At 62.8% G+C, this 114177-nt stretch carries 100 protein-coding genes, 5 tRNA genes and 1 other RNA gene (1 of these 106 running past the window's edge); 48 read left to right on the top strand and 58 right to left on the bottom strand.

Annotated features, from left to right (window positions below):
* Nucleotides 1–239 precede the first annotated feature (239 nt).
* Nucleotides 240–701, bottom strand: a complete 462-nt coding sequence (locus tag J0X25_RS27535; protein WP_207290725.1) for a toxin-antitoxin system TumE family protein — start codon at nt 699–701, stop codon at nt 240–242.
* Nucleotides 702–705: 4 nt separating this feature from the next.
* Nucleotides 706–1302, bottom strand: a complete 597-nt coding sequence (locus J0X25_RS27530) for a winged helix-turn-helix domain-containing protein (protein ID WP_207290724.1) — start codon at nt 1300–1302, stop codon at nt 706–708.
* A gap of 199 nt (nt 1303–1501) precedes the next feature.
* On the opposite strand from J0X25_RS27530, the gene J0X25_RS27525 reads away from it, so the two are divergent.
* Nucleotides 1502–2134, top strand: a complete 633-nt coding sequence (locus J0X25_RS27525; RefSeq protein ID WP_207290723.1) for an HhH-GPD family protein — start codon at nt 1502–1504, stop codon at nt 2132–2134.
* A 69-nt stretch (nt 2135–2203) separates the two neighbouring features.
* On the opposite strand, the gene J0X25_RS27520 is transcribed toward J0X25_RS27525, so the two are convergent.
* Together J0X25_RS27520 and J0X25_RS27515 are read right to left on the bottom strand one after the other, a co-directional pair.
* Complete coding sequence (locus tag J0X25_RS27520) at nt 2204–3325, bottom strand: tyrosine-type recombinase/integrase (protein ID WP_207290722.1); 1122 nt, start codon at nt 3323–3325, stop codon at nt 2204–2206.
* A complete protein-coding gene (locus tag J0X25_RS27515; RefSeq protein WP_207290721.1) occupies nt 3322–3531 on the bottom strand; it encodes a ribbon-helix-helix domain-containing protein in 210 nt (69 codons plus the stop codon). The genes J0X25_RS27520 and J0X25_RS27515 overlap by 4 nt, the downstream gene beginning before the upstream one ends.
* 1149 nt (nt 3532–4680) lie before the next feature.
* Here J0X25_RS27515 and J0X25_RS27510 point away from each other — a divergent pair.
* From J0X25_RS27510 to J0X25_RS27495, 4 genes are all read left to right on the top strand, one after another.
* Nucleotides 4681–5709 carry a DUF7961 domain-containing protein gene (locus tag J0X25_RS27510; RefSeq protein WP_207290720.1) on the top strand — a complete coding sequence of 343 codons (1029 nt, stop codon included), beginning with the start codon at nt 4681–4683 and terminating at the stop codon, nt 5707–5709.
* Between the two features lie 91 nt (nt 5710–5800).
* Nucleotides 5801–7033, top strand: coding sequence for an AAA family ATPase (locus J0X25_RS27505; RefSeq protein WP_207290719.1), 1233 nt, complete (start codon nt 5801–5803; stop codon nt 7031–7033).
* Nucleotides 7033–8784 (top strand): 5-methylcytosine restriction system specificity protein McrC, encoded by a 1752-nt coding sequence (locus J0X25_RS27500; protein WP_207290718.1) that lies wholly within the window; start codon nt 7033–7035, stop codon nt 8782–8784. The genes J0X25_RS27505 and J0X25_RS27500 overlap by 1 nt, the downstream gene beginning before the upstream one ends.
* Before the next feature lie 25 nt (nt 8785–8809).
* Nucleotides 8810–9691: a DUF8172 family protein gene (locus J0X25_RS27495; protein ID WP_207290717.1), complete on the top strand. Its 882-nt coding sequence runs from the start codon at nt 8810–8812 to the stop codon at nt 9689–9691.
* Between the two features lie 429 nt (nt 9692–10120).
* Here J0X25_RS27495 and J0X25_RS27490 read toward each other — a convergent pair whose 3' ends face one another.
* A complete protein-coding gene (locus J0X25_RS27490) occupies nt 10121–10504 on the bottom strand; it encodes a DUF8076 family protein (protein ID WP_207290716.1) in 384 nt (127 codons plus the stop codon).
* 257 nt (nt 10505–10761) lie between these two features.
* Nucleotides 10762–13422, bottom strand: coding sequence for a DUF1156 domain-containing protein (locus J0X25_RS27485; RefSeq protein WP_207290715.1), 2661 nt, complete (start codon nt 13420–13422; stop codon nt 10762–10764).
* Nucleotides 13423–13522: 100 nt separating this feature from the next.
* On the opposite strand from J0X25_RS27485, the gene J0X25_RS27480 reads away from it, so the two are divergent.
* Nucleotides 13523–14947 carry a winged helix-turn-helix domain-containing protein gene (locus tag J0X25_RS27480; RefSeq protein WP_207290714.1) on the top strand — a complete coding sequence of 475 codons (1425 nt, stop codon included), beginning with the start codon at nt 13523–13525 and terminating at the stop codon, nt 14945–14947.
* Between the two features lie 122 nt (nt 14948–15069).
* On the top strand, nt 15070–16920 hold the full coding sequence (locus tag J0X25_RS27475) for a DUF262 domain-containing protein (RefSeq protein WP_207290713.1): 1851 nt from the start codon (nt 15070–15072) through the stop codon (nt 16918–16920).
* Nucleotides 16921–16970: 50 nt separating this feature from the next.
* Here J0X25_RS27475 and J0X25_RS27470 read toward each other — a convergent pair whose 3' ends face one another.
* Complete coding sequence (locus J0X25_RS27470; protein WP_207290712.1) at nt 16971–17273, bottom strand: hypothetical protein; 303 nt, start codon at nt 17271–17273, stop codon at nt 16971–16973.
* A gap of 78 nt (nt 17274–17351) precedes the next feature.
* Here J0X25_RS27470 and J0X25_RS27465 point away from each other — a divergent pair, with 78 nt between their 5' ends.
* Nucleotides 17352–18425: a DUF4238 domain-containing protein gene (locus J0X25_RS27465; RefSeq protein WP_207290711.1), complete on the top strand. Its 1074-nt coding sequence runs from the start codon at nt 17352–17354 to the stop codon at nt 18423–18425.
* A gap of 16 nt (nt 18426–18441) precedes the next feature.
* Here J0X25_RS27465 and J0X25_RS27460 read toward each other — a convergent pair whose 3' ends face one another.
* Nucleotides 18442–21636: a DUF499 family protein gene (locus J0X25_RS27460; protein WP_207290710.1), complete on the bottom strand. Its 3195-nt coding sequence runs from the start codon at nt 21634–21636 to the stop codon at nt 18442–18444.
* A 169-nt stretch (nt 21637–21805) separates the two neighbouring features.
* On the opposite strand from J0X25_RS27460, the gene J0X25_RS27455 reads away from it, so the two are divergent.
* Entirely contained in the window at nt 21806–23560 is a 1755-nt protein-coding gene (locus tag J0X25_RS27455) for a DEAD/DEAH box helicase (protein ID WP_207290709.1), read from the top strand.
* Nucleotides 23553–24731, top strand: coding sequence for a hypothetical protein (locus tag J0X25_RS27450; RefSeq protein WP_207290708.1), 1179 nt, complete (start codon nt 23553–23555; stop codon nt 24729–24731). Before J0X25_RS27455 ends, J0X25_RS27450 begins: the two co-directional genes overlap by 8 nt.
* Nucleotides 24732–24911: 180 nt before the next feature.
* Here the strand turns inward: J0X25_RS27450 and J0X25_RS27445 are convergent.
* The 5 genes from J0X25_RS27445 to J0X25_RS27430 all read right to left on the bottom strand — a co-directional run bounded on the left by J0X25_RS27445 (nt 24912) and on the right by J0X25_RS27430 (nt 27263).
* Nucleotides 24912–25018, bottom strand: a tRNA-Ile gene (locus tag J0X25_RS27445).
* A gap of 71 nt (nt 25019–25089) precedes the next feature.
* A complete protein-coding gene (locus J0X25_RS39800) occupies nt 25090–25218 on the bottom strand; it encodes a hypothetical protein (protein WP_284145200.1) in 129 nt (42 codons plus the stop codon).
* Between the two features lie 63 nt (nt 25219–25281).
* On the bottom strand, nt 25282–25869 hold the full coding sequence (locus tag J0X25_RS27440; protein ID WP_207290707.1) for a MogA/MoaB family molybdenum cofactor biosynthesis protein: 588 nt from the start codon (nt 25867–25869) through the stop codon (nt 25282–25284).
* Between the two features lie 94 nt (nt 25870–25963).
* Nucleotides 25964–26431 carry a group I intron-associated PD-(D/E)XK endonuclease gene (locus J0X25_RS27435; protein ID WP_207290706.1) on the bottom strand — a complete coding sequence of 156 codons (468 nt, stop codon included), beginning with the start codon at nt 26429–26431 and terminating at the stop codon, nt 25964–25966.
* 759 nt (nt 26432–27190) lie between these two features.
* Nucleotides 27191–27263: transfer RNA gene (locus J0X25_RS27430), tRNA-Asn, on the bottom strand.
* Between the two features lie 95 nt (nt 27264–27358).
* On the opposite strand from J0X25_RS27430, the gene cca reads away from it, so the two are divergent.
* Nucleotides 27359–28735: a CCA tRNA nucleotidyltransferase gene (cca, locus tag J0X25_RS27425; RefSeq protein ID WP_207290705.1), complete on the top strand. Its 1377-nt coding sequence runs from the start codon at nt 27359–27361 to the stop codon at nt 28733–28735.
* A 163-nt stretch (nt 28736–28898) separates the two neighbouring features.
* Here the strand turns inward: cca and J0X25_RS27420 are convergent, their stop codons facing one another.
* From J0X25_RS27420 to J0X25_RS27400, 5 genes are all read right to left on the bottom strand, one after another.
* Nucleotides 28899–29258 (bottom strand): DUF7344 domain-containing protein, encoded by a 360-nt coding sequence (locus J0X25_RS27420; RefSeq protein ID WP_207290704.1) that lies wholly within the window; start codon nt 29256–29258, stop codon nt 28899–28901.
* A 90-nt stretch (nt 29259–29348) separates the two neighbouring features.
* The gene (locus tag J0X25_RS27415; protein ID WP_207290703.1) at nt 29349–30017 is read right to left on the bottom strand and encodes a helix-turn-helix domain-containing protein; all 669 of its coding nucleotides are present in this window, start codon (nt 30015–30017) and stop codon (nt 29349–29351) included.
* Between the two features lie 108 nt (nt 30018–30125).
* The gene (locus J0X25_RS27410) at nt 30126–31154 is read right to left on the bottom strand and encodes a histone deacetylase family protein (protein WP_207290702.1); all 1029 of its coding nucleotides are present in this window, start codon (nt 31152–31154) and stop codon (nt 30126–30128) included.
* 1 nt (nt 31155) lies between these two features.
* The gene (locus J0X25_RS27405) at nt 31156–31587 is read right to left on the bottom strand and encodes a histone family protein (RefSeq protein ID WP_207290701.1); all 432 of its coding nucleotides are present in this window, start codon (nt 31585–31587) and stop codon (nt 31156–31158) included.
* 66 nt (nt 31588–31653) lie between these two features.
* The gene (locus J0X25_RS27400; protein WP_207290700.1) at nt 31654–33135 is read right to left on the bottom strand and encodes a single-stranded DNA binding protein; all 1482 of its coding nucleotides are present in this window, start codon (nt 33133–33135) and stop codon (nt 31654–31656) included.
* A gap of 330 nt (nt 33136–33465) precedes the next feature.
* On the opposite strand from J0X25_RS27400, the gene J0X25_RS27395 reads away from it, so the two are divergent.
* A tRNA-Arg gene (locus J0X25_RS27395) sits at nt 33466–33538 on the top strand.
* A 405-nt stretch (nt 33539–33943) separates the two neighbouring features.
* Here the strand turns inward: J0X25_RS27395 and rnpB are convergent.
* An RNA gene (gene rnpB, locus J0X25_RS27390) (RNase P RNA component) lies at nt 33944–34391 on the bottom strand.
* A gap of 247 nt (nt 34392–34638) precedes the next feature.
* On the opposite strand from rnpB, the gene J0X25_RS27385 reads away from it, so the two are divergent.
* On the top strand, nt 34639–35238 hold the full coding sequence (locus tag J0X25_RS27385; RefSeq protein ID WP_207290699.1) for a TIGR00296 family protein: 600 nt from the start codon (nt 34639–34641) through the stop codon (nt 35236–35238).
* Nucleotides 35239–35390: 152 nt separating this feature from the next.
* On the opposite strand, the gene J0X25_RS27380 is transcribed toward J0X25_RS27385, so the two are convergent.
* The 3 genes from J0X25_RS27380 to J0X25_RS27370 are packed head-to-tail and all read right to left on the bottom strand — an operon-like array spanning nt 35391 to nt 39788.
* The gene (locus J0X25_RS27380) at nt 35391–36551 is read right to left on the bottom strand and encodes a nicotinate phosphoribosyltransferase (RefSeq protein ID WP_207290698.1); all 1161 of its coding nucleotides are present in this window, start codon (nt 36549–36551) and stop codon (nt 35391–35393) included.
* Between the two features lie 30 nt (nt 36552–36581).
* Complete coding sequence (locus J0X25_RS27375; protein WP_207290697.1) at nt 36582–38057, bottom strand: Hvo_1808 family surface protein; 1476 nt, start codon at nt 38055–38057, stop codon at nt 36582–36584.
* A gap of 39 nt (nt 38058–38096) precedes the next feature.
* A complete protein-coding gene (locus J0X25_RS27370) occupies nt 38097–39788 on the bottom strand; it encodes an Hvo_1808 family surface protein (RefSeq protein WP_207290696.1) in 1692 nt (563 codons plus the stop codon).
* Between the two features lie 193 nt (nt 39789–39981).
* On the opposite strand from J0X25_RS27370, the gene J0X25_RS27365 reads away from it, so the two are divergent.
* Nucleotides 39982–40560: a cysteine hydrolase family protein gene (locus J0X25_RS27365; RefSeq protein ID WP_207290695.1), complete on the top strand. Its 579-nt coding sequence runs from the start codon at nt 39982–39984 to the stop codon at nt 40558–40560.
* A gap of 172 nt (nt 40561–40732) precedes the next feature.
* A complete protein-coding gene (locus J0X25_RS27360) occupies nt 40733–40894 on the top strand; it encodes a hypothetical protein (RefSeq protein WP_207290694.1) in 162 nt (53 codons plus the stop codon).
* A gap of 101 nt (nt 40895–40995) precedes the next feature.
* Here the strand turns inward: J0X25_RS27360 and J0X25_RS27355 are convergent, their stop codons facing one another.
* Nucleotides 40996–41481 carry a PaaI family thioesterase gene (locus tag J0X25_RS27355; protein WP_207290693.1) on the bottom strand — a complete coding sequence of 162 codons (486 nt, stop codon included), beginning with the start codon at nt 41479–41481 and terminating at the stop codon, nt 40996–40998.
* Between the two features lie 366 nt (nt 41482–41847).
* On the opposite strand from J0X25_RS27355, the gene J0X25_RS27350 reads away from it, so the two are divergent.
* Nucleotides 41848–43284: a serpin family protein gene (locus J0X25_RS27350; protein ID WP_207290692.1), complete on the top strand. Its 1437-nt coding sequence runs from the start codon at nt 41848–41850 to the stop codon at nt 43282–43284.
* Between the two features lie 258 nt (nt 43285–43542).
* Here J0X25_RS27350 and J0X25_RS27345 read toward each other — a convergent pair whose 3' ends face one another.
* Nucleotides 43543–44433, bottom strand: coding sequence for a DUF8155 domain-containing protein (locus tag J0X25_RS27345; RefSeq protein WP_207290691.1), 891 nt, complete (start codon nt 44431–44433; stop codon nt 43543–43545).
* Between the two features lie 62 nt (nt 44434–44495).
* Here J0X25_RS27345 and J0X25_RS27340 point away from each other — a divergent pair, with 62 nt between their 5' ends.
* Entirely contained in the window at nt 44496–45272 is a 777-nt protein-coding gene (locus J0X25_RS27340; protein WP_207290690.1) for a lipoate--protein ligase family protein, read from the top strand.
* Between the two features lie 64 nt (nt 45273–45336).
* Entirely contained in the window at nt 45337–45876 is a 540-nt protein-coding gene (locus J0X25_RS27335) for a DUF7529 family protein (protein ID WP_207290689.1), read from the top strand.
* A 39-nt stretch (nt 45877–45915) separates the two neighbouring features.
* Here J0X25_RS27335 and J0X25_RS27330 read toward each other — a convergent pair whose 3' ends face one another.
* Nucleotides 45916–46671: a DUF5806 family protein gene (locus J0X25_RS27330; RefSeq protein WP_207290688.1), complete on the bottom strand. Its 756-nt coding sequence runs from the start codon at nt 46669–46671 to the stop codon at nt 45916–45918.
* 146 nt (nt 46672–46817) lie between these two features.
* Between J0X25_RS27330 and J0X25_RS27325 the strand changes: the two genes are divergently transcribed.
* Together J0X25_RS27325 and J0X25_RS27320 are read left to right on the top strand one after the other, a co-directional pair.
* Entirely contained in the window at nt 46818–47954 is a 1137-nt protein-coding gene (locus J0X25_RS27325; RefSeq protein ID WP_207290687.1) for a thiolase family protein, read from the top strand.
* A 405-nt stretch (nt 47955–48359) separates the two neighbouring features.
* On the top strand, nt 48360–48737 hold the full coding sequence (locus J0X25_RS27320; protein WP_207290686.1) for a hypothetical protein: 378 nt from the start codon (nt 48360–48362) through the stop codon (nt 48735–48737).
* Between the two features lie 334 nt (nt 48738–49071).
* Here the strand turns inward: J0X25_RS27320 and J0X25_RS27315 are convergent, their stop codons facing one another.
* On the bottom strand, nt 49072–50763 hold the full coding sequence (locus J0X25_RS27315) for an aldehyde ferredoxin oxidoreductase family protein (RefSeq protein WP_207290685.1): 1692 nt from the start codon (nt 50761–50763) through the stop codon (nt 49072–49074).
* Between the two features lie 204 nt (nt 50764–50967).
* On the opposite strand from J0X25_RS27315, the gene J0X25_RS27310 reads away from it, so the two are divergent.
* Complete coding sequence (locus tag J0X25_RS27310) at nt 50968–51537, top strand: DUF2391 family protein (RefSeq protein WP_207290684.1); 570 nt, start codon at nt 50968–50970, stop codon at nt 51535–51537.
* Nucleotides 51538–51552: 15 nt separating this feature from the next.
* On the opposite strand, the gene J0X25_RS27305 is transcribed toward J0X25_RS27310, so the two are convergent.
* On the bottom strand, nt 51553–51822 hold the full coding sequence (locus J0X25_RS27305; RefSeq protein ID WP_207290683.1) for a hypothetical protein: 270 nt from the start codon (nt 51820–51822) through the stop codon (nt 51553–51555).
* A 250-nt stretch (nt 51823–52072) separates the two neighbouring features.
* On the opposite strand from J0X25_RS27305, the gene J0X25_RS27300 reads away from it, so the two are divergent.
* Nucleotides 52073–52645 (top strand): magnesium transporter, encoded by a 573-nt coding sequence (locus J0X25_RS27300; RefSeq protein WP_207290876.1) that lies wholly within the window; start codon nt 52073–52075, stop codon nt 52643–52645.
* The gene (locus J0X25_RS27295) at nt 52642–53271 is read left to right on the top strand and encodes a magnesium transporter (RefSeq protein WP_207290682.1); all 630 of its coding nucleotides are present in this window, start codon (nt 52642–52644) and stop codon (nt 53269–53271) included. The genes J0X25_RS27300 and J0X25_RS27295 overlap by 4 nt, the downstream gene beginning before the upstream one ends.
* 197 nt (nt 53272–53468) lie before the next feature.
* Here J0X25_RS27295 and J0X25_RS27290 read toward each other — a convergent pair whose 3' ends face one another.
* On the bottom strand, nt 53469–55427 hold the full coding sequence (locus J0X25_RS27290; protein ID WP_207290681.1) for an AMP-dependent synthetase/ligase: 1959 nt from the start codon (nt 55425–55427) through the stop codon (nt 53469–53471).
* A 352-nt stretch (nt 55428–55779) separates the two neighbouring features.
* Nucleotides 55780–56706 carry an MBL fold metallo-hydrolase gene (locus J0X25_RS27285; protein ID WP_207290680.1) on the bottom strand — a complete coding sequence of 309 codons (927 nt, stop codon included), beginning with the start codon at nt 56704–56706 and terminating at the stop codon, nt 55780–55782.
* A gap of 181 nt (nt 56707–56887) precedes the next feature.
* On the opposite strand from J0X25_RS27285, the gene J0X25_RS27280 reads away from it, so the two are divergent.
* Nucleotides 56888–58207: a sensor histidine kinase gene (locus tag J0X25_RS27280; protein ID WP_207290679.1), complete on the top strand. Its 1320-nt coding sequence runs from the start codon at nt 56888–56890 to the stop codon at nt 58205–58207.
* Here the strand turns inward: J0X25_RS27280 and J0X25_RS27275 are convergent.
* Nucleotides 58204–59112 (bottom strand): cation diffusion facilitator family transporter, encoded by a 909-nt coding sequence (locus J0X25_RS27275; RefSeq protein WP_207290678.1) that lies wholly within the window; start codon nt 59110–59112, stop codon nt 58204–58206. The two genes, J0X25_RS27280 and J0X25_RS27275, sit on opposite strands and share 4 nt — an antisense overlap.
* A gap of 238 nt (nt 59113–59350) precedes the next feature.
* Between J0X25_RS27275 and J0X25_RS27270 the strand changes: the two genes are divergently transcribed.
* Together J0X25_RS27270 and crcB are read left to right on the top strand one after the other, a co-directional pair.
* Nucleotides 59351–59764 (top strand): CrcB family protein, encoded by a 414-nt coding sequence (locus J0X25_RS27270; protein WP_207290875.1) that lies wholly within the window; start codon nt 59351–59353, stop codon nt 59762–59764.
* Nucleotides 59761–60129 carry a fluoride efflux transporter CrcB gene (gene crcB, locus J0X25_RS27265; RefSeq protein ID WP_207290677.1) on the top strand — a complete coding sequence of 123 codons (369 nt, stop codon included), beginning with the start codon at nt 59761–59763 and terminating at the stop codon, nt 60127–60129. The genes J0X25_RS27270 and crcB overlap by 4 nt, the downstream gene beginning before the upstream one ends.
* 55 nt (nt 60130–60184) lie before the next feature.
* Here the strand turns inward: crcB and J0X25_RS27260 are convergent, their stop codons facing one another.
* Nucleotides 60185–61276, bottom strand: coding sequence for an SDR family oxidoreductase (locus J0X25_RS27260; protein WP_207290676.1), 1092 nt, complete (start codon nt 61274–61276; stop codon nt 60185–60187).
* On the opposite strand from J0X25_RS27260, the gene J0X25_RS27255 reads away from it, so the two are divergent.
* Together J0X25_RS27255 and J0X25_RS27250 are read left to right on the top strand one after the other, a co-directional pair.
* On the top strand, nt 61275–61427 hold the full coding sequence (locus J0X25_RS27255; RefSeq protein WP_207290675.1) for a hypothetical protein: 153 nt from the start codon (nt 61275–61277) through the stop codon (nt 61425–61427). The genes J0X25_RS27260 and J0X25_RS27255 overlap by 2 nt on opposite strands.
* 232 nt (nt 61428–61659) lie before the next feature.
* Nucleotides 61660–61800 carry a hypothetical protein gene (locus tag J0X25_RS27250; protein ID WP_207290674.1) on the top strand — a complete coding sequence of 47 codons (141 nt, stop codon included), beginning with the start codon at nt 61660–61662 and terminating at the stop codon, nt 61798–61800.
* A gap of 97 nt (nt 61801–61897) precedes the next feature.
* Here the strand turns inward: J0X25_RS27250 and J0X25_RS27245 are convergent, their stop codons facing one another.
* Entirely contained in the window at nt 61898–63118 is a 1221-nt protein-coding gene (locus tag J0X25_RS27245; RefSeq protein ID WP_207290673.1) for a potassium channel family protein, read from the bottom strand.
* 166 nt (nt 63119–63284) lie between these two features.
* Between J0X25_RS27245 and serS the strand changes: the two genes are divergently transcribed.
* Nucleotides 63285–64664, top strand: a complete 1380-nt coding sequence (gene serS / locus J0X25_RS27240; protein ID WP_207290672.1) for a serine--tRNA ligase — start codon at nt 63285–63287, stop codon at nt 64662–64664.
* 53 nt (nt 64665–64717) lie between these two features.
* Here the strand turns inward: serS and J0X25_RS27235 are convergent, their stop codons facing one another.
* Together J0X25_RS27235 and J0X25_RS27230 are read right to left on the bottom strand one after the other, a co-directional pair.
* Complete coding sequence (locus tag J0X25_RS27235; RefSeq protein WP_207290671.1) at nt 64718–65374, bottom strand: lactate utilization protein; 657 nt, start codon at nt 65372–65374, stop codon at nt 64718–64720.
* Nucleotides 65375–65626: 252 nt separating this feature from the next.
* The gene (locus tag J0X25_RS27230) at nt 65627–67813 is read right to left on the bottom strand and encodes an elongation factor EF-2 (protein WP_207290670.1); all 2187 of its coding nucleotides are present in this window, start codon (nt 67811–67813) and stop codon (nt 65627–65629) included.
* A 478-nt stretch (nt 67814–68291) separates the two neighbouring features.
* Between J0X25_RS27230 and J0X25_RS27225 the strand changes: the two genes are divergently transcribed.
* The 3 genes from J0X25_RS27225 to J0X25_RS27215 all read left to right on the top strand — a co-directional run bounded on the left by J0X25_RS27225 (nt 68292) and on the right by J0X25_RS27215 (nt 72013).
* Nucleotides 68292–69047, top strand: a complete 756-nt coding sequence (locus J0X25_RS27225; RefSeq protein WP_207290669.1) for a DUF5781 family protein — start codon at nt 68292–68294, stop codon at nt 69045–69047.
* 89 nt (nt 69048–69136) lie between these two features.
* Entirely contained in the window at nt 69137–69868 is a 732-nt protein-coding gene (locus J0X25_RS27220) for a DUF7504 family protein (protein ID WP_207290668.1), read from the top strand.
* A 531-nt stretch (nt 69869–70399) separates the two neighbouring features.
* On the top strand, nt 70400–72013 hold the full coding sequence (locus tag J0X25_RS27215; RefSeq protein ID WP_345778476.1) for a hypothetical protein: 1614 nt from the start codon (nt 70400–70402) through the stop codon (nt 72011–72013).
* Here J0X25_RS27215 and J0X25_RS39995 read toward each other — a convergent pair.
* Nucleotides 72008–72136: a DUF7503 family protein gene (locus J0X25_RS39995; protein WP_425600932.1), complete on the bottom strand. Its 129-nt coding sequence runs from the start codon at nt 72134–72136 to the stop codon at nt 72008–72010. The genes J0X25_RS27215 and J0X25_RS39995 overlap by 6 nt on opposite strands.
* Nucleotides 72137–72283: 147 nt before the next feature.
* Nucleotides 72284–72850, bottom strand: coding sequence for a HalX domain-containing protein (locus tag J0X25_RS27210; RefSeq protein ID WP_225896750.1), 567 nt, complete (start codon nt 72848–72850; stop codon nt 72284–72286).
* Between the two features lie 178 nt (nt 72851–73028).
* Here J0X25_RS27210 and J0X25_RS27205 point away from each other — a divergent pair, with 178 nt between their 5' ends.
* Nucleotides 73029–75065 (top strand): hypothetical protein, encoded by a 2037-nt coding sequence (locus tag J0X25_RS27205; protein WP_207290666.1) that lies wholly within the window; start codon nt 73029–73031, stop codon nt 75063–75065.
* 71 nt (nt 75066–75136) lie between these two features.
* Here J0X25_RS27205 and J0X25_RS27200 read toward each other — a convergent pair whose 3' ends face one another.
* The 8 genes from J0X25_RS27200 to J0X25_RS27165 all read right to left on the bottom strand — a co-directional run bounded on the left by J0X25_RS27200 (nt 75137) and on the right by J0X25_RS27165 (nt 84608).
* Nucleotides 75137–75745, bottom strand: a complete 609-nt coding sequence (locus tag J0X25_RS27200) for a 30S ribosomal protein S7 (RefSeq protein WP_207290665.1) — start codon at nt 75743–75745, stop codon at nt 75137–75139.
* Between the two features lie 2 nt (nt 75746–75747).
* The gene (locus J0X25_RS27195) at nt 75748–76176 is read right to left on the bottom strand and encodes a 30S ribosomal protein S12 (protein WP_006671958.1); all 429 of its coding nucleotides are present in this window, start codon (nt 76174–76176) and stop codon (nt 75748–75750) included.
* 229 nt (nt 76177–76405) lie between these two features.
* Nucleotides 76406–76849 carry a NusA-like transcription termination signal-binding factor gene (locus tag J0X25_RS27190; protein WP_207290664.1) on the bottom strand — a complete coding sequence of 148 codons (444 nt, stop codon included), beginning with the start codon at nt 76847–76849 and terminating at the stop codon, nt 76406–76408.
* A 3-nt stretch (nt 76850–76852) separates the two neighbouring features.
* On the bottom strand, nt 76853–78046 hold the full coding sequence (gene rpoA2 / locus J0X25_RS27185) for a DNA-directed RNA polymerase subunit A'' (protein WP_207290663.1): 1194 nt from the start codon (nt 78044–78046) through the stop codon (nt 76853–76855).
* Nucleotides 78039–80966: a DNA-directed RNA polymerase subunit A' gene (locus J0X25_RS27180; protein WP_207290662.1), complete on the bottom strand. Its 2928-nt coding sequence runs from the start codon at nt 80964–80966 to the stop codon at nt 78039–78041. The genes rpoA2 and J0X25_RS27180 overlap by 8 nt, the downstream gene beginning before the upstream one ends.
* Nucleotides 80967–80969: 3 nt before the next feature.
* A complete protein-coding gene (gene rpoB / locus J0X25_RS27175; protein ID WP_207290661.1) occupies nt 80970–82799 on the bottom strand; it encodes a DNA-directed RNA polymerase subunit B in 1830 nt (609 codons plus the stop codon).
* A gap of 6 nt (nt 82800–82805) precedes the next feature.
* The gene (locus tag J0X25_RS27170; RefSeq protein WP_207290660.1) at nt 82806–84380 is read right to left on the bottom strand and encodes a DNA-directed RNA polymerase subunit B''; all 1575 of its coding nucleotides are present in this window, start codon (nt 84378–84380) and stop codon (nt 82806–82808) included.
* Nucleotides 84381–84608 carry a DNA-directed RNA polymerase subunit H gene (locus J0X25_RS27165; protein ID WP_207290659.1) on the bottom strand — a complete coding sequence of 76 codons (228 nt, stop codon included), beginning with the start codon at nt 84606–84608 and terminating at the stop codon, nt 84381–84383.
* 313 nt (nt 84609–84921) lie between these two features.
* Here J0X25_RS27165 and J0X25_RS27160 point away from each other — a divergent pair.
* The 4 genes from J0X25_RS27160 (at nt 84922) to J0X25_RS27145 (ending at nt 88230) form a co-directional block, all read left to right on the top strand.
* Nucleotides 84922–84994: transfer RNA gene (locus tag J0X25_RS27160), tRNA-Asp, on the top strand.
* Between the two features lie 313 nt (nt 84995–85307).
* Nucleotides 85308–85380, top strand: a tRNA-Asp gene (locus J0X25_RS27155).
* 259 nt (nt 85381–85639) lie between these two features.
* A complete protein-coding gene (locus J0X25_RS27150) occupies nt 85640–86017 on the top strand; it encodes a group I intron-associated PD-(D/E)XK endonuclease (protein WP_425600931.1) in 378 nt (125 codons plus the stop codon).
* Between the two features lie 107 nt (nt 86018–86124).
* Nucleotides 86125–88230, top strand: coding sequence for a bacterio-opsin activator domain-containing protein (locus J0X25_RS27145; RefSeq protein ID WP_207290658.1), 2106 nt, complete (start codon nt 86125–86127; stop codon nt 88228–88230).
* A gap of 588 nt (nt 88231–88818) precedes the next feature.
* Here J0X25_RS27145 and J0X25_RS27140 read toward each other — a convergent pair.
* The 7 genes from J0X25_RS27140 to J0X25_RS27110 all read right to left on the bottom strand — a co-directional run bounded on the left by J0X25_RS27140 (nt 88819) and on the right by J0X25_RS27110 (nt 97281).
* Nucleotides 88819–89580 carry a protein-L-isoaspartate O-methyltransferase family protein gene (locus J0X25_RS27140; protein WP_207290657.1) on the bottom strand — a complete coding sequence of 254 codons (762 nt, stop codon included), beginning with the start codon at nt 89578–89580 and terminating at the stop codon, nt 88819–88821.
* 97 nt (nt 89581–89677) lie between these two features.
* Nucleotides 89678–90346: a protein-L-isoaspartate(D-aspartate) O-methyltransferase gene (locus tag J0X25_RS27135; RefSeq protein ID WP_207290656.1), complete on the bottom strand. Its 669-nt coding sequence runs from the start codon at nt 90344–90346 to the stop codon at nt 89678–89680.
* A gap of 80 nt (nt 90347–90426) precedes the next feature.
* Nucleotides 90427–91086, bottom strand: coding sequence for an HVO_0476 family zinc finger protein (locus J0X25_RS27130; protein ID WP_207290655.1), 660 nt, complete (start codon nt 91084–91086; stop codon nt 90427–90429).
* 143 nt (nt 91087–91229) lie between these two features.
* Nucleotides 91230–92183, bottom strand: coding sequence for an aminopeptidase (locus J0X25_RS27125; RefSeq protein WP_207290654.1), 954 nt, complete (start codon nt 92181–92183; stop codon nt 91230–91232).
* A gap of 125 nt (nt 92184–92308) precedes the next feature.
* Nucleotides 92309–94561 (bottom strand): hypothetical protein, encoded by a 2253-nt coding sequence (locus J0X25_RS27120; RefSeq protein ID WP_207290653.1) that lies wholly within the window; start codon nt 94559–94561, stop codon nt 92309–92311.
* Between the two features lie 175 nt (nt 94562–94736).
* Entirely contained in the window at nt 94737–95966 is a 1230-nt protein-coding gene (locus tag J0X25_RS27115) for a DUF8167 domain-containing protein (RefSeq protein WP_207290652.1), read from the bottom strand.
* Nucleotide 95967: 1 nt separating this feature from the next.
* Nucleotides 95968–97281: a DUF8167 domain-containing protein gene (locus J0X25_RS27110; protein ID WP_207290651.1), complete on the bottom strand. Its 1314-nt coding sequence runs from the start codon at nt 97279–97281 to the stop codon at nt 95968–95970.
* A gap of 269 nt (nt 97282–97550) precedes the next feature.
* Here J0X25_RS27110 and J0X25_RS27105 point away from each other — a divergent pair, with 269 nt between their 5' ends.
* The 5 genes from J0X25_RS27105 to J0X25_RS27085 all read left to right on the top strand — a co-directional run bounded on the left by J0X25_RS27105 (nt 97551) and on the right by J0X25_RS27085 (nt 103557).
* Nucleotides 97551–98612 (top strand): ATP-binding protein, encoded by a 1062-nt coding sequence (locus J0X25_RS27105; protein ID WP_207290650.1) that lies wholly within the window; start codon nt 97551–97553, stop codon nt 98610–98612.
* Between the two features lie 90 nt (nt 98613–98702).
* Nucleotides 98703–99413 (top strand): DUF7310 family coiled-coil domain-containing protein, encoded by a 711-nt coding sequence (locus tag J0X25_RS27100; protein ID WP_207290649.1) that lies wholly within the window; start codon nt 98703–98705, stop codon nt 99411–99413.
* On the top strand, nt 99410–99874 hold the full coding sequence (locus J0X25_RS27095; RefSeq protein ID WP_207290648.1) for a DUF7311 family protein: 465 nt from the start codon (nt 99410–99412) through the stop codon (nt 99872–99874). The genes J0X25_RS27100 and J0X25_RS27095 overlap by 4 nt, the downstream gene beginning before the upstream one ends.
* Before the next feature lie 31 nt (nt 99875–99905).
* Nucleotides 99906–101831, top strand: coding sequence for a type II/IV secretion system ATPase subunit (locus tag J0X25_RS27090; protein WP_207290647.1), 1926 nt, complete (start codon nt 99906–99908; stop codon nt 101829–101831).
* 7 nt (nt 101832–101838) lie between these two features.
* Nucleotides 101839–103557, top strand: a complete 1719-nt coding sequence (locus J0X25_RS27085; protein WP_207290646.1) for a secretion system protein — start codon at nt 101839–101841, stop codon at nt 103555–103557.
* Nucleotides 103558–103763: 206 nt separating this feature from the next.
* Here the strand turns inward: J0X25_RS27085 and J0X25_RS27080 are convergent, their stop codons facing one another.
* The 3 genes from J0X25_RS27080 to J0X25_RS27070 are packed head-to-tail and all read right to left on the bottom strand — an operon-like array spanning nt 103764 to nt 105416.
* Nucleotides 103764–104462 carry a P-loop NTPase gene (locus J0X25_RS27080; RefSeq protein WP_207290645.1) on the bottom strand — a complete coding sequence of 233 codons (699 nt, stop codon included), beginning with the start codon at nt 104460–104462 and terminating at the stop codon, nt 103764–103766.
* A complete protein-coding gene (locus J0X25_RS27075) occupies nt 104459–104824 on the bottom strand; it encodes a DUF7857 domain-containing protein (protein ID WP_207290644.1) in 366 nt (121 codons plus the stop codon). Before J0X25_RS27075 ends, J0X25_RS27080 begins: the two co-directional genes overlap by 4 nt.
* A gap of 55 nt (nt 104825–104879) precedes the next feature.
* Nucleotides 104880–105416 carry a metallophosphoesterase gene (locus J0X25_RS27070; RefSeq protein ID WP_207290643.1) on the bottom strand — a complete coding sequence of 179 codons (537 nt, stop codon included), beginning with the start codon at nt 105414–105416 and terminating at the stop codon, nt 104880–104882.
* 151 nt (nt 105417–105567) lie between these two features.
* On the opposite strand from J0X25_RS27070, the gene J0X25_RS27065 reads away from it, so the two are divergent.
* A complete protein-coding gene (locus J0X25_RS27065; RefSeq protein ID WP_207290642.1) occupies nt 105568–106527 on the top strand; it encodes a cation diffusion facilitator family transporter in 960 nt (319 codons plus the stop codon).
* Here J0X25_RS27065 and J0X25_RS27060 read toward each other — a convergent pair.
* Nucleotides 106524–106934, bottom strand: coding sequence for a hypothetical protein (locus J0X25_RS27060; RefSeq protein ID WP_207290641.1), 411 nt, complete (start codon nt 106932–106934; stop codon nt 106524–106526). The genes J0X25_RS27065 and J0X25_RS27060 overlap by 4 nt on opposite strands.
* Nucleotides 106935–107160: 226 nt before the next feature.
* Between J0X25_RS27060 and J0X25_RS27055 the strand changes: the two genes are divergently transcribed.
* From J0X25_RS27055 to J0X25_RS27045, 3 genes are all read left to right on the top strand, one after another.
* Entirely contained in the window at nt 107161–109332 is a 2172-nt protein-coding gene (locus J0X25_RS27055; protein ID WP_207290640.1) for an ATP-dependent DNA helicase, read from the top strand.
* Nucleotides 109333–109432: 100 nt separating this feature from the next.
* Nucleotides 109433–109747: a toxin-antitoxin system TumE family protein gene (locus J0X25_RS27050; protein ID WP_207290639.1), complete on the top strand. Its 315-nt coding sequence runs from the start codon at nt 109433–109435 to the stop codon at nt 109745–109747.
* Nucleotides 109731–110150, top strand: coding sequence for an HVO_A0114 family putative DNA-binding protein (locus tag J0X25_RS27045; RefSeq protein ID WP_207290638.1), 420 nt, complete (start codon nt 109731–109733; stop codon nt 110148–110150). The genes J0X25_RS27050 and J0X25_RS27045 overlap by 17 nt, the downstream gene beginning before the upstream one ends.
* Before the next feature lie 117 nt (nt 110151–110267).
* On the opposite strand, the gene J0X25_RS27040 is transcribed toward J0X25_RS27045, so the two are convergent.
* The 3 genes from J0X25_RS27040 to J0X25_RS27030 all read right to left on the bottom strand — a co-directional run bounded on the left by J0X25_RS27040 (nt 110268) and on the right by J0X25_RS27030 (nt 111454).
* Nucleotides 110268–110567: a hypothetical protein gene (locus J0X25_RS27040; protein ID WP_226777001.1), complete on the bottom strand. Its 300-nt coding sequence runs from the start codon at nt 110565–110567 to the stop codon at nt 110268–110270.
* Between the two features lie 137 nt (nt 110568–110704).
* Nucleotides 110705–111205 carry a 2'-5' RNA ligase family protein gene (locus J0X25_RS27035; RefSeq protein ID WP_207290636.1) on the bottom strand — a complete coding sequence of 167 codons (501 nt, stop codon included), beginning with the start codon at nt 111203–111205 and terminating at the stop codon, nt 110705–110707.
* Between the two features lie 54 nt (nt 111206–111259).
* A complete protein-coding gene (locus J0X25_RS27030) occupies nt 111260–111454 on the bottom strand; it encodes a DUF7554 family protein (RefSeq protein ID WP_207290635.1) in 195 nt (64 codons plus the stop codon).
* A gap of 86 nt (nt 111455–111540) precedes the next feature.
* Between J0X25_RS27030 and J0X25_RS27025 the strand changes: the two genes are divergently transcribed.
* Both J0X25_RS27025 and J0X25_RS27020 read left to right on the top strand, forming a co-directional pair.
* Nucleotides 111541–112647 (top strand): DUF7343 domain-containing protein, encoded by a 1107-nt coding sequence (locus tag J0X25_RS27025; RefSeq protein WP_207290634.1) that lies wholly within the window; start codon nt 111541–111543, stop codon nt 112645–112647.
* Nucleotides 112648–113108: 461 nt separating this feature from the next.
* Nucleotides 113109–114177, top strand: the 5' portion of a protein-coding gene (locus tag J0X25_RS27020; RefSeq protein ID WP_207290633.1) for an argininosuccinate synthase. 221 nt of this gene lie beyond the right edge of the window; the window shows 1069 of its 1290 coding nt (coding positions 1–1069); its start codon is at nt 113109–113111; its stop codon lies off the right edge, out of view.

Here is a 114177-nt window from a genome sequence, read left to right as displayed (position 1 = left end):
GTTAATATGTTTTTTGATTAAGTACTAATATCTACTAGTAGATGCTGTCGTCTGGTGATGTTCATTCTACTTTTCTCGACTGGATAATACTGTCTTCATCCTCTGTATTCAGCACGCGGTTTTTGACAGGTGCCAAAGAGGTTAATTGTCGCTTTGTTATCTGCTTTACCTGTACATATCACAGAGGGTAGAAAGCACATATTTCTCCGAGGATTTCGATAGAGCCCCAAGATTCGCACTCATGGCGGATTCTCAGCCGTGTTAAGATGAGCCAACGATTCCGTCTCGTACGCCCGTCGCCAGAGTTTTAAAACGGCCAGCGCCACCAGCCGCGGCTCTTCGACGGTGATGCAGGACGGTTCCGCATCGTGCGCTCTCGCATCGGGCGGCGCGTGAAAGTGCTTCTCGGGGGAGTGCGGATTCGGGTGGCGGTCGAACCGCCAGTTCGCGTCCTCCGAATCCGTGTCATGGAACGAGTACGCGCCCGACGTGTACCAAGTGACGTCGATCCGGGCGCTATCCGCGTCGCCGATCCCGTCGTCCAACGTCAGTCGGATCTCGCGCGGGCTCAGTACGGAATCGAATTCGACCTCGGTGACGAGCGGGTCCCCGCGGAGAAACACGTCGCGGACGATCTCCATGCCGCCGACGTCCGGCGCGCCCACGTCGCCGGCCAGCTCCTCGCCTCGAATGCTACCCATGCGATCAGGCCGACGCGTCCAGCGTTTCGTCGGCGAACGAGCCGCGCTGGGTCGAATCGCTCCCGCCCTCCTCTCCGGAACCCGCGTCCGGATCGAAGTCGTACAGGGCGAGCGCCGCTTTCGCGACCTCGAGGTCGTTCTCCGCCGCCCGCCACTCCGAGACGGCCTCCCACCCCTCGTTCGCGTCGGATTCGAGCTGGAACGCGAGGTCGCCGGGGTCCGAGGCGTCGAACTCGTCCCGGAACTCGCGGATCTGCGCCCGGAGGTCCTTGATTCCCGCCGTCAGTTCTTCCCGGGAGAGCTCCCGATGGATGTCGCTGACCCGCTGCATCGCGACCGCCTGGCGGGAGCGCTTGTACCGTTTCCCGCGACCCGTGGCGACCGTCTCGGCGAATCCCGTCTCCGCGAGCGTCTCGAGGTGCTTTCGGGCGGTCGGTTCGCTCACGCGAGCCCGATTTGCTATCTCCTTCGCGTACTGCGGCGTCGTCGTGGAACGCAACACCCCGCGGACCCGCTCGAATTTCGTCGTGGATTCGAGCCACTCTTCGACGACCGACTCGTTCACGTCGCCCTCCCAGCCGACGGGGTCGTCATTGGTCATGATTCGTCGGTTGGGGCCACAGGCAGAAAATGCTTTCCTCGAAAAAACCATTCTTCGCTGTAATCAGCTAGGTCCATATCTTTGAACGGGCTGTCGTCAGCCGGTACGTCGAATGGATCGCCCGAATTCGCGGTACGGAGGATCGCCTTGCTGAGATCGCCACGAGACTCTAAGTACGAAAAGGCTGGCAAGGTGCGGTATGGCCGATGAAGGCGGCGAGTTCGTAGATGTTCTGCTCGAGTGGTACGCCGAAAACGGACGACACGACTTACCCTGGCGCGATCCGAGCGCCTCGCCGTTCGAAATTTTCGTCGCCGAGCTCATGCTCCAGCAGACGTCGGCGGAGCAGGTCCGCGGCGTTTACGGCGAATTCGTAGAGCAATATCCGACGGCCGGCACCCTCCTCGCTGCTCCGGAGGAAGACGTCGCCAAGGCGATCGAGCCGCTGGGGCTGCGAAAACGGACGGCGTACTTCAGGCGCGCTTCCGCCCAACTCCTCGCGCGTCACGACGGTCGCGTGCCCGACTCGCGATCGGAACTCCTCAATTTGCACGGAGTTGGCGAGTACACCGCCGCCTCGGTGCTGGCCCACGCGTACGGACGGGACGCCTCGGCGGTGGACACGAACGTGGAGCGCGTACTGGCCCGGGTTTTCGGGAGCGAATCGGCGGAACCCGAATCGTCCGAAATGTGGGATCTCTCGGATCGATTGGCGCCCGCAGGTCGGTGCGACGATTTCCTCCACGCGCTCATCGACTTCGGCGCGGCGGTCTGCACGGCGAGGGATCCGAACTGCGAGTCGTGTCCCTTCGAGGCGACGTGCGAGTACTAACCTGAGCGGTCGACCGACGAGTGAGAACCGATCGGATACGGATCAGATACGGATCGATCGACGAATCGGTCAGCGGTCGCCCGAACCGTCGCGTAAAATCTCGTCGAGCACCTCCCGGCGCTGTCTCATCTTATCCTCCTCCGATCTGACGTCATAGTGCAGTTCGATGACCTTCGGCGAGACGTTACACCGGTCGCTGATCACGTCGACCGGCACACCGGCCTGCAACAGATAGGTGATGTACCCTCGTCGGATCGGATGGGGCGTCACGCTCGAGGGACAGCCGGACGCGTGATCAGGGTCCACGGCCGCTTCGCACTCGTCCGGATCTCGGTCGTGCGGGCACTCCCGACCGATGGTACACGGTCGAGACCGTTTGTAGACGTACCGCCGTATCGTCGACTTGGCTATGCGGCCTTGAACCGTCGCGAGCAACGGCTCTCGGCCGTAGTCGTCCGTTACGACCGGCCGCTGGTGCTCGAGGTAGTCGTCGACGACCGCACAGACGTCGTCAGAGATGCCGACTCGGCGCTCGCCCCTCGGCCCGTTCTTGATGGGAGTGTCAGTCTCCGGCCGGTGGACGACATCTAGGTGCGGCTTGTCGGCGTCCGGTCGGTAGTCTCCGACGTCGAGGGTGCGGGCCGCACCCATTCGCATGCCGGTCTCGGTCAGGAGCACCCAGGCGACGTGCTCGATCGACGCGTATTCGAACCGGCGGAGGTATTCGACGATTTCCTTCGCGTCGCTCACGTGTAGCGTCGTCTCCCTCGCGGCTTCCTCGTCGGGGATTGACGGCGACTTGATCTTCTTAAACAGGCCGCTCGGGACCGCGTCGATCGTCTCACACCACTCGACGAAGACCCGGAGAGTATCCATTTGCGTCTTCTCGGTGTTGACGCTGAGATCCTCGCGTCGCCAGACCCGATACTCGTGGAGGTCGCGCGCGGAGAGGTTGTTGAGATTGTCGATCCCCTGCTCGGCGCACCAATCGACGAAGAAGCCGAGTCGGGACCGGTGGGAAGCGACGGTCGACTTGCGGCACTCGCGCGCCTTGTCCTCGACGTAGAGCTCGAGCGCTTCTTCGGGCTCGGTCGGCTCGAGGGTTGCTTCCGTCGCCTGTTGAAGCTGTCTGAGAAGCTTCTCGGTGTCCGTCTCGTCGGCAATTTCGGGAACACGGTTGGTTCGACTCATTCGAATAGCTCCTCGACGAATGCGGCGAGCGAACCGTCCGGGTAGAACGCTCTAATTCGATCCGGATTTTCGTCGACATAGTACTCGACCGCACGAGCGACCAGCTTCGATTTCGTGAGATCGTTCTCGTCGGCGGCCCGATCGAGTCGCTCCGCGAGGTCGATCGGCACTCGGGCCGCGACCGGCTTTGATTGGTTTGGGACCATACTCCCGCCGTTCGACTACTGCCATATAACTGGACTATTTAATTGGCGGATGGGAGAAAACCGTCAGACTGCGTCCCGTTATTGGCGGCTGAATTGGTGAACGCGAAATTGGAGGAGGCGATGATCGCTATTTGTTTCCCCCCATTCAATCTCGTATAATCGTCTGGGAGGTAAGTCGGTAGCTCGCGCGCGATCGAGTGGGGCGATTTTAGGGTCCGAACCCCGAAATCGGTGAAATTCGGCCAATTAATTGGTCGAATTCGTGGGTTCGGCGTTTGATAGTGACTCAGGCGGAGAAGGCAGTAACAGATAGCGTGAGTCCGAGTCACACGGTAGTATCGTTAGTCAATGCGGCTGCCAGTAGGAGAGATCGACCTCGAAACGGGTCGGTTTCCGATCTAATACTGCGAATTAGGGTTTGAGAGGAGGTGTACCAAACTCGAGTGGCGGACCGGGTTCGATCATCGATTCTGGCCAAAGCCAACGAGCGATGTCGACGTTCAGGGCCAATGGCCGGATCCAGTCATCGGATTTCCGAGTCGATTAACACCTCATCGGAGAGCGACCGTTCTCAGCGGTCGAACTGGTAGATTCGGACCAGTGACGAAACGGAAAGTCTGGATACCATTGAGTCGATCACGTATCGCGGATCGGATTGGTCGGTACGATAGCCATCGAACGGGGAATGGGTCCGTCGTCAATTCACACTGGATTCGATAGACCGTAAAGCGGTGATGGCAAAGGCGGTCGACGACAGTTCGTCGGTAAAACCGGCATCCTCGTCGGATGAAATGGCAGAATCTAGTTTTTGATAGAAGTACGAGTAGTCGGAAGCTTCATTCGAATCATCTCGCCGCAATTGTCGGGTCCATTTGTCGGACCACAAGCCGGGTTCCGAATCGGACCGGATTACTTACCAGTGGCACGTAACATCGCGTAACATGGCGAATCTACTCTTTTCGACGTACACGCAAGGGGAGAACCGGGTGACTGCGACACTCGTCTCCGTGCTGTAGAGACCGACAGATCGCGGAAAGAAGGAATGGCCAGGGTCTGCCGTGAAATAACGGATTGCTGCCCGCGGAAACGATGGAGGACAAGCTATTACGAACGCAAAGATTCATGTTCGCCGTATTTGATATACGGCCGATGTATCGGTACACCCCCGATAAGATCGATCACGAGCGGGCCCACCATCAAGCGGTCATTCAAGGAGCGGACGACCTGGACGTGAAGCGGATCGGCAATCTCGGAGAACTCGCGTTCCACGAGTTTTGTCGGGAGTATCTGCCCGTCGAGATGTGGGAGTGGAAAAACGAGGAGGCGATCCGACGGTGTAACCCCGAAAGCTTCTCGGGGCACGATTTCGAGGTCTTCGGCTACACGGTTGACGTGAAAACGTCTCGTGACGTCTCTGCGTTCCTGCCCGAGTCGCTCGTCGAGCGAGATCCCGATGACGACATTGCGGTTATGGTCTGGCACCGGGACAACGAGGATAGTCTGATGTTGCTCGGGTGGGAGCGACTGGAGACGCTCAAGTCGAAGGTCGAGTCGGAAACGAAGTACTCGGGTGAAGCTCCGGAAAAGCTCGATCACCTCGCCGCACGACCGATGAACGAATTGATCGATCTCGGTCCGAACACCGCCCACATGAACCAGAAGCCGGAGAATCCGTACCAGCCGGGCGATCGCGTGGTGAAAGCCGGAGACGAAGATCCGTCAGTGGGGGTCGTCGTCGAGGTGATGCCCCCGGAGAAGAATACCGGAGCGTTCGGTCAGGAAATGGACGGGGAAGCTGTGAGGGTTGCATTTCCGAGCTCACTTGATAAAGGACCGGCCGACTGGCGAGAGTATCATCCGGCAATTCTGGCTTCGTACTGCCACGATACGGACATCAAACTCTGGACGTACAAACACGAGAACCTCGAGTTCGCCGAGAATCCGTACGTGCCGGGAGACCGGGTGATCAAGACTAGTCATAACGATCCAAATACGGCCGTGGTGGTCGAGAGTGAGAACGTCGGTGACGAGGATGCGGTCACCGTCGCGTTTCTAGGTGACTTCGAAGAAGAAGGTGTCTGGCCTTCGAAGCTGGCGGAACACTGTGAAGAGAACGGGATCAAATGCTACACCTACACGTCTGAGGAACTCGAATACATATCAGGCGAAGCCGCTTGAGAAGATCCGACCTATACGGACCAGGGATCACTTCTCGTCGCTACTCCCCTGGCAAATAGGCTTTTAATGCCGCGCTGATAGTGTAGGGACAATGAGCAACTCATCTGGGGACGGGTATACGTACGAGCAGGCGGAGGACGACATCGAAATCCTTCAACGGGTCGCGGGTGAGACGGTAGAGGCGATCAAAAACGCCGAAGACGAGCGGGTGATCGAATTCCTCATCAAAAAGAAGGAGTTGGATATTCATCACGACGGGGAACGCGGTCTCGGACAAGTCCGTCGAGCCGTCTTAGAGTCTGAGATCGCTTCTGACGAACTCAAACGGATCGTTAGCCTTCGCGGTGACGACACACCAACGGACGTACTCGTTCCCCGCGACGTCTATCAGAACGCAATGGTCGCTCTCGAGGCCGGGAAACCGGTCGTTTTGTACGGACCAACCGGTACGGGGAAAACGACTTTCGCCAAGCAACTCGCCCGTGAGACGGGCATCGGATACACCCTCAACACCGCAACGCCGTCTTGGACTCCTTCGGACATTATCGGCGGGATCAGCCCTGACTACACCGGAGACTCGCTAAGCTATCGGACGAAACTCGGTTGCGTCTCGGAAGCCGTCCAACGCGCTCGAGAGTTCGACGTCAAGTACGGCGTCATTCTCGACGAAATAACGCGAGCGGACATCTCGAAGATCTTCGGACCGCTGTATACCGCAATCGAGAACCCTCACCAGACGATCTTCGAGACGGACGACGGGAATACGATCGAGCTCGACGAGCGAGTAAACATCATCTGTACGATGAATATGTCTGATCGGACGGTGAATGAGCTCGACAACGCGATCACTCGTCGCTTCGCGATGATCGAACTCGACGAGTACGAAGAGGACAAACGACGCCAGCTGTTCAAGAGTTGGATCGACAGTCACGTGAGCGAGCAGACGGACCTCGACGACGATTCGATTCTTCACCTGTTCGAACGCGACTACCAGGGAATCAACTACGGCAACGAGTCGACGTCGCAAGGTCCGATCATGCGATTCGGACCGATGCACTATCGTGACGTGGCGGTCTTCCTCGGGGTCGCCTGTCGAGAGGGAGGGCAGTACGAATACGAACAGACCGACGCGGTCGGACAGGCGTTTCGGACGTACATCGTTCCACGGCTTCTCAACTCGGCAGCGTTCCCTCAGGTGGAGCGGATCGCCGAGCACTATCGGTCGCTGAACGGTGAATTCGAGGAGTTCGACCTTTCGCCCGCCGCGGAACTCGCCGAACGAGAACTCGAGCAAGAACGCCGCCAGATGGGCTCGTACGAATAATGAGTAGCGTCGACGGCGTCTACACGTACGGACGGGACACGTTCACCGTTCCGGAACGGGGAGAAATCCTGATAGAGGATTGCCCTTCGTCGATCACCGATCAGCTCCGGCGGGCGTCTTTCACCCAAGAAAGTCCGGGCGTATTCACGAAGAGCCAACAGGCCCTCGAGTCCGATCGCGATTACGACGTCGTGAAAGTCACCGTCGACGGTGACGAACTCCGAGTCGCTGCGACGGATATCATCGGGATCGTGAGCCTGACGCCATCGTCGAAAGTCCAAGTCGATCCCAAGATCGATTGGGAGTATATTTTCGATATGCTGCTCGCGGTGTACGACCAAAACCGGTCGATCGAGTACCACGGACTCCCGCTACAAGACTTTCTGTCCGACGATATCGACCTCGACGACGTCTTCGTCGTCCTCGCGATTAACTACCTCGATGGCCTCGAGACGATCCATCGTCACGGGTTCATCCGCGACCTCATTATTCGCCGACTCGATAGCCTCGATGGGCGCGGCGAGATCGACGTCGAACAAACCCTCCTCAATCACGTTCGCGGAACGATCGAACCGCACTGGATCCGAAACGAGACCGAGTACAACAACGCGGCGAACTCGCTACTACACTACGCCGGAAAGACGCTGCTTCGACTCTTCCAACAGAAATCCACGGAGAACGATCATCTCGCGTACGATCGAATCTTTTCGGAGATCCACCGAGAGGTCGCACGGCTCGAGCGGTTAGGCGTCGGTAGCGAACTCGAACGAATGGACGAGTACCGTCGGCTCTCGCTCGGTGACTTGCCGAAACAGCGTCAGTACTACCGGAAAGCGTTCGACGTTTCGAAGGCGATCATGTCCTCGTCGCTCGGCCAGCAGCTCAAAGACGGTCCGCGCGAGCTGGTGGTTGATTACGTTCTGAACATGGAGTCGCTGTTCGAGCAGTATTCCCAAGTCGTCATCGAGAGACAACTCGGCTCCGTCAAATCGTACGATCACCTCGACGAACTGGACGACGTGACACCGGTTCGCTCGCCGTCGGTGAATCCGTTCGACGACGAAGAGAAGATCCGTCACCAACCGGATCACGCGATTCAGGCAGGCGACGAGACGATCGCAGTGCTCGACTCGAAGTACTACGCGGAAGGTCACGATCCCGTCAAAGAGTCTCCATCGCGGTCGCGGTTGTTTAGTTACGCCTACCTTCTCCACGCCGATCATCTCGGGTTCCTCTGTCCGCTGTTACGTCCGAAACGTCGAACCGTTACGCAGACCGGCGCCGAACTGAGCGTTATTTCGCCCTCCGAGGGATTCTCTCTCGAGGAATACGATCAAGCCGTCCACGAGTACCTCTACGACGTACTGGTCCGCGATTATCCCGAACTCGAGGCGTTTCGGGCGGTCGCGGAGAACCGACTGTGCTTAGACGGCGTCGACGAACGCGATTTAGTTCGGTCAAAAGCGATGAGCGGCCCGTTCGCGTTCAAAGATGCGCGGGACTTCTCGCTACGCGTCATCAAGGCTGCGGCGGACGAGTACTCGTACGCGGTTCGAAACCGATACGACCTCGAGCAGGACGGAGAGTGGACGCGAGATCAGATCGAGACGAAGTGCGGACAGTACTACAAACACACGACAACCTGCGTCCCCGTGTTTCGACGAGAAGACGGCGTTGAATTGATCGATCTGTACTTCATCGAGAACGGGTCGGGTGACGTCGAGGTCGAGGGACCGTTGAAACTACTATGAGCACGTGCGTATTCCTCGCTACGAGATGGTAAACCGCGTCTTCTATCACCACGAGCGAGATAAACAGTTCTCGCTAGATTTCGTCAATCCCGATCTCCAAGCGGTTGGCCAGCGCGTCGTGAATTACGACGGCCACAAATCAGTCAAGGTCGAGGAGTACGAGTTAGATCGGACCGTCTACGTCGTCTATACCGCATCCGGAGCGAGTGGACCTGCCGATGCGATGGAGTACGATTTATCCGAGTACATCCAATCGCTGTCCCCTGCAAATAGCGTCATTGCGACCAGGCTCGTCGAAGTCTTCAGAAACGTTCTCGAGGAGAACTACGAAGAAGAGGGAAAGCGCGTCCGAGCCTACAAGGACATCTCCGCCGAAGACATCGCACCCGCGCTCAACCAAGTCGATTGGGAGGGGACCGCAACCGAAGTTGCGGGTCGACTCGCGTCGAATCTCATTCTCAAGCATCCGCTACCGAACGCGAACCATCGAACCTCGATCGGGATGGCTCAACTCTACCTTCGTCGAGTGGATCCGGATTTCTCCATGCCGGATACGGCAATACAAGTGGACGGTGCGGCCGAGTACGATTGGATGGAATGGGTCAATGACTACATCAATCGGTCCAAACGACTCGTAACCGTCCGACGGAAGGGAGATCGCTTCAAGTATCTCGAGAACTTCGGGTGTGACGTACTCGAGCGAAAGCACGAAATCGAGATTCGGCTCGATAACTACGAATTGGATATGCAGCCCAGCGAGAGGTGGAGACACTACGCCAAAAAACACGAAGAGCTCTGGATCGAGTTCACAGAGGATGCCGTTCGCCGGACGGGAAAGACCGCTCTTCTCGAAGCAGACGCTCTCTCAAAGCACGAATTCGCAGCGGAACTCAAAGACCTCGAGTAAGATTAATCCTGGAGCCGCGCGACAGTCCGTCCGGTTTCTTCGACCTCTTCGCTACGGCTCATTTCGAGACGTTCCTCTAATTCTCGGACGGTATCTTCTAGGCTCATATCTCTAGGTGGTTCACTAGGACGCATAAATCCACTGGTGCAACGGTGGCTTTTGAGAGCACGATTCTGTCATCGTATATCGGGGCGATTTTCGGCGGATCTTTCGGATCGTACGTTGAGACAATTGTCCCGGACGTGTGCCAATGAAGACGATCCGGAATAAGGTGCTCTCGTCCCCCCTTCATTTACCACCTTCTCTCGAGTACTTGAAAGAGCTAGGAGAAATGCTGTCCCGATCTATACGATTCGCAGCCGGATAATCGAGCCGATTACTGACTGGCTTAGAAATCACTCCCGTTTGGACCGATCAGACGACGCGAGCTTAGAACGGTACGACTAACCAGTCCCCGTCTTCTTTCCGATCCATTTGCGAGCCGAAGACGTCCCGTAGCGAGTAGAGCGTTCCGTCGTATCGCAGATCGTACGTCTTCCCGGTCCGGTGGAACGATCCTTCGATCGCGAACTGGATCGTCGGGCTCTGGTACTCCAGGTCGTTCGCTCGTTTGTCCATCTCGAGGGCGAGCTGGTCGATCAACTCGTCCTCTTCGAACGCGTCCTCGAGGCCGACGACGCAGAGTTCGTTGGGGACGTCGTCCGATCGAAGCTGCTCGATGAACTCGGCGATCGGAACTTGATGATCAAAGGTGTCATAGGCGCCTTTGATTACGAGATTGTATCGTCCGGGGATTTGTCCAGGGCCAGCCATTTTCGGACTATAAGGTGTAGAGACTTTTAGTCGTTTCAGTGTCGTAGGCCGTTTACCGCAGTGAAAAACGAGCACCCTATTCATTCTCCGATATGAACATCATATCACTGGGTCTACATTCGCATATCTCATCACTTGGGTCATTGTAGCATTCCTCAGATGTGGGTCAGACGGTTCTCTACAGAGAAGCCGAACCTCATTCGTACCCCGCACGGTGACGAAAATCACGACAACAAATCCCGACTTCAGGCCTGTAGTTAGTAACTCGTGATATCCCGATCGCCGAGCACTCGAGTGTACGTATCGTCCCCGGTCACGTCTGCGAGCCGGCCGGCGAGTTCTCGGAGGTCGTCATCAACGCCCCACTTATCGACGTAGTTCTGGACCGCCTGCCCCTTGTCGTAGCGGTACCGGAGGAACTGGAGCTTGTCGAGGTTCGAGAGGTGATCGCCGCCGTCGCCGTTGGCTCGCTCCTCAATATACGCCCGACGCTTCTCGTTGTCCCACGTCCCCAGTTCGAAGCCGTCGTCCTGGTTGTAGAGGCGCATCTCCTTGAGGTCCTGGGGCGTCGCGTTCGTGCCGCGGCAGAGTTTGTTGACGTCGTCGAAGGAGGGACTCGGAGTGTCCAGCAGGTCAACAAACACATCTTCGACACCGATGTCGCTGGCTTCCTGGATGATTCCGTAGATTTCCTGGACGACCTCCTTTGCGGACATAATTTCTCCGGCGCGCTGCACCTTGCCGTGGTGCTTGGAGTACTCGCGGAAACACGCGCCCATCTCCATCACGCCGATGTCGCCGCGGGAGAGGTCGCGGTTCTCTTCAAGTTGCTTGCGGGTACGACGGGCCGTGCGATAGATGTCGCGGCGGAGCGACTTCCACGAGGCTGGTTCGGTGTCGTCGAGGGGACGGGCGACAACGATGATGTCGAAGGAGACTGCTTCGCCACCAATGAACTTGTTAATGTCTGCGGTGATCGGGTACGTCGCTGTTACCTCGAATCCGACGTTACAGAGCGATTCGAGAAGTTCTCCCCACGATTCGGAGTCGCTGTGATGATAGGTAAACGTGAGTGACCCGTCGTCCTTAAGTGAGCGCTTGATGACCGCGAAGGCTTGTCCGAGTTCGGATTCGAAGTCTTCGGAAGTTTTCTCAAGGTATGGATTCGTGACTATCGACTCCGCACGAGGCGTTTTGTCTTGGTCGAATCCGGGATACTCGTCTTCGAGAAGTACCTTCTGCCAGACGTAGAAGTAGTCCGCCACCTCGGAGTAAATGATGTTGTCGTAGTACGGAGGATCAGTGATGACGGCGTCAAACTCGTCTTCGTAGTCAAGTTGACGCATATCGCCTTGGTGAATTTTAGCGGATTCCCCGATAGGATGTGAGAATTCTGGCGTTTCTACGGTCTCACCGTTCTCTACGTAGCGTTCGGTGGGTGAATTTGCGTATTCGACGCCTGTCTTCACCATTTGAAACATAGAACTGAACGTCCCGCTCCCCCACTTAGCGCCCCACACGTTATTTTCAACTGGATAGGTCGGTGGTGTGAAAGAGTTATTTCGGAAGAAATCTCCAATTTTATTGTATGTTGTATTATATGACACCATCTTATTCGTATACCGTAGAGACTCAGAAGCCGCTAAGAGAAGGTATTCAGAGAGGTTCTGATCGTCCACAGATTCGATTGAACGAAATAGCTTAGCGAGCGACAGTAGTTGACGCTCTGTGAACATATCCTGCCAGGTCTCGTAGCCATGTTGGAACACGTCGTTGCCACTGATCGATGAAGCCGCAGTTATAGCACCCTCTGGGATGTCTTCATTGGGAACGTACTTATGCAGTGCGTCACTTTCTTCCCACTCACTCTTTGCTTCCTCGAAAAGCTCAACGTCGTAGCTTTCTACCTGCTTGTACCCCTTGTAGGCGCTCTTATCTTCGCCCGCGTTGTCACAATGTTCGCAGTAATACTCTAGAGCATAGAGGCGCAAGTCGGGAGGTCCTTGTTCTTGAATTGCGTCCGTGATCGCGTACTTCTGGCCACAGTCTGGACAGTTGTACTTCCCGCCACGTGAAACGTTTCCTTCCTTCGGAACGAAACCGTGGCCGCAGTCGTTACAGACACTCTCCGACTGCCAGTCATCTACCAAAGTGACCGAACCACAGTCCGGACAGAGAATGTTGTACTTGTCATCATTCTCGTAGCGCCCTGCGGCGACGCGATAGTCCTTAAACAGCGGAACTGTATGTCCACAAGAGACACAGTCCAACTCCTTTACCCAGAAGTTGTACATCACGTCGGCCTCGTGATCGCCGTTCGGACAGGGTGTCTTGTAGTATTGCGTAATCTCGTCGGCAACATCCAGTTTCACCTTCTCGAAAGCCTCTTCAAGTTCTTCGACGTCGGTCTGCCCGGCTTCGAGTTCCTTCTTCGTAACGAACCACGCAACAGGATTCAGGTCGTTGCCGACGACCTCAGCGCCGAAGCGTGACGCCTCGACAAGCGACGTGCCGCCGCCCATGAATGGGTCGAGAATCTTCTTGTCCTCGATGCGGACATCCTTCGGATAAAGCTCCCAGAGACTCTCCGGGTCGGTCATATCTACACGTTCAAGTAGTGAGGCGATGTCGAGGTCAGACTCGCCACCAGTGTCGTCGCCGTAATCAGCAAGTGTACTGCCCTCGTGACCGGGCTCGAACACCTGTACTTTCTCCGGGTCGTCAAGTAGCGTGTAGAGAGAAATAGCACGGAAGACACAGCCCAGGCGTCGCGCCCACCACTTATGCATCGTGTAGATTGGGCGATAGTACATCTTCGCCCGTCCCTCTTTTTCAGCAATCTCGTTGACCCGTTCGATGGGAAACCCTCTTTCGATAGGGAGTTCCGTTCGACGTTGTTGTCCCGAGCCATCAGGCATAGTAGTTAATCCTCAAGGGTTTCCCTATCCGTATATTTGTTTGGGAAGTTCCGTTGTCTCCCCATAGCTATTATGACCTCCTCAAACAAAATATCGGTCAATGAGTGTCGCGGATCCGTTTGTGAATAGGACATCAGAACTGAATCGTATGCGCAACGGTCTACGTCCTGAATCAGATGCACAGATGTATACTGTCTCAGGCCCTAGCGGTTTTGGAAAAACTGCTCTTCTTGAAGAGTTTGCAGTGAAATGTGAATCAGAAGAAATCCCCGTGATTTGGTATGAGATCGGTGATCCAGATACAGTACAAATATTTTTCCAACGTCTATTGGAGACCTGGGAGGAAGAATTTCCGGACTCAGTAATAGATCGTATAAAAGAAGAACTTTCCCCAGCAGCCGTAAGATCAATAGCGAGAACCACCTCACCTATTGATCCATCCGGAGGAATAGGGAGTACTGCGATTGGTGCTATCTTAGCGAAACTCTTCAACTCTAGTGAAGATATAACGGCAACAATTGATCCTGTGTCTTTTCTTCTCGACATCATCGGTAGCGAATCAAAAAAACACGAACAGATCGCAATAATAGTAGATCAGTATGATGTGGAAAGACTAGGGGAAAAACGAGCGGAAAGATTTGATGCCATCTTCCGTGAAATTGCACGCGATCTCCCGGAGAACGTTACTTGGTATATCGGATCTTCTCGACATATTCCTAATGAGCCTGAAAATATATTACGTGTGGCAGTAGGTGAGTTAGACGATTCTGCGACAGAGAGATTAGTTCATAAAAGAGGCTTCTCTCCAGAAGGAGATGTAATCGGTGAAATCTATAACCGCACCCGTGGTCACCCCTTTGTTATAGATAAGTTATTGAAGCTCGCTGATAATAATGGGCTGGAGAACGCCTTGAATGACAGCCCTCTTAATGAACCAGAGCTAATTCAGTACTTAGAAAGTAGTCTCCTCAATCAATTGTCCGTTGAGGAAGAACAACTTCTTCGTGATTCATGTGTTCTTCGGGAACTAAGACCACATTTGTTGAGCGAGATGACAGACCGAACCTCGGCAGAAGTCAGACAATTGTTATCAAATTTGCATCAACGTGCGATTGTAAAACGACGGGTGACTGCAACCGGTGAGACCGTTTTTCGCTGCCATGATCTACAACGTGATTATATTATTGAAAACGAATCCGCACGTGAAAAACGAAGAGGTCATCTAAAAGCAGCTCAAGCATTCCTAATCCATGCGGGTGAATTTTGGAATGATACCAACAAACCTGCCTCAAGTGAGGAAAAACAAACTCTAAGTCAGTATCTGGAATACATGGCTAATTTCGATTATCAGCTAGGACAGGTTAGCAACCACTATGGCTTAGACCACTGCATCGAGCAAGTATTGTCTGATATAGATGACTTAGAGAGAACCTTGTCAATTAATGCTATTGAGGAATATTACTCGTCAGGATTAAGTGATGAAAATAATCTTGACGCAGATACCGTTTTAGACGCCATTCAGTAAAACTGTCTTCTATACTCTTTGTGAAGGTACTATTTGAATAAAATGGCAGCACTATATCGAACACTCTACTACTATCTTCTGAGTAAGAGGATTATTTATGATTGCGTCGACAGCATTGTGCTATGGGGTTTCAATCGACTACGATCGCGAAGGTCGTCCCAAAGCTGAACGAGTCGATCTTCGTACCCGCGATCCAGCGGGAGTTCGTCTGGGGTCCGGACCAAGTAAAACAACTCTTCGACTCAATCCTCCGAGAGTATCCGATCGGTTCGTTCCTCTTTTGGGAGGTCAATGGAGAACAGGTTGAACAGCAGATTAAATACCGCTTCGTTCAGAACTACGTCGAACGCAGTATCGTCCAATCCGAATTCTCGGACGCCCACCATCACAACCCGAAGCTTCAAGACGGATTTGGGCTGCCCAACGAACTCACACTGGTTCTCGACGGACAACAGCGCCTAACAGCACTCTATATCGGTCTCACTGGAACGTACATCGTAAAGAAACCGTATTTCCCAAACGCAGAGCGCGACTCCTACGAGCGTAAGCGGCTCTATCTAAACTTACTCTCTGATCCCAACCAAGTGAGCAATGACGAGCTGAAAATGCGCTATGACTTCCAGTTCAAAGCCGGAAACGTCGAACAATCCACGGAGAACTATTGGTACTGGGTAGGGGACATCCTCGAGGCCGAAAATTTGATGGACGCAATGGCGATCAAGGACGCTCCTGAACTGGAGGAACTCCCGCCAGAGAAAGAGAGCTACCTTCAGAACAATATTATGGCTCTTTACAATACGATCCACAATAACGACATCATCAACTTCTATCCCGAGGACACCAGCGACAACGAACGTGTTCTAGATATTTTCTTGCGTACGAACGAGGGCGGGACGCAGCTGAGCAAATCCGAAATCCTCCTTTCGATGGCGACGGCACAATGGACGAGCGATACGAGCGATCCGCTCGACGCTCGAGAGGCGATCACCTCTTTCGTCGACGAGATTAATCACACGTACAGCGATGCTGATTTCGGACTCGGTATTGACTTCGTCCTAAAGACACTGCTAGTACTATCGGACATCTCCGCCGAGTACCGTATCGCTAATTTCACAGACGAAAACTTGGCAGCGATACGACGGACGTGGGAGGAGGGCGACTTCGAACCGGCCGTCCGCCGAGCCTTGAACTTCCTCGTTGAAGTGGGAATCGACGGCCGAAGCCTGACGAGTGACAATGCGATTATTCCGCTCATTTATTTCTTCCACGCGAACACCAATCCCGACGTTCAATGGACGTCGATCGAAGGCAGACAGACACGAAAACGGATCTACTTCTGGCTCACGTCCGCCCTATTGAATAGTGCGTTCACCACTCGACCTGACCAGGTCCTCGACCGATCTCGCAAAGCGATTGCCGATGCGCCAGCGGATGAGTTCCCGTTATCTCAGATTCACCGTGAGATGAACAGTCTCGGGAAAGTCGTTGGCTTCGATGAAGAAGTAGTTCAGGGACTTCTCGACAGTACGTCGTATACCCGACAGAAAATCTACCTCTTCCTGTCACTCATCTATTTCCCCAACACACTCAACGAAAATATCGAGTACGAGGTCGACCACATATTCAATCGAGACCGGTTAGACGAAACCGATCTCCGTGTTGACCATGGGTTAGACGCCGAGACTGCAAGGCGGTGTGAAGAACTCAAGGATCGTCCCGGAAACCTGCAACTGTTGGGTCAAGACGAGCATTTCGACAAGGGAGAAAAAACGATTGCAGAGTGGCTCTCTGAACGTACAGACGAGTATCGGGAACGGCATCTGATCCCGGAAGATGAAACGTTACACACGCTCGAAAAATTCCCGGATTTCGTCGAGCAGCGGGAACAACTGATTAAAGAACATATTGTAGACACATTCCGCAATACATCCCGCGAAGGACCCGAACAGTCTGTATCTCCTCCAGCAGAATAATCTATTTCGACTATCTGATGAATGATGGATTGAATAATCTCGATAAACAGTTATACGTTCCTACGCCATTTGATACTCGCGACAACTGCACCAATGACGACTGCTAGACCCACATTCAAACCTACCTCGGAAAACCCAGCCGCCGTCAGGAATTCGTTTAACGGAAACGGTGTTAGTTTCGAGATATAGTAATTAGCTGCCACCCGAACGGCGTATGCAGCATCTCTATACACGGTTACTGCCTGGAAGAATTCGAGGGCGGTCAGAATTCCGCTTCCAAAAATATACATCGGAAATGCGTTGAACAGAATATTTCCGAGTCCATACTTTATCATCCCTGAATTTTTACTCATATCTAACACTCCTTCTCCGCTGCTATCAAATATGCTGAATCAATATTTATTTGATTATTCAATGAGGAGTATCTGTTTGTGCCTCCGAAGAAGTCCCAGCATTACGTCCCTCGTCACTACCTCGCCTTCTTTAACGACGATGATCGAACTGGATATTTACCGATCTATCACCTCGAGAGCGGTCGCGAATTTGAAGAGCGTATCGCGAAACTCTGCACTCGAAACTATTTCTATGAGGAGGGGCGCAAACTAGAGGACGCCTTCACTAGAATCGAGAACGCTTACTTACCGGTTCTTCGGAAAATACGTAAAACGGAATCGTTAGACGGTCTATCCCAAATGGATCTCCGTCATCTTGGCGGGTTTATCCTCTTTCAACGTGCCCGGACTCGGGGAATGCGGATTGCTCTCGAGGAAATCGTTCAAATACTTGGTGAACGAATCGCGAGCGGTGAGCTGGAAAGAGACATTCCAGACGAATCGGTTGAGTTACTGCGGACAAGCCCGGAGAAGTTCAGCCGCCGCCTCCATATGCGAAAGCTCTTCGAAGCGTTCTCCTGGTATCCGTTGCTCAAGGGACTCGAGCCGTTATTGGTGGTCAATGAATCTCCGTCTGAGTTCATCGCGAGCGATCACCCGATCGTCCTCGACAATCCCTACTTCCGAAACGAGCCAGCGTACGCCATCGGTCGTTGGGAGAGCTGCGGGTTGCAAGTATTCTGTCCACTCGGTCCCGATCTTCTACTACTTCTATACGATCCGGAATGCTATCAACTTCGAGAAGAAGGAAATCGAATTACGGTGTCTGATTCCGCTGTCGTCGAACGAATTAATAACTTACAACTGATTCATTGTCTCGACTTAGTTTGTTACCGTACGCCTGGTCGGCGTGAGGAGTTCCAACGACGACAGAACACGCTATCCGAGTATACCGGGTATCCTGTATACTACATTGACGAATTCGATGGTGACGACTTATTCAGCAACGACGAGAAGCCCCTTGAGATGCCCTGTAACCATATTTCTGAGTATTCACCTCGGCTACCGTTTTTCAATCATCGAATTGGTGTTGATCTCAGGCCGGGGCGACACCTCGACACTCCGTTTATTCTGGACTCAACATGGTCAATATTGGATCGGTTGCGCGATTAAAATGGACTGTATCGAGTTACTCGAAGCTGATCTCGATCTTCAGACTCGAGGCTTCGTCCGGCATCAGTTCGAATAGATCCTGCACCTTCGTGTACTCCTGTCCGGAGTTCAGCGTCAGGTTCACCTGCGTCCGCTCGACGTCGACGGTTCCCTGAACGGCTCCGGGAACTCCCTCCTTGTCCGGGAGCATGAACGTGACGTCGCCGTAATCGACCGCACCGTCCTGGTGATTGTTCCGCCACTTGCGACGCAGCTCCACCACGTCGTCGCCGTTGTACTCGAAGCGCCAGCCGCCGGACTCGGGGATGCGGAACGGATAGCCGTTCACCCAGTCCGTCGCCTTCTCCGAGCCGGTCGGTCCGACGACGTACTCCGGGTCGTCGTCGCGACCCAGGTGCTGAAGCAGGAATGTCTTCACCGAATCTTCGGTCACGCTCTCGTCGAACCGATCGGCGACCTTCCCGACCGTAAACTGGTCGCCCGGCTCGCGACCCTCGATGTACTCGAGAATCTTCCCCTCGATTCGCTCGGAAACCGTCGGAACGAGTTTGACCCTCGTCGGGTCCCGGTCGCCGAGCGACTCGAGATAGCGCCCGCCGGCCTCGAGAACGTAGTCGTCGACCAGGAAGTCGTTCACCGCCTCGAGCGTCTCGGACTCGGTCTCGTCGGGGGGGAGGAAGACCGATTCGTCGGCGCGTATTTCACCGACGATCGTTTCGAGATTGGCGTAGCCGTGTTTCTCGACGTGTGCGTCGATCCGCTCAGAGATTTCCGACGCACTGATCACCGTCGCGTCGCCGACGTAGCGCAAGGTCGCGTCGGGTTGTCCCCTGTCGAGGATTTCGTTCCCGCGAACGATGACGTACTGATCGTCCTGGCTCAACCGACCGATCGCCCGCATCACGATATCGCGACTATCGCCGTCGATCCAAATGTCGTTGTTCTCGAGTAACTCCAGTTCGAGGTCGCCGATATCGATCGCTGTCGTTCCGCTTCCGAAACGCTGTCTGAGATCTTGCTCGACCTCGTCGACGTCCCAGATATCGATTCCGTCCCTGTGGACGAGGACCGTGTCGAGCGAACTCCCCGTGAGTTCGTCGCGGAATCCGCTCGAGTCCCGAGCGAGCACCGGCTTGTCTTCGAGCGCTTTCACGGTCGCGTTCAGTACGTCGTTGGAGCTTCCCGGGATCGGGCGCTCGGGATCGCGAAGGAACTGTTCGTACACGTCCTCGATCGAAATTTCGCCCCTTCGCTCGAGTAGGTCTTCGACGATCGGCCAGACCTCCGTCTGGAGGTCGTACGGATCCGCCGAAGCCGAGTCCGCGATGTTCGAAGCGCTCAACTCGTCCCCCTCGACCACGAATACGTCGAGGTCCATCGGGGCGACGAGATCGAACTCGTTCAGTAGATCGTCGCCGTCGAGTACCTCGCCGTAGAGGAGCTGCAACTCTTCTCGGAGTTCGTTCTCCTCCTGGGACTTCATCTCGCGGATCGATTCGCGAATCTCGCCTTCTAACGACTCGTCCGCGAGTACTTGCCGCGCTCCTTCGATGTATCGGGCTTTGTCGATGTATCGCGTCCCCGACTCGATCGCTTTCTCACCGGACGGCTGCACGAAGACGAACGTGTTTCGCCACTCTCGCCCTCGGCCGTCGTTCGTGATGACGCGCTTGACCTCGTCCTGCGTCCACCGGCTATCCTTGACGACGACTTTCACGTCGCGGCCGTCGGGAATTTCGCGAATGTCGTCTGTCCGAAACCCGACCGGGTAGGTATTCGAGCCGAAGATCCCTTCGATGATGTCCGCGATCTCGGCTTTTGCCGACCGCTCTGAGACGTCGACGGCCGCGTTCCTGATGAGCGCGTTTGGATTCTGTCGGTCGCGGATCGCGTACTTTCCGTTGAGTTTGTGGAGGTGCCAGGCGACGCCGTGGAGCCGCTCGAGGTTGAGTACCACGTCGGAGATGAGATCACCCGTGTGGTACGCACCCATGACGATCTCGGACACGTCCGCACCTTCACCTTCGCTCGGCTTGAGTGAGTAGAGGAGGATCGTATTCAGCACTCGGCGACCGTGCGGAACTTCGGCCTCGTCGACGCGGTTCTTGATGTCGCCGGTTGCAGCGTTCAACCGCTCGTAATTGATCTTCGCTAACTCGTTTTCGAACTCGATCGCGTCGATATCTCCGTGCGTGATGAGATCGGTTTGATCGCGCATCTCGAGCAAAACCTTCGAGAAGAGGTAGATCATCCCGCGCGTGTTCTGATTACCCTCGTCGGCGTAGTAGCGCGTCTCGAGGGCATCGAGCAGCACGGGATGGAACGGATAGAGGTCGTGCATTTCGGAGAGCAACCCGTCGGGAATGTCGACGTGATCGCCCTGCTCGTACGCGTCGAAGTACCCGTTGACGATCTCTCTTGCAGCAGCTTCGTCAACCGAGTCGATCAGGCGGTGGCGAAGCACTTCGCGCTTGTCCACCTGATTGTTCATGTTGACTTCGACCGCCTGTTCGCGGTTCAAGATGTTGTGGACCTCGGATCCCTCGCGCAGAACGGAGACGATCGTATAGAGTTCGAGATCGGAGAGCGCGGTCGACTCCAGTAGCGCCTGCAAGAATCCCTGATTCGCGCTCCTTCGATCTCCGCTGAGCGTATCGAACCAGTCCTCGAGTTCGTCGACGAAGAACGCGACCGTCTCATCGCCGACGGCGTCCTGAATGGTCTGCATATCGGGATAGCCGCCGGATTCGTAGGTCCCCGGATCGTAATCGAGGCCCTCGAAAAACGGTTCCCAGAGGTGCTCGTACTGCTCGTTCTGCATCGCGACGGTGATCGGGGCTGCTGTATCTGGTAGCGAGTCCGCGAAGCCATCGATTCCGTCCGCCCACGAACCTGCAGAATCCGGATCGTTGAAACAGTGATAGAGCGCGACCATCTGGTGGGACTTCCCGCTGCCGTACGGCCCGTAGAGGATGTGCGTTCCTCGAGGGTCCTCGCCAGTGAGCGCATCGCGGAGAATCGTGAGCGCTTCCCGAAGACCGTTGGTCATCATCGTGCGCTCGAAAAAGAGATCGGCGTCGGATTCGAACTCGTCCTCGTCGTCGACGTTGTACAGTTTGACCTGCCCGTCGATCTGCCCCTCTTCCCGTAGCTCGCGGCTCAGCGTAACCGTATCTTCGAGCGTTCGGGATAGTGTCTCACTTTCAGCCATTAGTCACTGTCTAGACTTCCACATTTAGGGGCAATAAACACTGTGGTGAGATGATTTCGCGAAGTTTCGATCGGATCTCAGATATCACTCTATTCCGTCGGGGATTTTTCGATCTGTAACGGGAGAATCGGACCCAACGTATTTAGAGAACAACTGACTTGGCTGTCACATGGACGGATACGACCTCGTCGACATCGAGGTCACGCACGAAGACGCCGATGCGTTCGCCGATTCGACGGTAGATCCCGAAGCGGGCGAGAATCATCTTCTGACGATCCAGGCCCTTCGACTTCAGGCTGGCCAGCCGGACAACGAAATGCGGTCTCTGAGGGAACTCGAGGAAGAGTCCGTCAAGATGCTCGAGCATCAGGTGGACGCAGCCTACCGAGCGCTCTTTGAGATGGACGGAAAGGCGCTCCTCGCGGATGAAGTCGGCCTCGGAAAGACGATCGAGGTTGGGATGATCCTCAAGGAGATGCATTATCGGGATACCGACGACTCGGTACTCGTATTGACACCGGCGCAGTTGGCGAAGCAATGGCAGGCCGAACTCCTCGAGAAATTCGGTCTCGACTTCGTGTGCAACTACGACGACGAATTCGACGGGTTCGACGCACACGATTACGTTATCGCAAGCATCGACACGGCGAAAAGCGACCGCCATCGCGACGATGTCCTCGCTCGAGATTGGGACGTACTGGTGCTCGACGAAGCACATTACGTCAAAAACGAGGAAACGGACCGATACGATCTGATCGATAATCTCTCCTATCACTACGCGTTTTTCCTGACCGCGACGCCGATTCAGAACGAACTAACCGATCTCTACAACATTATCTCGCTCCTTCGTCCTGGGCTGTTCGGAACGCGAGACGCGTTTCACCACTATTTCATCAATAGCGATCAGGAAACCCTCGTGAACCGGAACGAACTTCAGACTCGGCTCAACAAGGTGATGATTCGAAACAGACGAGCCGACACGGATATCGACTTCACCGAGCGGAAAATAGACACGCGCACGTTTGATCCCACTCCGAAAGAGCGGGAACTCTACGACGCCGTATCGGAGTACGTTCGTGGGGCCTACAGCAAAGATCAGGGTCAGAAGCTCGTCCTCATGCTTCTCCAGAAAGAGGTCGTTAGCAGTCCTGCGGCCCTCCGTGGAACGATCGAAATGCGCTTGGAGGATCAATCCGAGCTCGCACAAGAGAGCGAACTCGAATCGATACTCGATTTGATCGATAGCATCGACGCGGTCACGAAGCAAGAACGACTTCTCGATATCGTCGAAGAAGCCCGTGAACACGTCGAGATGGGGCGCGTTATCGTATTTACCCAGTTTAGAGCGACGCAGCGACAAATCCTCGACAAACTTGCGACCGAAGGATACACCGTTCACGCGTTTCACGGCGGGCACTCGAGTCAAGAGAAAGAGGACATCGTGAAAAACTTCGAAGAAGAGGGTGGAGTGTTAGTTTCTACGGACGCGATGAACGAAGGACGCAATCTCCAGTTCTGTAATATTATGGTCAACTACGATCTCCCGTGGAATCCGATGAAAGTCGAACAACGAATCGGACGAATCCATCGGATCGGACAAAAGCGAGAGATATACGTGTTCAACATGGCGCTCAAGGACACCATCGAGGAGTACGTTCTCGATCGTCTCTTCCATAAGATCGACCTATTCCAACAGAGCGTCGGCGAACTGAGCACCATCCTCACTCGCCTGGAGGAATCCGGTACTAACTTCGAAGACGAAATCTTCGAACGGTTGGTCTCCGCCGATTCGGAAGTTGACTTAGAGAACGATTTCGACGCGATGGCCGTGGATTTGCAGGAGCAGCGTGAACTGGCGGATAAACTCGAGGAGTTCAACACTGGTGTCTTCGAGGGCTTCGATCTGGGGGCGAGCGATGACTGACGCTGCAGTCCCTATTACGCAATCGGCCGTCGAACAGTTCACTCGACGATACTTCGAGTCGTTCGACAGTTCGATCGACGTGAATGGTGATCAGTGGCTGGTCACCGTTCCTGACGGTGCGAATACACCCTTCGCAGGTGAAGAACTCAACCTCAATTGCTCGGCGACTGACGCTGAGGTTGACGAGAACGGCGAGCCACTCAACCCTGAGAGTTCCTTTTTTCAGCAATTGGTTGAGGACGTCTCGACGGAGTCGCCTCTCGGATGGATATCTGTTACGGTAGATACCGAAGGAATTCAATTGCCGCAATGGATCGCAGAAGATCGAATCGAAGTCGCCGAGAAGGCGTTCACACCGTATTACGATCGTACGGCGGTTGCCCTGCTCTTCCGAATTAGTATCGAGACGGTAAGCGAGTATCAGACCGAACTACTGCGGGCCATTACGATCGACACGCAATCGAGTAAACCGCTACCCGGACTGACTGACACGTATCTCAATTCGACGAACGTGGATCGTAATCGGCTGGCGGATACGTCTATTGAGAAGACTCCCGAGAAAGTCCGGGATGTACTGGACGAAGCGCGAAACGAAGTTCGTGACGCGATCCAACCGGAGATAGACGAAGTTCACGAGAACGCTTCTCGAGCCGCGGATCGCGAACTCGAAGAATATCGTCAGCTCCAGCAGCAGCGAATTGAGGAATTGGAAGAAGAGATAGCATCGTTGACTACCCGAATTGACGAGTTAGAGCGGACCGTTCAAGAGACAACGGAGCGAGACGAGCGTGCGGCCTCACTGCGAGAACGGAAGGAGCTCAGAGCCCAGCAACAGGACCTCGAAGACGAGGTGGCTGATATTCGTCACCGTCGGGAATCCGGATTTCCGAAGAAGCAACTCGAGATCCGCGATCGACACGCCTTGAAGGTGAGAATTACGCCAGTGGCAGCGACGGTGATCCAATACGAACGGGGAGAACTCGATCTCACCTTATCCGCTGGTTCTGTGGAGCGATCGCTACGAATCGGGTATGGAGGCGGGATCGGTGCGACGGAGACTGTTTCGTGCGACCGCTGTAAGGCGACACTATCAGAAAGGAATCCACTCCACTCGATTAGCACTGGAATTGTCTGTTACGAATGTGCGGTAAGCGAGCCCCCAGAGAGTTAGTGCCAACATAGATTCATTATCCCTAACGATTATAGGCTATCCCCACTACTTGGATCCTAGCGAACCGCACGACGGCGCCGACCCCCGTTCAAAAAATGAACGGACCCTAAACGGCTTACGACGCGTCGTTTAAATACACCCCGACGCCGTCCCTTGGATTCGAACCATCCAGAATCCGGATGGGCCCTGACGGATTCGAACCATCGACCACTCGGTATCCCACACGACCTCACGACGTCAGATCGCGTTATGAGCCGAGCGCTCTAACCAGACTGAGCTAAGGGCCCTTCATCGGGTAGAAATCGCGCGTTCTAATTAACGCTTGCTGTCCGGTTCGACCGGAAGAAAAATGGCAGCGTTACGCGGTCAGCGCCTCGAGTTCCTCGTCGCTCAACTCTGCCTCCAGTTCTTCCCGGTCGTGGGACTCGAGAACGTCTTTGCGCTCGTCGGCCTCGAGTTCGGTGACGGATTCGATGTGGTGACACATAGTACTCGAGGATACGCCCGTGAAGCGGATAAATGCTGGTTCAGGTGAGCCGACTGGTCTGCTCTACTCCTGATACTCCTCGAGCGTCGGATCGGTCGTCCCGGCGCGGTGGCGGGTCGCCAATCCCGCGAGGTGGGGCACCTCGGGGACGATGAGTTGCTCGCAGGCCGTTTCGCAGGCGCTCGTGCTCCCCGGGAGACAGAAGACCGGCGTGTCGACGGCGATTCCCGCCGTCGCGCGGGAGGCCATCGCGCGGGTGCCGACCTCGTCCCAGGAGAGCGACCGGAACAGTTCGCCGAATCCGGGCAGTTCGCGCTCGAACAGCGACGACGTCGCCTCCGGCGAGACGTCGTCCGCGGTGACCCCAGTCCCCCCGGTCGTGAGCACGACGTCGACGTCCCGCCGTGCGACCAGCCCGCGCACCGCCGTCCGGATCGCGGAGTAGTCGTCCCGGACCAGCAGCCGCTCCTGAACCTCGTGGCCCTCGGCCTCGAAGCACTCCTGGATCGTATCTCCGCCCGGATCGTCGGGATCCTCCTCGGCGGCCTGTGCGCGCGAACTCGAGACCGTCACGATCCCGACGTAGAGCGGGTCGATGACGTCGTGGCCGTGATCGTCCGTGCTCCGTCGGTCGTCCCTGTCGGTTGGCATACCGTCACTTCCTCGCTCGAGGTCGTTAATCCCTCGCCCGTCCCGACGGATCGACGCGCCGTCCGACTCGCTCGAGCCGGCTACTCTGCTCGAGTTACGACGGCGGCCACCGTAGCGCCTCGAGTCGCTCCTCGAGCAGGTACTCCTCGGCCCAGTCGATCCCGGCTCGCTGGCCGTTCTTCGGTCCTCGGAATCGGATCTCCATCGTTCCCGTCGCAGCGTCGGAGACGGGGATCAGGTACCGGTTGTCGTTGACCGGATCGTAGACGGCGAAGTACTCCGCGCGGCCGGTCTGGCCCTCCGGGCCGTCCCAGTTGTCCGGTGGCCGTACACTGGCCGTCTCGAACGCGACCGTCCCCGCGCTCTTTCGATAGGCCGTCTCACACCGGATTCGGTGGAACCGTCCGCCGACCTCCGCGACCAGATCGTACGGCTCGTCGTGGGTCGGTAGCAACACGGGAATATCGTGCACCGCAAACGCCGCCCGAATGATCGCTTCGGTCGCTCGGCCGCGTTTCTGTGGCTGCTCGAGGTTCTCGTAGCAGGTCGTTCGATCGAGCATACACGGACTCGCCGCTCGATTCGGTATAAACCACAGCACGAAGACGGGGCCACTCCTGCGGTGGCGCGCGCTGTACCGCGGTGAACGGCTAGTGAACCGCGGCACGAAGTCGTGCGAGGTCTTCGCGAGTTCAACGAGCGAACGGCCCGGAAGACGCGGAGCGTCTTCCGTTGGATGAGCGAGTGAGCCTGCGAACGAGCGAATCGGCTGGGGAGGGCCTGGAGATCCCTAGTGTCCACGATAGGAAAGGGTTCGCGGCCACGACGAATACTCTCGAGTCAACACAGTCCCCTCCTCGGAACTGCGAACGACTCGAGACACGTGTCGAAAAAGTCGGAGTCGAGACGCGAACACGCCAGACGTTCTGGAATGATCGCTTCGCTGTGTTCCAGACTAGGACGTATCTGGTCGAATTTGGCTGGTTTCGCTGGTATTCTCATTGGATTCGCTCGGAGCGATCGCTCCTCGCGAGTAGTTGGTTTCGTAAAAGCGCGACCGGAACGCTACGCGTTCCAGTCAGCCCGAAAATTTCTCCGATATGTGTCGGACGCCGAAGCCAGGACTCGAACAGATGCGAGACGTTCCTGCTCGCTCACTTCGTTCACTGCGCGGTCGTCGGTGCGGAACACCGACTGCTCGAGGGATCTGCGATCCCTCGCTGGCTGCGACTCGCGTGTTCGAGTCCTGTTTGTCTCGCTGTTTTCTCTCTCGTATTTGCTCGGAGCGACCGCTCCTCGCAAGCATTCGTCGAGAAAACAGCGCCGAAGCCAGGACTCGAACCTGGGACAACCTCGTTAACAGCGAGGTGCTCTACCATCTGAGCTACTTCGGCTCATCCTCTGGTAGTCGAGTGCATTTGATAGGGCTTTCGTTTTGCTTGCCCCGGGTTCGATACCCTTTCACGCAACGCTCGAGTACCCCCACACGATGAGCGAAGAGGAGGGCGACGACGAGGAGGACCTCGAGGCGGTCCTCGCCGATGTCCGAGCACGGATCGAACCCGACGACGAAGAACGCCGGCGGCTCCGCGCGGTCGCCGACCGACTGACCGAGCGCGCCGCGGACGCCGCGACCGACCTGTGCGACGACGCCGACGTCCTGCAGGTCGGCTCCACCGCCAGAGACACCTGGATCAGCGGCGATCGCGACATCGACGTCTTCGTCCGCTTCCCGCCGGACCTCGAGCGCGAAACGCTCGAGCGATACGGCCTCGAGGTCGGCCACGTGACGCTCCCGGAGGGCCACGAAGAGTACGCCGAACACCCCTACGTCAAGGGGACCGTCGAGGGGTTCGACGTCGACGTCGTCCCCTGCTTTCGCCTCGAGTCCGCCACCGAGATCCGCTCGGCGGTCGACCGCACGCCCTTCCACACCGAGTACCTCCAGCGGCGACTCGACGACGACCTCGCCAGCGACGTGCGCCTCGCCAAGCAGTTCCTGAAGGGGATCGGCGCCTACGGCAGCGACCTCCGGACGCGGGGCTTTAGCGGCTACCTCACCGAATTGCTCGTGCTCGAGTACGGCGGCTTCCGCGAACTGCTCGCGGCCGCGGGCGACTGGCAGCTGCCGGTCGAACTCGATCCCGAAGACCACGGACAGGAGACGTTCGACGATCCGCTGGTCGTCATCGACCCGACGGACCCCGAGCGAAACGTCGCCGCCGTCTGTGCGCCCGAAAACGTCGCCCGCCTCCAGCACTACGCCCGCACGTTCCTCGCGGAGCCCCGACTCGAGGTGTTCGAACCCGACGAACCCGAGCCACTCACGGAAAACGAGTTCAAGGAGCACCTCGAGCGGCGCGGGACGACGCCGGTCGCGATCCGGTTCGACGCGCCCGATCTCGTCGAGGACCAGCTCTATCCCCAGCTTCGGAAGTCCCTCGACGGCATCACGACCGGGCTCGACGATCGCGGTTTCGACGTCTTCCGCGCGACGGCGTTCGCGGACGACACCGCGGTGATCCTCGCCGAACTCGCGGTCGCGGAGCGCCCCGCCGTCGAGCGCCACGACGGGCCGCCGATCCACGTCCGTAGCCACGCGGAGGGATTCTACGAGGCCTACGCCGGCGATCCCGACGCCTACGGCCCCTTCATCGACGGCGACCGGTACGTTACCGAGCGACCCCGCGAGTTCACGACCGCCCGGGCATTCCTCGAGAGCGACCGCCTGTTCGACGTCGGCCTCGGCGCCCACGTCGAGACGGCCCTCGCAGCGGCGTACGAGGTACTGGTCGGCGACGAGATCGCGGCGCTGTGCGGGGAGTTCGGGTGGGAGCTGCGGCGGTACTTCGAACCGCGACCCTGAGTCGGACTCGAGCGCCGGCCGCGGACGGATCGACGTCGCGAGACGTCCGACCACGAATTTCTGCTACTGAAGTGGAGGCGTGCCTAGTGACCGTCGTCTCTGTTCTGCACGTGACTGAACGTACTCGAAGGACTACGTCATTCAAAGATGACTGTGAACACTCTCACAGCGCGACTAGTGGGTCAAGAACGGGATCAGCGTCAATAATGGCTGACAACTGGGGTTGCAACTGATCGAGTCGGGACGTTGGTTCTACCAGTTTGCGTTCCTGATCGTATTCGACGAGCGATTGGTCCGCTAACTTCGGGATATGCACGTGGTGCAGTTCCAGCCGAATCCGCCTCGATTCTTCGCTGGAAATCTCTCTCAGCGGAGTGTGGTGATTGTGTTTGATGATCGTCTTCGTGAGATCGTTCACCGTTAGCGATCGTTTCTCGCTCGCGAGTACTGCGAGGACGATGCGACGGTGTTGCTCTTGACACAATTCGAGAAGCGTATCGAACTCGGCGGAAGTCCCAACCATGAACGAATAAATAGACCCCTTGCGGAAGAGGTGAAGGGCTGTATAGTACTACTTTCGTCAGTAGCGGCCGAACGTTCCGTTGTTGATGAACTAGTCGTTCTCCTCGTCTGGATGGCTGATCGTCAACGTGCTCGTGATGAGATTGCTGTATGCAGCTCGAAATCGATTTGAAAGTGTCTGTTGCGCAACCCCCAGTTGTTCCGCCAGTTCCCGCATCGTTACCGCGCGTGGGACCTCATAGTACCCTGCTTCGAGCGCAGTTACCAGTGTCTCCCGTTGCGTCGGCGTGAGATCGTACTGGGCGCTCGCCATCGGCTGTTCCTGTTCCTGAGTTCGATTGAGTTCGAACGAAATATCGTTGTCGTTACAATATTCTTGAAATTCAGAGAGCGCGTCCTGACTGTCGAATCGCATTCGTAATTCCCAGTCCTCCGCTTTACCGACTGCTTGCATGAGCGTCGCCCCGAGCTCGACGTATGCATAGATGATAGTCTGGACGTTTTCCGTCCACTCGGCTCGATACAATTTCGCTCCCTCTACTTCGTCGATAACGGCGATGTTTGTCACGGATTCATCCTCCTGAAACGCAGCTTCAAATTCCGCGTGATCACCACCACTCACCCAGAAATAGGGCATAATCCGGTCTTCCATCGTCGCCACGACCTGTTCGATCTCGACGATCATCTGCGGAGCCGCTGTGAGTGCGTGATTCAGAGCGAGGTCATCCGATTTGACGGAAAACTCGGCGATAATGCTCATACCGCTGGTTAGTGGTCGAGCACAATAAGTCACGATCAGCACGTACTCGCTGAAGTGAAGGGGAGTCAGCGTCCGCCGACTGCCGGGATTTGAACGAAAACCGAGCCGTCAGCCGTCGACGTCCAGATCCAGTCCGTGCGCGTCGGCCACGTCCTCGAGCGCCGACTCGGCCTTCTCGCCGCAGTCGGACTCGGGTTCGACCGGTTCGCGGCCGTCGAAGGTCTCGTGGACGATGGCGACGCTGTCCGCGAGGACGTCCAGTCCGTAGCCGCCCTCGAGGATGAAGGCGAGGGCGGCGTCGGTCTCGTCGGCCAGCGTCCGGAAGCGGTCGGTCATCAGGGCGTAAGCCTCCGTCGAAAGCCGAATGCGCGAGATCGGATCGTGGCGATGGGCGTCGAACCCGGCGCTGATCAGGAGCAGGTCAGGGTCGTAGTCGGTCAGCGCCTGCGTGATCGGTCCTTCGACGGCCGCGAGGTACTCCCGGTCGTCCGTCCCGGCGGGCATGGGGACGTTCATCGTCCGCCCCTCGCCCGCCCCCTCGCCGGTCTCGTCGACGGCGCCGGTACCCGGGTAGAGGCCCTGTTCATGCAACGAGACGAAGAAGACGTCGTCGCGCTCGTAGAAGATGTCCTGCGTGCCGTTGCCGTGGTGGACGTCCCAGTCGACGATGGCGACCCGGTCGACGTCGTACGCGTCCGAATCCAGCGCGTGCTGGGCGGCGACCGCGACGTTGTTGACGAAGCAAAACCCCATCGCGTCGTCGTAGACGGCGTGGTGGCCCGGCGGCCGGCCGATCGAGAAGGGGGTCCGGCGGCCGGTCGCCCCCTCGAGGGCCGCCTCGACGGCCCAGCAGGCGAGGCCGGCGCTGTGGCAGATCGCGTCCCAGGTCTCCTCGACGGCGGTCGTATCCGGGTCCCAGTTCCCGCCGCCGTCGGCGCAGAAGTCGCGGACGGACTCGACGTACGCCCGCTCGTGGACGGCCGCCATCCGGTCGAGATCGCAGGGGTCGGCCTCGACGTACTCGACGCCGTGTTTCTTCTTCAGTCGCTCCCGAATCGCCCGTAGCCGGTCCGGCGTCTCGGGGTGGCGCGAACCGGGATCGTGTGCGAGACAGATCTCGCTGTAGCCGAACTGCATTTCACTCGAACAACGAGAAGTACGTCTCGATGTCGTCGTCGGTGATCGTTCGGCGGTCGGCGTGGTGGGCGAGGGTCGCGGCCGCCCGGGCGACATTGTCCGCGTAGTCCTCGAGAATGTCCGCGAGGGCGACGCGGGCGTCCATCGAGACGCGATATCGGTCGTCGATTTCGAGCCTGGCGATGCGGTCGACGGGGGCGACCGGCAGTTCGAGGTCGTCCTTGTCGACGACCGTTTCGACCCCGAAATCCTCGGCCATCAGGGTCTTGCGACCGTCCGCCGTCGCCTCCTCGGCGGCGTCGATCGCGAGTTCGCTCCCGTGTTCCTGGATCCGTGTCGCGAGTTCCCTCGACGCGTCGGCACTCACCCGAAGATCGCCCGCGTTCCGCCGGATAATCGTGTCCACCGGGGCGAACGGGAGTTCGACGTTCATACCATGCTAGGCGGAGCAAAGTCCCTTAACGCTTTTCCTAGGCGCCCGATGAGGTTGCTCGCGGCGTCAGAACACGTCGTTTGCCTCGAGGCGCCCGTCGCGGACGACCCCGCGGGCGGTCACCTCCTCGCCGAGGCCGACGTCGACGTCGGTCGCGACGCTCATCGTCGTCTCGCCGTCGTCGAGGACGACGGGGTCGCCGGCCTGGACGACGACGCCGGTGAACTCGAGTTCCTCGCCGTCGGACGGGTCGTCGGTGTCGGCGTCGGCATCGGCGCTGGTTTCGGCTCCGGCGGCGTCGCCGGCGTCGTCGCTCGAGACGCCGCGCTCCCCGGTTTCGTCCGCGTCGGAACCGGCGTCGTCACCGGCGAAGGCCGACAGGCCGGCGTTCTGGTCGCTCGCGCCGCCCGCGTCGGCCTCGCTGGCGTCCGCAGTACGCTCCGCGTCCGACTCGAGAACCGTGACCGTCGACTGCCACCCCGCGGAGGCCTCGAGGTCGTCCTGCCAGCCGTCCTGAATCTCGACGTCGCCCAGCGCGACCTCGTCGCCCGGGCCGACATCGATGTCGGCCTTCTCGCCCCACATCGCCACCCGGATATCGCCGGTCGCGTCCTGAACGCGGATGTTGCGGACCTGCCCCTCGGAGCCGTCGTCGCGGTCGAACGTGCGCTTCGGGTCCGCGGAGCGGACGACGCCCGCGATGTCGACCGTCTGGTCGATCTCGAGGTCCTCGATTGGCGTGCTCTCGGGGACGTACTCGACCTCTTCGTCGACTTCCTCGACGGCGCCGCGGTTGCCGACGTGGAGTTCGAGGGTTCCGTCGCGTTCCTTGACGTAGCCGTCGACCACCTCGACCGTCTCGCCGGGGTCGAACTCGGTGGCGAGGTCGGCCTGTTCGTCCCACAGCGTCACACGGATGCGGCCGGTTTCGTCGCCGACCACGAGGTTCGAGACCTTCCCCTCGGAGCCGTCGTCGCGGTCGAACGTGCGGACGCTGTCGGTGTCGAGCACGAGCCCGACGAGGTTGACGTTCGAGAGGCCCAGCGAGAGCGCCTCGACGGTGTACGTGTCCGAGACCTGAACGTCGATCTCGACGTCGTCGTCGGGTTCGACGTCGTCGACGCTGACTTCGACGCCGGAGAAGCCCTCCTTGGGGCGGCCCTTGATTCGCAGCACCTGTCCTTCCTCGAGTTCCTCGACGGCGGCTTCGGCGTGGTCGTCCCAGAAGGCGGCCCGGACGGAGCCGGTCTCGTCGGCGACCTCGACGTTGGCGACGCGGCCGTCCTCGTCCTCGCCGTCGCGTTCGAACGTCCGAATCTCACCGATACTGGTGACTTTGGCGAGGAACTTCACCTCCTCCATGCCCGGTTCGATGTCCGCGATGCCGCCGACCTCGCTCTCGCCGACTTCGTGAGCGACGAGCATCGCCGCCGTCTCCTCGTCCGCGAGTCCCCCCATCTGCTCGACTTTCGCCTCGACGGCCTCGCGAAACTCCTCGAGGGAGACGTCGGCCTCGAGGTCCTCGTACACGCCCTCGATGTCGCTCATTCTATGTTCGTGCATGAGTAGGTCGCGCATAAGCGTTGTTCATTCGGTGTCCAGCTGCGCCGCTGGGTTCGACGCGCTGGCCGACGAGTCGCAGCGGATCAGCCGGTTTCGCGGTCGGAGCGGCGACGGCGTCGACCCGCGTCTCGGCGGGTCTCGAGGGACGGATCATGCTTCCCCTGGTCGCGGTCCAGTATATAAACCTGCGCCTCGCGTCTTCCGCCGTGGCGGCCTCACTACCGCCCGGTAGCCAGCGGTCGTGAGGGAAATTGTCGTACAGCGGCGGGTAACTTTCGAAAGTGCTTTATTGTCCACGCGGATATGAAGAGATGAGTCCTGATAGGGTAGTGGACTATCCTCTTGGCTTGCGGAGCCAGGGACCGGAGTTCAAATCTCCGTCAGGACGTTTCTCTGCAGCACAACACCGTGAGCGTAGCGAGCGGTCTGTGCTGCAGGAAATTCCCCGGAGATTTGAGCAGACGAGTCGCAGCCCGGGAGCGAACGTAGTGAGCGACCCGGAACGTCTCGGCGTGTTCAAATCTCCGTCAGGACGCTCACTTGTTGCGAGTGCTTCGCGTTGCTCAGCACTCGCTATTGCGTTCGGTCCTGACGTGCCCAACGCTCGCTATCGCTCGCGTTGGACTCCGTCAGGACGCATTTTCGTGGCAAATTTGCGAGTGTCGCCAAAGGCTGTCGACTGCAGCGGACGAACACCGTTCTCGAGCCACTCCCTTCGAGGACTCCATCGCAGACGAACTCGAGCGTGCTGTGCTAGACGGGTATTTGGAGTCGCCACTCGAGGTACAAAATCGGGTGAGAGGAGTAAGCCCCCTTCTGTTCGTCCCGGCATTCGGCTGAGCGTCCGCGCCGTCCGCGGCGGCGCCGCGGGGCGTTCGGGCTACCACGGCGCGGACTTGCACCGGTGAGGGTTCGCCGTTCCATCGATCCTCGGCCGTCCGTGTGCGGTCGATCGCGACGAGCGCGATCTGTGGATTCGAACCACGATTTCGCGACCGCAATCCTCTGCGGGTCAACTCCCCTTCCTCTCGGTCGGGTTCGCGCGCATCATCGGTCGGGCCGAGACGTGTCGTTTCTGTTCCAGAGCCAGCGGTCTCCCGCTCCGGACTTGCGTCCGGTCACCTGCCCGAACAGGTGGGGGGACTTTCCTCGCGGGCGTGATGCATCCCGAAGGGATGGATCACGTTACGAGCGTGGCGCATCTCGGAGAGATGGGCCACGTTAGGAGCGTTGCCCGTCCCTCCGGGACGCGCAACGGTAATGCGTGATGCGTCCCGAAGGGACGGATCACGTTAGAGCGTGGGGCGACTCGAAGAGTCGGCCCACGTTGAACGAACGCGTCGTCGCCGACGCGCCCGCCGCGGCAGCCAGGCTCTCTCTCCCACCCGAAATAGGGACGTGCGCCGAATAAGTCTCCCGGTTAGGGGTTAAAAAGCGCGCAGTAGGGAATGGAAGCGCTTTAGGACGACTATTCCCATGTACATCTGTATGTCCCAGCGACAGGGCGTCGAACTCTCCTACGAAGACGGTGCTCGCGCGGTCGAACTCGCGCGGGAAGCCGTCGAGTCTTTCGTACAACACGGGCAGCGAGAACAACCGGGCAGCATGCGCGAGGTCTTCTACGAACGAACCGGCGCGTTCGTCCGCCTCGAGTCGACCCGCGGCCGGGGTAGCCTCCGCGGCTGTGCCGGCGGCTACCGTTCGGGCGAACAACTCGGTCACGTCATCGTCGACGCGGCGATCGAAGCCGCGAGCGAGGACTCCTGTGGCTCCGAAGTGAAACCGTCGGAGCTGCCGAACCTCACCGTCTCGGTGTGTGCCGTCCGGAACGTCATCCTGACGGACGATCCGCTTGCGGATCTCGAGCTCGGGAAACACGGCGTCGCCATCGACGGCGGCGAGGGCGGCTGGCTCTATCCGACGGTGCCCGTCGAGAACGGCTGGAGCGAGCGGGAGTACCTCGAGCGCACCTGCCGGAAGGCGAAACTCGCGCCGAACGCCTGGCAGGACGACGACGTCGTCGTCACGCTGTTCGACGGCCAGGTCTTCCGCGAGCGCGCCGCCGACGGGAGCGTCGAAGAGCTGTAAGCGGGCCGAACGTGGGGAGGGATCGATCGACGCCGGTACTCGCGTAACACCGGTCGGAGTGGGGTTTCTGCAGTCGCGTCACAGTCGATAGCGTCGGCCGTAGTCGGACGACTCACGGCGCCGTGGAGGCGAAGCCCGACGCGGGCCACAGATCACTCGTTTGATTGTTCGAATCCGACCGCGTCGGCGTCGACCAGACACCGTTCGCTGGCCTCGTCGAGGTCGAACTCCCGGACGATTTCGCCGTCGCGAATCAGCGGCTCGAGCAGCGACTCGCTCCCTTCGGGCCCCTCGCGGTCGGCAAGCGCGACGTGGTGGCCGCCGTCAGGCGTCCGGTAGACGTCCTTGACGCCCGAGAGCTTGCCCCGCTTCGAGATCGGCTCCCCTTCTAGTTCGACGATGTCGAGGCTGAAGTCCACCGAATCGGCGCCGGTAATGTGGCTGCCGACGCCGAAGCCGTCGGCGACGTCGCGCAGGGGCCGGATGGTCTCGGGGGTGAGGCCGCCGCTGCAGAAGATGTCGACGTCCTCGTAGTCCCGGGCGTCGAGCTCCCAGCGCACCTCGCGGATGATGTGGGGGAAGTCGCCCCGCCGCGACCCCGTGGTGTCGATACGAACGCCGTCGAGGTCCTCGCCCAGCGTCTCGGCGGCCAGCAGGCTCTCGCTCTTCTCGTCCCAGAAGGTGTCGACCAGCGCGATCCGCGGCACGTCCTCGTCGACGGCCTCGTGGAAGGCCCGCCACGCGTCGTCCTGATTGCCCTCGCCGAAGCAGAACATGAGCGCGTGCGGCATCGTCCCGCCCGGTTCGCGCTCGAGGATGTCGCCCGCCGCGACGTGGGAGAAGCCGTCCAGCCCCGCGAGCAGGGCGGCGCGTTCGACCGTCGCCGCGATCGACGGGTGGACGTGGCGCGCACCGAAGGAGAGCACCAGCGAGTCGGGCGCCGCCAGCCGCACCTCGAGGGCGGCCGTCGCGAAGCCGCTGGGCTGAGAGAGAAATCCCAGCAGCGAGGTCTCGAGTTCGGCGAACTCGAGGTACGGCCCCTCGACGCGCAGGACGGGGCCGCCGTCGAACAGCTGACCGTCTGGCAGGGCGTCGACGTCGACGTCCCGTCCCTCGAACAGCGTCGCGACGTCTTTCACGCCGGTGAAGACGTCGAACGAGCCGGTGGGAAACTGGTCGGCGGTCACCTCGGCGACCACGCGAGGGTTTTTCTCGGCGTGCTCGAGGGTGGCGCGGGTGCGCTCGAAGTAGGCGTCGGTCGCGCGTCCCTCGAGAATCGCTTCCGCTGGGACGGTACCGAACGGATTTGACATATCGACGGTTTCCCGGGGGAAGTACAAAAGCTACCCGTCTGCGGGCGTCGTCGCGGCCGGCGGCGCAGGAGACGACGATAGCGGCGCGGGAGACGACGCCGGTAGCGTCGGCGTCGTTGCAGGGGTGCGCCCGAGCGAGGACGACGGCGTCTCCGACCCGTGAATCGCCTCGAGGCCGGCGACCGTCGGCGCACCGACGATCGTGACGGCGTCCCCGTCGACGGTCAGGCGGTAGGCCCCGGCGAAGGGGCGGCCGTCGGCGATCCGATAGACGCCGTCGGCGCTCGCGTTCGCGTCGTCGACCGGCGTCGCCCCGCGGTTCGCGAGCACGGTTCGGTAGGCGTCGGCGAACGCGGCGGCGTCGGCATCGCTCTGCCAGGCGAGTGTCCAGACGTGGCCGGTTCGATTGCCGTCGTCCCCGCGGTAGACCCGAATCGTATCGCCGGCCCAGCCGTCGGTCGCCGGATGGCTGTAGTTGTACGGCGACAGGTCGGTCCCGCCCTCGAGCAGCGATCGGTCGACGGCGCCGTTGGCCCACAGCGAGGCGAACAGGGTCGCCTCGCCGACCGTCTCCGTGCGGGGGTCGCCGTCGGGGCCGATCGGCTCCCAGTCGTCGCTCGAGCGGTCGCTGATCGCGACGTCGGCCGGGCGGTCGTCGGGGTAGCGCTCGGGGTGGAGCAGTTGACTGGTGCTCGCCGGTCGCTCGTCGTGGGCGCGGTCGACGGCCGCCCAGTCGCCGCGCTCGCGGAGGGCGTCGACGAACGTCGGTCCCTCGGCGTACGGCGCGTAAATCGAGAGGAACAGGCCGACGTTGAACGACTCGCCGGGAGCGACCTCGCCCGCCGGCCGCTCGTAGTCGGGGAGACACTGCCACGCCTCGCCGCAGCGCCGATCGTACAGGTGGGGGACGTAGCTCGCCTCGCCCTCGATCAGTCCGAGTTCGGCCCGCCGGACGTCGATGGTCCCGCCGTTTCTGGCGAGGCCGAAGTGTTGATCCTGAAGCGCGTGGACCAGTTCGTGGACGAGCGTCGCGCGATCGATCCGGATTTCGTCGGCGTCGTCGGCGACGATGACGATCCGGTCGTTGACGTAGTAGCCCACCACCGAGCCGCCGTAGAGGTCGTCCATCGCCCGGTTGACGTCCGTCTCGCCGTCGACGACGAACGCGCCGCGCCAGACTTCGTTCGCGAACGGCGACGCGGCCTCCGACCCGCCGCGCCGGTCCCGGTACTCCGCGCGGGAGATCACCTCGAGGTCGACGTCGCGTTCGAACTTCAGCCCGCGGACGACCTCGATTCTGGCCATCGAGCGATACTTGACGGCCTCGAGTTGGGACTCGGTGAGGCCGTCGCCGGCGTCGAACTCGAACTCGTCGTCGTGGGCGTAATCGCCGACGGAGCCGAGTTCGCGGTCGGTATCGAAGTGGTTGGACGAACCGGGGAGGGTACACCCCGAGAGGACGACCAGTCCGATCAGGGCGAACAGCGCGAGACGGCTGCGGTGCATCAGCCACCGGTTTCGATGGCGGGGTCAAAGGTGCGTCGGTCAGGCTCGCCCGCGGTCGCAGCCGAGTGCGCCCGGATCGGGAGCGGCGGTTTCGGAACCGGGCTCCCAGTCGGCGGCGGCCCGCGCACGGACGACGACCGCGGTGACGACGATCGCGACCGCCGCTCCGGCGCCGGGGGCAGCGAAGCCGCCCGCGATGGTGTCGTCGTTCACATCGTCGTTCACAGCGGCGTTCGCATCGTCGTCGTCATCACTCACGTTAACGCGCTCGATGGTATCCTCGCCCTCGGGGGCGGCGCCGTCGCGGATCCCGTCGAGTTGCTCGACGGTGGGGGCACGCACGATCGTGACGGTCTCCCCGTCGCGCTCTATGGCGTACGCCCCGGGGAACTCGTCGTCGATCACGTACGTGTCCCGTCTGTCGTCGACGGCCTCGGCGTCGTGTCCCTCGAGCAGTTCGAGGTAGCCGCTGGCGAACTGTCGGGCGTGATCGCTCGAACGCCACTCGGTCTGCCAGACGTAGCCGGCGTCGGCGGCGGTCGCGTTCGCCCCGGCGTCGGCGTCGACGTAGGTGACCAGTTCGTCGCCGGCCCAGCCGTTCGTGTACGGCTGGTCGTAGTCGTACGTCGTCGGATCGTCGCCGAGCAGCGCGTCCCTGTCGATCACCGACGAGTCCCTCGAGGCCAGCGAGTCGGCGGCGAACATCGCGACCATCGCCGCCTCGCCGGCCCGTTCGGTCGCGACCGTGCCGTTGATCTCGAGGCGCTCCCAGGCGTCGCTCGAGCGGTCGGGAACCGACACGTCGGCGGGCTCGCGCTCCTCGTGGTGAATCACCGTCGACGAACTCGGCGGCGGCTCGTCGTAGGCGGCGTCGACCGCCGCCCAGCCGTCGCCGGCCTCGCGCAGGGAGTCGACGTAATCGGGGCCGTCGCTGTAGGGCTGGTAGAGCGTGAGATAGATCCCCCAGTTGAGCTGGGTCGGGCCGTCCGACTGCGCGTCGCCCGGACGGAGGCAGTCCCACTCGTCCCCGCAGCGCCGCTCGTACTCGACGTCGACCCGGGCGGCGTCGCCTTCGACGAGTCCGTTCACGGCGTTCTCCTGATCGATGGTCCCCCGCTCGAACGACCTGAGACCGAACCGCTGGTCCTGGAGTGCGTGGACCAGTTCGTGCCCGAGCACGACCTCGTTCAGTTCGGGGTTCTCGGGCGTCTCCGAGACGATGACGATCCGGCCGTCGACGTAGTAGCCCTCGACGGTCCCGCCGTACATCGACTCGAGTTCGGCCGTCGCGTCGGTCTCGCGGTCGACCATGAACAGCGCCTCGTAGGTGACGTTGTTCGCGACTCGCTCCTCCTCGGTCAGGGAGACGAAGACGTCACCGTGGTCCTCCTGAAACTCCTCGCGGGAGATGACCTCGACCGGAACGTCGGCCTCGAAGGTCGCGTTCCGGATCTCCTCGACCCGGGCCATGGAGCGATAGACGACCGCCTCGAGTTCGTCGTCCTCGACGACGGCGTCGTCGCTCTCGTCGACGGGGAGGTCGTCGTCGGCCCAGTAGCCCTCGACGTAGCCGACGGTGCCTTCGGTGGTCGGGTCGTCGGGGCGGTCGGGCTGGGCGGGCGACTCGTCCGAGGAGAGCGGTGGAACGGCGCCGCTGGCGACGATCACGATCATCGCGACCGCAACGGTCGCGGCGAGGGCGACGGCGACTCGCGTCGGTGGGGACCTCATGAGACGTGGATACCGTTCCGTTCGGCATCGGATGCAAAAAGACCGCGGATCCGAACGGTTCGAGCCGCGGACCGACCCAGAAGACGCGACCGGAGGTTACGCTCGCGGTCGCGCGGTCGCGGACGGTTCCGCGCGGTCGGGAACGGTTCACCCTGTCGCGAACGTTTTTACGACGGCGTTCGTAGCAGTACGTATGCATCTCGAGCCCGACAGCACGGCGGTCGTGGTCGTGGACATGCAAAACGGCTTCTGCCACCCCGACGGCTCGCTGTACGCGCCGGGCAGCGAAACCGTCGTCGAGCCGATTTCCCGGCTCGTCGACCGGGCCCGCGACGCCGGAGCCCAGGTGATCTACACGCGAGACGTCCACCCGCCGGAACAGTTCGACGACGCCCACTACTACGACGAGTTCGACCAGTGGGGCGAGCACGTCCTCGAGGGATCGTGGGACGCCGAAATCGTCGCGGAACTCACCGTCGAGGACGAGGACCACGTCGTCGAGAAACACACCTACGACGCGTTCTACAACACCGAACTCGAGGGGTGGCTGAACGCCCGCGGGATCGACGATCTGGCGATCTGTGGCACCCTCGCCAACGTCTGCGTGCTCCACACCGGCGGCAGCGCGGGACTGCGGGACTTCCGGCCGCTCATGGTCGAGGACTGCATCGGCGCCATCGAGGACGACCACAAGGAGTACGCCGTCGACCACGCCGGCTGGCTCTTCGGCGAGGTCGTCGAGAGCGACGACCTCGAGTTCGGCGCCGACTGAGCCGTCCCGTCGTCGATCCGCGGGCGGAGGGCGGCCGACTCGAGTCGAGGGCCAGCGGCGAGCGCGGCGGGCGCGAAGTGAGAGCGTTTTCAATGGCTGCGTGCGAACGGGACGATATGGAGTCCCCACAGCCCGCCGGACTCGAGTCGACGCTTCGAACGGGTGATCGCGCGTGAACGCTCGCCGAATGCGCTCGATGTACGTCCTCGGCATCGCCCTGAACGGCGTCGCGCTCGTCTACGCGGCGATGGACGGCTCGCTGCTGTTCGCGGTCACGTTCGGCATCGTCATGCTCTACCTCGGCGTTCGCTACTGGATGGTCTCGAGCGCCTGAGTACGACAGGAGCCCCGTCTTCACAGTGCGGCGGGGCCGACGCGACACCGATACCGGACTCGAGCGTGGGCCTCTCGAAAAACGGATTCCGGCGAACGGGCTCACTCCGGCCGGAAGATACGGTAGGCGCCCTGTCCGGTCGCGACCGCTTTGGTCTCGCCGTCCGGGGTCGTGCTCTCGACGGTGATCTCGCTGACGCCGACGCTGCCGCCGACCCGGATCACGTCGGCCGTCGCCGACAGGTCGCCCGTCGCGGGCCGGAGGTAGTTGACGTTCAGGTTGATCGTCGCGATCTGGACGTCGAACGCCTCCTCCATCTCGGTGCGAAGCGCCAGTCCGCCGGCCGTGTCGATCAGCGTCGCGGCGATGCCGCCGTGGATGTCCCCCCGCTCGTCCGGCCCGGCGTCCGGCCGCGTGTTGCTCAGCTTTTCGTCGTAGGGAATCGAGAGCGTCATCGTTCCCCGGCCGACGTCGTCGACTCGCGTCCCGATCCACGAGAGGAACTCCTGATGTTCGTCGATGAAGTGCTGCAGCATCTCCTCGAGCGTGTCGAACTCCTCGAACATCGTCCGCATGTCGTCGGCCATGTGGTCCCCTCACCCACCGACGCTCTTTATCGCTGTGTTTCCCGACCCACACGTTGTCGACTGTTGTTTCAGTCCGCGTGGCGGTGGCGCGCGCTGATCCGCGGCGAACGAACAGTGAGACGCGGATCGGAGATGTGCGAGGGATGAGCGAACGAAGTGAGCGAATCGGCTGGGGAGGGTGTGGAAATCCCCGTTGCCACGCGAGCAACTCGTTCACGTTCCCGACGACCACTCTCGAGCCAACGACCACTCTCGATCTAACAACCACTCTCAATTCGACGAACAGAGCCGCATTCACCGACGCAAACTCAAAGATCGATTTCAGCCTGGGGAAAGCGTTTATCCGCTCCGCACGGTGAATCGAGTATGACCGCTGACAGACGCACCGTCCTGGCGCTGACCGGCGCCCTGCTGGCCGGCGTCACCGCCGGCTGTACGGGCGCCGCGACCGACCCGGACGAGTCCGGCAACGGCGACGGAAACGGCGGCGACAATGGACCCGCCGACGGCGATCTCTTCGACGGCGAGGCGCCCGACTTCCCGCAACTGGATCTCACCACCGACCCCGACCTCGAGCCCGCGCGTCTCGCCGCGCAGGTGCGGGGCAACGTCGCCGTCTCGTTCGACCTCCTCGCGCAACTTCGCGACGACGCGCCCGACGAGAACCTGTTCTTCTCGCCGTACAGCGTCTCGGTCGCGCTGGCGATGACCTACGCCGGCGCGCGGGGCGAGACCGCGACCGAGATGGCCGACGCGCTTCGGTACGACCTCGAGGGCGAGGACCTCCACGCCGCCTTCGCCGCGCTCGAGGGCGAGTTCGCCCAGCGGAACGAAGACGGCCAGACCGTCGAGGCGCCCGGCGGGGCGAACGACGGCTCCGGGGACGACGACGACGCCGGCGCCGAGGACGACCTCGGCTTTCAGCTCTCGAGCGCCAACGCCGTCTGGCGCGACGAGGGGTACGCCTTCGACGACGGGTACGTCGAGTTGCTCGAGGCCTACTACGAGGCCGGCCAGCACCTCGCCGACTTCAGGGGCAGTCCCGAGGCGGCACGCGAGGAGATCAACGCGTGGGTCGCGGAGCGGACGAACGACCGGATCGAGGACCTCCTGCCGGCCGACTCGGTCGACGAATCGACCCGGCTCGTCCTCACGAACGCGGTCTACTTCCTCGCCGCCTGGGAGCACGACTTCGACCCCGCGAACACCGAGCCGGCGACGTTCACGAGCCTCGACGGGAGCGAGACCGAGGTCCGGACGATGCACCAGACCCAGCGACTCCAGTACGCCGCGGTCGACGGGCACCAGCTGGTGGAACTCCCCTACGCCAACGAGGACACGAGCATGGTCGTCGTGCTCCCTGCCGAGGGCGAGTTCGAGTCCGTCGAGGCCGCGTTCGGCGTCGACGATCTGGCGATCATGCTCGAGGAGGCGACTCGAGCGGAGGTCGAACTCGCGTTCCCGAAGTTCGGGATCGAGTCGAAGTTCAGCCTCGTCGAGGTCATGCAGGACCTCGGCGTGACGACGGCGTTCGACGGGAACGCCGACTTCAGCGGGATGGTCGAAGGAGACGACAGCGATCTGTTCGTCGACGACATCGTCCACCAGAGCTTCCTCGAGGTCGACGAGGAGGGAACCGAGGCGGCCGCCGCGACGGGCGTCGTGATGGCGGAAACCGCCGTCCCCGAACGGGTCGAACTGACCGTCGACCGGCCGTTCCTCTTCTACATCCGCGACCGACCGACCGAAACGCCGCTGTTCCTCGGCCGCGTCGTCGACGGCGAGACGCTGCAGGACGACTAGATCCGGCTCTTTATCGCATCCGTCTATCCGCCGTGCGGTGGCGCGCGCTGTTCCGCGGCGAACGGATAGTGAGCCGCGGAATAGTGCCGTGCGAGGGATGAGCGAGTGAGCACCGCGAACGAGCGAATCGGCTGGGGAGGGCGTGGCTATCCCTAGCCGCCAGACGAGCAGAACACGGTTCCCCCTCCGACCTCCGTTCGGTTTTGTCGTCCCGTCCACAGTTATTTCGGATACGCGACGAGAGGATTCGAGAGTCGTTCACCGATCGTCGACACTCGAGCGCACGCGGACCCGAACGCGCTCACCGATATCGAACGATCGATCCGGACAGATCAGCTTCGCGCCGAAGTCGGCGTCTCGAGCGCAAAAGAGCGAGAGCCCGGTGATCGCCTCGTCGTTGGCGGTGACGACCACGTCGTCCCACGCGATCGTCCGGCCCTGTGCGACGCCGAGGCGGTCACCGTTCAGACTGATCGGAACCGACTCGTCCTCGAGGGCAATCCCGGACCGCTGGTGGACGCCACCGCCGTCGTAGTGTGGCAGTCCGCCGTCGAGTACGCCCCCTCGATCCGCCCGAACGCCGACGAACGCCTCGCCCGGCGCGGGGTGGATCGGCGCGTCGAGGACCGCGTAGGTCGCTCTGGTCGACACGACCGTCCCGGTTCCGTCCCACTCGAGCGCCCGGAGTTCGACCCCTGGCTCGAGCGGGAGCGAGCCCGACGCCCGATGGGGGTTCTGATCGGGGCGGCGCAGGCCGACGTGGAGGTGGTTGTCGACCCACGGCGCGAAGAAGCCGGCGCGGACGAGTTCGCCCAGCGAGTCGCCGCGCTCGACGCGATCGCCCGCCTCGACGGCGGGAGCGACGTGGAGGATCCGAGCGGTCAGGCCCTCGAGGTCGCCCGGGCCGTCGCAGTCGACCAGAATCAGATGGTCGTGTTCGGGCGCGTAGGGTTTCGGCGGCGCACGGACGGCTCTGGTTTCGAGAACGGTCCCCGAAACCGGACTGGGTGCGGTGCTCGTCCGGCCGTCGCGGAGCGTGCCTGGGTACAGGTCGATCGCACACCCCTCGTCGTGGGCGGGGTACGGCGAGTTGTACAGCGAGAAGCGCTGGTACTGCGCCAGCAGCGGTTCGGGAAGCGTGACGGCCATCGCGTGTCGACTCCATCTGCGCGGCGAGACCGTTTAGGTGCGTCGGGACGAATCCCGGACCGATGCGAGTGTTCCGCGGCCGCGCGGCGACGATCGAGGCCGACCGCGAGGTCAGCCGACGGCTCCTCTCGCTGGCCGCCGACGGCGAGCCGGCGGTCCGGGTCTGGACCCCCCACCGACAGGTCGCCTTCGGGCGGCGGGACCGGCGCCTCGAGGGCTACGACCGCGCCCGCGAGCGCGCTCACGAGCGCGACTTTACGCCGGTCGAACGCGACGTCGGCGGCCGGGCGGTCGCCTACGACGGCGAGACGACGCTGGCCTTCGCCCGCGCGGAGCCGGTCGCGGACTTCCGCCGCGGGACGGACGACCGGTACGAACGCGCCACGAGCGCCGTCGAGCGGGCGCTCCGGGGCCTCGAGTGCGAGTCCGAGTCCGAGTCCGGGTCTGGCCTCGAACCGGTTCGCGGCGAACCCGAGCAGTCCTTCTGTCCCGGCACGCACTCGCTGTCGTTCGCGGACGCGAGCGCCCGCGAAGGCGAGGATAACGGTGAGGGCGAAACGCCGCCCCAGCGCAAGGTCGTCGGCATCGCCCAGCGCGTCCGGCAGGACGCCGCCGTCGTCGCCGGCATCGTCCTCGTCGACAACCGCGAGGAACTAACGGGCGTCCTCGAGTCGGTCTACGACGCGCTCGACGTAGCGTTCGATCCCGCGACCGTGGGCACCGTCGCGAGCGCGGGCGGACCCTCGGAGCCGGGGGTCGTCCGCGAAGCGCTCGAGGACGCCCTCGTCGGCGACGAGACCGACGTGACGGTCGAATCCGTCGCCAGCGCGAGGAGATAACGTTTTTCGTCTCCGCGTCTTGGGACCAGAGTATGATTCAGGGAGCGCACGCGGAGGGAGACCGATGACGCAGCCAGCGGACGACTCGCGGTGGGACGAACTCCTCGCGGACGCGGCTGGGATCGCCGAGGAGTACCGGGAGAACGGCTGGGACGCCGTCGTGCTGGAGCCCGACGCGGTCGATCCGGTCGAGCGCGAGGACCGAACCGGGTTCGACGTCCGCGTCTCGGCGGAGGAGTACGACCTCCTCGAGTCGCTGATCGACGACGGCGACGTCACGATCACCGCGGCCGAGGTCTACTACCGGCCGCCGGCGACCGACGACGAGCGGCGAATCGCGCTCGCGGTCGAGCGCGACGAGAACACCGAAACCGCCGCCTTCGTCCCGTTGACCTACGACCTCGACGCGTCCCGCTCGGTCTTCGAGACGGCGCTCCGGGAGGAGCGACTGCTGTTACACGTGACGCCCGCGACCGGCGACGACCCCGACGCCTGGATCAGTTTCTCTCACGCCGATCCCTCGCTGTTCCTCGAGGAGGCCGACGTCCGCGGCTGGTTCGACGACGACTCGGCGGAGCCGACGCGCAACGACGGCGACAACTAGTCGAGAATCGATCTCGAATAATCGGCGACGCCCGCGTCCCTACTCCTCGTCTCCCTCCTCGGCCGCGTCCTCCCGCTCGCGGAGCTGTGAGCTCGCCTCGCGGACCTCGCGCATCACGCTCGAGATCCGGTCTTCGGCCTCGAGTTCCTCCTCGACGGAGAGGTCGACGCCCTCGACCTCCAGTAAGAACTTGGCGACCTCGGTCGACTCGTACATGACGTCGTCGAGTTCCTCGGCGGTGAAGAAGTCGCACATCGCGCCGTAGAGGAAGGTCGCGCCGGCCTTGCGCACTTTCTCCTCGAAGGAGGCCCGCGCCTGATTGACCGCCTGCGGGGTGTAGGTGTCGGTCATGAAGGGGACGAGTTCGGGCAGATTCTCGCCGATTTTCGTCATCTCGACGCCGGTCTCGGTCCGGAAGTCCGAGCAGAGGCGGGCGATGGCCCACTCGCGGGCGGTCACGTACGTCCGATCCCGCAGGAACTCGTTGACCCGGTCGTACTGGGCGCCGTCCATCTTCTTGAACCGGGCGTACTTCCGGACGTCTTCGGGGATATCGTTCTCCTGCGGTTCGGGGTCCGGAACACCCGGCATCGACGCGTTCTCACCGGCGTCGCTGTCGGTCGCCGTGTCCGCCGCGTCTGCGGTGTCCGGTGCCCCGTCGTCGGCGTTCGCGGTGTCGGTTTCGCCAGGGTCGGTCTCATCAGCGTCGGCTCCGTCAGCGTCGGGAGACGATTCCGATTCGGCGGCGTCGTCGTCGGGTTCGAATCGAGCGGCGTCCAGTCCGTCCTCGTCCATGGCCGCGTATTACCAGCAACCCGAGATAAGCGTTGTTCCCGAGAACGCTCCGCTTCCGGTTCGGTCCGAACGGCGGCATCGTAAACGCCTCGCCTGTGTACGCGAGTTCTCCCGGATTTAAGTTCGTGAGGGGCATTCGGTAGTATATGTCACAGACGCCAGTCGTAGTCAAGGCAGTACGGACCCCGCAGGGGAAAGAGGACGGCGTGTTCGCGGACGTCCGCAGCGAGGACCTCTCGGTCCCGCTGATCGACGAGATCCTCGCCGAGACTGGTCTCTCGGGCGAGGAGGTCGACGACCTGATGTGGGGCTGTGCCCAGCAGCGCGGCGAGCAGGACAACAACCTCGCCCGCGTCATCGCCCTGCTCTCCGAACTCGGCGAGAACGTGCCGGCGACGACGATCAACCGCTGGTGTGCCTCCTCGATGCAGGCGGTCATCTCCGCCTCCGACGCCGTCGCGGCCGGCAACCGCGACGCCGTCATCGCCGGCGGCGTCGAGAGCATGAGCCGCGTCCCGATGGGCGAGGGGATCGAGCACATCCACCCGCGCCTGGCCGAACTGTACGACATCGGCGACCTCCAGATGGGGATGACCGCCGAGAAGGTCGCCGAGGAGTACGGCGTCTCCCGGGAAGAACAGGACGAGTACGCCGCCCGCAGCCAGCAGCGCGCCACCGAGGCCACCGAGTCGGGTCGCTTCGACGACGAGATCGTCCCGATCGAGACCGAGGACGGCACCGTCGACGAGGACGAGGGTATCCGCCCCGGCACGACCACAGAGAAACTCGCCGAACTCCCGACCGTCTTCAAGGAGGACGGCTCCGTCACGCCCGGCAACGCCTCCCAGATCTCCGACGGCGCCTCCGCGGTGCTCGTCACCAGCGAGGCCTTCGCCGAGGAACACGACCTCGAGATCCTGGCCGAGGTCGGCCAGAACAACGTCGCCGGCGTCGACCCGACCGTCATGGGGATCGGTCCGGTGCCCGCGACGAAGGGCCTGCTCGAGCGCAACGGCCGCGACATCGACGAGTACGACCTCGTGGAACTCAACGAGGCCTTCGCGAGCCAGTCGCTGTACTCCCGCGACGAACTCGGGATCGATCCCGAGATCTTCAACGTCAACGGCGGCGCCATCGCGCTGGGCCACCCGCTGGGGGCCTCGGGCGCGCGCCTCCCCGTCACGCTGATCCACGAACTCCAGAAGCGCGGCGGCGGCCTCGGCCTCGCGACGCTCTGCGTCGGCTTCGGCCAGGGTGCGGCGATCGAGTTCGACGTCAACTGAAGCGTTCGACAACGACCGGCTGCAGCGGCCCGTTCGAATTCCGCATTTCTTCGCGAACTACCCAACCGACGGGTAGCGAGAGCTATCCACGTGCGGTGGCGCGCGCTGTCGACGTGCCTGAGCAGTGCGAAGGCGCGTCGATGAATTCGTGCGAGGGATGAACGAGGGAGCGCAGCGACCGAGTGAATCGACTGGGGAGGGAGTGGAACTCACCGTTGCCACGATAGCAGAACGCTCGCACTCGTTTCGAGGGAAAGGCTGCTCGAGTCCGTCCCGAACCCGTCAGAGCATTCAGTCTGATTCCTCTCCTCGAGGTTCACGTGACTCGAGTCCGACCCGCGAACGAACCGCCCGGACCCGCCGTACGACCGGGTATTTAGATAGCTCCGGCACGACGGGACGAGCATGAGCACGCTCCTGCTGGCGGTCATCGTGGGGATTCCCCTCGCCTGGCACCTCGGGCTCACCGCGGTCGCCTACTGGGACGCCGGCCGAGTCGGCCTCGAGCCGGCGACGAAGTGGGCGGCGATCACCTTCTGTATCCCGCTCTTCGGCTTCTTCATCTACCTCTTCGAGCGCAGCGAACTCTCTTACGACCCCGAGACCGACCCCTACCGGGGGAACAACTTCAACATCCACCCCTCGCGGGCCGACGACACCTCGCTGCCCTCCCGCGGCGACGACCGACCGTCGCCCGACGGGGACTGGGACGACGAGTGGGACGGTCCCGGCTCTAGCGCCGGTACCGATACAGATGCTGGCTCCGACGAACGGTCCCGATAACTCGAGTCCCCGTCCGGAACTCGCTGTCCGGTCAGTTTGCTCGAGCATCCCTGCGCTCGAGACGCCACTTCCACTACCGAGCGCAACCCCGTCAAAAAGCGCGGAGGGAGACAGGCCACAGGTGATCCCGTTCCGACCAAACCATCAGGTATCCCGCGACAGCCATCATCCCCTTGCTGTCCCCCCGTGTCGCGGGTGTCGGCTTTTCAGACGCGATAAAACCCGCTATCGATAGCAGTGACGACCATCAACCACGACTCAGGCTCGGTGACGACTATCGACCACGATTCAGTACAGGCGACGACCACCGATCAAAACACGGCGACGGCGCCGCTCAGTCGTCGGCCGGCGCCGCACCGGAGTCCGCGCCCTCGAATCGCTCGGCGGGAACCGTCCCGTCGTCGTTCCAGTCACGTTCCGCGTAGTACTCCTCGAGGCCCGCCTCGAAGTCCGGCAGCTCGTACGGCAGGGTGTCGTCGCTCCGGTCGAAGCCGCGCTGGTTGTTGAAGTGGCGCTCGAGGGAGACGACGGTGTCCCCCAGCTCGAGCAGCTCCTCGTAGTCGGCGTCGAGCAGCGTCTCCATGCGCTCTTCGGAGAGGAAGTCCCGGGAGAACTTACAGAAGATGGCGCTGTCCTTGACGGCGTTGATGTTCTCGAGTTCGACGAGCTTCGGTGGCTTGCCCTCGAGGCCCTCCTTGTCGAAGGCGTCGTCGGCGTCGACGAGCGGGTACTCGTAGGGGTAGAACTCGGCGTACATGTGGTCGGCGCCGCGATTGGAGGTGGCGAAGGCCAGTCCCTGGCCGTTCAGGGTGCGGCCGTCGTGGGCGGAGAACTCCATGCCCTTGACCGACCAGTTGTCGACGCCCAGTTCGTCGTGGATGCGGTCGACGCCCTCCGCGAGCGTGTCGCCGACGCCCTCGCGGTGGGCGATCTTCTCGACGAGGTCGTGGATGAGGTCGGCGTTGCCGAACTCGTCCTCGCTGGCGAGGTAGGCCGCGACGGTGTCGCCCGCCGAAATCGTGTCCAGCCCGTACACGTCGCACAGCTTGTTCGACTTCATCAGTTCGACGACGTCGTCGATCCCGGAGTTCGAGCCGAAGGCCATGAGCGTCTCGTACTCGGGCCCCTCGGTCTCGAGGCCGGACTCCTCGTCTCTGGTCGGGAGTTTACAGGCGAAGGCGCAGGCCGAACAGGTGCCTTTCTTGTACTTCTTCTCCTCGACGCGGTCGCCGCTGATGCCGTCGATCCCCTCGAAGGAGAGTTCGGAGAAGTAGTAACTCGGCAGAGCTTCGACCATGTTCGCGTACTCGGCGACCGAGGTGGTCCCCTGCTGTTTCATCGGATGCTCGGCCTGGGCGGCCTCGCCGTGGATCTCCATCTGGACGGGCGGGATCTCGACCTCGCGGGGCGACTCGCCGTCGAAGGTGATCGCCTTGACGTTCTTGGCGCCCAGCACGGCGCCGAGGCCGCCGCGGCCGAAGGCGCGCTCCTTCGAGGTCATGATCGAGGCGAACCGGACCCGATTCTCGCCGGCGGGGCCGACGACGGCCGTGTGGTCCTCCTCGAGGCCGTGTTCGGCCTCGATGTACTCGCAGGTCTCCGGCACCGTGGCCTCCTCGAGATCCGGTACCTCCTCGAACTCGACGCCTTCGTCCGTGACGTGGACGATGACCAGTTCGTCGCTCGCGCCGGTGATCTCGACGGCGCCGTACCCCGTGCCGGTGAAGTTCCGCGAGAGGAAGCCGCCCGCGTTCGAGGAGAGCAGCCCGTCGGTCAGCGGCGAGACGGCGGTCGCCGACATCCGGCCGGTGAAGCTCATGTTCGAGTGCTGCATCGGCCCCGTCGCGAAGAACAACCGGTTGTCGGCCCCCAGCGGGTCGACGTCGAACGGAATCCGGTCGTGTGCCAGCTTCGTGCCCAGCGCGCGCCCCCCGACGAACGACTCGAGGACGTCGTCGATGTCCTCGGTCTCGCTCGTTCGCTCCCCGACGTCGATCGTACACAGCGGTCCCCGTACGTGTTTCATACGGAGATAGTGGCGTTCCCGGCCGCAAAACGATACCGGTTCCTGTTACCGGTCGGCAACGTCACGACGGACGGCCGGTCGGCGCATCGCGGACCGAAACCGGGGGTCCCTCGGGTGCGGTGCGATCCGTCAGCCGCCGCGTGCCCCTCGCGATCGAAGCCACCCGGTCGGCGCGTTTTTACTGCGTCGGTGTGAGACCGGGATATGGCAGAATCGACGGAGCCCCCCGACGAGGCGACGATCGACGACCTCTACGAGCAACTCGAGACCTTGGAGGAGACCGTCGACGCGGCCGACGAGCGGACGGAGGTCCGCCGGATGCGGCGGCTCGTCCATCGGCTCTCCCACAACGGGATGGTCGACAAGGTGATCACGCAGTTCTCCCGCGAGGACAAGGCGGAGGCGTTCGTCGGCAGCGTAGTGATCGGCCTGCCGATGCTCGTCGAGGACGGCGTCATGGACATCGGTCGGTTCCTCGCGGCGCATCCGCCGGCGTTGGTCGCGACGCTCGCGATCGCCGTCGCGCTGGTCGTCGGCATCCTCTACGTCGCCGACTTCCGGGAGGTCCAGATCCACAACCCCTACTTCGGCGTGGTACCGCGCCGACCCGTCTGGGTCCTGGGGATCGCCTTCGCCACGGCGGCCATGCTGATGACGCTCTGGGGGCGCGTCACGTGGGAAGAGCCGTGGGTCAATCTGTGTCAGGTGTCGGTCGTCTTCGTGGCGATGGCGATCGGCGGCTCGCTGGGGGACATCCTGCCCGAGGAGACGTGAGCGGGCCGGTCGCGGTCACTCCGAGAGGGTCGGTTCCGGAGCGTCCACGGGCACGTGGTGGTCGTCGTCGAGGACGACCTCGAGCCGGTCGTCCTCGATCAGACGGTCGATCTGCTCGTGGGTGAAGCGGCCGTCGCAGTTCGGGCCGACGAACGTGACGTAGCGCTCCGTTCGTTCGACGACGGTCGCGAGGGAACTGCCCGAACGGTAGTGGTAGCGAACGGTCGTTCCGGGGTGGATGGCGTCGACGGTCGTCCGGAACTGTATCTGGCGGGGAAAGACCATAGTCGAGCACGTTCTGATGACGGTATATCTTTTGTGAACGGACTGGTCGGAGCGCGGAGCTGTTTTCGGGGGACGGGCGAACTGGCGTCCTCGAGCGACGCGCCAATGGGACGTCCTCGAGCGGAGGCGCGATCGGGGCGTCCTCGAGCAGGGGCACGTCCGGGCGTCCTCGAGCGCGTGACTGTCGCGAGCGCGTGACTCGAGGCCCAGTTCGTGGAACTTAATGTACGGGCGATGGATCATCAGGCAGATGGTGGGCCAGGACTCGGCCGTCGACGTCTACAGGCAGGCGTTGCCGGTGATCCTCGTCAGTCTCGTGGCAGGGCTGTTCGCGGGCACGCTGCTGGGGACCGAAACCATGCGCGAGGGGATCCGGAGCGTCCCCGGGATCCTCCTGTTGCTGCCCGCCTTTCTCGCGACGCGCGGCGGCGTCTACGGTTCGCTCGGCGCGCGCCTCTCGAGCGGCCTCCACCAGGGGCTGATCGACCCGCACTTCGAGTGGAACGACCGCCTGCGCAACGCGGTCGTCGCCTCGTTTCTCAACGGGATGATCGTCTCCGTGCTCATCGCGGTGCTCGCCTGGGGGGTCCTGCTCGTGTTGGGCCGGAGCGGAAACCTGCTCGAACTGATCATCATCCTCGTCGTCGCGGCGCTGTTGAGCGCGTTCGCGATGCTCGGCGTGCTGTTGACCGTGCTCTTCAAGGGGTACCGCCGCGGCCTCGACCCGGACAACGTCATCGGACCCGTCGTGACGACCGTCGGCGACGTCTTCGGCGTCGTCTTCCTCCTGATCGGTATCGAGGTCGCGGGGGTGATCCTGTGAGCGGCGGTGGCGACGCCAGCCACGGAGACCGCGTCCCGGACGATCACCACGGGGAAGAGCGAACGGAGGACCTGCTCGCCGAGTGGACCGTCGGCGGCATCGTCTCGACGCTCGTGCCGCTGCTCGTCGCGATGTCGATTCTGCAGATGGTCTCGGGGACCGTCCTCGAGTCCTTCGAGGAACAGTTGCTCCAGTATCCGTCGCTGCTCGTGGTCGTGCCGGTGATGATCGGCACCGCGGGCAACCTCGGCTCGATCATGTGCGCGCGGCTCTCGACGCTGTTGCACCTCGGGACGCTCGAGTTCACCCCCGCGAATCCCGACATTCGAGCCAACGTCGGCGCGGTCATCGGGCTGGCGGCGACCGTCTTCGTCCTGCTCGGCATCGCCTCGTGGATGATCGGTCGACTCCTCGGAGGGAGCCTCGGACTCGGGCGAATCCTGGTGATCACGGTCGTCAGCGGCATGCTGCTGTCGGTCTGGGTCGTCCTCGTTAGCACCCTGGCGGTCTACGTCTCCTATCAGCTCGGCTACGATCCCGACGACACGACGATTCCCGTCGTCACCAACGTCTGTGACATCACGGGCGTGCTCATCCTCTTCGGCGTGGTCGCGGTCGTGCTGTGACCGCTCTTCGGCGTCGTTTCGATCGTTCTGACCGCCGGCCGTCACGCGGGCGGCCCCCCTCGGGCGACGAACCGGAACCCGCAACGACGGGACGGAACCTGCAACGAGGAGTCGGAACCTGCGACGACGGGACGGAACCCGCGACGAAGGACGAAATCCGTGACCGGAATCGATCTCTCGAGCGAAAAACGGACCGCTCAGTCGTCCGCGTAGATCCGGTCGACGCGGTCCTCGAACTCCTCCAGGATGACCCGGCGCTTCTTCTTCATCGTCGGCGTCAGCATGTCGTTCTCCTCGGTGAACTCCCGGGGGACGAGTTCGAACTGCTTGATCGTCTCGTGTTTCTCGAAGCTCTCGTTGACCCGGTCGACCTCCTGCTGGACGTACTCGCGAACGCGCTCGTCGTCGACCATGCCCTGCGGGTCGTCGGGGAGGTCGATCCCCTCCCCCTCGGCCCACTCGCGGATGTGGGCCGTGTTGGGCACGAGCAGGGCGCCGATGAACTTCTCGCCGTCGCCGACGACCATCGCCTGCTCGACGACCTCGCTTGCCGCGAAGGCGTCCTCGATCGGCCCCGGCGCGACGTTCTTCCCCGTCGAGAGGACGATGATCTGCTTGACGCGGTCGCGGAACTCGAGGTAGCCGTCGGGTCGCAGGTGGACGATATCGCCGGTACGGAACCAGCGCTCGCCGTCGTCGTCCTCCGTGAAGGCGCCCTGCGTCGCGCCGGGCTTGTTCCAGTAGCCCTCGGTGACGTTCGGTCCCTTGACGAGGAGTTCGCCGACGTCGCCGGGATCGTCCGTGAAGGCCTCCTGATCGGCGATGGACTCGTCGATCTTCAGATCGACGTTGGACAGCGCCGGCCCGATCGTGCCGATCTTCACGGCGTCCGGGGGATTCGTCGAGACGACCGGCGCGGTCTCGGTCAGGCCGTACCCCTCGTAGATGGGCAGCCCCATGGCGTGGTAGAGCCGGCAGAGCTCCGGCGAGAGGCTGCCGCCGCCGCTGATCAGCAGTTCGATGTTGTCGCCCAGCGCCTCCCGAACCGACGAGAAGACGAGTTTGTCGGCGATCGACTGTTTGGCCGACAGGATCGGGCCGGGATCGTCGGCGAGCTGGTACTCGACGCCGACGTCGGTGGCCCACTCGAAGATCCGCTGGGAGACGCTCGAGCTGCTGGCCTCCTCGCGGATGGCGTCGTAGATCTTCTCGTAGACGCGGGGGACGCTCGTGGCCGTCGACGGTCCGACGGTGCCGAAGTCCTCCTGCAGCGTGTCCGGGCTCTCCGCGTAGGCGACGCAGGCCCCGCTGTTGAACAGCACGAAGTGACCGGCCGTCCGTTCGAAGACGTGGGCCAGCGGCAGGTACGACATCGCCAGCGACTCGTCGTCCAGCGTCGGGACGTCGTCGTCCCGGTCCGGCCGGGGTGCGAATCGCTTGCGGATCGCGTTGACGTTCGACCGGAAGTTCCGGTGGGTCAACTGGACGCCCTTTGGCTGACCGGTCGTCCCGCTCGTGTAAATCAGGCTCGCCAGATCGTCCAGTTCGACCGCCTCGAGGCGCTCCTCGTAGGCTTCCAGATCGAACGTCTCTTCGCCGCGGTCGTAGACTTCCGCCAGCGTCAGCACGTCGTCGCGGTCGTCGTACCCGTCGACGTCGTCCATCGAGACGATGAACTCGAGGTCGAGTTCGTCCTCGACTTCGAGGACGTTCTCGAGAAGTTCCCCGTTCTCGACGACGACGGCGTTCGCGTCGGGGTCGTCCAGCAGGTACTCGACCTGATCGGGCGAGGAGCTGGTGTAGACCGTCGTGATGGCGGCGCCGGCGCCGAGGAGCGCGAAGTCACACTGGGCCCACTCCATCCGCGTGTTGGCGAAGATTCCCACGCGATCCCCCTGTTCGACGCCGAGATCGTGAAAGCCCGCCGAGAGCTTGCGGACGATATCGCGCATCTCGGTGTAGGAAATCGTCCGGTACTCCCCGGGGGCCGCGGCCGGGAGCACCGAATCGGTCAGCGATCGATCGTAGATCCCACCCTTGTACTTCTGTGCCGGCCGATTCGCGTTTCGCTCGGCGGAATCCTCGAACATTCGTCCGAGCGTCGTCTCCCCGATCGTCTCGTCCTCGTACTCTCGTTCGGCGTCCCGCCAGTTCATATCGCGTGACAGTACCTCCCGCACGATAAAACGTGCTGAAACGGTGTCATCGATATACGGGTTTCGATCGTCCCGGAATATCCGGTAATACGTCCGTATACGGCACAATTAGCGAAGTCGCGAAAAAACTCGGCGAAGTTTCTTCTGACAGCCGCCGCCCCAGCGGCCGGTTCTCGCCGTCCCGTCGCGGACCGGTTTGCGGGGTCCGAACGCGTACTGGGAGGCGATTCGGTCTAGACGAACGTCTTTCGGTCTGGACGAACGTGTGGTGTGAGACCGGGCGCGTAACCACAGCCGGCCGCGGTGACCAGAGGCCGACTGCGTTGACCAGAAGCCGGCCGCGTGATCGCCCTCAGTCGCGCCGGTCGAGATAGCCGAGGACGCCCCGGGCGTTCAGCACCGCCTCGGCGCCGGCCTTGCGCCGGCCCCAGACGTCGGTCATCTCGCTCGAGTCGGCGAAGTAGTCGAGTACGGCGTCGTCGTCCCCGAGTTCCGTCCGTTTCTCCTCGACGGCGTCGACCCACTCCTCGAGGACGGTCGCGTACGCCTCGAGGGCCTCGTCGACGTCGTCGCCGACCTCCCGGGGGCCGAAGTGCGTGTAGAGCAGGACGTCCGGGTCGATCGCTTTGAGGGTCTCGACGTCCTCGAGACACTGCTCGAGGTCGAAGTCCGACGGCGGCGACGTCTCCCGAATCTCCTCGATCTCGGGGACCCAGATGCCCGCGGCGTCGCCGGCGAAGACGGCGTCGTTCGCGGGGTCCTCGAAGACGACCTGGTGGAAGGCGTGGCCCGGCGCCTCGTGGACGCGCAGTTCGTGGTCGCCGAGGTCGACGACGTCGCCCTCGGCCAGTTCGACGATCCGCTCCTCGGGGATCGGCTTCGGGTCGGCGTAGTACTCCCACTGGTCGCCGACGGCGGCTTTCGTTCCCTCGACCAGTCGCGCCGGATCGACGAGCAGTCCCGAACCGGGCGCGGGGACGCAGACGTCGGCGTTCGGACAGGCTTCAGCGAGGTAGCCCGCGCCGCCGGCGTGGTCGAGGTGGATGTGGGTCACCGCGATCACCGCGAGTTCCTCGCGATCGATGCCGAGTTCGGCGAGCGCCTCGAGGATCAGTTCGCGGCTGGTTCCGAGCCCCGTCTCGACGACGGCGGGCCGCTCGTCGTCGAGGATGTAGACGGCACCGTACTCGGCGGTGTCGTACATCCCGGTGTCGAGGCAGTAGAGGTCCGTGCAGTCGCCGGCCGTCACCTCGCGGAGTTCGGCGATGTCCGTTGCCATACCGGTATCCCCTCGGCCGAGGGGATAAAAGCTGGCGTCGCGGCCGAACGGACGCTCGGCGGGCCGGAACGCCGGGATACGGAGTCGATGTTCGGGGCCGTTACAGACTTTACAGTGGCGCGGATTGACTAGCAATAATGACGCCGTCACAGCCCGGGACGAGCGTGTCAGTGATTCTGACATGAACGGTGGCTCCGACGGAGGGGTCGGACGCGACTCACTCCCGTGGCTCGTGAGCGGCTTCGGCGCACTCTCGTTCGCCGCCGTCCTCTTCCAGTGGCTGTGGTTCGCATCGACGCTCGACACCGCCGCCTACGCGCTCGGATTCGTGACGGTCGGCGTACCCGCGCTCAGCCTGATCTGGGGCGGGTACCACCTCGAGCGAAGCGCCGTCGATCCCGCCCGGTACGACCGGGTCGTCGCGTGGTGTTTCGGAAGCGGCGCGGCCTTTCTGGCGATCAACGTCCTCGTCATCGCCTTCTTCCCCTGGTACGGTCTGGCCGGAAACCTCGCCTGGGCGCACTTCGCGCTGAACACGGGCGCCGGCGCCGGCTTCGTCGTCGGCTACGTCGAGGCAAGGGCCATCCAGCGGGAGGTCGAGGCGACGGCGGCCGCCGTCCGCGCCGAACAACTCGCCGACGAGCGCGAACTCCTGACCTACCTGAACGACCTCCTGCGCCACGAGGTGCTCAACAGCGCCCAGATCATCGGCGGCCACGCGTCGCTGCTGCGCGAGGAGGTCGACGACCCCGACGATCGCCTCGAGACGATCGAGCGCGAGAGCGACGCACTCACGGACGTCATCGACGACGTCCGCGCGATGTTGAACGCGAATCAGGACCTGGAGACTGCCGCCGTCGTCGACCTCAGCGACCTGTTGACGGACGAACTCGCGAGTCTCCGCCGGCAGTTCGACGACCTCGAGATCGAGACGTCGATCCCCGAGGCGGTGTTCGTCGAGGGTAACGAGGGGATCAGCTGGATCTTCGCGAACGTCCTCGAGAACGCGATCGAACACGACGACGGCGACGCGCCCCGCGTCGCGGTGACCGTGGAGACGCGACTGGAGACCGTCGCCGTCAGGGTCGCGGACGACGGGCCGGGGATCCCGGCCGACACGCGGGAGACGCTGTTCGAACCCAAGTCGACGAATCACGGACTGGGACTGTATCTCGCGCGAATCCTGGCGAAACGCTACGGCGGCGACGTCGAACTCACCGAGACCGGTCCCGACGGCAGCGTGTTCACGGTGACGCTGTCGCGCGCGTCGGCCGACGGGACCGACGAACCGACCGACCGGGAGCGAGCGACAAACGGAGAACGAGTGGCAAACGGGGAACGATCGGCCGACGGACCGTCGGTCGAGACGGCGGCCAATGCCGACTCGCGGTCGGACTCCGACGCTCGAGACGAGACTGCGGAGAACACGGAGACGGCGGAGCGCGCGACGGGCAGGGACGCGGATCCGGACTCGAGCGATCCGGCGACGGGATCCAGCTAGTCGTCGACGGACTCCTTCCACTCGCCGATCCCCGACGGGTCGAGGTGGACGTGCGCGTCGCCGACCTCCTCGAGGTCGCGGAGGCGGTCGACCAGTTCCGACTCGATGTCGTGGGCCTGTCGAAACGGCATGTCGCCGTCGACCTCGACGTGGACCTCGACCTCGAGGACGGTGCCATCGTAGAAGACGGTCAGGTCGTGGACCCCCTCGACGTCGGGGTGGTCGCGGAGGGCCTCGACGATCTCGGTTCGTTTCTCGGGGCTGGCGGCGGCGCCGATGAGATAGCCGACGTTCTCGCGGCCGATCTCGACGCCCTGATAGACGACCAGCAGGCTGACGAAGCCGCCGGCGATCGGATCGAGCAGCGGCCAGCCGAGTAAGACGCCGAGGATCCCGACGGCGGCGGCGACGGAGGTGTAGATGTCGTTGAGACAGTCGACCGCCAGCGCCTCGAGCGCGGTCGAGCCCAGCGCCTCGTTGATCAGGGTCGTGTAGCGGTAGACGAGGTACATATCGACGATCGAGAACGCGAGCGCGCCGAACAGGAGCGGACTGAACTCGACCTCGACGCCGTAGAGAATCCCCTGGGCGGACTCGTAGAGCAGGTTCAATCCGAGCAGGGCGATGACGCTCCCGACGAACAGCGCCGTCAGGGGTTCGATCCGCGCGTGGCCGTGGGGGTGGGTGTCGTCGGGTTCGGCGTAGGAACTGCGGCCCCAGACGAGGACGACGAGGCTCGCGATCAGATCGGCGATCGAGTGGGCCGCGTCCGCCAGCAGGGCGACGCTGCCGAAGACCACTCCCGCGGCGCCCTCGACGACGATCTTCACCGCGTTCCCGAGGACGTTCACCCACGACGCCCGCACGAACCCGCGTCGACCGGTCCCGTCCCCGTCGGTCGCCATGGGTCGGATTAGAGGCAGTCTAACCTTGGCTCTTTTCCTTTCGCCGCCGGCAGCGGACGATCGAACCCGGCGGTTTACTTCCGGAACGCGTTTCGATCCCGAACACCCGCTCGGGCCCGCGTTCCGCAATTCTCATGGCGGCGCTACGAGAACCGCGACCCATCCGGACGACGCGCCCGACGAGAAGGCGGTGGGAACAACCGACGCGGCGGGAACGGGCACCGGACCGGAGACAGCCATGACGACCGACTCCCTGCTCGCTCGACTCGAGACCATCGCGCTGATCGCCGTCGGCGCCGTCGTCGGCGCGAACCTCCGATACCTCGCGATAGGGCTCGGGTCGGACGTCGGGGCGGTGCTGGTCGTCAACGTCCTCGGGAGTTTCGCGCTCGGCGTGGTGGTCTACGAGGCCGAGTACGCGGGGTGCCTGGGACGGGAGTCGCGGCTCCTCCTCTCGACGGGACTGCTCTCGTCGCTGACGACCTACAGCACGTTCGCCGTCCAGACCGCGATGGCGACCGACCTGGTCGCAGTCGTCGCTATCGTCGCCGGCAACTACGGTCTCGGCTTCGCCGGCGTCCTCGGCGGCCGGGCCGTCGCGCGACGACTCGGCGACGCCCTCGAGTCCCGAACGGGCGGTGAGACGGCGTGAACGGGCCGGCCGACCCCGCCCTCGTCGTGGGGGTCGGCGCTGCGATCGGAGCCGTCCTGCGCCACTGGGTGTCGCTGCGCCTGGCCAGCCGGCGGTTCCCGTGGCCGACGCTCGCGGTCAACGTCCTCGGCAGTTTCGGGTTCGCGCTCGCCCTCTTCGCGGGCGCGAGCGAGTCGACCCTTCGGCTGGTCGGGACCGGAATCTGCGGCGCCTTCACGACGTTCTCGTCGTTCTCGGTCGAGACCGTCCAGTTGTACGAGCGCGGCGACCGGCGCCTCGCCGTCGCGAACGCGGCGGGCAACCTCGCGCTCTCCCTGTCTGCGGTCGGTCTCGCGTGGGCGCTCGTCGCGATCGGATCGCCGTGAGTCGCGACGGCACCGCGGACTCGCGGCGATCCCCTCGGCCGTCGACCCGCCGACGCTACAGTTCGATGCGGTCCTCGAGCCGTCGGCGTTCCGACGCAGTTTCCGTGACCTCGCCGCCCGAGTCGTCGTCCCGCCGGAACAGTCGATACGTCGCGTAGGCGGCCGTCGCGACGAGTCCGATCCCGATCGCGTTCGATCCCGGAAGCGACCGACGCTGTCGGAGACTGGTGTAGAGGCTCGTCTCCGACACGTGGCCGTCGTAGTCGCCGCGGGCCTCGAGGTCACCGACGGGTTCCTCGAGGGCAGCGGCGTCGGAACGCGGCGGGTCGCCCGTGCGCTGCTGGTCGTAGAAGACGGCCTCCATGACCCGATCCATCAGTCGCGAAGCGAACTCGCCGAGGGCGGTCATCCCCTTCCCGCCGGCGCCGACGGTCACCTCGTGCTGGGGGTGCTCGGCGGCGTGGCAGATCGCCCGGGCGACCGTCTCCGGCGCGTAAACCGGCGGCGGCAGCGTCGCCCCTTCGTCCATGTGATTTTTCGCGTGTTCGGAGTACGGCGTGTCGATCGCGCTGGGTTTGATCAGCGTCACCGAGACCGGCGCGCCCTCCTTCTCGAGTTCCATCCGGAAGGCTTCGGTGAACCCCTTCACGGCGTGTTTCGAGGCCGAGTAGCTGCCCTGTAGCGGGATCGCGCGCTCGGAGACGATGCTCCCGATGTTGAGTATCGCACCGTCTCGATCCCGCGATTTGAAGTAGTCTGCGGCCTCGAGCGAGCCGTAGAGCAGCCCCCAGACGTTGACGTCGAACTGCTCGCGCATCTCCTCGACCGGGACGGCCTCGAGTTCGCCGTAGATGGGGACCGCCGCGCCGTTGACCCAGGTGTCGAAGCCGCCGTAGGTTTCCTCGGCGACCCGTCGGATCTCCCGAACGTCCTCGCGGTCGCTCACGTCCGCGGCGACGGCGGTCGCCTCGCCGCCCTCGGCCTCGATCTCTTCGACCAGCTCCCGCAAGGCGCCCTCGCTCCGGGCGGCGACCACCACGCGCGCGCCGCGGTCGGCGGCCATCCGCGCGGTCGTCAGTCCGATCCCCGACGACGCGCCGGTGATCACGATCACCTGCTCCGCGAGCGGCTTCAGGTCTGCGTTCATGGTTCGTCCGACCGACGGGGCCTGCGGCCTTGCGCTCGAGGCCTGTATGGGCATGGCCGCTCGAGCAGCGTACGGACGTGACCGCTCGAGCGGATCGAGCCCGATCCTCGAGAAATCGTTCTCGAGCGGGCCTCGAGGGACGCTGCGCTGAGGAACGCCGCGCCGATCGGGCCTCGAGACCGCGAATGAGACGACCCTCGGTCTCGCGTCCGTCGCGCGTCGGACCGTCAGTCGGGCGTCTGACTGAGTTTCAAGTGAGAGACCGTGGGGCAATCCAGTATGGTCCCCGACTCGCAACGCCACACCCGACTGCACCGCAACCGCCGGAACGCGCCCCGCGACCGCCACCGCCGGAACGCGCTCCACGACAGGGGTCGGTGCCGATGATCGGGTTCCTCCGAACGATGCCGATCCGGAAAGAGGGACAACCGTTCCTTCCGTTCGTCCTGGCCCTCCTCGTCGTCGTCCTCGGCGCCGTCCTCTACCTCGAACTCGTGACGGCCCTGCTCGAGTACGTCGGCTGACGGGGACGGCGCCGCCGACTGCGGACGGCGCCGCCGACTACGGACGGCGCCGCCGACTACGGACACGCCGACGACTACAGACTGCCCATCAGCGGCGTCACTCCGACGATCCGGTCCGAGCCAGCTCTTCGAACGCTGCCGCCGCCGTCCGGGTGCCCTTCGAGATTAGCACGTCGCCGCCCTGGAGTTCGGCGTCGGCGCCGGTGACCAGCAGCCACCCCTCGTCGGGGCGGCGGATCGCGATCACCGACATCGTCGACTCGACGTCGGGAACGCCGCCCGCCACCGCCGTCCCGTCGAGTTCGCTGCCCGGTTCGACCTCGACGCGGGTGATGATCTCGTCGCTCTCCTGGACCGCCAGCTGCACGACCGGGTGGACGTCGATGTCCCGCAGCACGCCCTCGCTGATGTCGATCGCCGCGTCGCTGATGACCTCCGTGCTGCTCCCCAGCCGAATGAGTCCGCGCAGCACCACCGGATCCTCGGCGTCCGCGGCCGCCCGGAGCGTCCAGGCCTCGAAGCGCGACTGCATGGCGTCGACCTCGACCTCGAGGTTGCGGACCTCCTCCGCCAGCTCGGCGCTGTCGAAGAGCACGCTGCTGTAGGCGAGGTCGACCGCCAACTCCGAGAGGTTCTTCATGTGGATGATCGTGTCCACCGCCCGCTCGAGGTCCGGAATCCCGGGGTCGTCGACGGTCGGCGTCTCGTAGACCTCGCCCGTCAGGACCTCGCAGACGTCACCGATCGCCGTGTCGGGCCCCCGGAGGAGCGCGACGTCGTTGCTCGCGACCGTCGTCTCCGGCCCGGGGTTGAGCAGCCAGTCGTCGCCCCGGCGGAGCGCGATCACGCGCACGCCCGTCTCGGACTCGAGGTCGATGTCCTTCAGCGTCCGGTCGGCGTACTCGGAGTCGGGATCGACGACGCCGCGGACGAGGGACTCGGTGGCCTCCGGCAGGGCCGCGCGCATGGCCTCTGGCAGCCCCATCTCCTCGAGGACGATCTTCGCGATGTCGCCGGCGGCGTCGCTGATCTCGTCGGCGGCGGCGACGATGCCCATGACGGGGGCGAGTTCCTCCGCGTCCGAGGGCTTCCGGACGGCCATCATGAGGCTCATCCGCGCCCTCAGTTCGAGGACGTTCATCCGCTCCTCGAGGCGGAGGACTTCCCGCGCGAGGTCGGCGTTGCGGTGGAGCACCGCCGAGTACGAGAGGCCGATGAGCAGCTCCGCCGTGTCCTTCATCTCGACGAGGACGTCCTTGACGCTGACCGGCTCGTACTCGATCGATACCGCCGACGCTTCGCCCTCGAGCGGGTCCATAGGTGGAATCTCCGACCCGCGGCGAAAAAAACGTTTCCCGCGGCGGCTGAACCCGGCGGTTCCGGGGTCGACGCCGGGATGGCGGCCCGACGACGAGCGTCGGAAGTCGGAACGAAAGGAGGGGACTTCGACACGGTTTTGGACCGGCGAGGTGAACCCACGGGCAATGATCGACCGGACCTATCTGCGGGAGAACCCCGAGGAGGTGCGTGAGGCCCTCGAGCATCGCGGCGCCGACGTCGACCTCGACGAGATCCTCGAGATCGACGAGCGCTGGCGCGAACTGAAGGCCCGCGGCGACGAACTCCGCCACGACCGCAATCAGATCACCAAGAAGATCGGCGAACTGGTCGCCGACGGGAAGGACGAGGAGCGCGAGGAGGCGATCCAGCGCTCGCGGGAGCTCAAAGCCGAGATCGAGGACGTCGAGGGCGAGGCCGAAGACCTGCAGGACGAACTCGAGGAACGCCTGCTCGAGATCCCGCAGATTCCCCACGAGAGCGTTCCGCGGGGGGTCGACGAGCGCCACAACGTCGAGGACCGGCGCTGGGGCTTCGACGACCTGCGCGACGTTCCCGACGACGTCACCCCCCACTACGAACTCGGCGAGGAGATGGACATCATCGACGAGGCCCGCGGCGCCAAGACCACCGGCGCCGGCTTCTACTTCCTCAAGGGCGACGGCGCCCGCCTCGAGCACGCGCTGATCCAGTTCATGCTCGACGTCCACCGAGAGCAGGACTACGTCGATATCTTCCCCCCGGTCCCGATCAACAGCGCGTCGATGCGCGGTACCGGCCAGTTCCCGAAGTTCACCGACGACGCCTACCGCATCGGCGGTAGCAACGAGGAGGCCTACGACGAAGACGACCTCTGGCTCTGCCCGACCGCCGAGGTTCCGGTCACCAACATGTACGCCGACGACATCCTGCTGGCCGACGACCTCCCGCTGAAACACCAGGCCTACACGCCCAACTTCCGGCGCGAGGCCGGCGAGCACGGCACCGAGACCCGGGGCATCGTCCGCGTCCACCAGTTCAACAAGGTCGAACTCGTCAACTTCGTCGAACCGGAGGACAGCTACGACCGCCTCGAGGAACTGCTCGGGGAGGCCGAGGAAGTGCTCCGCAGACTCGCTCTGCCCTACCGCGTGCTCGACCTCTGTACCGGCGACCTCGGGTTCAAGGCCGCCAAGCAGATCGACCTCGAGGTGTGGGCCCCCGGCGACGACATGGACGACGGCCCCGAGGAGGGCGGCCGCTGGCTCGAGGTCTCGACGGCCTCGAACTTCGAGGACTTCCAGGCCCGCCGCGCCGGCCTCCGCTACCGGCCCGAACGCCACGAATCGGCCGAGTACCTCCACACGCTGAACGCCTCGGGCGTGGCGATTCCGCGCGTGATGGTGGCCATCCTCGAGTACTACCAGAACGAGGACGGCACCGTCACGATTCCCGAGCCCCTGCGGCCGTACATGGGCGGCCAGGAGGTCATCGCGGGCCACGAAAAGGTCGGCGAGTCGGCGCTCGGCGCGGGCGAGCGGGAGTAACCGATCGTCCGCCGTACTATCTACGCGCGGTCGACTCGCTAGTACCCGAGCCGCTAGTACCCGAGCTGATCGCGGATTAGCACGACGGTCGTACGGCCGTCTTCGAGTTCCTGCCGGAAAATGAGTTGCTTGGCGATCGCGGAATCGACGCCGTAGGCCTCCTTCGCTCGTTCGTTTTCGAGGGGGTAGGCCACGGATTCCAGGCGATCGAGCGCATCGTCGAGCGTCGGCACGATCTTGTTTACGCCACTGACGATGACGACGTTACTCGCGGCGAAGGGATACGCGCCGATCCGACTGCCGGAGCGGTCGGCCGCGACGAGTTCGCCGGTCTGGGAAATCGCGTTGATACCGCCGAGGAAGTAGTCGGCCGTCTGTGACTCCCGACGAGCGGTCTGCCGCTTCGCATCGTCGTCGATACCCCAGATCTCGTCCGGGAGACTCTCCCACTCGTGGTCGCCCTCGGTCAGGTGGTCGACGAAGCCGATCTCCTCGAGCGTCGTGGAGTGGCCGTTCATCACCGACGCGCCGGCGGGGATCAGCGACTGCAGCGTCTCCAGGGCCTCCTCGGCCGAGTCGGCGACGACGACGTCGAAGCCGTTGGCCTCGAGGTTTTCGACGGCCTCCTCGATGGCCTCGTCGGTCGGCAGTTCGTCGAGCGTTGCGTCGATATCGGCGTCGGCTACGTACTCTGATTTCTGCTGGGACATTACGATGGATCCGTACCGGAGCATTGTGGTGAGACCGCCTTAAGCGCTCGCGGATACCGGTGTTAGCTGATTACACCGGTGTTACTTCGATCAATCACTGACTCAGTCACGCTGTCTGATAGGGACGACTGCTCCGTCGCAATTCGCGCGATCGATGTGGAACGAGATGGCAAAACGCAGTCGCTCGAGCCCACAGTCGAAAGAAAACGAATAACGCACGAGCGACGGGCCGGTACCCGTCGAATCGGTCGCTTAGATGTAGTCGATGCTCGGCGGCAGCTCGAGCTTCATGCCCTTGCGCTCGCGGATCTCCATGATCTTGTCGCGCTGGAGGGAGTCGGACATGACCTCGAAGCCGGCGTTCTCGGTGTTCCAGGAGGCGCGACCCTCGGTCGCGCTCCGGATGTCCGAGGCGAAGCCGATCATTTCGCCGACGGGCGCGATGCCCTCGACGACCATGAGGTCGCCTTCCTGGTACATGTCGTCGACGCGGCCACGACGACCCTGAATCTCGCCCGAGGCGGCGCCCATGTGGTCGTTGGGCACGTCGATGCGGACGTCCTGCATCGGCTCGAGCATCTTGATCTGCCCGTCGATCAGGGCCTTGTGGACGGCCTCGCGGGCCGCGGGGATGACCTGTGCCGGACCGCGGTGGATGGTGTCCTCGTGGAGTCGCGCGTCGTGTAGGCGGACGAGCGTCCCCTGGACCGGCTCGTTGGCCAGCGGACCGTTGTCGAGGGCCTCCTCGAGCCCCTCGATGACGAGTTCCATCGTCTCGTTCAAGTGCTGGATCCCTTTCGTGTCGTCGATGAGGATGTTCGTCCCGTGGATGTGCTCGACGTTCTGGGACGTGTCCTTGTCCATGCCGGCCTCCTGCAGGGCCTCGCGGCGTTCCTGCTCGGGCATGTCCATCGAGGCCTCGCCGCGCTTGATGGTCTCGACGAGGTCGTCCGTCATCGGCTCGATGGAGATGTAGAAGCGGTTGTGCCGGTTCGGCGAGATGCCCTCCACTTCGTCGCTGGGCTGCTGGGGTTGCTCGCGGAAGACGACGATCGGTTCGCCGGTGTTGACCGGAATGCCCTGGTTCTTCTCGATGCGCTGGGTGATGACCTCGAGGTGGAGTTCACCCTGTCCGGAGATCAGGTGTTCGCCGGTGTCCTCGTTGATCTCGATCTGGATCGTCGGGTCCTCCTTGGAGACCTGTCGGAGCGTCTCGATGAGCTTCGGCAGGTCGTCCATGGTCTGGGCCTCGACGGCCTTCGTGATGACCGGCTCGGAGATGTGTTCGATCGACTCGAAGGGCGTCATCTCGACGCCCGAGACGGTCGAGCCGGCGATGGCGTCTTTCAGCCCCGTCACCGCGGCGATGTTCCCGGCGGGAACTTCGTCGACTTCCTCGCGCTCGCCACCCATGTAGATCCCGACGGACTGGACGCGGTTCTTGCCCGCGGTCCCGGAGACGTACAGTTCCTGGCCCTTCTCGAGGGTACCCGAGAAGACGCGGCCCGCAGCGATTTCGCCGGCGTGGGGGTCGACCCCGATGTCGGTGACCATCAGGACGACGTCGCCGTCCTCGTCGACGAGTCGCATCGACTCCGCGAGTTCGGTCTCGTCGTCGCCGCGCCAGATGCGCGGGATACGACGGGGCTGGGCGTCGAGCGGGTTCGGGAAGTGTTCACAGACCATGTCGAGGACGACGTCCGACAGCGGCGTCCGCTCGTGGAGTTCCTGGCGCTTGTCGTTGCGCTCGAGTTCCATGATCTCGCCGAAATCCATCCCGGTGCGTTGCATCGACGGCATGGAGACGCCCCACTTGTACAGTGCGGAGCCGAACCCGACGGTCCCCTCTTCGACGGAGACGGTCCAGTCCTCGATGTCGTCCATGTCCTGGGTCATCCCGCGGATGAGTTCGTTGACGTCGTGGATGACCGAGAGGAGACGCTGTTGCATCTCCTCCGGACCCTCCTGCAGTTCGGAGATCAGGCGGTCGACCTTGTTGATGAACAGGGTCGGCTTGACGCCCTCCCGCAGCGCCTGTCGGAGCACCGTCTCGGTCTGGGGCATAGCCCCTTCGACGGCGTCGACGACCACGAGGGCACCGTCGACGGCCCGCATCGCGCGGGTGACGTCGCCACCGAAGTCGACGTGGCCCGGCGTGTCGATGAGGTTGATGAGGTGGTTCTTGTCCTCGTACTCGTGGGTCATCGAGACGTTGGCCGCGTCGATGGTGATCCCGCGTTCCTGCTCGTCTTCCTCCGTGTCCATCGCCAACTGTTCGCCGGCGGTGTCGTCGGAGATCATGCCGGCACCGGCCAGCAGGTTGTCCGTGAGGGTCGTTTTCCCGTGGTCGACGTGAGCGGCGATGGCGATGTTCCGGATGTTCTCCGGTTCGTCCATCAACCGTTCACACTCTTGGACGATCTTTTTGCGTCGGCCCATATACCCCCCATTACCGCCAGCGGGGTCAAAAGGGTAGTGTTTCGTCGGCGCCGGAATTCGTCGTCGTTCCCCGTTCGAACGCTAGAATATCCAGTTTGAGTGAGTGAATGCCACTCATATTTGTGGGGATGCCGCCAGTCGGAAACGACCGGCTACCGCTAACCGAGACTCTCGACGCCGGACCGCGGCAACAACGTTCGTTACGCCGTGGAAGAGGATTCAGGTGACGTGACCAGCTCGAGTCGATGAGCGTTCCTCTCGAGCGGAATCGCGATGGGGAAGCGGGGATCGCCCGCCGCCTGAACGCCGTCCCGGGATTCGATTCCGAGACCGCCGTCTTCGGAACGAGATCGAGTTCGAGCAGAGAACCGCGAACGCGATTCGATCCACGTCGGGCGCGAACGCTATCGGTCCGAGTTCGACTCCGTGCAACCGCACAAAAGAGTCAAACCCCGCGAGACCCTTGCCACTACCACACATGGATATACGCGTACAGGGACCGGGCCCGACCTCTCCATTCCTCAGCGCCCGCGATCTCTTCGAAACCGAACACGACCTCTCGTTGCCGGTCCGCGTGCACCTCCGGGACGACCCCGACGAACGCACCTGGGCCGCCCACTACGACGACCACCACGTGCTGAACATCTCTCGACAGGCCGCCTCGAGCGCCATGGCCCGCGAACTCGCCCTCCACGAGTTCGCACACATGGCCAGACACGAGCAGGAACACCCCTCCCACACCCAGTCGACCGAGGAAGTGCTCTACCTCGCGCTGGCCGGCAAGAGCGTCGAGCGGCGCAAACTCTCCCACTGTTACCAGATCGCCAACCACATGAAAGACATCTACGCCGACGACATCACGCTCTCGGTCGACCCCGGCGAGAAACTGCTCTCCTTTCTCGAGTCCAGTCTCGCGATGGCGGTCGCCGATCGTCCCGAGACCCCGTCCCGACCGGGCTTCCAGCGACTCTCGGCGAGTGCCGACCCCGAGATCACGGCGGTCAACGCCGCGTTCGCGCTGGCGCTCGCCGAACGCCACGAACTGGTCGACGAGAACCACCGACTGTACGACCTCGCCCACGCCGCTGCGATGGACGCCCCGCAGGTGGACTTTCAGGGATTCAAGCGCCGCTTCCGCGAACTCGTCCGCGACCCCGACTCGAGTACGTACCGGCAGGTCCTCGTCGACGCGACCCGGGCGTACGTCGGCGGCGAGGGACCGGCAGCGGACTGAGCCCCGACGGATTGCATACGGGAGGCAATCGAGTTCACTTCAACCCGAACATTTAATGTTTGATCCCACTAATTGGATAACATATATTGATGCTTTCGCGCAAAGACTGGGGTGGCGGGTCGGGTGACGACCGATTCACCGACGAACTCTCGCAGTTGAAACGACAGGGAGCGAGCGTTCTCGTCGTCGGTTCCGTACGAACCGAGCAGCGACGGGACGTCAGTCGACGGCTCCTGGGGCAGGCGACCTCCCAACCACGCCGACGCGTGCTCGTCTCGACGACCGGTGCAACCCACACCCACCTCGCCGAGGACGAGACCGAGTCGTCGGAAACGCTCACACGCGTCAACTACGCGACGCAGGCTCGAAGTGCAACAAGTGAAACTGCGGCCAGTGAAACCGCTTCGAGTGGACCCGGCCCAATCTCCCCATCGGCCGACGAGAGCCCGGTGACGACGACCACCCTCGCCGACCTCGGTATCGCTATCTCGAGTGCGATCGAAGGATTCGAAACCGAGGCCGACGGCCTCGCTCCCGCGGAACTCCGCGTCGGCGTCGACTCGCTGGTCCCACTCATCGAGGAGTACGGTGCCGAACGCGTCTTCAAGTTCGTCCATCTGACGAACGGCCGGACGCGAGACACCGACGGCATGATCCACTATCACCTCCCCATGGACCGCAACTCCGACGTCGTCTCGGTCCTGACACCGCTGTTCGATATCGTCATCGAGCTCCGGGAACAGAACGGGACCTTCCAGGAACGCTGGTCGATCAACGACGGCGATCTCAGCTCCGGCTGGATTTCGATTTCGCAGTCGTAACACCTATCCGGACCTCTAGCGTCACGTTGCGTATCCCGTTCGACGACCATCTCCACTCGCTGCTTGCTCTCTAATTCCATGAAACCGAAATTCGAACCGACTGACGACGGCCTCGAGATTATCGATCCGATCGAACGACATCGGTATCGGCTGACGACCCACGAGTCGGTCGATCCAGAGCCTGTTGATACGGAACGAATTCAGTTCCCAGTGGCGTCAGCCGTCGAGGTCTCAACTGAGATGATTACGTTGCCGACGAATGAGAGCGTCTATGTCCGTGATGGTAGTGGATCTATGATTGCAGAAGTTCGTCCGAGTAAGCAAGTATCATTACCGGCTGACAACTATACACTCGACTTGTCTGGCCCGTTGAAAGTTTATGCGCTTGTAGAGAGTCAAGTATATATTTATTCTGATAGAGATCGAACGTACATAACATTCGAAGAAACAGTGCCAGTCACAATCGGTGCACGATCGTATCACAGGCGTCCAGCCGGAACAATTACAACTTCAGTAGAACCAACCGATGTAATGGAAGCGGTCTCTGCCTTTGGGTCTGCATTGAAATCAACAACGCCGGAACGCTCATACCCAACTCATCGAGGACACCCCGCCGCTATCAAACTTGGTGAAGAGTTGGATATTCCCAAAGAAATAAAATCGCCAGAGACAGGTATTCAAATAGAAATACCACCAACGCTCCGACACGTATCTGTTGTTACCCCTTTAGCATATTATCTAAGTGCTGAAGTCGTTCCAGGAGAATCGCCTCAGCTCAGCACTAAGAATGGATTCACATGCGATCTTGAGAAGGAAGGGGATCTTGAGAGAACAGTAGAGGATGTGTTAAAGCAAGTTTTCTTTCTCGATTGTATAGTCAGAACTGAAGGGATTACACCGCTCCCCTTGTATGAACGAGAGGCAGTTGAGCAAAAGTTGGGATTCAATATCGAAGAGACATATCATCAGAAACTACCGGGGCAGATTGAAAGATATCTTTCAGTTGCGTTTAGTACGGTAGAGCCGTATTTCCCGGAGTGGAGATGTAAGACATATTTGTCTATAACTGATGAAATTATCGAATTTCTCCCATATATAGCTGATGGTCTATCAATAGTTAAAATTCAAGAGAATAGGGGAGAATTATCGTCACCTGCTGAAATGCAAGCAGTTGAGGATTTCATGCGAAATAGCTATACGCGAAGTGCAAATTCAACTCGAAGCTCACGATCCGCGGGTTCATCCATTGAGCAATCAGACATACCAACAATAAAACAGTCATGGAACAGTATTAATTCATCTGATATAAGGAGTATGGTACCTCTTTCGGCATTCCACCACAGTAGGAGTCGGACTCCCAGGGAGGATCCTATCGAAATAGAAGTTGTGTGTAATGATTCGGAAATGAGAGAAGAACTCGAGGCGGTAAATAGTGTCTATGGAGTTCGAGAAGAGCTACCGTTTGACGTGACTTTCCATTATAACCTGAAGACGGGTGAGTTAGAGAATGTTTTAGCAAAGAATATCGATTTTATGCATTTTATCGGACATATTGACAGAGATGGATTTGAATGTTCGAACGGAAAATTAGACGTGTCAGAAATAGAGTGTGTCGGTGTAAAAGCATTCTTCCTTAATGCATGTCAATCATATGATCAAGGGATACAGTTAGTAGAATCAGGTAGTATTGGAGGAATTGTAACTATTCATGACATAATTAATAGTGGAGCGATTAAAGTTGGGGGATCAGTTGCTCGTTTGCTAAACCAAGGTTTCCCACTCTATGCCGCACTTGATGTTGTACGAAGGGAAAACATTGTTGGGCAACAATACCTCATAGCGGGGGATGGAATGACGACAATTGCTCAATCAGAAACGGGACCGCCGTTTGTATGTGAGACCAACAGTAATGAGCATAAGTTTAACATTCGCATGGAAACATATACGACAACTGGGTTACAAAAAGGGAGCGTGTGTATCCCTTATTTAGAGGAGAATGAGATGTACTTTTTAACATCGGGGGAACAAGGGCCGTTTAAAGCAACTGAGGAACAAATATCCGACTTTTTTAATATGGGGGACTTTCCAGTTATTATGAATGGGTCGTTAAAATGGAGCAGCGAAATTCCGGCTGACGAATTATAATCCTGCGAAGCCGCCCATTCCGCCAGCAGCGGCAGACCCAGCCTGCGATAGGGCAAGCAGGATCGTGAACAGGACGCCGATCATTCGTGGGTGATTCTTCAGGTAGTGGGTTAGGTTGCTCATGGTGCGTTTTATCCATGGGGCGCGATTATTATAAATTTATTTTAATATATCCGATTAATAAATGATAGTGTTATAGAATAGCATAGCTGTTCCAAATCGGATTTAAGGCCTCTGACGGGTCTGAGGCGCAATAACGTGCGAAACGAACTACTCGAGCAACTGCCGAAGCGCCTGATCGAACTCCTCGTTCGAAAGTTCATCGCGAATCGCAGCGGTTCGACGCCGATACTCGGAGAGATCACGGACGACAGCCTCGTACCGATCCGCAACATCGAGGCCGGACTGGAGTTCGCTTTCGAGCAGGGCACGCTCTGTCGACAGTCGGAAGAACTCGTTCATCGCTTCCTCGTAGGCCTGTTGCAGAAGTAATCGTTCGATCGTCGACTGCAACCGCTCGTCAGAAACCGGTGTGACGAGGAGTTCGTCCGCACCGCGATCCACGGGATCGTCCGTCGGAACGTCGTCGGCAAGGACGAGCACCTGCGTGTCCGGTGCACGCTGTTGGAAGGTATCGAGGACTCCACGCGGATCGCGCGTCTCGAGGCCCCAGTCGAGAACGAGCAGGTCGTAGTGGTCGTCGATCTGCTCGAGGATCGACTGATCTAAATCGGCCTGATGTATGGTCGCAGAAACTCGTGATCGATCCGAATACAGATCGGGAAGGGAGAGGGATCGATGAACGATGAACAGGTGGGAAGTAGATTCCAGTAACACAGTTCCTACCACTACTGGGAGAGTAGATACTATTAAATGTAGTCAGAAGTCAACTGGATCAGACTATCGTCGAAACAGAGAGATATAAATAATGTCTCTAATATATACTATCGATAGTTCACATTCGATCCGATATGAGATAAATTGCTCTGAATATCCCACTATCATTTCACTACAAATGAAACCGAAATTCGAAGTCACGAAAGATAGGTTAGTTATTATTGATCCGGTTGGACGTGGACGATACCCAGTTGAAACTGGTACGACAGTTACACCTGAATCAGCTACTGCTAACGAAATACCATATCCGATAGAAAAAGCAGTACAAATAACGACTGCCGATCTCACCCTGCCAACTAATAGTACGGTATATGTGCGCGACCGCGGTGGTTCACTAATTACTGAGATACAGCCGAACGAATGTACTGACCTTCCAGAGTCCGAATATATCCTTGATATATCCCGTACATTGAAAGTCTATGTATATGTTGAAAGTGCGATTAGAATACGGATCGCTAACCACAAAACAACTGTTTCATTTGGTAAACCGAGCTCGATCACCATCGGTGCACGGTCGTACCATACCCGCCCGAGAGAAACCATCAAAACGACAACTGACCCAACGGCCGTGATGAAATCCGTTTCGCGGTTTGGATCTGCGCTGAAGACGACAGGGGCGGAACATTCGTACCCAACACATCGTGCCCATCCCCCGATAGTATCGATAGCTGACCACCTTGACATCCCAGATACGTTAACTCCACCTGAGACAGGCGTTCAAATCGAGATCCCGTCGACATTGCGCCATATTTTCGTCGTTGCACCACTGGCATACTATTTGGCTGCAGAAGTTGTTCCTGCGTCAAAGCCCCAGATAGTCACCGAGACTGGGTTCTCCTACTCACTAGATAGGAAAGAAGGGTTCGAAACGACGGTAGAGCGGATACTCAATCAAACATTTCTGCTCGATTGCATTGTACGAACCGAGGGGACGACGCCGCTAAAATCATACGAAAGGCAAGAAATCGAGCCTTCTCTTGACCTAGACATAAATGAGTTGTGTGATCTGTCTAACATGGCACAACTGGAACGCTATCTCAACGTTTCCTATTCGACAGTAGAACCATGTATTCCAAAGTGGCAGCGTACAACCAAGCTCCAAGCGATTCCAGACCATATTGGCTTTTTACCGTTTGCAGTTATTGATCTCGGCACCATCACGATAGAACAAGGAAATAATCAAGCGACATCATCGAATCAGTCCTCAATACCGAATCAGCTACCAGAAAGTCCAGACAACGCTGAGTATATAGGGAAAATAGTCTCGGAAAAAACGGTAGTGCCGCAGACGTGGAGTCAGGGAGATGGGAGTGAAATTACTAGTACAGCTGTGCTATCAGCGTTCCATCAGGCTGTTGATCAGACCCCAAAAGATGGTCCCCTCGAGATCGAGATCGTTTGCAATGATTCAGCTATGAATGAGGAACTTATCACGGTCTATAGTATATATGGCGACCGTGACGATGTTCCGTTTGACATCACTATTCACCACGACCTTACAACGAACCGTCTTCAGGAGGTGTTGTCTCGAGAGAACGACTTCCTACATTATATTGGCCACATTGATTCGGATGGATTCCGGTGTTCAGACGGAGTATTAGACGCAGGAAATATCGAAAAAATCGGTACAAAAGCATTTCTTCTTAATGGGTGTCAATCCCATGAACAGGGGGTGAGACTCATCGAGGCGGGAAGCATTGGAGGAATCGTTACGACTGATGAGGTTTGTAACAGGGAAGCAGTCCGAGTCGGCCGTACGATATCGTCTCTGTTGAATAGAGGGTATTCGCTCTATGCTGCGCTCGATATTGCGCGAATGGAAGCGGATGTTGCAAATCGATATCACATCGTCGGTGATGGGAGACAAATCATAGCACAATCTGATAGCGGTTCGCCGAATGTTTGTTCTGTTACCCGTAAAAGCGATCGTCTTGAAGTCTTCATCACGTCGTATGCAGGATCAAAGACAAAGAAAGGGGGCCTGTTCACTCCCTATATTGATGGGGTTGACGAGTATTACGTTGTACCCCAGCAAATCGGCCCGTACACGCTGACTAAAGCGGAATTTCTTAGATTTATAGATTTGGAACAAATGCCAGTCTTTCTTGACGGAGAACTCCGCTGGAGTGCTGAGATCAAAACGAGTGAACTGTGAGTAGAGGCACATTGCTCTGCATCTAGTATCCGAAGCCAGCGAAAACGAACGCAGCCGAAAACGTCGATCGGTTAGCGTGCAGCCGCCGCGACGCGCTCTTTCTCTTCCTTCTGGCTGACCGCGTAGGTCTGGACGTCGTAGTTGGCGGCGCCGACGAGCTGGTTGGCGATGGCCTCCTCGACGTCGGTCGTGGTCTTGAACGAGGCGTTGTAGACGCCTTCGGCGAGGAACTTCAGGGCCTGATCGACGCGACGCTGCGGTGCGACGTCGACGGCCTTGGGGACCGAAATCCCACCGTACTTCAGGCGGACGGTCTCCTCGCGTGGAGCGGCGTTCTCGACGGCGGTCACGAGCACCTGAACGGGGTTCTCGTCGGTGCGCTCGTGGATGAGTTCGAACGCTTCACGGACGTGGTTGAGCGACTGCTGTTTCTTGCCCGTGTTCTCCTCCGTCTGCATGAGACGATTGATGAAGCGCTCGACGATCGAGATCTGGGACTTCTGGAACTGCTTGCTCGCGTGACGGCCGGCGGTGTGTGCGACCGGCGTCACCGCGATGTAGCGTTCGGTCGACGGATCCTCGTAGGCGATCTCGTCGATCTCCCAGGTGCCGAACAGTTTCGCGCCGACGTCTGCGCCACCAGCGGGGGCGTCCGGGTCGGGTTGGTCTTCTGCAGCCATGGTTATCGCACCGGTTTCTCCGCGTTTCCGCGAACGAGTTCCTTCAGCGCGACGCCGTTGACCTTGTCGACCTTGTAGTTGACGCCGGAGAGGTCACCCATCGCACGACCCTTTGCACCACCGATCCCGGCGATGGTGACTTCGTCGTGTTCGTCGATGAAGCTGATCGCGCCGTCACCGGGACAGAACGCGGTGACCTGTTTGCCGTTCTTGATCAGTTGCACTCGGACGCACTTTCGGATCGCCGAGTTGGGCTGTTTCGCTTCGATGCCTACCTTTTCGAGGACGATACCGCGGCCCTGCGGAGCGCCCTCGAGCGGGTCGGACTTCTCGCGGAGGCCCCGTGCGCGGCGCGCGTAGTCGGAGTCGGACCACCGCTGCTCCTGGCGGTCCTTCTTGAGCTTGCGCGCGGCGTATTTGCCGTTTGCCATAGTACCCGTCGCTATCCGACGAAGGCACTTAAGCGACCCGTTTCGAGTCGGCGTGACGGCTCGAGAGCGCTCGAGCTACCCCGCTCGCCGAATCTGCGGGCGTTTCGGTGCTCGAGTTACGGGCGGAGAACGTGGGAGCGACGCTCGGCGGCCGAGAGGTTTCCGTACGGGAGCCGAAACGGTCCGCCCGCCGCGCAGGAGCGGATTCGAAGCGACCGCCCCGAAAAAATCAGAGCAACTGGACGTCGTCGATGTCGAAGTGACGCGCCGCGAGCCTGCGTACGTCCTCGATCGTGCGACCGTTCGAGCCGATGGCGACGCCGCGGTCCTCCTCGGCCACCTCGACGTAGGCGACGGTGTCCTCGTTCTCGCTGATCGTGACGTTGTAGACCGCCGCGGGCGAGAACGCGTTCGCGACGAACGCCTCGGGATCGTCGGCGTCTTCGACGAGCCTGACGGGCACGCCGACGCGGTCTTCGTAGCGGCCGACGGTTCGGCCCCCGGGACCGATCGCCTCGCTCATCCGTCCGCTCGAGACGACGACGACGAGCCGCTCGTCCGCGTCCGCGGCGTCGCCGGCCGCGAGGACGAGACAGTCCTGCCCGTCCACGCCGGTCACGTCCTCGAACGCGGCGAGGTACTGCCGAGCGTCGTCGTCTAAGGTGACGCCCATCGATCAGTCGGCCTGACTGCTGCCGGAACTCGTCGATCCCATCCGGAGGTCGACGTCGCCGGTGCCGAGCTTGATCGGTTTGCCGACGATGACGTTCTCCGTGACGCCGTCCAGTTCGTCGATCTCCCCGTGGATCGCGGCGTTGAGCAGGTGGTTGACCGTCACCTCGAACGCCGCGCGGGCGAGGACAGAGTCCTTCGAACCCGAGATGCCGTGGCGGCCGATCGATTCGATCTCGCCGCGGTTGGTCATGATGTCGGCGACCAGCATCAGGTGGCGAACGTTGACGTCGTCCAGCCCCTGCTCGGCCAGCGTGTTGTTCGTCTCCTCGATGATGGCCTCGCGGGCCGCCTCGATGCCGAGGTTACGGTGGATCTCGTGGATGTTGTTACAGGTGGTTCGCGAGGCGTCGACGCCCTCGATCTCTAGGACGTCGCCGAAGGCCGATCCCTCGGTGTAGAGGACGAACTGCTCGCCCTCGTCGAGTTCCTCGCGGCGGATGACGACCCGGGAGATCTCCTCGATCCCCTTGAACGTGATATCGCGCAGTTCCTCGACCAGTTGCAGGAGATCCCGATACGAGGGTTCCTCGGGGCCGAACTGGATCTCGGTTCCCTGCTGGATCGCGGTCACACCGAGGTTGTCCTCGATGATCTCGGCGACCTCCTCCGGTTCGATCATCCGCTCGCGCAGCGTATCCTCGTTGAGCGAGATCTGGACGCGCATGTCCGCGACGTTCGTCGAGACGTCACCCAGCGCGAGGATCTGCGTGGCTTCGATGTTCCAGACGACCTCGTGGGCCTTCTCGCGCTCGGTCGCGTACTCGTCCTCGAGGTAGACGGTCATCATCGGCGTGTCCGGGGTCTTCCGGGCGTCGACCAGTTCGATCAGTCGCGGCAGCCCCTGGGTCACGTCGATCTCGGCGACCCCCGCGTAGTGGAACGTGTTCATCGTCAGCTGGGTGCCGGGTTCGCCGATCGACTGGGCCGAGACGGTGCCGACGGGATCGAGCGGATCGACCCGCGTGTCGACGTAGCGGTCCTCGACGGCCTTCGCGAGTTCGTCGGCGTCCTCGACGGTCGCGTCGGCGCGACCCTCGAGCGTCTCGTAGACCTCGTCTTTGAGTCGCCGCGGGAGGTCGGTGTCCTCGACGACCGCGATGGTGTCGTCGTCGACGTCGTAGGCCACCTCAGTCATCGGAGGTCACCTCCCGTCCCTCGGTGAGTCGATCGTCGGCGTGCTCGGAGAGATTCGTCGGCTCGGTCCTGATGCCGAGGAACTCGTCTCGCTCCGCCTCGGAAGCGAACTCGGAGTCGATGACGCGATCGGCGATCGCCTCGACGTCGATCTCGTTGTCGTCGCCCGAGGAAACCTTGACCGGCGAGGTGCCGTCCTCGCCGAACTCGAACTGGACGATGGTGTCCGAGGTGTCCCGGACGGTGCCGTCGTACTGGGTCTCGAGTTCCGACAGCGCGTTGATCAGTCGACGCTGCAGGTAACCGGACTTCGACGTTCGAACGGCGGTGTCGACCAGTCCCTCGCGGCCGCCCATCGCGTGGAAGAAGAACTCCCGCGGGGTGAGGCCGCTGGTGTAGGAGTTCTCGACGAAGCCGTGGGCCTCCGCGGAGAGGTCGTTGGGTTCGTAGTGGGAGAGGGTGCGGTCCTCGTAGCCGCGGTTGATCCGCTCGCCCCGAACCGCCTGCTGGCCGACGGCGCCGGCCATCTGGGTCAGGTTGAGCATCGATCCGCGGGCACCGGAGTTGGCCATGACGACCGCCGGGTTCTCGTCGTCGAAGTGCTCGTCGGCGATGTTCCCGGCGTTGTCACGCGCACGCGAGAGCGTCTGCATGATCTTCATCTCGAGGGTCTCGTCGATCGTCCGCCCCGGGAGGCTCTCGAGTTCGTTGTTCTCGTAGGCTTCGATCAGCTCTTCGACGCGGTCGTTGGCGTCGTCGATCGTCTCGTCGATGCGTTCCCGAGCCTCCTCCGGGATCGTTTCGTCGTCGATCCCGATCGAGAACCCGAAGTGCATGATCGCACGCATCGCCAGCGTCGAGACCTCGTTGATGAAGATCCGGGCGCGGGTGTTGCCGTAGACCTTCGTGATGGTGTCGACGATCTCGCCGCCGAACTCGCCGACCTCGTCCTCGGCGATGGTGCCCTCGATCAGCTGGCCGTCTTCGATGACGACCGGCTCGCCGATGGTGCCCGTGAACTCGAGGTTCAGATCGTCGGGCAGCAGTTCGGAGAAGACGTCGTAGCCGGTCCAGAACGGCTTGCCCTCGTCGTCGATCCCGCTGGGTTCGGGCAGTTCGTCGATCCGGGTCGCGCGCAGGAGGTCGAGCGCCTGGGTCTCGTTGAATCGGGGGTTGTCGGCGGTCAGCAGGTACATCCCACTGATGTGGTCCTGGATGGCCCCGATGATGTTCTCGCCGAACCGCGGGCTCAGGATCTGTTCCTGCACGCGCATGAGGACGCGCGCTTCGGCGCGGGCCTCCTCGTTTTGCAGCGCGTGCATGTTCATCTCGTCGCCGTCGAAGTCGGCGTTGTACGGCGGACAGACGACGGTGTTCAGACGGAACGTCTTGTACGGCATGACCACGACCTCGTGGGCCATGATCGACATCCGGTGGAGCGACGGCTGCCGGTTGAAGATGACGATGTCGCCGTCGATGAGGTGGCGGTTCACTTCCCAGCCGGCCTCGACCTTCTCCGCGAGCTGCTCGCAGTTCTTCTCGGTCACCTTCAGTCGACGGCCGTCCGGTCGGCGAACGTAGTTCGCGCCGGGGTGGCCCTCTGGGCCGTTCGAGACGAACCGTCGAGCGTCCTCGAGGTTGCGCTCGGTGACGTTCATCGTCTGGGTCATCTCCTTGGCGACGCGGTCGGGGACGCCGACCTCGTTGAGCGAGAGGGTCGGGTCCGGCGAGATGACGGTTCGGGCCGAGAAGTTCACACGCTTCCCGGACAGCGAGCCCCGGAAGCGGCCCTCCTTGCCCTTCAGCCGCTGGGAGAGGGTCTTCAGCGGCCGGCCCGAGCGGTGTCGTGCCGGCGGCGTGCCCGAGATCTCGTTGTCCATGAACGTGGTGACGTGGTACTGGAGCAGTTCCCAGAGGTCCTCGATGATCAGTTGCGGGGCGCCGGCCTCGCGGTTCTCCATGAACCGCTGGTTGATCCGGATGATGTCGACCAGCTTGTGTGTCAGGTCGTCCTCGGAGCGCTGGCCGTTGTCGAGCGTGATCGACGGCCGCGCGGTGACCGGCGGTACCGGGAGGACGGTGAGGATCATCCACTCCGGCCGGGACTTCGCGGGATCGATTCCCAGCACTTCGATGTCCTCGTCCGGGATGTTCTCGAACCAGTCCCGGATGTCGCTGGGCATCAGCTTGTTCGTGTCCTCCTCGGTCAGGTCGATGTCCAGGGCCTTCTCGATCGCCTTCCGCTGACTTTCGCGCGGACGGAAGGAGCCCGAGAGGATCTCGTTGATCCGAGTGAGTTCGATGTCGGTCTTCTCGGCGAGTTCGTCCGGCGTCGTTCGCTCGACGCCCTCCTCCTCGTCGCCCTGCATCGCTCCCGCGATGCGCTGGGAGTACTCGCTGGTCAGGACCTGCTGGACCTCGTAGTAAGTGGTCGGCTTCTCGTGGTCGATGTCGTACTGAATCTCGCCGCAGAACGGGCAGCGATCCTTCTTCCGAGCCTGCCGGATCGCGGCCTTGGTGACGTCGTTTAAGTCCCGACCGAGCTTGCGCGATTCCGTGATGTCCGCGCGGAACTCGTCGCGTTCGTCCTCCGTCAGGAGCAGCTTCGAACACTCCCGACAGGTCCCTCGCAGGAGCCGCCGGATGAGCTTCGTGAAGCCGACGTGAATGACGGGCGCGGCCAGTTCGATGTGACCGAAGTGGCCGTTACACGACCCCGAGTGTTTGCCGCAGGTCTTGCACTCGAGGCCGGGGTCGATCACGCCGAGTCGCGGGTCCATCAACCCCATGTCGATGGGGAATCCGTCGTCGTCGTAGGTGTCGGCGGTGATGATCTTCGTCGCACTCATCTCCCGATACTCCTCGGGCTCCATGAGCCCGAAGGAGATCGATCCGATGTCTTTGGGTGTACTCGTTTGCATGGGTTAGACGGCGTCCTCCAGTTCCAGTCGCGGCGCGATACCCAGCGCCTTCATCTCGTCGAGCAGGAGTTTGAAGGCGTAACTCATCTCGATCTCGTGGATATCGGTCTCCTCGTCGCAGTTCGGACAGTAGACACGCCGCTGTTCGACGTTCTCGACCGCGCTCATCCCGCAGTTCGCACAGACGTGGATGAACTCGCGGTCGGACTCGTCGAGGAGTCGTTCTTTCAGCGTCATCGCGGCCCCGTGGCCGATGAACACGTCGCGTTCCATCTCCCCGATACGGAGGCCGCCTTCGCGGGCGCGACCCTCCGTGGGCTGGCGGGTCAGCACCTGCACCGGCCCGCGCGAGCGGGCGTGCAGTTTGTTCGAGACCATGTGGTAGAGCTTCTGGTAGAAGATGATCCCGACGAAGATCTCGGCCTCGATCTTCTCGCCGGAGATCCCCGAGTACATGGTCTCCTTGCCCGCCGAGTTGAAGCCGATCTCCTCGAGGCCGTCGCGGAGTTCGTCCTCGTCCTCGCCGAGGAACGGCGTCCCGTCGACGCGACGCCCCTCCATCGCGCCGAGTTTACCGCCGATCATCTCGAGGATGTGGCCGACGGTCATCCGCGACGGCAGCGCGTGCGGATTGAGCACGAGGTCGGGGACGACCCCCTCCTCGGTAAAGGGCATGTCCTCCTGGGGCGCGAGGTGGCCGACGACCCCCTTCTGACCGTGCCGGCTCGCGAACTTGTCCCCGAGTTCGGGGATCCGCTCGTCGCGCACGGAGACCTTCGAGAGCTTCGAGCCGTCCTCGCCCTCCATCAGGGTGACGGTGTCGACGACGCCCGACTCGCCCGAGCGCATCGTAACGGAGGTCTCACGTCGCTTCTGGGGCGAGAGACCACCCATGTCGTCGGGCTCCTCCAAGAATCGCGGCGGGGAGGTCTTCCCGAGCAGGACGCTGTTCTCGTCGACCGCCGTCTCGGGATTGACGAGACCGTCCTCGTCCAGGTGGTTGTACGCTTCCTCGCCGCGGGCCCCGCGGACGTCCTGGGAGGGGATCTCGAAGCGGTCCTCCTGACCGCCCGGGTACCGGCGTTCCTCGCCCTCGTAGGTCCGGAAGAAGTGCGAGCGGGCGAGCGCGCGCTCGACGCTGGCTTTGTTCATGACCAGCGCGTCCTCGATGTTGAACCCCTCGTAGCTCATCACGGCGACGACGAAGTTCTGGGCCGCGGGTCGCTCGTCGAAGCCGATCTGTTCGGTCGTCTGGGTCTTCACCATCGAGAGCTGCGGGTAGTGCAGCAGGTGCTGGCGCGTGTCCGGCCGGATCCGGTAGTTCGCGCTGGGCAGGCCCAGCGACTGCTTGACCATCCCCGCCCCCATCGTAATACGCGGACTCGCGTTGTGCTCGGGGTAGGGGATCATCCCCGCGCCGATCCCGAAGATCAGCGACGGGTCGATCTCGAGGTGGGTGTGTTTCTCGGTCAGATCGTCCTCGTCGACGGCCACGAGGATGTCCTCTTCCTCCTCGGCGTCGATGAACTCGATGTAGCCGTGGTCGACGAGATCCTCGAACTCGAGGTCACCCTCCCGCAGCGCCTCGATCTCCTGCTCGGAGATGCGAGCCTCGCCGTCCTCGACGACCAGCAGGGGCCGTCGGGCCCGTCCCGCGTCGGCGTTGACGATCACTTCGCGGGTGCGGTCTTTCACCGAGACGTTGACCATCTCGCTGACGTCGCCGATGCGTCGCGCCTCGCGGATCTGTTCTGCCAGTTCGTGCGGGTTCGGGTGTGTTCCCACCAGCGACCCGTTGACGTACACCTTGGCTTCTCGCTTTTGGCTGCTCATTGTTTATTAGTCGTCTGCGGTCGATCGTTCGATGCCCTCGAGGCCCGGAATCCCCTCGACGCCCATCGATGCCAGTTCGCGTTTGAGTTCCTGTTCGTCCTCGACGTTCTGTGAGAGCTCCATCGCCTGCGCGAAGTTCTTCACCAGCCCACAGTTCGGCCCTTCGGGCGTCTCGGAGGGGCAGATGCGACCCCACTGGGTCGCGTGTAGGTCCCGCGCCTCGAAGTGGGGCTGACTGCGCGACAGCGGCGAGCGCAGCCGGCGAAGGTGTGAGAGCACGCCCATGAAGTCCGTTCGGTCGACCAGCTGGGAGACGCCCGAGCGGCCCCCGACCCAGTTCCCCGTCGCGATCGGGTGCTCGAGGCGCTCGGTCAGGACGTCCGAGCGGACGACCGTCGAGACCGAGAGGTTCCGGTTGCGCATGTTGGCGCGCTCGAGCTGGTACTTCACGTCCCGGGCCAGCTTGTTCAGCGCGGTCCGGAACAGGTCCTTCATCAGGTCGCCGCTGACCTTCAGGCGCTTGTTGGCGTAGTGGTCCTTGTCGTCGGATTCGCGCCGTCCGAGCGCGAGTTCGAAGCAGGCCTCGGCCATCCGACAGAGGTAGTGGGCCTTGTTGATCCGGACGTCTTCCTCCTCGACGCCGTCCTCGTGGAGGTGCGGCAGGAGGTAGCGGTCGATGACGTAGTTGGCCCGCTTGAGCTGGTAGTTCTTGCCCTGCCCGGAGGCGACGCGTTTCCCGAGTTCCTCGATGGCCTCCTCCTCGGACTGGACCTCCGCTTCCTCCAGGTTCTCGAGCATGTACTTGACGACCTCGGGGTCGTTCGAGACCTTGTGGACGATCTCCTCGTCCGATTCGAGCCCGAGTGCGCGCACGAGGGTGACGAAGTTGATCGAGCCCGAAACCGAGGGGAACGAGACCTCGAGCAGCCCGTCGCGAGTGCGTTCACAGAGTACGAGGGCGCGGTAGCCACGGCGCTGCGAGAAGGTCTTCGCGACCTGGATCTCGTCGCCGTACTTGGTGTCGTACTCCGCGAGGATCTTGTTGGGTGCGAGGTCCTCGCTGGTCATCAGGACTCGCTCGGAGCCGTTGACGATGAAGTAGCCGCCCGGGTCGGCCGGGTCTTCACCGATCTCGATCAGTTCCTCGTCGGAGAAGCCGGCGATGTTACACTTGTCCGAACCGACCATGATCGGCATCCGGCCGATCTTGGTCTCCGTCGAGTCGACGACCCGCTCGTCGCCCTCCTCGCCCTTGACGATGGACATCTCCATGAACACCGGCGCGGAGTAGGTGATGTTCCGAAGGCGGGCCTCCTGCGGGTAGAGCAGTTCCTCCGACCCGTCGGCCTCCCGAACGCGGGGAGTGACGACGCGGACGTCACCGAGTTCGACGTGGACCGGCTCCTCGCCTTCCTTGTCGCCGATGTCCGTGTCGATCGTCTCCTTCTCGTCGACGACCTCCTGCATCCCCCGGTTGAGGAAGGCGTTGAACGACCGGTAGTGGTGTTCGGCGAGGCGTTCCTTCGAGAAGTATTCGCGCGAGATGTCTCGTCGGTTGTCGCGGTCGAGTTCCATTGCCATTTATTCCACCACGAGTCGGTATACGATCGATTGATCGGTCGTCCGCGAGTCGCGAACGATCTTGATGACGTCGCCGGCCTCCGCCTCGTCCGGCAGAGCGGGATCGGTGCGCTTGATCTTCGGTAAGTCTGTGCTGTCGATGTCGTACTCGGAGAGGACCTCCTCGAGTTCGTCGTCCTCGAGGAGCGTGTGCTCCGGTACGAGTTCGTGTTGGCTTACGTCTACCATGTGTTGGGGTTGGTGTGCGTGTCGGCTATCGGGAGAGAAGCGGCTGTCACGAGATACTACAGCGAAATAGCGGCGGGACGCATTTAACGGTTACTAACTCGATCGAGAAGCACGGCTATCCGCCCAGGGCAACCCTGATCGGAGGGAGCCGATCACGTGCGACAGTTACCCGGTATCCGTTAAATTCCTTGTGGGGAGTGTGACGGAGTAGCACGACGGAGGCTCGAGTCGCGGTTCGTGGCTCGATTCACCGTACCACACGGTTGTCGATTGGAAAGTCTTAATACCGTCACCGGGAAACGATGAGTTGCGAGCCCGGATGGTGTAGTGGCCCATCATACAACCCTGTCACGGTTGTGACGCGGGTTCAAATCCCGCTCCGGGCGTTCTCTCGATTTCAACTCTCGAGCGAGGAGCGTAGCGACGAGCGAGGGCTAAAAGCGAGAGAACCCAAAAGGGATTTGAACCGAGAAGTGAGGCGAACGTCATGTGCGAAATAACCGTAGTTCAAATCCCGCACTCATCCATTTTGAGGAAACGAGGGGAGAACCCGATATCCGCGGAGTAGTGTGAGTTGGTGGCACGTCTCTCGAGTGTAGAACAGTCGACAGAGAAGCGTCCCACACTGTATAGTAAGAAATTCGAATGATAGTCGGAACAGAACCCTTAAGAGTTTCACCGGGAAACGATGAGTTGCGAGCCCGGATGGTGTAGTGGCCCATCATACAACCCTGTCACGGTTGTGACGCGGGTTCAAATCCCGCTCCGGGCGTTCTCTCGATTTCAACTCTCGAGCGAGGAGCGTAGCGACGAGTGAGGCTGAAATCGAGAGAATCCTAAAAGGGATTTGAACCACGGAACGAACGAGTGACTGATTTCGGCGAAACGGTTGCCGAACCTCGGTACATCCACCCGTTCGATTCGGCGAGCAGTATTCGACAGCCGACGGTTCTTATCCGAGAAGGGACGCAACGGGCGTATGCGTAATTCGAAGCGTCGGGGACGAGACCGAGTCGAAAGCGCTCTCGAAGTTGATCGAATGGGGATACAGCGTCTCGATCCCGTTCGGGGACAACGACAGATACGATCTCGTCGTCGATGACGGGGGCATCCTCTATCGGGTTCAGTGTAAAACGGCGTGGTCGAACAAAGACGACACGTTTCGGTTCAATACCCACTCGCAGACGACCAAAAACGGCGCCTATCACGAACACACGTATCACGGAGAGATTGACGCGTTTCTGGTTTATTACCCGCCAGAAGAAACGTTCTACTGGATCGATGCGACCGAGGCCACGGAGCAAAAGATGGAACTGCGATTCGAATCCGAAATCGATCATCCGTCGATAAACTGGGCCGAAGCGTACGAATTCGACGGGAATCTTCCCAGTTCAAACGAGCCCTCGTGATCGGTACCGAGCTAAAACTACCACGGGTAGATCGCCGTGAAATGCTAATTATTTAGTATCTGTTCGGTCATCCATCGGCAACGACCGTCACGACGACACGCCAACCAATGACGAAACCGATCACCGTCCTCATCGTCGACAACGAACCGGGCTTTGCGGATCTGGCCGGCGAGATGCTCGAGCGCGAGCGCGAGGCGATCGTCGCCGAGACGGCGACGGACGCCGAGGCGGCACTGGCATCGATCGACGAGCGTTCGATCGACTGTATCGTCAGCGACTACGAGATGCCGAAGATGACCGGCCTCGAGCTGTTAGAACGAGTTCGCGAGGACGATCCGGACCTGCCTTTCATCCTCTTTACGGGTCGGGGATCCGAAGAGATCGCCAGCGAGGCGATCGCCGCGGGCGTGACCCAGTACCTCCAGAAGGAGTCGGGCGAGGAGCAGTACGCCCTGCTGGCCAACCAGATCACGAACGCGGTCTCCCAGTATCGGACCGAGACGGAACTCCGCGAGAGCGAGCGCCGGTACGAGCGGACGCTGACGACGCTCCACGAGACGACGCGGGATCTGATGCGCGCGGGGACGAAACGCGAGATCTACCAGTCGGCGGTCGATACCGCGGGGGCGATCCTCGACGTGCCCATCGCGGCCGCGTACGCGTTCGAACCCACCGAAGGGAGACTCGAGCACGCGGCGTCGACGCGGGAATCGCGGGAGCTCGTCGATCCGGAGCGACACTTCGAGCAGGGCGAAGGCAACGTCTGGGAGGTGTTCTCGGAGGGGGAGAGCGCCTACTACGAGGACGTAACGCGGGATCCGCAGACGGACGTCAAGACGGTGAGTCGCAGCGAGTTGATCGTCCCGCTGGGGACCCACGGGGTGTTGGTCGCGGGAACCGAGGACGTCGACGGGTTCGACGAGACGATGACGGAGTTGCTCCACATTCTGGCGGCGAACACCGAAGCGGCGCTGGATCGAGCGGAACGCGAGCAACTGCTCAGGGAACACGACCGGACGCTCACCCGGCAAAACGAGGAGCTGACGCGGCTCAACCACACGAACGAGATCGTTCGGGAGATCAACCACGGCGTCGCCCAGGCGTCGACGCGGACGGAAATCGAGACGCGGGTCTGTGAACGACTCGCCGACACCGAACGGTACTGTTTCGCCTGGATCGCCTCGAGCGACGATCCCCCGGAGCCGACGGCCTGGGCCGGGGTCGACGCGGCCTTCATCGACAGAGTCCAGGAGGACGGCGATTGCGCCCCCGAGATCGGACTGGTCAGGGAGGCACTCGAGGCCGAAGCGGTGCAGGTCGTCCGAAACGTCCTCGAGGCCGACGGCTGGGACCGGCGCCGAAAGGAGGCCTTAACCCACGGCTACCAGACGCTCCTCGCGGTGCCGCTGGCCGACGACGAGCGCCAGTACGGCGCGTTGCTCGTCCACGTGGCCGGCGCCGACTCGATGGGCGACAGCGAGCGGGAGGTGCTCGGCGAACTCGGAGAGACGATCGGCCACGCGATCCGATCGGTCGAACGCACGCGAGCGATGCTGACGGACAGTCAGCTCGAACTCGAACTCGCGTGCCACGACTCGCGACTGTTGTTGAACCGCCTCGCAGACCACATCGACGGCGCGATCACCGTCGAGGGGGTGATCGATCGGGACGACGAGGTCGTCGTGTTCATCAGCGCACCGACGGACGCCGATCTCGCGGCGTTCGACCAGTGGGCGTCGGTCGAGGCAGTCTCCGTCGTCTCCGAGGGGGACGACGAACTCCTCTGTGAACTAACGGTCTCCTCGTTACCGTTTCTGGACGTCCTGCGCACCTACGACGTCCAGTTGCGGACCGCGAGGGCCGAACACGGGACGACGAATCTCGTCCTCGAGGTACCCCAGCAGGTCGAGGCGCGGTCGCTGGTCGAGGCGATCAGGGAGCGGTATCCCGAGACGGAACTCGAGGCGCGACGCGAAACGACCAGCACCCCCTCGGCGCGACAACTCGACACGCATCTCGAGGAGCGACTCACGGAGAAGCAGTTCGAGGCGCTACAGGCGGCCCATTACAGCGGGTTCTTCGAGTGGCCTCGCGAGAGCACCGGCGAGGATCTCGCGGACGCCCTCGGCGTTTCGTCGCCAACGTATCATTACCATCTGCGAGCGGCCGAACGCAAGCTCGTTACGCTGGCGTTCGACGGAGAGACTAAATAATTAGTAACACAGATACCCGACATACAAACAGTTAGAAGATATATTTACCATCCGTGGGTTCCTATCCATAAGTGGCGATCTGCGATAGACTATCGCCACCCCCAATCCCCCACCCCCCACTTTTCCCCCCGAACGATACGATCTCGAGTGCCGACGGTCTCTCGCGGATCCTTCGCCCAAGCGAACCTGTCCGGGTACCTCGTGCTGGACCTGAATCCGCAACGCTCGAAGCACCGTTTCGACGAGCAGCTGTTGGGAACGTCGATCGAGGGCGGCGCCCGATCCGGGTTGTCGCGGTGTGAAATCGGGTACTACTGGAGACCGGTTACCGGCGCGTGGAGGCCGATTACCGCTGCGTTCGGCATCGACCGATGGCGCCGTTCGATTAATTCTCGACGTTGCTTCTAGCTACTCTAATTATCTAGTGGTGATGCCTTCCTATCCACTAATCAGTTAGAAGGTATAGTTAACCCCCGACAGAACGTACGAATAGATGGCGATCTGCGATAGACTATCGCCACCCCCAATCCCCCACCCCCCACTTTTCCCCCGAAGTCGCGCTCCAAGCGCCAGCTATCCGTCCGAATTCTATCGTAACGAGCCGTGAGACCCGATCGAATCGTCCCACTCGATCCACTCTTGCTCCCAGCCGCGTCGCGATTCGGCGCGGCGGATCGCGTGCTCGCGGTCCTCGCGAGCCGTTCGGTTTCGTTCGATCGACCCCGACTGTTCTCCCTCGACCAGCAACGGATCGAACGAGACCGTTCCGGAACGAATTCGGTCGCCCTCTGCCGTCACGGCCTCGAGGTGCTGTGGCTGGCTCCCGCGAGGGAAGACAAGGCGGCCGTCGTCCCGCAGTTGCTCGAGGAGCGCTCGCGGCGGGTCGACGGCGGCGGCCTCGAGCAGAATGCGGTCGAACGGCGCGTACTCGGGGAGGCCGTTCGCGCCGTCTCGGCAGTCGACCAGAACGCCCTCGTAGCGCGCTCGAGCGAGGTTCTGACGGGCTTCGACGACCAGCGGTCGGGAGATGTCGACGGCGTGAACGTTCGTTTCACCGACGATCTCGGCCGCGACGGCGGCCGTGTAGCCGACGCCCGCGCCGACGATCAGGACGTCCGCGTCGTCCTCGAGGGCTAGCGTCTGTAACAGGCGAGCGACCGTACTCGGAGCGAGCACGCGGGTCCCCAGCGCCTCGTGTTCGCGATCGGCGTACGCCGACCGGTCGTCCTCGAAGAACTCGTGGCGCGGAACGTCGCGCATCGCGACGGCGACGGCCTCGTCCGCCAGCACGTCCTTAGCGGGGGACTCGAGGCCGTCGACCATGTCCTCTCGCAGTACCGCGGGGTCCATATTCGGGGTATCGCGCCGGTCGTTATCAAAGGCGCGCTTGCGCCGCCCGGCCGGTAATGGGCGATTACTACCCCCGTAATCGACGAATCGGACGCCCCTACCCCCGTAATTCGACGAACCGGACGCCGCCGTGGTCGGTGCGCTCGAGTCGACCGTCGTCGCGTTTCGTTGCCTCGACGAGCGTCTGGGTTCGGCTGCCGATTGGCGCGAGGAGACGCCCGCCCGAGCGCACCTGTTCGACGACGGAGTCGGGGAAGTCCGGGGCCGCACACGTGAAGTAGGCCGCGTCGTAGGGGGCGTGCTCGGCCCAGCCCTCGCGGCCGTCGCCGGTTCGAACGGCGATTCCCTCGTAGCCGACGTCGGCGAGCCGTTCGCGCGCCCGTTCGGCGAGTTCCTCGCCGTACTCGACGGTGTAAACGTTCTCCTCGCCGACGATTTCGGCCGTGACCGCGGCATGATAGCCACGGCCGGTGCCGATCTCGAGGACGTCCTCGTCGTCCTCGAGGTCGAGTTCGTCGGCCATGATCGCGACCATGTGCGGCGCGCTGATCGTTTGCCCGTCGCCGATCGGCAGCGGACGGTCCTCGTAGGCGCTGTCCCGCCGATTCGACGGGACGAAGGCGTGGCGAGGGACCGACTCCATGGCCTCGAGAACGCGGTCGTCGTCGACCCGCGGGGCGACGGTCCTGATCATCTGCTCGCGGGCTGCCTCGAAGTCGTCGGGGTCGGGGCCGGGGCCGGAGCTAGAGCCGAAGTTGCCGAACATGGTCCGACGTACGCCCTCGAGAGGAATAGAACGCGGGTGGCGAGTGCTGGGCCGGCGTCCGGATCGCGACGCCAGCGTCGCTACCAGGCCGACCAGGCGCTGGTCTGCTCGTCGTACGCGTAGACCCGCTTGGCGTCTTTCGCGAGGATCCGATCGCCTTCCATCTCGTAGCGGTCCCGATCGTAGTCGGCGGCGTCGTCCCGAACGACGAAGGCGTCGATCTCGAACTCGTCCTCGCCGAACGTCTCGACCTCGCCGACCTCGAACTCGTAGTCGCCGGGGACGTGGACCGTGATGCTTCGGCTGTCGTCACGGGAACCGTCCTGGGGATGGACCGTGACGTTGACCGCGACGTTGTCGACCTCCCGGGTCCAGACGGTCTCGATGTCCTCGGCGACGGCTTCCTCCCGCCGTTTCTGGCCGTCGAGTTCGATACTCGTCACGCGAACCGTCGAGAGCACCTCCTCGGTCTCGAGGATGAACTCGTCGCCGGTCTCGATCGTCTCGTCCTCGGGGGTCGTCACGTTGGCCGCGAAGGACTCGCCGCCCTGGGAGACGACCACGTCGAGGGTCACCTCGCGCTCCCGTTCGGGCTGAATCTTGTGGACGTGGCTACACTCGCTGCAGCGAACCGTGACGGTGCCGCCGCCCTCCGTCGCCGTCAGGACCTCGTGGACCGTCTCGAGGTCCGGCGAGCAGGACGGACAGGGCGTCGGCACTCGATCCGGAATGTCGTTCATAGCACGACGTAGACGCCACACACCTAAAAGGCGATTGGACCCGTCCGTCGGACGGTACGGGTCCGCACGGTCGTATCGAACGCTCGGGGGTGGGCCGCTCGGCTACGCCCGTGAACGTTCCACGTCCGCACCTGCTTACGGTTTCACCGCTCGCTCGTTGGGAGGTCGACGACCTCCCCGTCGGCGTAGACCGTCGGCTCCCGCAGAATGCCGTCGAGGTGGATCGGCGCCTCCGTCTCGCCACCGATTCCCGCGTTGTCGCCGATGGCGATGTGGACGGTGCCGCCGGCCTTCTCGTCGAGGAGCACGGAGCCGACGAGGTCGGTGACCGCGACGTTCGTTCCGATCCCCAGTTCCGCGAGGTTGTACGCGGCGTCGCCGGCCTCCTCGGCGGCACCCTCGACCGTCTCGCGGATCTCGTCGTCGGAGATGTGCGTGACCAGTCCGTCCTCGACCTCGAAGGTGAGTTCGTGGCCGTCCTCGAGCAGCCCGTGGGGACGCATGGTCCCGTCCACGACGAAGGTCCCGTCGGCGGTCTCGGGGCTGACGAACACCTCGCCCGCAGGTAGGTTCGACATCCGGCCGGCCTCGTGGACGATGCCCGTATCCGAGAGCCACTCCCGGTCGCCGATGCCGAAGGTGATGTCCGTGCCGGCGGGGGTCGTGACGCGGATCTCGTCGGCGTCGGCGACCTGCTCGAGCACGTCCGCACAGTGGGCCGCGATCGACTCGTAGTCGGCACTCAACCCCGTCGTGAAGATGTCCGCGGTGATCCCCGGCAGCGTCGCGACGCGGGCGCCGGCCTCGTTCGCTTCGGTACGGGCCCGCGTGTGACTCAGACTCTTCGTCGTCGGTGCGAGTACGACGTCCGCGCCGGTCATCGCCGCCGCGACGGGTTCGGGCGGTTCGCTCCCGTGAGTCTCGCCGGGCGGATAGCGGACGACGACCGCGTCGTCGGTGATCTCGCTGGCGACCGCGTACAGCGATTCGCCGATCGGTTCGCGCTCGTCGTCGGTGACGACGACACAGGATTCGTCTTCCTCGAGCGCGAGACACTGCCGGACGGCCGTCTCTGCGGCGGCACGGAGTTCGGACATACGCGTATATTGTGATCAGGGGGCCGAAAGCTATTGCCCTTGGTGCGTCCGTTACACCTCGATCACGGTTTCGGAGGAGAAGCGGGGCAGAGAACGAGTCTCGAGAAGCCCACGCAGTGGGACGATTAGCGCCGCACGAGCGGCGCGACAAGCGAGAGGGTAACAAGCGCTGCGATCGGACCGAACCCGGGCACGCCATCCGAGCCATCACTATTCTCGGTAGCACTCGATTCGGACCCGTCATCGTCCCCTTCGATCGCGACTGACACAGTGCGCTCGTCATCGGCGCTCGAGACGGTGTATTCGTAGTCGCCGGCCACCGATTCGGTCACGGTCGCCGACACGGTCTCGGTCGTATTTGTACCGACGGTCAGTTCCTCGTTCGCGAGTTCGGCATCCGCGCCCTCGACAGCGATTGACTGCGTTCCATCGAGGTCGCCGGTGTTCTCGACGGAGACTGCCAGTTCGAACGTCTCGTCGATCGGAACCTCTTCAGGCACATCGACATCTGTGATCTCGAATGTCGGTGGTTCGACGACCTCACTGATCGTCTCGAACGTCTCACCCTCGAGGGCCACCGTGTGGGGAAGCGACACGCCAGGAGTGGCGTCGTGAACGTGTTCGAAGCCAACCGTCGAGTCCGAGGGCTCGATCACGACCGATTCCGTTACGCTGTGCTCGGTACCGAACTCGTAGGAGACGCTCGTACGGACCGGTTCGTCGCGGTCGGTCGCGAGGTCGACCGTCACTTCGTACGGTGTTCCGGGGCTGATCTGGTCGGGAGCGGAGAGTGACTCGAGGGAAACCGTTTCCGCGTCGACGACGGTGAGTGTACCGAGGTCGGTCTCGTCGACCGCGACGTCGTATTCGGTCCCGGCGTCACCGTCGGGCGTCCACTCGAACGTCACCATCGTCTCGTCGTCGGCCCCGAGCCAGACCCGCTCGGTAGCGATGGTTTCCCCGTCGACGGTTAGTTCGGCCGTATGCCCACCGGGCCCGCCGTCGTTCGCGTACGTTGCCGTCGCTTCGCTTTCGGTTCCGTTGACGACGGCAAGCGCCTCGAGCGACGCGTCCTCGAGTTCGATGTTCGGTGGCTCGGTGATCTCGAGTTTTGCGGTGTCACTGTGGCCAGCGACCGTAGCTGTGATTTCGGTCGTGCCCTGCTCGTGGGCTTCGACGACGCCAGCGTCGACGGCGGCGAGATCGTCAGTCTCGTAGTCGGCTGTTTCTGAAGCCGTAACCGTCGAACCGTCATCCAGCGTCAGCGTCACCGTCACATCCGTCTGATGGCCTTCCTGTACTGACGGTTCCGTGACGGTAACTGAGACGTCTTCGACCTGCCAGTCGAAGACGGGATAGTCGTCAGTCGCGACCCAGAAGTGCTCGAAGTTGAATCCGTCTAAGTTGTCTTTCGATTCCGCCCCAGTTATTTCCTCGTTCGTGAGCGGAACGCCGATATCATCGTACGAATCGGTCGCAGTCTGACCCGTTGTGTCAACGTCCCAATAACCATACGTTACTGTGCCGTGGTTTTGAATGTAATCTGCGTCGTTGCGTCCGACTAATCCACTGGTTTCACCGCCCGTGACTTCGCCCGTTGCGAATACGAGACTGGTCGGTCCGTAATTGCGTCCGTTCAGAGAACCTGCTATCCGGTCACCTCGTACATCACCCGTCGCGTACGCTAACCGAAGTTCCCCGCCCTGTCGGGAGACCTGACCGGCTAGACCGCCCGCGTCCGACCCTTCAACATCGCCTGTCGCATACACGCTAACGACCTCGCCGTTCCGTAATGAACCGACTACCCCACCTGCATAACCATCACCAGTAACGGTGACATCGGCACCTGAATCTTCGATGCGGCCACCGATCATCACTCCGACTAACCCACCCGTCCGGGATCCCTCCACGGTTCCGACCGCATAGACGGAACTGATTTCCCCGAAGTTCTCACCGGCGATCACTCCTGCATCGTTGCCGCCGTGAATATCGGCCGCTTCGAATTGGAGATGGTGGACTGATCCCTCGATCACTCCGAACAGTCCGACATCACCTGCAGTCGCTCGATCGATCGTGAGACCCTCAATCGTATGATTCTTCCCGTCGAGGGAGCCGTGGAACGGACTCGATTGATCGCCGACTGGTTTGAATCCCGTCCCTCGGCCCCACGCCGCAGTCTCCTCAGCGCTAATATCGCCACTAAGAACATAATGACCGTACCGATCCTCGTTCATCGCCTGTAACTCCTCAACGTCGGTGATCACGTATGGATCCGCTTCTGTTCCGTTGCCTTCCATTCCCTCAAGCGTTGACTCCTCCGCAGCGACAGCGCCAGTGAAGAGGACACCGGCACCGAGGAGAAGGACGCTTAGAACCATTGTTAGCTGTGGTATTCTTTTCATGGTTCAATTTATGTTGTGTTAAATTATATAAACTCCAGCATCAGCAGTTATATACAATAGCAAATCCCAAGTCGTCGAGGAGAGACACGAATTGTCGAGATCACACGAGAACCGTCAATCGCGTCGGTCGGAATCGTCCAATACGGGGCGATCACTCTGCTGTCTCTGACACCGCTTCCGGAGCGATGTCCGAATTTACCGACTCCTCGAGGACCGACGATGGTGCTTCTAGTTCGACGGGCGTCCCGAAGGCGTAGACCATGTTGCCGGCCTCGAGCGGTTCCCTGTCGGCCGGCAGCGAGATGATCTCGTCGCCGCGTTCGATCGCGAGCACGCGTCCCGGAACCCAGCCGGCAAACTCGTTCTCGAGGGGCCCACCCTCGTCGACCGTCCGTACCGTGACGGTCTCGTCCGCGGCGCGGATCGCCGAGACGAGCGCGTGCCCGTCGCTCGGCGTCTCGGGCCGCGTCGTGAGCCGATATCGTCGGCCGGCCTCGAAGGCCGTCGCGTCGTCCGCGTCGACGAGCAGCGTCGTCGCCGACCCCGCACTCGCTCGCAACGTGCCCGTCGCGACGAATCCGTTCTGCCCGTCGCCGGTCGTCCAGATTTCGACGGGATCCCCGGTACTGGCCCGCGACGGCGGGTCGGCGGCGATCGCGACGGCAACCTGGTCGGGGCCCAGCGTGGGGCTGACGCCGACCTGCCGATCGCCCACCGCGACGCCGACCGCGCTGCCGTCCTCGTCTAACTCGGCGCAGACGTAGCCGACGTCGAAATCGGACTCGATCCGGGCCTCGAGTCTGGCCTGCAGTTCCGACACCGACAGGTCGCTGGGAAACAGGAACCGCCGGCCCGCGAGTTCGCGTTTGCGGGCCGCGTCGACGGTCGGATAGCCGTCGGCGTCGTCGATGGTGTCGGGCAGCGTGACCGCGACGGCGAGGCCGGCAGACCGGACGAGATCCGCGACCGGCCCGCTGCGCTCGAGTGGTCGCACGTCGAAGACACCACACGCGAGGTGGTCGCCCAGGCGGTGGCCGCCGGCCGCGGCGAGCGTTCCGGCGGCGACCACGCCGAGCAGGAAGACGCTCGACGTGTAGTGGAGCAGCGGCGACTCGGCGACGACCGTACCCTGCCGAACCGCCCCGATCGTCAGCCACCCCGTCGGCAGCGCGAGGCCGACGAGGACGGCCGGGCCGGCCGGCAGTTTCCGGACGGTCAGCGCCCGATACCCGAACGCGACCGCGAGCGCGCCAGCGCCCGCCAGCAGCCCGTACCCGAGGATGCTGAGCAGGGCCGTACGCGTCCACTTGATCGACGCCGAGCCGGCGCTCTGGAGCGGTTCGGCCGCGCCGAACGCCTCGAGCAGGAGCGTCGCCGTCATCTCAGTGACTCACCTCCACGCGGTCGTCACCCGCGTCCGGTACGGTATGGTCGTCTCCGGCGTCCGATTCGACAGAGGCGTCTCCCGCGCCGGATCCGGTCTCGACGGCGTCCCCGTCGGTCCCCAGCAGAAACGCCTCGGCGCCAACCGCGACCGCTTCCGCGTCGGGGTCGAACTGCCACTCCCCCTCAACCGTCGAGTCGGGCGCATCGGCGCCGCGAAGGGCGAATATCTCGAGGTCGGTGACGTCGTTGTCGATCGCCGCCAGTATCGGCTCGGTCAGCGTCGCCTTCCGGATCGCCGTCCCGTCCCGTTCGAGCACCGAGACGGCGTCGAACTCGTGGGTCGTCTCACCCGGAGTGACGGCGATACGCACGCGGCGGGCCTCGAGGAGCGTCTCGGCGTCGGTCGTCGGCACGGCGACGGTAACCTGCCCCTCGCCGCCGCGCGACGGAGCAGTGGGACCGAAATCCGGGCCGAAGGTATCGGTACCGTCGGCGGCCGCGTCAGCACCAGCCACCCCCGCATCGATCCGGCCGCCGTCCGCGACGGGGGCGTCGTTCGTACTGAGTACGGTCCCGGCGACCGTCGTCGACCCAGTCACCGCGAGTACGTCGTCGCCCGTGCAGAGCCCCGTGGGGAGGAGCGCCCGCACCGAGACGGCACGCCAGCCCTCGGGTACCTGCCCCGCAACGCCGTTCGCCGGCGGCGCGGCGGTGATCGTCGCCCGCCCCCGACCGTCGACGGCAACCGACACCGCCTCGAAGTCGTCGGTCGTCCGCAACCGGTCCTCGAGACGCGCCTCGAGTTCCGAGAGCGGGAGATCGGCCGGGAGTCGCCAGGCGCCGTCCTCGAGGGCTGCCCGGAGTTCCGGATCGAGCGGCGGATACCCCTCGAACTCGCGGACGCCACCGCTCGACCGGATCGTTATCTGACCTATCGCGTCGACCGCGTCGATCGCATCCGCGGACAGCGGTCGGGTCCGTTCGACAGTGCCGACAGCGAGTCGCGGAAGGGCGTCGGCGAATTGAACGCCCCAGCTCGTCGCGTACAGTCCGAGGACGAAGCCGACTCCGAGCGCGAGGAGGAGCCCGGGCTGAACGCTGCTCGCGTCGAGGACGTCCGCGGCGGAGAGCGTCCCCGCAGTGACTGCGACGGTGACCACGCCGCCGGCGATCGACGGCAACCGGGCCCCGACGAGAGCGCTGGCCGCGAAGCTCACGCACCCGACGAGTACCGCGGTGACCACACCGAACGAGAGGCCGAACGAAACGCCGGTGAGCAGTTCGATCGGCGTGAGAGACAGCGGGTTCATCGGCACGTTCGGATACGACGGGGACGGTCAGCGGTCGCAATGGCGATGAGACGTTCGAATTCGGACGGAACGCTGGCGGATCCCCCGGTTACGGGCTGAGCCGGCGTTCGATCGATTCCGCGGTCAGTGCGCGGGAACGTTCGTTGCGAACGGTCCCCCTCGGTTCGCCTCGACGGTCGATTCTCCGAGAGCATGCCGACTCTGGCCGGATCTTCTCCCTTAAACCCTCGTCCGGGACTACAAGACCGAAGGCGCGACGAGTTCCGCGCATGAGCTTCGTAATCGGACGCGGTGACGATCTCGAGAGCGGTCCCGTCGGCCACCTCGGCGCCTATCGGGCCCGCGACGGGAGTCGGGGCGCGACGTTGCACCTCGACTTCGACGGCCCACACGCGATGTTGATCGTCGGCAAGCGCGGCTACGGGAAGTCGTACACGATGGGCGTACTCGCCGAGGGGCTCGCTCGGGCGAACGGCGTCGCTCCGGTGATCGTCGATCCGATGGGCGTGTTCGACACCCTCGCCGAGTCGACCCCCGGCCCGGGCGTCTCAGCTTCGGTGGTCGACGAGCCGGCGGTCACGCCGACGTCGCTGGATCCCCGGTCGTGGTGTACGATGCTCGGTCTCTCGCCGGAGAGCGGCCCTGGCGGGCTCGTCTGGCGAGCCGCACAGGCGGAATCGACCCTCGATGGGATGTGCGACCGGGTCGAGGCGACCGACGCGCCGGACAGCGACGCGAGGGCGGCGGTGAACCACCTCCGGCTGGCCGACTCGTGGGGCGTCTTCGACGTCGACGGCATCGACGCGACGGACCTGGGCGGCTCCGAGGTGACGGTCGTCGACGTCTCCGGCCTCGAGTCGGCACCGATGAGCGCAGTCTGTCGCGGGGTCGCGGAGACGCTGTACCGCGCGCGGGTCACCGGGTCGATCGATCGGCTCCCGTGGCTGTTGCTCGACGAGGCCCACACGTTCTTCGACGGAGTGGCCGAACCGGCGCTCCGGACGATTCTCACGCGCGGTCGCGCGCCGGGCGTGAGCCTCGTCTCGGCGACACAGCGGCCGAGCGCGGTCCCGGAGGTGGGGATCTCGCAGTCGGACGTCCTGATCTCGCATCGACTGACCTCCCGGGACGACCTCGAGGCGCTCCAGGCGGCCCAGCCGACGTACATGAACGTCTCGCTGGCCGACGCGGACCGGCTGCCGGAGTCCACGGGCGACGTCGTCATCATCGACGACGCGACGGAGACGGTCCACGCCGCACGGATCCGCCCGCGCGAGACGCCACACGGCGGCGACAGTCCGCGCGCGAGTGACATCGTCGCAGACGAGTAGCGCCGGAGCGCGACCTGGCCACCGACCGCACCGGTGGCCGCGACGCGGCGGGCGCTGATATTTAAATACGATAGCTCGGCCACAGACGGTATGAGCGACATCGATCGGATCGATCAGCGACTATCCGCGGTCGAGCGAGCGGTCGTCGACTGCGACGTCGAACTCGACGAACTCGCCGATCTCGCGGCGCTCGCCGCGGATCTCGAGCGCCTCGAGGCCCGGCTCGAGGAACACGACCGGCGACTCGCGGAGCTGGAAGGAACCGTCGACGCGATCGACGGCTTCGTCGGCAACGTCGAGTCGGTCAACGGAGACGTCGAACGGCAGGCCGACGCCGCGATCGCCGCCGTCGATCGGCTCGAGTATCGGATCGAAGAATTCGAGCGAGTGCTCGAGAAACGCGGCGTCTCGAAGGGTCGGGACGGGAGGGTTGAAACCGGCGAGCCGAGCGGAAACCCGCCGACACTCGAGCGTCCCGAGGGCGACGAAACGGCCGCGAATCGGTCCGACGACTCGAGTCAGACGACGCGGTTCGACGACCATGATGTGGCGTCATCGGCGTCCGGTGGGACCGTCGACGACGCCCCGTTCGGGGAACCGGCTGAGGCGGAAGAGGGGGCCGGGCCGGAAGAAACGGCCGGGCTGGAAGAGACCGCCGGTACGCTCCTCGAGGCGACCGCCGCGGAGACCGGGTCGACCGCCGACGGAGCGGACGGTGACGACGTGCTCGACAACGCGTCGACGGAGTCGGACGGAGAATCGACTACTCTGTTCGCATCGCTTCGCGACCGACTCCCGTGATCCGATACGTCCTCGCAGCGCTGCTGGCGCTCGCGCTGCTGGTGATTTCGATCCCCGCCATCGACACGGGCGCATCGATGAACAGCCAGCGACAGGTGGACGCGAGCCTCGCGGCCATCGACGACGCCGCGACGTCGCTGATCGAACACGAGGAGGTGACGCCCGAGGGGCATCCCGATCCCCAGCGCGTCGTCGAGGTGACGCTCCCGAAGGAGTCGCTGACGACCACACCCGTCGACCACTTCGAACTGGTTCCCTACGAGAACGGGAGCCATACGCACGCCCGATACGTGCTCGAGGACGGCACGACCCGGGAGGACGTGATCGATGAGAAAATCGTCTGGAACGATCCCGCGACGAACGAGACGACGGAAATCGGCGGGACCGGGACCCAGCGGCTCGCGCTCGTCCTTCTGGAAGACGACGACGGGGAGCCGGTGATCGTCGCCCGACATGTGTGAATTTAAATCAGAAGGGGCGGCCAGTGTCGCCATGTCTCAGGACGGGGTCGCGAGCGCGTTTCGATCAGTTCTCGACGAACTCGGTCTCGGATCGCTCCTCGGGGGAGACCAGACGAAGGCGCCGTGTGCGTGCCGCGTGTCCTTCGACGAGGATCACCTCGTCGTCGACGCGAGCGACTGTGACGGCGACCTCGAGACGGTAGCGGCCTGTCGGCGAACCGTCGTCGAGGCGCTCACCGAACGCGACGCGTCGGCGATCGTCACGCGATCGAACGGGATCGAGAGACGGTACGAGCGACTGGGCGTCGAACTGCTCGGCGCGGCCGGCCGGTTCGTCGGACTGCTCGGCGATCGAGACGAGGAGTTGGCCGCGGCCGCCGCGGAAAATCCCCTCGAGGTCGCCACGGAACTGGAGCGCCAGATCGGACCGGTCGCCGACGTCGCCGTCGACGCCGGGCTCCTCGAGGCCGCGGCTGACATCGACCGCTACGGATCGGCGCTGACGTCGACCGTCGGCCTCACGATCGGCCACTACTTCGTGGACCGACGGATCGACGACGATGCGCGGCTCCGAGACGTCGAAACCCTCGAGACCGGCAGCGAAGCGCGAATCTACTCGCGCGAGGACGGCGTCGCTCTGTACGCGCTCGACGTGGTGGACGGGACGCTCTCGGAGCCGGAGCGGAACCACCTCGTCGAGGGGTACGAGGCTATCGCGGAGGGGATCGTCGAGGGGGATCGCGCGGCCTCCCGGGCGATCGAGTACGCGACGGACGAACCGGCGGATCCGCTCCTGACGCGGGTGCTGTCGAAGCATACGAACGGATACGGCGTCCTCGAGGACCTCTTCGCGGATCCGCGGGTGACCGACGTCTACGTCACCTCGCCGGTCTCGAAGAACCCGATCCGGATCGTCGTCGACGGCGAGTCGATGACGACGAACATCCACCTGACGCCGGACGGGGCGCAGGCGCTGGCGTCTCGCGTCCGCCGGACGAGCGGGCGGGCGTTCTCGCGGGCGAACCCGACGGTCGACGCGACGGCGGCCCTCGAGAACGGGACCGGCGTCCGCGTCGCCGGCGTCACCGATCCCGTCGCGGAGGGGGTCGCGTTCGCGTTCCGCGAAGAAGCGGACGATCGGTTCACGCTGCCCGGTCTGGTCGCCAACGACACCATGAGCGCGGAGGTCGCGGCGTTTCTCTCCGTCGCCATCGAACGCAACGCGGCGACGCTGATCGCCGGGACGCGTGGATCGGGGAAGACGACGCTGCTGGGGACGTTGCTGTACGAACTACCGCCGGAAACCCGAACCGTACTGATCGAGGACACGCCGGAACTCCCGGTCGAGCCGCTACAGGCCGTCGATCGGGACGTTCAGGCGCTCCGGACCGGTACCGGCGACGGGCCGGAGATCACCCCCGAAGCGGCCCTTCGGACCGCGCTCCGGCTCGGAGACGGAGCGCTCGTCCTCGGTGAAATTCGGGGGGAAGAAGCGCGGGTCCTCTACGAGGCGATGCGGGTCGGCGCGAACGCGAACGCCGTCCTCGGAACGATCCACGGCGACGGCGCCGACGAGATCTACGAACGGGTCGTCTCGGACCTCGATGTCGAACCGTCCTCGTTCGGGGCGACCGACCTCGTCGTGACCGTCGAGTCCTACCGCACGCCGAACGGCCGGAAGCGGCGGGTCGCCCGGATCGAGGAGGTGATCGCCAAGGGCGACGACATCTGGTTCGAACCGTTGTACGAACTCGACGGCGAGCAGGCCGCACCGACCGGCCGGATCGACCGCGGCGAGAGCCACCTCGTCGATCGGCTCACCAGGTCGACCGAGGAGTACGCGACGGTCCGTCGGGCTATCGCGGACCGGACGGAACTCCTCTCGAGGCTCGCAGCCGACGGGCGAACGAATCCACCCGAGGTCGCCGCGGTCTACGCGGATCGGGGGCAGGAGTGATCGATCGATGGCGCTGTTAACGGAGTTCATCGGCTATCTGGCCGCACTGTACCCCTACGACGTCGACGGGAGCGACGAACTCGTCGACTCGCTCTCGTTCATCGAATCGCCACACGACGACGAGACGATCGTCCGTGCGGGCTACGGCGCCGGCATCGTCGGCGCCCTCCTGCCGCTGCCGCTGTTGCTCACGCCGGCACCGATCACGTTCGTTCTGTTCTTCGTGCTCGTGATCCCCGTGGCGGCGATCCACGGCGTGCACTCGCTGCCCCACCTGCAGGCGGCGTTTCGCCGCACGGAGGCCCTCGGCGACACGCCGAACCTCATCGGGCGCGCGGTCCTGCGGATGCAGGTCCAGCCGGCTCTCGAGAGCGCGGTGCGGTTCGCCGCCGACACCGGCGAGGGGCCGCTCTCGGACAGTCTCGAGGCCCACATCGACCGGTCGATCGGGACCTCGGACACGGGGCTGCTATCGTTCACCGCGGAGTGGGCCGAGTGGTTCCCCGCGCTGCGACGGTCCGCACACCTGCTCGCGTCCGCTCAGGACGCGCCGGAGGGCGAGCGCGTGCGAACGCTCGATCGGTCGCTCTCGGCGGTCCTCAACGGAACGCGAAACCAGATGGCCGATTTCACCGCCGCCATTCGCGGACCGACGACGGCCCTGTTCGCCTTCGGGATCATGATCCCGCTGGCGCTGATCGCGCTCGTCCCCGCCGTGCCGATGCTCGCCGACGTCTCGATCAACATCTGGATCTTCGTCCTGCTGTACAACGTCGTGCTCCCGGGGATTCTCGTCGCGGCGAGCCTCTGGCTGCTCGTCCGCCGTCCGGTCGCGTTCCCGCCGCCGACGGTCGGTCGCGACCACCCCAACGTTCCGGATCGTCTCTGGCTGCGCGGCCTGTGGGGAATCCTCGCGGGGGTGGCCGGGTACGCGATCACGACCGCCGTCGGGCTCGCCCATCTGGCCCCGATCGTGGCGATCGGTCTCGCCCTCGGCGCCGCGCTGCTGGCCGTCTTCGGTCCGATCCTCGAGGTCCGCAACGACGTCCGGAACGTGGAGGAACACCTCACGGACGCCCTCTACATCGTCGGCCGACAGGTCGCGGAAGGCGAGTCCGTCGAGTCGGCGATCGCACTCGCGGCCGAGCGGGTTCCCGCCGAGACCGGCGCGGTGTTCGAACACGCTGCCGGCGTACAGCGCCGCCTTCACGCCGGCGTCGAGGCGGCGTTTCTCGGCGAGTACGGAGCGCTCCGGGACGTTCCCAGTCCGCGAGCCCGCGGGACGGCCGCGCTGCTGGCGATCGCCGCCGACGAGGGGAAACCCGCCGGCCGGGCGATCGTCTCGATGGCCGACCACCTGGAGGAGCTCGAGGAGGTCGAAGCCAGGACCAAGCGGAGCCTGAAGCAGGTGACCGGAACGCTCGACAACACGGCGGCGTACTTCGGGCCGCTGGTCGCCGGCGCGACGATCGCGATGGCCGCGATGATGTCCAGCGAGAACCTGGGTGCCGGGACGGAGTTCGATCCCGCCGCCTTCCCGGCCGAATCGCTGGCCGTCGTCGTCGGAGTCTACCTGATCGCGCTGTGTTGTATCCTGATCCCGCTCTCGATCGCCCTCCGACACGGCGTCGATCGGGCCCTCTTCGGCTATCACGTCGGCCGCGCGCTGGTCTCTTCGATGGTCCTGTACGCGCTCACGGTCGGGCTCGTCGAGATGGCTCTCTGAGGCCGCTCGCCTCGAGTGTCGATCACGGCCTCGAGGCAGACATCGAGAGTCGGACGTGAGAGTATGCGACGTGGTTGCTGGAGAGCGGTCGCGTCGGCGGAAAGAATCCGAGCGGTGTCGCAGCCGCCTGTCGCATTCGGGTGGCCTCCGATCACGGCGTCGACGTCACGCAGGCGGCGGTCGCCGATCTCGCGGGCGTCGTTCAGTCAGAGAACGGTGGGTCCGTCGGCGAGTCGCGTCGCGTAGCGGTCGACCGACTCTGCGACGGCGTCGAACGCATCGATCGCCGGACACTCGGGGTGAACATCTCGGACCGGACGCCCCCGTTCCATCGCATCGTCAACGGTCGGCAACTCCTCAATCACCGCCGTCGGTGCGCCGAACGTCCGTTCGACGCGGTTCGCGAGGACGTCAGTCTCGTCGACCGTCGCCCGATTGAGGACGATCGACGCGATCGGCGTCTCGAGATCGAGCGCGACCTGTCGGGTCCGGAGCGCGTCGACGATCGCCGCCTCGGAGGGGACGGTGACCAGGACCGCGACGTCGGCGGTCTCGAGTTGCACGCCGACGTCACGCGCCAGCCCCGCCGGACAGTCGATCACGACGCGGCCCGCCTCCCGTTCGAGTCGCTCGACGACCCGCGGAAATCGGTCCAGATCCGCTGCGCGGGCGCCGGCGAGGGTCCGGCCGCAGGGAAGGAACCTGACCGGGCCGATCGATTCGACGGCCTCGAGCGGATCGGCACGGTTCGCGAGGACGTCGTGGAGGTCCGGCCCGATTCCGCGCGGGAGGTCCGCAGTCGCCAGATCCGCGTCGACGACGACGGCGTCGAGTTCTCGCCCGAGGTTTACCGAGACGGTCGATTTGCCGACGCCGCCCTTGCCGCCGCTGACGGCGACGATCATGGCCCTCGCGTGAGGACGTCGGTTGGTGGCGCCCACCCGTCCAACCCGGCGATCACGTCGTCGGTCGATCGGGTCGGCTCGTCGGTCGCACGCTCCGCCGCGACGATTTCGACCGGCGGCTCCACCGGCGGCGCGGGGCTGGCGAAGCCGATCCCTCGACTGCGCCCCGGTTCGACGGTCCCCTCCCAGCAGTGGTCCTTCCACTCGGGGCGCGTGGCCCCGTCGCGTCGCGGCGGCCACGTCGGCCCCTCGAGTCGGCTCTCGAGGCGGGTCCGTTGCGGCGTCGTTTGCGTGTTCGTGACGATCGCCGAGACGAACGTCACCCCCTCGCGCCGATCCAGTTTCCAATCGGGATCGTTCATACGGCTGCGTTCGTTCCCGTTCCCGTATAAAGTTCAACACGACGACGGGAAATCGCTACGCGTCCGCTCCTGCCCCAGGGAGTTCGAACGTCTCGAGGAGCGTTCCGTCCGGATCGCGAATCTCGCCCTCGAGTCCGCCGCCCGCGTCGTCCGCGCGCGCCTCGAGCACGGCGAAGCCCGGCCGGTTTCCACGCGGGTCGGCGTGGCTCCCGGGGTTCAACAGGAGAACGTCCTCGGTCTCGACGGCCGTTGGCCGGTGGCTGTGGCCGAAGACGACGACGTCGGCGTCCCGCGAGCGGCCGAACATCGCCAGCCCCGTCTCGCCGCCGTCCCGGCGGTGGGTGACGGCGAACCGGAGGCCGCCGGCCTCGACGACGCGGGCCGTCGGCAGGCGCTCCCGGACGGCGGCGCTATCGGCGTTGCCGTGGACGGCGTAGAGCGGGCCGCACTCGGCTTGGAAGGCCTCGAGGGCCGCCTCGCTCGTGAAATCGCCGGCGTGAATCACGACGTCGGCCTCGCGGGCCGCGGTCAGGGCCTCGCCCTCGAGTTCGTGGCCGTCGCTGCTGTGCGTGTCCGAGAAGATGGCGATCATGGCCGCCCTTCGACCGTCGGTGACAGGTCCCTTTCGGATGCGGTCGCGCCGGCGTCCGGATCGTTCGAGAGTCGTCCAGATCGCTCGAGACGGAAGAAACCGGCTCTAGAGCGCCTTACATTTTAGGATCGACCCTCCGTAGTCCCCGGTGATGGCCAGTAGCACCTCCGTCGTCCTCGCCGCACTGTTCGCGAACGGCGCGATCGCGATCATGAAGTTCGGTGGATATCTGCTCACGGGTAGTCCCGCGATGCTGTCGGAGACGTACCACTCGGTCTCGGATACGGGCAACCAGGTATTCCTGCTCGTCGGGATCAAGTACGGCGCCCAGGAGGCCACCCGGAGCCACCCGTTCGGCCACGGGAAGGCGCAGTTCTTCTACAGCCTCCTCGTCAGCGTCATGCTGTTCGGCATCGCCGGCTGGGAGAGCGCCCGTCACGGCGTGAGCGCGTTGAGAGAGGGCGGCGTCCACCGCGCCAGCGAGGACGTCACGCTGCTCGGGGCGACGTTCGATCCGGTCTACGTCAACTACGCGGTGTTGCTCGGGGCGATCGCCTTCGAGTCCTACGCGCTCTGGAAGGCCTATCAGGGAATCAGCCGCCAGATGGACGACCACGGCTGGACGAGCCTCCGCGAGGCGTTCAGCAAGACTAGCGACGTGACGACCCTGACCGCGCTCACCGAGGACACCATCGCGCTGGCGGGCGCCGGAATCGCCCTCTTCGGCGTCTACCTCACCCGAACCACCGGAAATCCCGTCTACGACGCCGGCTCCGCCCTCGTCATCGGGATCATGCTCATGGGGTTCGCCGTCGCGCTCGCCGTGGAGAACAAGCGACTCATCCTCGGCGAGAGTCTCGCGAAGGAAGACGAGGACGAACTCAGACGGATCATCGCCGACTGGGAGGGCGTCACCGAACTCGTCGACCTCCGAACCGTCTACTTCGGTGCCGAGGAACTGCTCCTCACGGCCGACATCGCGTTCGATCCGGTTCTCGACGCCGAGGAGATCAACGAGCGCATCACGGAACTCGAGCGCGCGTTGACGGAGCACGACGACCAACTCCAGCGGATCTACATCGAGCCGGAAGTACAGGATGCGACCCGTTAATCGGTCGCCTCGCCGGAACGGTCGTCGTACCCCGCCACCACCGTCGGCCCCGGCGGCCGGTCGTTCAGGAGTGCCGTCACCGTCGTCTCCTCGAGATCGACCGTCGACTCGAGCGGCTCCCATCCGTCGTCCGTCTCCACGGCGACGGCCACGTCGGTCGGACTCGCGCCCGGCGGGAGCTTCCCGGGGTCGTAGACGAGCGTAATCTCGACGGCCTCGACGGCCTTCAGTTCCTCGACGGCCGTCAGTTCGACGGGGTCGCCGAGGGCGTCGACCGGCGGGTCGTCCCCGCTCTTCGCGAGGCCGAACGCGTCGGGGACGACGCCCGCGACGACGGCGACGCGGGCGCCGACGTGCTCGAGTGTGTACTCCGCGACGTTGCTCGAATCGTACCCGGGGATGGCCATGGTTGAGGCGAGGGACGCGACACGGTTGTCGCTGTACCGCGCGATAGCCGGCCGGTGATGACCGAGGCGGGGCGGCGGGTCGGGGCGGCTACTCGTGAGAAGCCGCCGACGGCCGACCCCCCTCGTCCGGTCCGGCGCCCGTTCCGGTGACAGAACAGGTGGCGACGCGGAGTCGACGGCGAATCGAGACGAACGCTTTTATCGTATCGGGAACTGATCGTCTAGCGTGTCCGAGACTGCCGGGTACATGCGCTTTTTCCCGTACGACCAGCCGTACGAGAACCAGCGCGAGGCGATGGACCGCATCCACAACTCCCTCCACCGGGGACAGAACGTCCTCTTCGAGGGGGCCTGCGGGACCGGCAAGACCCTCTCGTCGCTCGTGCCGGCCCTCGACGTGGCCCGCGAGCACGACAAGACGGTCGTCATCACGACCAACGTCCACCAGCAGATGCGCCAGTTCGTCGCCGAAGCCCGCGCGATCACCCGCGAAGAGGACATTCGCGCGATCGTGTTCAAAGGAAAGTCGTCGATGTGCCACATCGACGTCGGCTACGAGGAGTGTCAGGCCCTGCGGGACAACACCCGCGCCGTCGTCGACGCCGAACGCGACAAACGGCAACTCGAGCGCCGCCAGCGCGAACTCCTCGCCGAGAGCCAGGAGGGCGACGGCGGCGCGGCCGACGCCCGCTCGGCGGTGATGGACGAACTCGAGTCTATCGAGGAGCGACTGGACGATCTCGAGGAGCAGAACGTTTGCGACTACTACCGGAACAACCTGACCGAAGACACGGACGACTTCTTCGCGTGGCTCTTCGAGGACGTCCGCACCCCCGACGAGATCTACGAGCACGCCGAGAATCAGCAATTCTGCGGCTACGAACTCCTGAAGGAGGGGATCGAGGGGGTCGATCTGGTCGTCTGCAACTACCACCACCTGCTCGACTCCACCATTCGAGAGCAGTTCTTCCGCTGGCTCGGCCGCGACCCGGAGGACGTGATCGCCGTCTTCGACGAGGCCCACAACGTCGAGGACGCCGCCCGCGAGCACGCGACGCGAACCTGTTCCGAGCGGACGTTCGACTCTGCGCTAGACGAATTGGCCGACACCGACGACCCCCGCTCGGAGGACGCCGCGAACGTGCTCTCGGCGTTCCACCGCGCGCTGGTCGAGACCTACGAGGACTCCTTCGGCTTCGGCGAGCGCGAGCGCATCGGCGAGAACTGGGAGGACGTCTCCATCGCCAACGAGGGCCGGAAGGACGACCTCACGCTCGAGTTTCTCCAGCGCTACTCCGGGCGGGGGATCGAGGACGACCTCGAGGCCGCGATGAAACTCGGCCAGGAGCTAGACGAGCAGTACGAGGAAGCGTATCGGGAGGGCGAGACCGCGACGCGCACGGAGTGTCAGACCCTGCAGGCCGCGGCGTTCGTCAGCGCCTGGATGAACGAGGGCTCCGCGGAGGGGCTGTACCCGGTCGTCACCGTGACCCGCGACGCCGGCACGGACGAAATCTACGGCCGCGCGGAACTGTACTCCTGTCTCCCGCGACAGGTGACGGGCCGACTGTTCGAGGAGGTGTACGCGACGGTGCTGATGAGCGCGACGCTCCAGCCCTTCGAGGTCACCGAGAACGTGCTGGGGCTCGAGGACCCCGTCACGATGGCCTACGGGCTCCAGTTCCCCGAGGAGAAGCGCCGCACCTACGCCGTGGAGACGCCGCCGCTGTTCGCGTCGGATCGCGACGACCCCGCGGTGCAAGAACGGGTCACCGACACCATACGCGACGCCGTCCGGATGACGCCGGGGAACACGCTCGCCTTCTTCCCCAACTACGGCGAGGCCGGGCGGTACGCCGACCGACTCGAGGGGCTCATCGAGAAGACGGTCTATCTGGACGAACCGGGAACGTCCGTCGAGGAGATTCGCCAGGAGTTCGTCGCGGCCGACGGCGCCGTGCTCTGTACCTCCCTCTGGGGCACGCTGGCGGAAGGCGTCAGTTTCGACGGCGACGACGCCCACACGGTGCTGGTCGTCGGCGTCCCCTACCCCCACCTGGACGACCGCGCCGAGGCGGTCCAGGAGGCCTACGACGCGGCCTTCGAGGGGACCGAGACGGGCTGGCGCTACGCGGTCGAGATTCCCACCGTTCGGAAGACCAGACAGGCGCTGGGCCGCGTGCTCCGCTCTCCCGAGGACGTCGGCGTCCGCGCGCTGCTCGACAGTCGCTACTCGCGCTCCGCGAAGTCGGATCTCGGCCGCTACAGCGTCAACGGCACCTTCCCCCACGAAGAGCGCGAGGAACTGATCGATCTCGCCCCCGAGAAGCTGAAGTTCGCGATGCTCAACTTCTACGGCGACCACGACGCCTACGACGGCGAGGCGCCGGCGCCGTAGACTCGAGTCCAGTCACGTTGTACCCTGGCAGTTGCGACGATCCGCCGGCTGTTGTCCCTACCCACAACAGTTATTCTGTTGGAGGTGATAACAACGGTCGATGGGTGGGAACGACGAGGAAGCCGCCCCACTGATCAGCGTCACGAAGGACTTCGGCGAGACGTATGCCGAGGTTCGAGCGTGGGCTGTTCCGGAGTCCGATCGGTATCCCGACGGGTTGAAGTACTCGATGCAGTACGGGACGACGGACGGAGAGACGATCGTCCGATACGACAACTTTCCGGACCACCCGGACGCTGCTCCCCACCACAAGCATCTGGCAGACGAAACGGTCCAAGACGTCGAGGTCGAGGGAATCGAAGCGCTCTTCGACCGATTCAAAGCGGAGGTTCGAAATCATGGAGAACACTGGTAACCCGACCGACGGCGAGCGAACGATGTACGTCCGCTTTCAGCGCGGTGACGAGGACGGACTCAGAGACGCCCTTCGAGCACTCGATCGGGGCGAGACGCCCGCACCACACTTCGAGGTCGTTTTCGACGATCCCGACGATATTCACCGCGTTACGCGCCCGAAGAACCTCGAATTGCTTCGGACGATCGCCCAGCACGAACCCGAAAGCATTCGAGAGACCGCACGGCTCGTCGATCGGGACGTCCGACAGGTCCACACGAACCTCGAAGAACTCGCGGAACTGCACTTGATCGAACTCGAACGGGACGGGCAACGAAAGAGACCGACCGTCTGGTACGAGACGATCGAGGTAGATCTCCCACTTTCCACACCCGATGCGAGCAGGGACGAAGCGAACGCGTAGTGATAGCAGATATCCGCAGGGGTACGCAGTTCGTCCGCTGACGTACCGTTTTCTCGTCGCGACCACAGCAGTCACGCCGCTATCCGTACTGAACTGTCTGGGAGGGGCTCCGAATGATTACTCGCTCGGTTCGATCGTCACGTCGGCGGCGCCGTTAGTGACGATCACGAGGTGCGTGCCGCTCTTTTCGATGGTTACGTCGAGCGTCTCCGGTTCCGAGACCGACCGCGTCAGTATCGGTCCGTCGTCGGCGTGATCGAGTCGGAAACTGATCGCGTCGGACTGAACCTGCTCGTCGTCCGCCTCGGCCACGTCCACGTTCTCGATCGAGACGGTCAGCTCTTCGCCGGCCTCGGCGCTGAACTCGCCCGTCTGCTCGTCCTGCAGCGTCTCGTCGACGTAGCCATCGTCCTTCATGCTCGTGAGTTCACTACAACCCGCGAGCAGTATCGTTGTCGAACTCGCGAGAACCGCGCGACGGTACATGGCTACGAGATAGCGAGACCGCGGGGTAATAGCTACCGGACGACTCACGGTTCGATTTCCGACTCGAGTCAGGCGGGCAGCGAGACGCGACTGACCGACAGCTTGTCGGTGCCGTCCCAGAACTCGAGTTCGCTGACCGTCCACCGGATCGGCTCGATCTCGCGGTCGGCCAGTCGCTTCGCGGTCGCGACGTCGCCGCCGCGGGCCAGCGTGACGTGGGGGACGTAGTCGCTCCCCTCGAGTCCCGCGACGGTCTCGAAGGCGTCGGTGAGGTCGACGTGAATTCGCTCGAGACCGGGACTCTCGACGGCCAGATAGACGACCGGTGCCGACCCCAGCGGCGGCGCTTCGAAGTAGTCGATGCCCGTAATCTCGGCTTCGACGGCGGGGGTCCCCTCGAGCGCGCGGTGGGCGCGGTGTTGCAGTTGGGCGACGTGGTCGGCCTCGCCGAGCCGTTTGAGCAGACACGAGTGGTCCTCGCGGACGCGGTCGAAGCCCACGAGATCGGGATAGAGCTCGTTGGCGACGGTCCGAACGCGGCCGGGAACCGGAACGTTGACGCTGTACACTTCGGTCGGGCTTGGGCGCGTTCCCGTATCAGTGTGCTGGTCCGATCGGTCGATTCAGATCTTCTCGAGGAGCCAGAGGACGATCAGCGCGGCGATCGCCACCTGAACGACGAAGAAGAACGGCCCGAGCAGACTCGCGATGCTACCGATCACTGCCTGTACGATCTGCAGGATGAGCAAGACGGCGATCAGTGCGAGGACGATCTTCAGGAGCGTCTCGACCTCGAGTTCGGCGCGGCGATCGATCATACCTTCGTCTACTCGTGACTGTCCCAAAAATTCACCGCTTTGCGCGTCGGAAAGACATATTTGGTCGGATACGGCATTTCACTGTAATGGATACCAAGGGGCTGTGGGCCCTGGTCCGGGTGCTCGTGGGTATCGGTTGCGTGCTCGCCGTGCTCTCGCTGGGTCCTGTCGGCGCGGTCGGCGCCGTCAGTGCCGACGGAGCGATGCTGCAGGAGGACCCCGCGGGCGAACAGTTGAGCGACGCCGACGAGATCCACATCGACGTCTACGTTCAGGAGAACGGCTCCGCGAGGTTCGTCGTCGACTATCGGTTCGAGAACGTCTCCGGCGGCGAGTGGGAATCGCTCCGCGAGGACGTCGAATCGAATCCGGGCACCTACGCCGCCAGCGAGGAGCGCCGGTGGAACGAGGAACTCGCCGAGGGGAACAACCAGACGGAACGGGAGATGACGATCGAGAACGTCTCCGTCGCCACCGACACGAGCTCTGCCCCCCGAGAGCTCGGACACGTTCGCGTCACCTTCGACTGGACGAAGTTCGCCTACGTGCAGTTGAATCAGATCCAAGTCGAGAACTCGCTGCTGGGCTTTACGTTCCCCAGCGACACGTCGTTGCAGATCAACGCGCCGGAGGGGTACGAAATCGACGAAGCCACGCCGGAGCCGGAAGGCGGGGACGAGCAGTCGGTCTACTGGCTCAGCGACGGCGATCCGTTCTCGTCGGATCCGCCGATGGTTCTCATGATCGAGGAGAGCAACGAATCGGCCTCGTCCTCGCCCGAGTCCGACGTCGAATCGGACGGGGGGTCGTCACCGCTGTGGCTGGTCGTCCCGGCCGCCGTCGTGCTCCTCGCGTCCGCCGGCGCCGTCGGCTGGTGGCTCAGACGCGTCCACGGCGACGACGCGACGACCGACGCACCGGCCGGCGACGCCGTGGCGACCGGGCCGACTCCCGCGACCGACTCGAGCGCGCCGCCCCGGGAACTGCTCAGCAACGAGGAACGCGTCCTCCGCCTGCTCGAGGACCGGGGCGGGCGGATCAAACAGCAGGAGGTCGTCTCGGAACTGGACTGGACAGAGGCCAAGACGAGCCAGGTCGTCAGCGGGTTGCGCGAGGACGGCGAGATCGATGTCTTCCGAATCGGCCGGGAGAACGTGCTCGCCCTGCCGGAGGAGGACGAAACCGAGGTGTAGCCGTCGGTTCCGTCGGTAGCGGTTCGCGATCACCGTTGCTGACGCTCGCGGTCTCGTCGACGACGCTCGCGGTCTCGTCGCCGGCGGGAGACGAGCGCCGCGCCGGCGTTGTGACGACACTGCGCCGACAGTCCCCTCGAGCGCCGTTCGCGGGTGACCGACACCCGAAATATTTGCGGTTCAGCAGGATTTAAGGCGGAGGACTGCGATAGGACCACTAATGAGTCACTCCGTCGGCACCACGGGCGGCGCTGCCGCTACCGACGGGGCTGTTTCTCCGCGGCGACCGCGACGGCGACGGCCGGGCCTCTGAGCCCGACTACTATCTCCCACCCATCGACCAGGTTCGTTCCAACGTTCCAGCAAACGCAGAATTCCCAGTTAGCAGTCGCTCTATCGTTAATTTACGGTATTAAAACCAATGAGCTTAAGGCCCTCCTGACGCTTTCCTCGGATACGATATGACACGCGTCGCACTTGCGTTCTCGGGCGGCCTGGACACGACTGTCTGCGTCCCGCTGCTCGAGGAAGAGTACGGATACGACGACGTGATCGGCGTCACGGTCGACGTCGGTCAGCCGGCGTCCGAGTTCGAGGAAGCCGAAGAGACCGCCGAGGCGCTCGGCCTCGAGCACTACGTCGTCGACGCGAAAGACGAGTTCGCCGACCTCTGTCTCGAGGGCGTTCGCGCGAACGCGACCTACCAGGGCTACCCGCTCGGCACCGCGCTGGCCCGCCCCGTGATCGCGACGGCGATCCTCGAGGTCGCCGAAGAACAGGACTGTACCGGCATCGCCCACGGCTGTACCGGCAAGGGCAACGACCAGCTCCGGTTCGAGGCCGTCTGGCGCGACTCCGACCTCGAGGTCATCGCCCCCGTGCGCGAACTCGGACTCACGCGCGAGTGGGAACAGGAGTACGCCGCCGAGCGCGACCTCCCCGTCGAGGGCGGCAGCGGCGGCGACTGGTCGATCGACACCAACCTCTGGAGTCGCTCCGTCGAGGGCGACGACCTCGAGGATCCCAACTACGTCCCGCCGGAGGAGATCTACGCCTGGACGCAGGCGCCGACCGGCGAGACCCAGGAGATCGAGATCGAGTTCGAGGAGGGGTACCCCGTCGCCGTCGACGGCGTCGAGTACGAGCCCGTCGAGCTCATCGAGCATCTCAACGGCGTGGCCGGGGCCTACGGCGTCGGCCGCACCGACTCGATGGAAGACCGCATGCTCGGGCTGAAGGTCCGCGAGAACTACGAGCACCCCGCGGCGACGACGCTGCTCAACGCCCACGAGGCGCTCGAGAGCCTCGTCCTGACCCAGGAGGAACGCGAGTTCAAGCAGCTGATCGACCAGAAGTGGTCGAAGAAGGGCTACGAGGGCCTGATCGACGCGCCGCTCGTGAGTGCACTCGAGGGATTCATCGACGAGACCCAGCAGCGCGTGACCGGCACGGTCACGATCCGCTTCGAGGGCGGCCAGGCCCGCCCGGTCGCCCGTGACAGCAAGTTCGCGGCCTACTCGGCCGAGCACG

The sequence above is a fragment of the Haloterrigena alkaliphila genome (assembly GCF_017352155.2).
GTDB lineage: Archaea > Halobacteriota > Halobacteria > Halobacteriales > Natrialbaceae > Haloterrigena > Haloterrigena alkaliphila.
This window is presented reverse-complemented; position numbering and strand designations above follow the sequence as displayed.

What these genes read in the sequence shown, in the direction of transcription:
- J0X25_RS27145 (WP_207290658.1), top strand. Translation starts at nt 86,125, where the DNA reads ATGACGAAACCGATCACCGTCCTCATCGTCGACAACGAACCGGGCTTT.
- J0X25_RS27335 (WP_207290689.1), top strand. Translation starts at nt 45,337, where the DNA reads ATGACGCAGCCAGCGGACGACTCGCGGTGGGACGAACTCCTCGCGGAC.
- J0X25_RS27530 (WP_207290724.1), bottom strand. Translation starts at nt 1,302, where the DNA reads ATGACCAATGACGACCCCGTCGGCTGGGAGGGCGACGTGAACGAGTCG.
- J0X25_RS27415 (WP_207290703.1), bottom strand. Translation starts at nt 30,017, where the DNA reads ATGAGCATTATCGCCGAGTTTTCCGTCAAATCGGATGACCTCGCTCTG.
- J0X25_RS27110 (WP_207290651.1), bottom strand. Translation starts at nt 97,281, where the DNA reads ATGAACCCGCTGTCTCTCACGCCGATCGAACTGCTCACCGGCGTTTCG.
- J0X25_RS27320 (WP_207290686.1), top strand. Translation starts at nt 48,360, where the DNA reads ATGAGCACGCTCCTGCTGGCGGTCATCGTGGGGATTCCCCTCGCCTGG.
- serS (WP_207290672.1), top strand. Translation starts at nt 63,285, where the DNA reads ATGATCGACCGGACCTATCTGCGGGAGAACCCCGAGGAGGTGCGTGAG.
- J0X25_RS27180 (WP_207290662.1), bottom strand. Translation starts at nt 80,966, where the DNA reads ATGCAAACGAGTACACCCAAAGACATCGGATCGATCTCCTTCGGGCTC.
- J0X25_RS27410 (WP_207290702.1), bottom strand. Translation starts at nt 31,154, where the DNA reads ATGCAGTTCGGCTACAGCGAGATCTGTCTCGCACACGATCCCGGTTCG.
- J0X25_RS27030 (WP_207290635.1), bottom strand. Translation starts at nt 111,454, where the DNA reads ATGATCGATCGCCGCGCCGAACTCGAGGTCGAGACGCTCCTGAAGATC.
- J0X25_RS27045 (WP_207290638.1), top strand. Translation starts at nt 109,731, where the DNA reads ATGGAGAACACTGGTAACCCGACCGACGGCGAGCGAACGATGTACGTC.
- J0X25_RS27250 (WP_207290674.1), top strand. Translation starts at nt 61,660, where the DNA reads ATGATCGGGTTCCTCCGAACGATGCCGATCCGGAAAGAGGGACAACCG.
- J0X25_RS27195 (WP_006671958.1), bottom strand. Translation starts at nt 76,176, where the DNA reads ATGGCAAACGGCAAATACGCCGCGCGCAAGCTCAAGAAGGACCGCCAG.
- J0X25_RS27525 (WP_207290723.1), top strand. Translation starts at nt 1,502, where the DNA reads ATGGCCGATGAAGGCGGCGAGTTCGTAGATGTTCTGCTCGAGTGGTAC.
- J0X25_RS27025 (WP_207290634.1), top strand. Translation starts at nt 111,541, where the DNA reads ATGGATACCAAGGGGCTGTGGGCCCTGGTCCGGGTGCTCGTGGGTATC.
- J0X25_RS27140 (WP_207290657.1), bottom strand. Translation starts at nt 89,580, where the DNA reads ATGGACCCCGCGGTACTGCGAGAGGACATGGTCGACGGCCTCGAGTCC.
- J0X25_RS27485 (WP_207290715.1), bottom strand. Translation starts at nt 13,422, where the DNA reads ATGCCTGATGGCTCGGGACAACAACGTCGAACGGAACTCCCTATCGAA.
- J0X25_RS27130 (WP_207290655.1), bottom strand. Translation starts at nt 91,086, where the DNA reads ATGAACGACATTCCGGATCGAGTGCCGACGCCCTGTCCGTCCTGCTCG.
- J0X25_RS27190 (WP_207290664.1), bottom strand. Translation starts at nt 76,849, where the DNA reads ATGGGCGTCACCTTAGACGACGACGCTCGGCAGTACCTCGCCGCGTTC.
- J0X25_RS27440 (WP_207290707.1), bottom strand. Translation starts at nt 25,869, where the DNA reads ATGCCAACCGACAGGGACGACCGACGGAGCACGGACGATCACGGCCAC.
- J0X25_RS27260 (WP_207290676.1), bottom strand. Translation starts at nt 61,276, where the DNA reads ATGAACGCAGACCTGAAGCCGCTCGCGGAGCAGGTGATCGTGATCACC.
- J0X25_RS27340 (WP_207290690.1), top strand. Translation starts at nt 44,496, where the DNA reads ATGCGAGTGTTCCGCGGCCGCGCGGCGACGATCGAGGCCGACCGCGAG.
- J0X25_RS27275 (WP_207290678.1), bottom strand. Translation starts at nt 59,112, where the DNA reads ATGGCGACCGACGGGGACGGGACCGGTCGACGCGGGTTCGTGCGGGCG.
- J0X25_RS27060 (WP_207290641.1), bottom strand. Translation starts at nt 106,934, where the DNA reads ATGGCCATCCCCGGGTACGATTCGAGCAACGTCGCGGAGTACACACTC.
- J0X25_RS27385 (WP_207290699.1), top strand. Translation starts at nt 34,639, where the DNA reads ATGTCCCAGCGACAGGGCGTCGAACTCTCCTACGAAGACGGTGCTCGC.
- J0X25_RS27345 (WP_207290691.1), bottom strand. Translation starts at nt 44,433, where the DNA reads ATGGCCGTCACGCTTCCCGAACCGCTGCTGGCGCAGTACCAGCGCTTC.
- J0X25_RS27215 (WP_345778476.1), top strand. Translation starts at nt 70,400, where the DNA reads ATGGAAGCGGTCTCTGCCTTTGGGTCTGCATTGAAATCAACAACGCCG.
- J0X25_RS27305 (WP_207290683.1), bottom strand. Translation starts at nt 51,822, where the DNA reads ATGGTCTTTCCCCGCCAGATACAGTTCCGGACGACCGTCGACGCCATC.
- J0X25_RS27450 (WP_207290708.1), top strand. Translation starts at nt 23,553, where the DNA reads ATGACTGACGCTGCAGTCCCTATTACGCAATCGGCCGTCGAACAGTTC.
- J0X25_RS27435 (WP_207290706.1), bottom strand. Translation starts at nt 26,431, where the DNA reads ATGCTCGATCGAACGACCTGCTACGAGAACCTCGAGCAGCCACAGAAA.
- J0X25_RS27125 (WP_207290654.1), bottom strand. Translation starts at nt 92,183, where the DNA reads ATGTCCGAACTCCGTGCCGCCGCAGAGACGGCCGTCCGGCAGTGTCTC.
- J0X25_RS27170 (WP_207290660.1), bottom strand. Translation starts at nt 84,380, where the DNA reads ATGGCAATGGAACTCGACCGCGACAACCGACGAGACATCTCGCGCGAA.
- J0X25_RS27375 (WP_207290697.1), bottom strand. Translation starts at nt 38,057, where the DNA reads ATGCACCGCAGCCGTCTCGCGCTGTTCGCCCTGATCGGACTGGTCGTC.
- J0X25_RS27365 (WP_207290695.1), top strand. Translation starts at nt 39,982, where the DNA reads ATGCATCTCGAGCCCGACAGCACGGCGGTCGTGGTCGTGGACATGCAA.
- J0X25_RS27370 (WP_207290696.1), bottom strand. Translation starts at nt 39,788, where the DNA reads ATGAGGTCCCCACCGACGCGAGTCGCCGTCGCCCTCGCCGCGACCGTT.
- J0X25_RS27510 (WP_207290720.1), top strand. Translation starts at nt 4,681, where the DNA reads ATGTATCGGTACACCCCCGATAAGATCGATCACGAGCGGGCCCACCAT.
- J0X25_RS27230 (WP_207290670.1), bottom strand. Translation starts at nt 67,813, where the DNA reads ATGGGCCGACGCAAAAAGATCGTCCAAGAGTGTGAACGGTTGATGGAC.
- J0X25_RS27455 (WP_207290709.1), top strand. Translation starts at nt 21,806, where the DNA reads ATGGACGGATACGACCTCGTCGACATCGAGGTCACGCACGAAGACGCC.
- J0X25_RS27480 (WP_207290714.1), top strand. Translation starts at nt 13,523, where the DNA reads ATGAGTGTCGCGGATCCGTTTGTGAATAGGACATCAGAACTGAATCGT.
- J0X25_RS27245 (WP_207290673.1), bottom strand. Translation starts at nt 63,118, where the DNA reads ATGGACCCGCTCGAGGGCGAAGCGTCGGCGGTATCGATCGAGTACGAG.
- J0X25_RS27065 (WP_207290642.1), top strand. Translation starts at nt 105,568, where the DNA reads ATGGCCAGTAGCACCTCCGTCGTCCTCGCCGCACTGTTCGCGAACGGC.
- J0X25_RS27535 (WP_207290725.1), bottom strand. Translation starts at nt 701, where the DNA reads ATGGGTAGCATTCGAGGCGAGGAGCTGGCCGGCGACGTGGGCGCGCCG.
- J0X25_RS27290 (WP_207290681.1), bottom strand. Translation starts at nt 55,427, where the DNA reads ATGAACTGGCGGGACGCCGAACGAGAGTACGAGGACGAGACGATCGGG.
- J0X25_RS27490 (WP_207290716.1), bottom strand. Translation starts at nt 10,504, where the DNA reads ATGGCTGGCCCTGGACAAATCCCCGGACGATACAATCTCGTAATCAAA.
- J0X25_RS39995 (WP_425600932.1), bottom strand. Translation starts at nt 72,136, where the DNA reads ATGAGCAACCTAACCCACTACCTGAAGAATCACCCACGAATGATCGGC.
- J0X25_RS27355 (WP_207290693.1), bottom strand. Translation starts at nt 41,481, where the DNA reads ATGGCCGACGACATGCGGACGATGTTCGAGGAGTTCGACACGCTCGAG.
- rpoB (WP_207290661.1), bottom strand. Translation starts at nt 82,799, where the DNA reads ATGAGCAGCCAAAAGCGAGAAGCCAAGGTGTACGTCAACGGGTCGCTG.
- J0X25_RS27280 (WP_207290679.1), top strand. Translation starts at nt 56,888, where the DNA reads ATGAACGGTGGCTCCGACGGAGGGGTCGGACGCGACTCACTCCCGTGG.
- J0X25_RS27105 (WP_207290650.1), top strand. Translation starts at nt 97,551, where the DNA reads ATGAGCTTCGTAATCGGACGCGGTGACGATCTCGAGAGCGGTCCCGTC.
- J0X25_RS27070 (WP_207290643.1), bottom strand. Translation starts at nt 105,416, where the DNA reads ATGATCGCCATCTTCTCGGACACGCACAGCAGCGACGGCCACGAACTC.
- J0X25_RS27350 (WP_207290692.1), top strand. Translation starts at nt 41,848, where the DNA reads ATGACCGCTGACAGACGCACCGTCCTGGCGCTGACCGGCGCCCTGCTG.
- J0X25_RS27135 (WP_207290656.1), bottom strand. Translation starts at nt 90,346, where the DNA reads ATGTTCGGCAACTTCGGCTCTAGCTCCGGCCCCGGCCCCGACCCCGAC.
- J0X25_RS27310 (WP_207290684.1), top strand. Translation starts at nt 50,968, where the DNA reads ATGGCAGAATCGACGGAGCCCCCCGACGAGGCGACGATCGACGACCTC.
- J0X25_RS27475 (WP_207290713.1), top strand. Translation starts at nt 15,070, where the DNA reads ATGGGGTTTCAATCGACTACGATCGCGAAGGTCGTCCCAAAGCTGAAC.
- J0X25_RS27515 (WP_207290721.1), bottom strand. Translation starts at nt 3,531, where the DNA reads ATGGTCCCAAACCAATCAAAGCCGGTCGCGGCCCGAGTGCCGATCGAC.
- J0X25_RS27300 (WP_207290876.1), top strand. Translation starts at nt 52,073, where the DNA reads ATGGTGGGCCAGGACTCGGCCGTCGACGTCTACAGGCAGGCGTTGCCG.
- J0X25_RS27460 (WP_207290710.1), bottom strand. Translation starts at nt 21,636, where the DNA reads ATGGCTGAAAGTGAGACACTATCCCGAACGCTCGAAGATACGGTTACG.
- J0X25_RS27520 (WP_207290722.1), bottom strand. Translation starts at nt 3,325, where the DNA reads ATGAGTCGAACCAACCGTGTTCCCGAAATTGCCGACGAGACGGACACC.
- J0X25_RS27270 (WP_207290875.1), top strand. Translation starts at nt 59,351, where the DNA reads ATGACGACCGACTCCCTGCTCGCTCGACTCGAGACCATCGCGCTGATC.
- J0X25_RS27085 (WP_207290646.1), top strand. Translation starts at nt 101,839, where the DNA reads ATGGCGCTGTTAACGGAGTTCATCGGCTATCTGGCCGCACTGTACCCC.
- J0X25_RS27325 (WP_207290687.1), top strand. Translation starts at nt 46,818, where the DNA reads ATGTCACAGACGCCAGTCGTAGTCAAGGCAGTACGGACCCCGCAGGGG.
- J0X25_RS27255 (WP_207290675.1), top strand. Translation starts at nt 61,275, where the DNA reads ATGGTTCGTCCGACCGACGGGGCCTGCGGCCTTGCGCTCGAGGCCTGT.
- J0X25_RS27470 (WP_207290712.1), bottom strand. Translation starts at nt 17,273, where the DNA reads ATGAGTAAAAATTCAGGGATGATAAAGTATGGACTCGGAAATATTCTG.
- J0X25_RS27120 (WP_207290653.1), bottom strand. Translation starts at nt 94,561, where the DNA reads ATGGTTCTAAGCGTCCTTCTCCTCGGTGCCGGTGTCCTCTTCACTGGC.
- J0X25_RS27090 (WP_207290647.1), top strand. Translation starts at nt 99,906, where the DNA reads ATGTCTCAGGACGGGGTCGCGAGCGCGTTTCGATCAGTTCTCGACGAA.
- J0X25_RS27315 (WP_207290685.1), bottom strand. Translation starts at nt 50,763, where the DNA reads ATGAAACACGTACGGGGACCGCTGTGTACGATCGACGTCGGGGAGCGA.
- J0X25_RS27050 (WP_207290639.1), top strand. Translation starts at nt 109,433, where the DNA reads ATGGGTGGGAACGACGAGGAAGCCGCCCCACTGATCAGCGTCACGAAG.
- J0X25_RS27220 (WP_207290668.1), top strand. Translation starts at nt 69,137, where the DNA reads ATGCTTTCGCGCAAAGACTGGGGTGGCGGGTCGGGTGACGACCGATTC.
- J0X25_RS39800 (WP_284145200.1), bottom strand. Translation starts at nt 25,218, where the DNA reads ATGTGTCACCACATCGAATCCGTCACCGAACTCGAGGCCGACGAGCGC.
- J0X25_RS27420 (WP_207290704.1), bottom strand. Translation starts at nt 29,258, where the DNA reads ATGGTTGGGACTTCCGCCGAGTTCGATACGCTTCTCGAATTGTGTCAA.
- J0X25_RS27200 (WP_207290665.1), bottom strand. Translation starts at nt 75,745, where the DNA reads ATGGCTGCAGAAGACCAACCCGACCCGGACGCCCCCGCTGGTGGCGCA.
- J0X25_RS27380 (WP_207290698.1), bottom strand. Translation starts at nt 36,551, where the DNA reads ATGTCAAATCCGTTCGGTACCGTCCCAGCGGAAGCGATTCTCGAGGGA.
- rpoA2 (WP_207290663.1), bottom strand. Translation starts at nt 78,046, where the DNA reads ATGACTGAGGTGGCCTACGACGTCGACGACGACACCATCGCGGTCGTC.
- J0X25_RS27405 (WP_207290701.1), bottom strand. Translation starts at nt 31,587, where the DNA reads ATGAACGTCGAACTCCCGTTCGCCCCGGTGGACACGATTATCCGGCGG.
- J0X25_RS27100 (WP_207290649.1), top strand. Translation starts at nt 98,703, where the DNA reads ATGAGCGACATCGATCGGATCGATCAGCGACTATCCGCGGTCGAGCGA.
- J0X25_RS27285 (WP_207290680.1), bottom strand. Translation starts at nt 56,706, where the DNA reads ATGGCAACGGACATCGCCGAACTCCGCGAGGTGACGGCCGGCGACTGC.
- J0X25_RS27080 (WP_207290645.1), bottom strand. Translation starts at nt 104,462, where the DNA reads ATGATCGTCGCCGTCAGCGGCGGCAAGGGCGGCGTCGGCAAATCGACC.
- J0X25_RS27495 (WP_207290717.1), top strand. Translation starts at nt 8,810, where the DNA reads ATGGTAAACCGCGTCTTCTATCACCACGAGCGAGATAAACAGTTCTCG.
- J0X25_RS27225 (WP_207290669.1), top strand. Translation starts at nt 68,292, where the DNA reads ATGGATATACGCGTACAGGGACCGGGCCCGACCTCTCCATTCCTCAGC.
- J0X25_RS27400 (WP_207290700.1), bottom strand. Translation starts at nt 33,135, where the DNA reads ATGAGCGACATCGAGGGCGTGTACGAGGACCTCGAGGCCGACGTCTCC.
- J0X25_RS27075 (WP_207290644.1), bottom strand. Translation starts at nt 104,824, where the DNA reads ATGAACGATCCCGATTGGAAACTGGATCGGCGCGAGGGGGTGACGTTC.
- J0X25_RS27505 (WP_207290719.1), top strand. Translation starts at nt 5,801, where the DNA reads ATGAGCAACTCATCTGGGGACGGGTATACGTACGAGCAGGCGGAGGAC.
- J0X25_RS27165 (WP_207290659.1), bottom strand. Translation starts at nt 84,608, where the DNA reads ATGGTAGACGTAAGCCAACACGAACTCGTACCGGAGCACACGCTCCTC.
- cca (WP_207290705.1), top strand. Translation starts at nt 27,359, where the DNA reads ATGAGCGAAGAGGAGGGCGACGACGAGGAGGACCTCGAGGCGGTCCTC.
- J0X25_RS27330 (WP_207290688.1), bottom strand. Translation starts at nt 46,671, where the DNA reads ATGGACGAGGACGGACTGGACGCCGCTCGATTCGAACCCGACGACGAC.
- J0X25_RS27115 (WP_207290652.1), bottom strand. Translation starts at nt 95,966, where the DNA reads ATGACGGCGACGCTCCTGCTCGAGGCGTTCGGCGCGGCCGAACCGCTC.
- J0X25_RS27205 (WP_207290666.1), top strand. Translation starts at nt 73,029, where the DNA reads ATGAAACCGAAATTCGAAGTCACGAAAGATAGGTTAGTTATTATTGAT.
- J0X25_RS27500 (WP_207290718.1), top strand. Translation starts at nt 7,033, where the DNA reads ATGAGTAGCGTCGACGGCGTCTACACGTACGGACGGGACACGTTCACC.
- J0X25_RS27235 (WP_207290671.1), bottom strand. Translation starts at nt 65,374, where the DNA reads ATGTCCCAGCAGAAATCAGAGTACGTAGCCGACGCCGATATCGACGCA.
- J0X25_RS27040 (WP_226777001.1), bottom strand. Translation starts at nt 110,567, where the DNA reads ATGAAGGACGATGGCTACGTCGACGAGACGCTGCAGGACGAGCAGACG.